Raw genomic sequence first — 115,343 nt, forward strand, 5'->3', positions numbered from 1 at the left:
ATTGTAGGGTTATCATATAGTCAGACACAATCGGGCGCTTATGCTTTAGTTTTAGGCGAGGTAAGCGGCCGACGACGGCTCCCTATCATTATCGGCAGTTTTGAAGCGCAGGCTATAGCTATCGAGATAGAGAAAATGACCCCAAGCCGCCCGCTTACGCATGATCTGTTTAAGAGCTTTGCTCAAGCATATCAGATCGAAGTGCAGGAGATCATCATTTATAACCTGGTCGACGGTATATTCTACTCCAAACTCATCTGCAATGATGGTAAACGTACTGTCGAGATCGATGCCCGCACATCTGACGCCATAGCGGTAGCTGTACGGTTTGATTGCCCTATTTTTACCTATGAGTTTATCCTATCCACCGCTGGTATCGTAATTGAAGGCAACGATTTTGTTTATCTCGAAAATATCAATGAAACCCAGGAAGAAAAATCCGTAGGTACAGCGGTAGGCAGCGGATTTGCATCATTAAGTATCGACGAGCTTAAAACCAAGCTACAGGAAGCGCTTGCGGAAGAATCATACGAAAAGGCTGCGAAAATCCGCGATGAATTAAACAAGCGTAAGGCATCTTAAGCATAAACACATAAATGCGATGTCAAAACTTATCTGGCAATCGTTTTGTTTTGAAAATCAATTATTAGACAAATGTAATTTTAGAAAAACCACGTTTTATAGTTTTTTGATTTACATTAATTTCACTACTTTCCGTTTTTTATTTAACACTGATTTTATTATTTAAACCAGGCACCGTATGAGTATTAAGTTTCGCTTAATAGTGATGAATTTTATGCAGTATTTTATATGGGGTTCATGGCTGCTTACTATCGGGGTATACTGGTTTCAAAACAAACACTGGTCTGGCGAACACTTCGGTGCCATTTTTTCAACCATGGGTATCTCGGCTATTTTTATGCCGGCCCTCACCGGTATTATTGCCGACCGCTTTGTAAATGCCGAAAAACTATACGGACTGATGCATATTTTAGGAGCCGTCACTTTATTCTGCCTCCCGCTTGTAAATAATCCATTCACTTTTTTCTGGGTAATGCTGCTTAATATGGTCTTTTATATGCCAACCTTATCATTATCCATAACTGTGGCTTTTTCAGCATTAAAAAACAGCGATACGGATATCGTAAAAGACTATCCCCCTATCCGTATCTGGGGTACCATCGGTTTTATTGCTGCACTTTGGACAGTGAGCCTCACCCATAACGAAGTCTCGGCCAATCAATTTTATATTGCTTCGGCCATGGCGCTTACCTTAGGTATATATTCATTTACGTTACCCAAGGCCCCTCCGCTTTTAGGCAAGGTTGCTAATAAATCGTTCGTGGAATCATTGGGTTTAAAAGCCTTCACTTTATTCAAAGTACCAAAGTTTACTATCTTTTTTGCTTTTTCCCTGCTATTAGGTGCGGCCTTACAGCTTACTAATGCCTACGGCGATACTTACATTCATGACTTTGCTGCCGTGCCGGCTTATAAAGACACCATCGCGGTAAAGTATCCGGCCATTATCATGTCGATCTCCCAGATCTCCGAAACATTGTTTATCCTGGCTATCCCATTCTTTCTGCGCAAATTCGGTATCAAGTATGTCATGTTATTCAGTATGCTGGCCTGGGTATTAAGATTTGGTCTTTTTGCCTTTGGTGATCCCGCCAATGGCTTATGGATGATCATCGGATCATGTATCGTTTACGGTATGGCCTTTGACTTCTTTAATATTTCAGGTTCCTTATTTGTCGAAACGCAGGCAGCTCCTGAAATACGAGCCAGCGCCCAGGGACTTTTTATGATGATGGTGAACGGTTTTGGCGCCTTTTTTGGGAGTATCGGAAGCGGATATATTATTGATAAATTTTTCACCCATGCCGATCATAGTAAAGATTGGCACGGCATCTGGCTCACCTTTGCTGCTTACGCCTTAGTTATAGCGGTTATCTTCCCATTCATATTCCGGTATAAACATAACGCGGCATTGAAACATGCCATTGCACACGCGTAAAACGATATTGTAATAAAACAGAAAAGCCGGCTTAAAACCGGCTTTTCTGTTTTATGCAAAGTACTATTTCTTCCCTATCGCGTATTGTATCCCGCCCAGCAAATGTTTCAGATATAAGGGATCAGCATATGATTCATCGGTATGCCCCAATTCGGTATAAAAGGCACGGCCACCATCAAAGCTGTGATACCAGGCCATGGGATGGTTGTCGCCATTTTCGCCGCCGGTATAGCTTTTCTCATCTATTTTGATCAGTACGTGCAGATCGTCAGCTATCCATTTATAGTTATACCATTCGTCCCAGCGTTTCCAGGTTTCGGGCAGATGTTTGGTCGCTATAAAACTACGGTCAACCACATTCAATGTAGCTTCCTGCTGTTTGGGATGACTTTTAAAATAAGCACCTACCAGTTTACCATACCAAGGCCAGTCGTATTCCGTATCCGTAGCCGCATGTACGCCTACAAAACCACCGCCTGCTTTAATATATTGCTCAAAGGCCGTTTGTTGGGTATCATCCAGCACATTCCCGGTAGTGCTTAAAAATATAACAGCGGCGTATTGCTTTAAATTAGCAGCGGTAAACTTTTTGGCATCAGTGGTACTGTCCACATCAAAATTATTCTCCTGCCCCAGTTTTATAATGGCGGGCACACCAACAGCTATCGAGTTATGATGAAAGCCCGCGGTTTTGCAGAAGATGAGCACTTTGGTTTTGGCCCAACCTTGTGCAAGCGCTGAGCCAATTAATAGGGCAATAATGATTAATTTTTTCATAGTTGATTATGTTTATATAGTAAATGTCATGCTGAACTTGTTTCAGCATCCCACAAACAAGTAGGATTTGCTCTGCTTATGGGATCCCGAAATAAATTCGGGATGACGAGTGGTGTTTGATTTGTTTTTATCCTTGTTCTTTGCTCCTTTTATCTATAAATTCTCCCTTAAATATTCCCCTTTTTCAGTTCGCCAACAGCAAAATCAGCTGCACGGGCTGTTAGCGCCATATAGGTTAATGATGGGTTTTGGCAGGCAGATGATGTCATAGCAGCACCGTCGGTACAGAACACATTTTTAGCATCCCAAACCTGGTTATGTGCATTTAAAACAGAGGTTTTAGGATCAAGCCCCATGCGGGCGGTACCCATTTCGTGGATCCCATCGCCTATGTTATGGCCCCTGTCATGCGTTTTTACATTTTTAACACCGGCGCTTTCCAGCATCTCTTTGGCTTCCTTTACAATGTCAACCCGCATTTTATGCTCGTTATCTCTTATAATGGCATCCATAGCTAAAATAGGCAGCCCCCATTTGTCCTTCCGGGTTTTATCCAGGGTGATCTTGTTATCATGATAAGGCAGTAATTCACCAAAACCACCAATGCCTATCTGCCAGTCTCCGGGTTCAGTTATTGCGTCTTTATATTTTGCGCCGATGTTTAGCTCCGCTATTTCCTGGCTCCAGCCCGAACGACTTGCTGCCCCCTGGTAGCCAAAGCCTCGTAGGTAGTCGCGCTTGTCTCCAAATAAATTGGCAAACCTTACCACGTAAATGCCATTGGCACGGCGACCGTAGTAATATTTATCTTCAAAACCTTCCACATGGCCAGATGCGCCCAGGTTATAATGATGATCCATAATATTATGCCCCAATTCGCCGCTGCTACTGCCCAGTCCATCGTGCCAAACATCTGTGGCCGAATTCATCAGTACCCAGGCACTGTTTAAAGCCGAGGCGTTCAGGAATACGATCTTGGCGTAATACTCATAGGTTTGGTTGGTTTCTGCATCAAGCACCTCAACACCGGTGGCCTTTTGGGTATCCTTATCGTACAATATTTTAGTTACTATGGAGTATGGTCTAACGGTTAAATTACCGGTGGCCAAAGCGGCAGGTAAGGTTGAGGATTGTGTACTAAAATATCCACCAAAAGGACATCCTTCCCAACAACGGTTCCGGAACTGACATTTGGTACGACCAGGTATAGCCGCTGTAAGATTAGCAACACGACCGATGATCATGTGCCTGTTACCATTATAATTCTTTTTAAGGCGAGCGGCTACGTCCTTTTCTACCCAGTTCATATCCATTGGCGGCAGATAATGTCCATCGGGTAATTGCTCCAAACCTTCTAATGAACCACTTATACCGGCAAATTTCTCTACATGATCATACCAGGGTGCCAGGTCTTTATAACGGATAGGCCAGTCAATTGCCCAGCCATCTTTGGCATTAGCTTCAAAATCATGATCACTCCAGCGGTAACTTTGCCTGCCCCATAAAATAGAGCGTCCTCCCAACTGGTATGACCGCCACCAGTTAAATGGTTTTACTTCAGTGTAAGGTGCATCCTGCTCATTGGCCCAATAATCCATGATGGGTTCATAAGCACCCCATCCGCGCGATATCACTGGTCTAACTTTACGTTGGGCCTGGGTGGGACTGCCACGATGTGGCATATCCCAGGGATCGTTGCTGGCGCTTTTATAATCCTTGATATGTTCAAAATTGCGACCGCGTTCCAGCATAATGGTTTTCAGGCCTTTTTCGGTTAATTCCTTAGCTGCCCAGCCGCCGCTTATACCCGAGCCAACAACTATAGCATCGTAGGTATGGTCGGCTTTAGCCTTGCCGCTTACATTGTTTAATGGCATGATTTCAGTAATATTAAAGGTTTGTTTTGCAATTGGATAAACAATAATATCAATTAAAATTTAACAAAGCAATGAAGTAGGCAATAAAAAACAATCGATTGTAATTATGTGGTTACAATGGCATTTAAATAAATGCTCAGCTATTATCATACAGATCACATATATTTTATATTCCGACGGGTTCAATCTATAAAACAGCGGCGGTTTTATTATTTTTACCATTCTTTACTCCCTGCCAATGCTTACTATAAGTGAACTATATATTTATCCCATCAAATCATTAGGAGGCATATCCTTATCTTCTGCCGAGGTTACCGATCGTGGTTTAAAATATGACAGGCGCTGGATGCTGGTTGATGAACAAAACCGTTTCCTTACCCAACGGGAATATCCGCAAATGGCTTTATTAAAGGTACAGGTTGAAAGTAATAATCTATTGGTTACTCATCATTTGAACGGATCGGTTGTAATACCATTTGAACAGTACGATCCGGGTAAGCAGGAAGTAGTTATCTGGGACGATACTTGTGCCGGTGTATTTGTTAACCGCGAACTCGATAATTGGTTTAGCGCGGCCCTTGGGATAAAATGCCGGTTGGTTCATATGCCCGATGAGACCCGCCGTGAGGTAGACCAGCGGTATGCCCGCGAAGGCATGATCACTTCTTTTGCTGACGCATACCCTTTTTTAATGATCGGTCAGGCTTCGCTTAATGACCTGAACAGCCGCCTCGCTGAACCTTTGCCGATGAACAGGTTCAGACCAAATATTGTTTTTACCGGTGGTGATGCTTTTGATGAGGACCTGATGAACCATATACAAATAGCCGGCATTGATTTCTATGGGGCAAAACTTTGCGCACGCTGCGTACTCACCACCATCGATCAGCAAACCGCGGTAAAAGCCAAAGAACCTTTAAAAACACTGGCCAAATACCGTTTGATGAACAATAAGATATTGTTTGGGCAAAATTTAGTTCATGAGGGTACAGGTATCATTACTGTTGGCGATACTTTAAACGTACTAAGTACCCATACCGAAGAGCGATTTATAGTACCTCAGAAATGAAAAGGCATATTGCACATATTGCTTTAATAGTGGCTGATTATGATGACGCCATCGCTTTTTATACCCAAAAGCTTGGTTTTATACTCATTGAAGATACTGTGTTAAGCGAAACTAAAAGATGGGTGCTAATAGCCCCCGCTAAAAATGCACAGTGTACTATTTTGCTGGCAAAGGCTGCCAATGATGAACAAAAGCAAGCCATTGGTAATCAATCTGGCAAACGGGTATTCCTATTTTTATATACTGACGATTTCTGGCGGGATCATGAGGCGATGATAGCCAAGGGAGTCAACTTTGTACGGCCCCCGGTTAAAGAAGAATATGGTACGGTTGCCGTTTTTGAGGATCTTTATGGTAATTTGTGGGATCTGATACAATCATCTGAACAAAAAACAACATGAAACCAACCATCACCATTGAATATTGCCCCAAATGTAATTGGATGATGCGCGCCGCTTATATGGCCCAGGAACTGCTCACTACTTTTACCGATGATGTTTATGGCGTAACCCTGTGCCCAAGCGAAACAAGCGGTAAGTACACTATTAGTGTTAATGACACAGTATTGTTCGACAGAAAAGATCAGGGGCGCTTCCCGGAGATCAAGGAATTAAAGCAACTGGTACGCGATAAAGTGAACCCGGATAAAAGTTTGGGGCACTCAGATAAAAGATAAATATGATAGTGTACTTGTATCCTATAGTATTACTCGATATTTTTATTTATAATTAACAAAATTGTTATTTACCTTTGTTAGTTTTATTTTAGAAAATGCTATCCAAAAAAACAAAATACGCAATTAAAGCATTGGTGATCCTGGGCAAGAACATGGATCAGCCGCCAATGCAAATTTCAAAGATCGCTGAGGCCGAACGTATCCCCAAGAAATTCCTGGAGCAAATACTGCTGGATCTGCGTAATGCCGGTTTCCTGTACAGTAAAAAAGGTGCAGGTGGCGGCTACAGCTTGAACCGCGACCCAAAAGATATCTACCTGGTGAGCATTATGCGTATCACCGATGGCCCTATTGCCATGGTACCCTGCGCCAGTCTTAACTTTTACCACAAATGCGACGAGTGTCACCAGGAAACTACCTGCGGCATCCGTGATGTGTTTGTTGACGTGCGCGATGCTACCTTAAAAATTCTGAGCGAGACCAGTATAGCCGATATCATCTCCCGCGAACAGACGCTTATCCATACTTAAAAAATCTCACCAAACTGTAAAAAGGTAACTTTTTTCAATTAAATTCTACCATTTCCCTATAGTATGTATATATTTGGGGAATGAATACCCTCAACAGGACTATTTACTACAAAAATCTGATGTGTTATTGCGTGAGAGACAATAAGGCCAGGCTATAATTTTTGTATTAACCATATACGCCTCTTTAGCCTAAGCCAAAGAGGCTTTTTTATAATTGATAAAACGATAAGATATGCAAAGCTTCAGAACGGAACTGGAGAACCCGATAGTTGAGAAAGATATTATTGATCTTGAAAAAAAGATCAGGGCTTTTCGTGAAGGCAAGATCCACGACGAAAAGTTCAGAAGCTTACGCCTGGCCCGTGGTATTTATGGCCAAAGGCAGCCGGGTGTTCAAATGGTGCGTATTAAACTACCGTTTGGTAAAGTTACTTTTAAACAATTGCTGCGTATTGCCGAAATATCTGACGAATACGGAAGCCGTAACCTGCACCTGACCACCCGTCAGGATATCCAGATCCATTATGTGAGCCTGGAACGTACGCCTGAGCTTTGGGCCAAGCTTGAACAGGATGATATTACCCTGCGCGAAGCCTGTGGCAATACCGTTAGAAACGTAACCGCTTCCCCTGCTTCGGGTATCGATCCGCAGGAGCCATTTGATGTTTCGCCGTATGCGCATGCTACATTTGAGTACTTCCTGCGTAACCCGGTATGTCAGGAAATGGGTCGTAAGTTCAAGATCTCTTTTTCATCGAGTGATGCTGATACTGCGTTTTCTTACATCCACGATATTGGCGTTATCCCGAAGCTGAAAAGCAACGGCGAGCGCGGCTTTAAGGTGCTTTTAGGCGGTGGCTTAGGCGCGCAACCCATATTGGCTAATATCGTAGAAGAGTTTTTACCTGAAGATCAACTGATCCCTTATATCGAGGCTGTTATCCGTGTGTTCGACCGTTATGGCGAACGCAATAACCGTAACAAGGCGCGTATGAAATACCTGATCCAGAAAATCGGATTGGAAGAAGTTTTACGCCTGGCAGAGATCGAAAGAACAGCCATCAAAGTAAAAAGCTATAAAATTGACCGTGATGCGGTTCCTCAACCGGCCCTTCCGGAAGAAACTGCTTTTGCCGAAGTAAGCATCAGCAATCCATTCCGGTATGAACAATGGTTGGCTACCAACGTATTTGAACAGAAGCAAAAAGGTTTTTATGGTGTATACATCAAAGTTCCCGTTGGTGATATCTCCTCAGATACCGCCCGCGAACTGGTGAAAGTTTTACAACCATTGGTTGCCGATGAGATCCGTGTTACACAGAACCAGGGCTTATTGTTGAAATTTGCCCGCAAAGAAGCATTACCTGCTTTATATGAAGGTTTGGCTAAATTGGAACTGGCCGCTCCGGGTTTTGATAGCGTGGCCGATGTTACCACCTGCCCTGGTACTGATACCTGTAACCTGGGTATCTCTAACAGCATGACCATGGCCCGCGTACTGGAAGACCTGATCTACAACGAATACGAAGATTTTATTTATAACCGCGATATCAAGATAAAAATAAGTGGTTGCATGAACTCCTGCGGTCAGCATGGGTTGGCGCATATTGGTTTTCATGGCAGCTCATTAAAGGCAGGTACCAAAGTATTGCCATCTGTACAGGTAATGCTGGGCGGTGGTACTGTTGGTGATGGCGTTGGCCGGGCTGCCGACAGGGTGATCAAGGTACCCTCAAAAAGGGCTACAGATGTTTTAAGAACCCTGCTTGATGATTATAAAACACTTTCGACAGAAGGTGAACTTTACAACGATTATTACGACAGACAAGGCAAAGACTATTTTTATCGCCTGCTAAAACCCCTTGCTGATTTGACCACCTTGACCGATGATGAGTTTGTTGACTGGGGACACCAGGAAACGTTTGTTACCGCTATTGGCGTTGGCGAATGCGCTGGTGTGATCATCGACCTGGTAGCTACCTTACTGTATGAGTCAGAAGAGAAACTGGGCTGGGCCAATCAATCGTTTCAGGCTGGTGCATGGTCTGATGCTATCTATCATTCCTATAATACATTGTTAAGCTCTGCAAAAGCATTATTGCTTGATAAAAGTGTGAACACCAGCACCCAGGCCGCGGTTATTCGCGAGTTTGATGCCAATTATGTAGAAAAAGGTGAATTTGATATAGAAGGCAGCTTTAACGACCTGGTTTTACAGATTAATCAGCATGAGCCTTCAGAAGAGTTTGCTACTGCTTACTTAGCTCAGGCCACTGCCTTTTTAGAAAAAAGTAAAGCAAAAAGAGAGGCTTTGGTACAATAATGAAAGTCGTTCAAATTATAGTAAACCATGACATTATTGCCCAAGGATAGCAGCATAGCTAAGGTTCAGAACCAGGATACCGGGGGCAATCAATTGTTTCCTGTATTTTTAAAGCTGAACGACTTGCATACCGTATTGGTAGGCGGAGGCAATGTGGGTTTGGAAAAACTAACCGCTATTTTAAACAATAGTCCACTGGCAAAAGTTACCGTAATATCCCGCGATTTTTTACCGGAGGTACACGAATTAGCTTCACAATATGAAGGTTTAACCGTTGTTCAAAAATCATTTGCTGACGAAGACCTGAATGATGCCGAAGTAGTGATCGCTGCCACTAACGACAGCGACCTGAACAAATATATCCGTCAGGCGGCCCATGATCGCAAACTGCTGATCAACGTGGCTGATAAACCCGAGCTTTGTGATTTTTACCTGGCATCCATTGTACAAAAAGGCGACCTGAAACTGGCGATATCCACCAACGGCAAGTCGCCAACCATAGCCAAACGCTTAAAGGAAGTGCTCAATGAAAGTATCCCCGACGAATTGGATACCACGCTGCAGCAAATGAGCGAACTCCGCAACACCCTCACCGGTGATTTTGCTGACAAGGTGAAAACCTTAAATAAAGTAACCTCGGTACTGGTAGAGCCTAAAATAACCGTTAATAAGAATTTTATCTGGCTGATATGGTCAACCATTATCATTTCCATAGCAGTTGTCATCTCTGCTTTATATTACCGGGAGCCACAGTTTAAGTTATTCGTAGAAGGTGTACCTCCGCAGTTCTATTACTTTTTAGGGGCAGGTTTCCTATTTGCCTTAATCGATGGGGCTATAGGCATGTCTTATGGTGTTACCTCTACTACGTTTTCATTGTCCATGGGTATCCCGCCGGCTTCGGCCAGTATGGGTGTCCACTTGTCAGAAATTATGAGTTGCGGTATTGCCGGCTGGATGCACTACCGCATGGGTAACATCAACTGGAAGCTATTTAAGCTCCTGGTGATACCCGGTATCATAGGTGCTGTTACAGGGGCTTATTTACTATCGTCATTAGAGCATTACAGCCAGTATACCAAGCCTGTAGTGTCTTTATATACATTGATACTTGGACTGGTGATCCTGTCAAAAGCATTCAATGTTAAGCGTAAAAAATCGGCCGATAAAGTAAAGCGTATTTCGCTGTTAGGCTTAGGTGGTGGTTTTATTGATGCGGTTGGCGGCGGCGGCTGGGGGTCTATCGTATTATCAACCTTGATAGCTGGCGGTCGTAGTCCGCGTTTTTCATTAGGTACTGTAAAATTATCCAGGTTCTTTGTAGCCATCATGGGCTCGTTAACCTTCATCAGCATGGTGAACAGCGATCATTGGCCAGCGGTAGCCGGTTTAATATTGGGCAGCGCACTGGCATCACCTATCGCCGCCCGCATCTCTAATAAAATATCAACAAAAACCATCATGGTTTCTGTGGGCATCATCGTGATACTGGTGAGTATCAAATCGATAGTTGCCTTTATTACAAAGGTTTTGTAACATGAGCAAAGTAGTTCAACATATTAAGGATATTACCGCGGGTTTGGCGCCTGCGGAAGCCCTGGCTAGGCTGGCAGAGCTGTTTCCAGGTGAAATTGTATTTTCCACCAGCTTTGGTTGGGAAGATCAGGCCATCAGCCACATGATATTTGCCAATAACTTGCCCATCAAAGTTTTTACTTTGGAGACTGGCCGCCTTTTCCGTGAAACTTACTCAGTATGGAGCAGTACTATGGACAGGTATAAACAACCTATCCACGCCTATTACCCCGATCGCGACCTGCTGGAAGAAATGGTGAACAAAAAAGGCCCTAACAGCTTTTATGAGTCGGTAGAGAACCGTAAGGAATGCTGCGGCATCCGTAAAATAGAACCATTGAAACGCGCGCTCAAAGGCAATAAACTTTGGATCACCGGTATCCGTGCCGATCAATCTGCCAATCGCCATGATATGGAAAACGTAGAATGGGACGAGCAAAACCTATTGGCCAAGTTCCACCCTATTTTTGACTGGACACTGGACGACGTAAAAGCCTACATCAAACAATACAACATCCCGTATAACTCCCTGCACGATAAAGGTTTCCCGAGCATTGGCTGCATGCCCTGCACACGTGCCGTTGCCGAAGGTGAAGATTTCCGCGCCGGTCGCTGGTGGTGGGAAGATCAATCCAAAAAAGAATGCGGATTGCATGAAGTAAAACAGCATTAATAAAAAAGCTAACCATTTCCGGTTAGCTTTTTTACTTAATGCTCCTCCCACGCGTCATTGCGAGGCACGAAGCAATCTCTACATAAGCAGAACAACGGATGCAAACCGACTCTGTATAGCATAGAGATTGCTTCGTTCCTCGCAATGACGTGATTTTCTTGTCATTTCGAACGAGGAACGAGGAGAAATATTCTTCGCCATGCAATTGAGCTTTGTAAGCAGCAGAAGATTTCTCACTATGGCTCGAAATGACAACAGGTGGGAATCTATACCCCACAAAAAAAGCGGATGAACATTGCTGCCCACCCGCCTTAAAAACTATATAAAACGTATTAAAAAATTGCTTATTTAGGTTGCTGACCGCTTAGCAAACCATCCAGGGTAACGGATACATAGTACAGGCCGCCAATGGTTGGGCCACCTGCATACTGGATGTAGCGTTTGTTAAAAATATCGGTCGCACCCAATTTAAAGGTAGCATAGTATACCGGTAGGCGGTAAGTAACCTGCGCATCGAAAGTACCGATAGCAGGCACAGTTCCGGTAACCAGCGGACTCTCCCACAGGAATGATTCCTGCCATTTGTAAACTACGTTGAAACCGAAGTTTTTAACCACCTCACGGTTACCGAATGATACGTTGCCCGACCATTCTGGTGTATTAAAGCCGGTTACAAAAATATCAGAGGCCGATTGGGCTTTCAGCTTGTTAAAGCTTACGTTACCCGATATAGTGTATCTTTTATAAAAGTTGTAAGTGATGCCTGCTGATGAGCCATAGTTGTTGTAGATGTTCTTGGCGTTGGTGTACACGCGGTATCTGCTCTGGCCCTGGCTGGCCGCATTGGTTGCAGTTGCGGTAGTTGGATCGCGGTTAATGTCCAGCATAGACAATACGGCTGCGTCTGTGCCCACTGTGGTTCCATTGGGTACAAACACCTGCACCTGACCCAAAAAGCCGTTATAGCGATTGGTATAGGCATCTATGTCGATAAATACTTTGTTATCCGCAACAATACCTTTGTAACCAACTTCGTACGACGTGATCTGCTCGGGACGGGCAGGTGGCAGATCGGCCACTTTCAACAGGTTCTTGTTGGCCAAAGCGTTGGCATCCGTGCTACCGCCCGGTGCCGCGTTTACAGCTGCATTAAAGTTCGTAACCGATGACTGGGTATAGCTGTTACCTAAGTAACCTAAACCATCATTAATAAAAGGTAAGCTGCCTACACGTTTCACACGACCATTGTTTACATAAGACAATGCCTCAAACAATGACGGGAAACGATAACCGTTCTGGAACGTGAACCTGAAGTTATGGTTCTCATTCACCGTATAAACCGCGGCTAAACGAGGGGTAAATTTCGGATCGAAATAAGGATTGTAATCCCAACGGATAGATCCGAATAATTTCAGCTTTTCGTCGAAAAAGGTTTTGGTTATCTGGGTAAAGGCGCCATATTTTTTGTAGATCACGTTTTTACCAAATGAACCATCGGCCAAAGGTGTGTTACGATCGGCAATAGAGCGACTAAAATCAACAAAGTTATTTCCATCAGGAATGATAGAATATACACGTACATCAGCGCCAACCAACAGGTCAACCACTTTTACATGGTTAGTGAGGTCCCATTGTGCCTCGGCATTATACATATGGCTTTTTTGTACCAATGCGGCACCACCTGTTGCAGGTGCATTCGGGATCAGGCTCGATTTGATATCCCAATTATTGATACCGATAATGGTTTTACGCAGATCATTAAAGGCTTGCGTGCCGGGCTCTACCCTGCCCTTATCGGCAGCAGCTCTTGCAAACTGCTCTGCAGCGGCCAGGTTAGCCGATGTTAAAGCACCGCCGGCGTATGATTTAAGGGCGTTTCCGTATAAAGTGGCCCATGCCGAGTTACTGGCGTGGTTCAGATCCAGGTTATCAGCCAGAGGTTTTACGTTGAATGAATTACCGGTATTCTCAATCGATTCATAAGCACGAACTAAGAATTCCTTGCCTTTTAACTCCACTTTATGGTTCTGTACGGTAGCGCCATCCAACGAGATCTTGTTACCGCGTTGAAAAACGCCATCCATACGACCATAGCGGTAAGTATATGACAATATAGTATTCGGTGTTATTTTGTAGGATAAAGTACCATCCAGTTTCAGGTTGGTTACATGCGGATCAACCAGGTCAACCTCATTATAACCGGTACGGGCCACGGTAAGGTTCGGACGGGCAACACCATTAACCGAGATGCCTTTTATTACTACAGTATTACTACCGGCAAGCGCGTCATCGCCATATTTGTTCCAGCCGTCATAAGCCGCGTTGCTGATGCCTGTCAGTTCGGGATAAGCCGGATTGGCTGTTTTCAGGTTGCCAGGGTTTTGATCTTTTTGGGTGTTTGACTGCCAGTCGATACCCTGCAAATAACTAAAGTTTACTTTGAAAGCGAATTTGTCGTTAAACGCTTTAGCATATCTGAAAGCATCTTCGGTCAATGAACTCGCGCCCAAAGCATCGTTACCTACGTGATTTAAAGCCTGGCGATGGTAGAAACTCAAGCCCTGATATTTGAATGGATCTTTAGTAAAGAGGTTGGATAAACCGTTGATAGCGTTAGTGCCATACAAAGCGGCAGCCGCACCAGGCGTGATCTCAATGCTGGCGATATCCAGCTCGGTTGGGCCAATAGCATTACCCAGCGGTACACCTAAAGTGGCCGATTGCATGTCAACCCCATCAACCAGTTGCATAAACCTGAAGTTATTCGGGCTGTTGAAACCACGGGTATTAGGCACTTTAAGGGTGATACTGGTGGTGGTCATCTGTACGCCTTTAACATTCTCCAGCGCGTCATAAAAACTGGGGCCAGGCGATTGTTTCAGCGCGTTGATACTCAGTTTCTCGATAGCAACCGGAGATCGCAACAGTTTCTCTTCCTTACGGGAAGCGGTAACCACTACCTCGTTGATCAGTAATGATTGCGAAGTAAGCTGAATGTTTAAAGCGCTGTTGGCGTTTTTAATATAAAACTCCTGTGGCTGAAAACCTACCGCAGTAAAGATCAGCGTATAAGGTAATTTAGCACTGGTGGTTAAGGAAAATTTACCGGTACTATCTGTAGCCGTTTTATTAGTAGTACCTTTTATGCTAACGGTGGTGCCCACTAAGGGCTGGCCATGCTCGTCGCCAACTTGTCCGCTTAAAATATAGGAACCGTTCAATTGTGCATAACTGATGGCCGGTGCAAGCAAAAGAAAAAGTACAATAAGTTTTAAAGAATTTGTAAAAATTTTCATGTAGTAAGGTTGGTGGTGGAATTTGAACTTGGGTTGATTAATGTTTTGATAGATGTAGGGGGCAAAAGCATCAACAACATGCAGCGGAGCACTGCATTTTTATTAGGGGCATTATAGTAATTTTATAATAATGATACATTGTCTATAGAATTAGTCGACAAAAATATAAAAAAAAAGTGTTTACCAAATTTTTTTTGATTTTAATTTTTTGGGCCGCTTTATCGGGTCTCCTGATTATTTATTTATTAATACTTTTTAAACCTTTTAAAACCCTTCAGAAATTTGTTAAAAAGTGTTAAAATGGCTTTAAAATTTAGTTAAAGCGCATCGCTAATGAGTGTTTTGCCGCTGTTTTTTGTTAAAAAGTGTTAAAATTTAGGGTTTAAAAAGTTTTCTTCCAACGGTTTGTTAAGTCATTCGATCAGCAACAGGGCTAATATCCCTCCTATCCTTTTGGCAATATTCATCTGGATACGTAGTGAATAAAAAAAGTATATAAATAATAATTTTAGTAAGTTTTTTTGATTAAAACAATTAAATTTAAATTAAAAAAGGTTACTTATTTAAATATTCATGCACAAAGCAATATCAATAACCTGATTATTGTCACTTTTTGAGTAAAGTGTACGTTTTTTGATTTATTTATGTCTATTTTAACTTAAAAATATACTTAAATCAATCAAAATTAACTATTTTTGGATCAAAATATCAACAGCAGGAAATGGCCTTCAACTATCAGCGCATCATTATCAAAATAGGCTCTAACGTTTTTACCCAGGAAAATGGTTTACCCAACCTGCAACGGATAGAACACCTGGTTGAGCAGATAGCGGCGATCAAAAAACAGGGCAAGGAAGTGATCCTGGTATCATCGGGGGCGGTAGCTTCCGGTCGTAGCCTCATTACCATTTCCGAAAAATACGATGCCATTGCAGCAAGGCAGTTATTGGCTTCTATAGGGCAGGTAAAGCTGATCAATACTTATTCCAGTCTTTTTGAGCGTTTTGATATCCTTTGCTCGCAGGTACTGGTCACCAAAGAAGATTTCAGAGACAGGATGCACTACCTGAACATGAAAAACTGCCTGGAACTGTTATTACAGCACCAGGTGATACCCGTTGTGAATGAAAATGACGTGGTATCAGTAACCGAGCTCATGTTTACGGACAATGACGAGCTTGCCGGCCTCATCGCTTCTATGCTGAATGCTGAGGCGCTTATCGTACTAACCAATGTTGATGGTATATATAATGGCAATCCAAGCGCACCGGGATCGGCTGTAATTGAAGAAGTTAATGGTTCTGTGGTTGATTTCGCCGAGTTTGTTACCTCGGGCCGGTCGCAATTTGGCCGTGGTGGCATGATCACTAAATCAACCATGTCGCAAAAAACTGCCCAATTAGGCATAGCCGTACATATAGCTAATGGGACACGGGAAAATATATTGACCGATGTGCTGGAAAACAAAGTGATACATACCCGTTTTATCCCTACTAAAAAAGCATCCGGCAAAAAGAAATGGATAGCCCATTCAGAAAAATCGGCTACTGGTGTTGTACAGGTTAATGAGGGCGCCAGGACTGCTTTAGTATCCAGTAAAGCTACCAGTTTATTGCCGGTAGGTATTGTTAAAGTAGTAAGCGACTTTAAAAAGGGCGATATTATAAAACTGATTGACGAAAAAAATAAACAAGTGGGCTTAGGTATAGCAGAATATGGGGCAGATAAAGCCAGGGAGCGTGTTGGACAGAAAAACCAAAAGCCACTGGTGCATTATGATTATCTTTATTTACAGGGTTAACAGCAATGGAATACGATAACTACTTTAAAAACGCGCTTATTGCCGGCAGAAAACCTACGCTTGCCCCTGCCCTCATCAACCAGGTATTGCAGGATGTAGCAGCCGAAGCCATTGCTCAAACCGCTTATCTGCTGGCCGAGAATCAGAAAGATCTTGACCGTATGGATAGCACCGACCCCAAATATGACAGGCTGAAACTTACCGCCGCCCGTATTGAAGCCATAGCTGGTGATATGGTGAATGTGGCCCTTTTAGATAGTCCGCTGGGTAAACAGCTTTCCAAAACCAATATGCCCAATGGCTTATCCATTACAAAGGTCAGAGTTCCCCTGGGGGTTGTAGGGGTTATTTATGAAGCCAGACCCAATGTTACGTTTGATGTATTTGCCCTTTGTTTTAAAACCGGCAATATCAGCATTTTAAAGGGTGGCAGCGATGCTGATTTCTCTAACCGGGCCATTATCTCGGTTATTCATAAAATATTGCGCAAACACCAGTTAGATACCGATATTGTGACTTTACTGCCTGCTGATCGTGAAGCCACCGCGGCCTTGTTAAATGCCGTTGGCTTTGTAGATGTGCTGATACCAAGAGGGAGCCAGTCGTTGATCAATTTTGTTAGGGACAACAGCAAAGTACCTGTAATTGAAACCGGGGCTGGTATTGTTCATACTTATTTTGATGAGTCGGGCGACCTGGAAAAAGGCGCGCAAATTATAGCTAATGCCAAAACACGCCGGGTAAGCGTATGTAACGCGCTCGATTGTTTAATTATCCACTCATCGCGCATTCCTGATCTGCCGAGGCTTACCCATATACTCAAGCAAAAACAGGTAGAGTTATTTGCAGATGAAACCGCTTATGTAGCGTTAAAGGGCAATTACCCCGACGATCTGCTGCATAAGGCAACACCAGAGCACTTCGGTACCGAATTTTTATCCATGAAAATGGCCATTAAAACGGTGGATGATTTTAAGCAGGCGCTTGAACATATTGCCGTGAATGGTTCAAAGCACAGTGAGGCCATTATTAGTGAAGATGCAGAACATATAGCTACATTTTTAAATGATGTAGATGCAGCCGCGGTTTATGCCAATGTTTCAACCGCATTTACCGATGGCGCCCAATTTGGTCTTGGTGCCGAAATAGGTATCAGCACACAAAAACTCCACGCCCGTGGCCCTATGGGGCTTGAAGAATTAACCAGTTATAAATGGTTGGTCAAAGGCGATGGTCAAACCCGCAATCCATAATTATAAACCTAAACCCTATACCTTGTTGCAAAAAAAAGGTGCTTGAAAAAGCACCTTAAATTTTTCCTCACTGTTCGGTCTGTGTAGTTATTTAATCAGGTAATTTGCTATGGCAACAAAACAAATAATCACTAAAATCACTCCTTGCAGTTTTTGCTCTAATGTTAACTGGCTTATCATTTTAAATTAATTAGGGTATAGCAAATTTAAAATGTAAACTCGATGTCACAAGAGCACTATGCACTTTTGCATTTTTTTTAACAAAAAACTTACATACTTTTTACAATGGTCAGCTGTACATTTATTCGTTAAAATAATCGCAAAAAAATGCTCGCCCTGTTATAATTTGTGTAGAGACTACACACCACTAAAGTGTTAAATTTTATGCTTTATGATTAATTAAAATGCGTTTTTTTAGATTGTTTTTCGAATTGTGCATTTTTTTGCTTTTAAAACTTATAGGAATATGTACAGTAAGTTATCAATCATTAAGCTGCAATATTCTGTGTATTACACCTGATCAATGCTATATATATAATGTATAAAAACTTTATATAATACACTTAATATATTGATTATCAATTTATATTAACTAATAATTAACCCAGATGTGTTTTTTAAATTTCTCCATTTTACCCTCGGCTGACCCAATAATGTACCAACATCAGGATCAAAAAGGTATCTTTGCAAAATTATGAGTAAGCATGGCAGGATCTTAGTGGCAATGAGTGGTGGGGTTGATAGTTCGGTAGCAGCAGTAATGTTGCATGAGCAGGGCTATGAAGTTATAGGGCTTACGATGAAAACCTGGGACTATGCCGCATCGGGAGGTAGTTCAAAAGAAACAGGTTGCTGCAGTCTGGATAGTATCAATGACGCCCGTGCTTTAGCGGTAGGTTATGGTTTCCCTCATTATATATTAGATATCAGGAGTGAGTTTGGTGATTTTGTGATCGATAATTTTGTTGATGAGTATCTGGCCGGCCGTACCCCTAACCCATGTGTGTTATGCAACACCCATATTAAATGGGATGCCCTTTTAAAACGTGCAGATAAACTCGATTGCGAATTTATTGCTACAGGACATTATGCCAATATTCGTTTACAGGATAATGGTCGTTATGTAATATCAAAAGGAAAAGACGAGAACAAAGATCAGTCGTATGTACTGTGGGGGGTATCTCAACAGAACCTTGCACGTACAAAATTCCCCTTAGGTAGTTTCTCTAAACCCGAAATCAGGCAAATGGCTATGGATATGGGTCAGATGGAACTTGCCGGTAAAAGCGAAAGCTATGAGATCTGTTTTGTTCCTGATAACGACTATAGAGCCTTTTTAAGGCACAAAGTTGAAGATCTGGATGACCGTATAGGTCCGGGTAACTTTACGCTTACCAACGGCACCGTAGTGGGCAAACACCAGGGATATCCATTTTATACCATAGGTCAGCGTAAGGGTTTAGGTATAGCATTGGGCCACCCTATGTTTGTTACAGCTATAGATCCGCAAACCAATACCGTTGTTTTAGGTACTGCAGATGAACTGGAACGCAAACAAGCCTGGGTTAAAAACCTTAACCTGGTTAAATATGCCAATATTAACGAGCCTTTAGAAGCTATTACTAAAATACGCTACAAAGATGCCGGTACACAAAGCAGCATTGTGCAAATGGGCGAACACATGAAAGTTGATTTCCATCATAATGTATCGGGCATTGCCCCAGGCCAGTCTGCTGTATTTTATGAAGGTAATGACCTTCTGGGTGGCGGTTTCCTGATGTAGGCATCCCCTACTGCGTGCTAAAGCCAGGCTGTTGGCCTGCAATTTTATTTATCAAAACGTCGTAAAACCCCGCTTTAATAATAATCCCGCATTCCAACTATTTACCTGTTTAGCCGTAAAAGCTTCCATGCTTTTCCGAAAACAAATTTGCGTTTCACTTTCTTTATGTTTTATTTGCAAAAAAATAACTGCTTAAATGGCCAAAAACCTACTCATAGTTGAATCTCCGGCGAAAGCCAAAACCATCGAAGGATATCTTGGGAAAGACTTTACGGTTAAATCAAGTTACGGCCATATCCGTGACCTGGTAAAATCTGAAGATGCGATTGACATAGCTAATAATTTCACCCAGAAATATGAAGTACCGGCCGATAAAAAGCAAGTTGTCAGTGAATTAAAGAAATTAGCTAAAGAAGCCGAAATGGTTTGGCTCGCATCGGACGAGGACCGCGAGGGAGAAGCCATATCCTGGCATTTATTTGAAACACTGGGTTTAAAAGATGCCACCACCAAGCGCATTGTTTTTCATGAAATAACCAAACCCGCCATTTTAAAGGCGATTGATACACCGCGTAAAATTGACTATAACCTGGTTAATGCCCAACAAGCCCGCCGTGTATTGGACAGATTAGTAGGTTTTGAGCTCTCTCCTGTTTTATGGAAAAAGGTAAAGCCATCTTTATCTGCCGGCCGCGTACAATCAGTAGCCGTAAGGCTCATCGTTGATCGTGAGCGGGAGATCAATAAGTTTAAATCAGAAGCTGCTTTTAAGATAGTAGCCATATTTGGCAAGGGTAAAGAAGCGTTCAAAGCGGAGCTTCCTGAGCGTTTTAGCCAACAGGAAGACGCAGAAAAGTTCCTAACCGATTGTATGGGTGCCGATTTCGATATCCGTTCATTGGAAACAAAACCGGCAAAACGTTCACCCGCGGCGCCGTTTACAACATCTACGCTACAACAGGAAGCCAGCAGGAAACTAGGTTACTCTGTGGCCCGTACTATGCAGGTTGCGCAGAAGCTATACGAATCGGGTAATATTACCTATATGCGTACCGACTCGGTTAACTTGTCAGAAACCGCTTTGAATGCCGCACAACAAGAGATCATATCAGCCTACGGCGAAAAATATCATCATCACCGTAAATACAAGACCAAAAATGCCAGCGCGCAGGAAGCGCATGAGGCAATAAGGCCAACTTATTTTAATAACCATACCATTGATGGCGATTCGTCAGAAAAACGTCTGTATGAGTTGATCTGGAAACGCGCTATCGCTTCACAGATGAGTGAAGCGCAGTTTGAAAAAACAACCGCCAAGATCAGCATCTCCAGCCGTAAAGAAGAACTGACAGCCAATGGTGAAGTAATGAAGTTTGACGGTTTCCTGAAAGTTTACCTGGAATCGGCCGATGATGATGAAGAAGATACACAACAGGATGGCGAAAATACTATGCTGCCTCCTTTAACTAAGGGTCAGCGCCTGGCTTTACAGGAAATGTCGGCAACCGAACGTTTCTCTCGTCCGCCTGCACGTTATACGGAGGCCAGTTTGGTTAAAAAACTGGAAGAGTTAGGCATCGGCCGTCCTTCAACCTACGCCCCTACCATTTCAACCATCCAAAACCGGGGTTATGTGGTGAAGGAAGAGCGTGAAGGAAAAATACGAAATTTCAGAGTATTGACCCTAAAAGCTGATGCTATTGTTAAGGAAAACAAAACCGAAAACACTGGCGCTGAACGGGGTAAACTATTCCCTACGGATATTGGCGCGGTAGTTAACGATTTCCTGGTACAGTATTTTAATGATATTGTTGATTTTAACTTTACCGCAAGCGTTGAAAAGCAATTTGACGAAATAGCACAAGGCTTAAAAGAATGGACAGCCATGCTCCATGATTTTTACAACCCTTTTCATAAAGAAGTTCAAAGCACCATTGAGACTGCCGATAAAGCCACCGGTGAACGCGAATTAGGCGTACATCCGGAAAATGGCAAAAAAATATCGGTACGTATTGGCCGTTATGGCCCATTTGTGCAGGTTGGTGACAGCGCTACGGAAGAAAACGAAGAAAAACCGCTTTACGCGAGTTTAAGAAATGGCCAGAGTATAGAAACTATCAGCATTGAAGAAGCTTTGGAGTTATTTAAATTACCCAAAGTTGTTGGTGAGTACGAAGGTAAAGTTATGAAGGTGGCTATTGGCCGTTTCGGACCTTATATCAGTCATAACAGCGCGTTTGTTTCCTTGCCTAAGGAAATTGATCCGCTGGATGTTACCGAAGAACAGGCGATCGAGCTGATCAATGCTAAACGTAAAAAAGATGCTGAAAAGCTGATCAAATCATTTGATGAAGATCCTGACGTTAAAGTGCTCAATGGTCGTTGGGGAGCTTATATTGAATTTGGTAAGCTAAATGTGAAGATCCCTAAGGATAAAGACCCGTTGACGCTTACTTATGAAGAATGCAAGGCCCTGGCTGACGCTATGCCAAAAGATGCTAAAAAAGGACGGTTTGGTAAAGCAGCCTCGGCAAAACCGGCGGCTAAAGCGCCGGCAAAGAAAAAAGCTGCGGTAAAAAAGAAATAATTTAGTGGTGCGTGGTAAGTTTTGAGTGAAATACGACCCAAAACTTATCATGCAAAACCCCGACTACTATGATAAAAGACCTTCCCGAAAATAACGTACAGGATATTGCAGTAGCAGTTGCATTGGAAAGTGAGAATATCGAAAGCAAAGTATGGTATGTATATCTCATCAACCTCAAGAATCAACCTATTGAAAATGTGTTGGTCACATCCAAAGGTTATGGTGAAAAAGACGGTGTACAGGTAAAAACATCAACTCTGCGCCATATGTTTCCGGAAGTACCCGGGCAGGCATTTAAGCTTATTGAACCTATTGATGAGCAAACATTCGGTCTTAATAACGAATATTGGCTCAGCTACTATATAGGCAAGAACATCTACGATAAAAAATTCATTTTTTTACCCGAAAGCATCGTTGAAATGAATTTTATCAAGCTTCCCGTTTTAAATAAACCCGGGGTTATGATATTATAATCCCCATAAAATAAGTTTTCCGTTTAATTATTTATTCTCATAAATTTTATAATTTACATGACCATAAATAAACCTATTCCATGGAGAACGGATATACCAGATTCCGCAGGCGTAAAAGCATCATTACTATAGGTGCATCACTTGCCCTCATCTTATTAGTTGTTTACATTATTGCCAACGGCCGTAAAAAAACGGCAGTCGACCCGGCATTTAGCAAGTATATTGAATCATATACCACCGGGGTCATCTCAAAAGAAAGTACTATCAGGATACGTCTCGCCGGTCAGGTACAGGTTACCCACCAGCAAAATGAACAGCTGAGCGATGATCTCTTCGACCTCTCCCCATCAGTAAAAGGTAAAGCTTATTGGGTGGATGCCCGGACTATTGAATTTAAACCAGCGGGAAAACTTGATCCCGAAAAAAACTATACGGTAGATTTTGAACTGGGTAAATTGATAGAGGTACCTCATAAGTTTGATCATTTTAAGTTCGGCTTCCAGGTAGTAAAGCCCGACTTTAACGTAAGCTTTAATGGCTTAACAACCGCCACAAATACATCTATTGATGAAATGAAGCTGGACGGCATTATCCAAACCGCCGATACAGAAGACCCAACCCTGGTTGAGAAGCTATTGACCGTTAATTATGACTTTCCTGTAAAAATAAGCTGGGAGCATAATACAGGTACCAAGGCACATCATTTTAAAATAACCGGCTTAAAGAGACAATCGAACAAAGTTACCCCGGTCACTATTAACTGGGATGGCAGCAGTCTGAATGTCGACAAAAAAGGCAACCAGCATTTTGATGTACCCGCTATAGGCGATTTTAGAGTACTGGATATACGGGCCGTGCAGGATAATGACCAATATGTATTGGTGCAATTTTCTGATAATATACTGGTTGGGCAGGAATTGAATGGCCTTATAAGCATCAATAACATTACCGACCCTGCTTATACCATTGACGGGAGCACGGTAAAATTATATTCTCCTGAGAATCTTGAGGGCAATTACAGTATTGTTGTAAATGAAGGCGTTGAAAACATATCGCACAAAAAAATCACCAAAACGTATACCGCCAGCGTGTTTTTTGAAAACCGGCTACCGGCTGTAACTATACCGGGCAAAGGCGTTATTCTCCCCGATTCCGGTAAATTGATGATGCCTTTTGAGGCGGTGAATTTGAATGCCGTTGATGTAAGCATCATTAAAATATATGAAAGTAATGTACCGCAGTATTTCCAGAGCAATGGTTTTGATGGCGCTCAGGAACTACGCCAGGTAGGTAAACCCGTGGTTCAAAAAACCATCAGGCTTGATAATGATAAAGGCCTGAACCTGAATAAAAAGAATCGGTTTATGCTGGATCTTGACCAGATGATCCGTACAGAACCGGGGGCTATCTACCGGGTGGTGATCGGTTTCAGGAAGGAATACTCCCTGTATAATTGCAGTATCGCCGGAGCAGGTACAAAAAGCAGCAATGGCGATGATGATGTATATAATGAAGGGGAATATTATAATGATAACAGTAAGGTAAATGACGAAGACGATGACTTTTGGTCACGTTATGATAATTTTTACCCTGACGGTTATAGCTGGCAGGACAGAAACAATGCCTGTACCCCATCCTACTTCACCAAAGAGCGTTGGGCTACACGCAATATCATAGCTTCAAATATTGGTCTTATTGCCAAACGGGGCACTAACAATAGCATGCTGGTAGCTGTAACCGATATTTTAAGCGCTCAGCCTATGAGTGGTGTGGATCTGGAACTATTGGATTACCAGAAGCAGGTGATCTACAAAACCACATCAGGCGGAGATGGTATCGTGAAGTTTGATCTTAAACGCAAACCTTATCTGCTGGTTGCTAAAAAAGGCGCTCAGCGTGGGTATCTGAAACTGGATGATGGCAGTTCCCTGCCCCTCACCCGCTTTAATGTAGGCGGCGAAGAAGTACAGAGCGGTCTTAAAGGCTTTATTTATGGTGACCGCGGCGTTTGGCGTCCGGGTGATTCCATTTACACATCCTTTATACTGGAGGATAAATTAAAAACATTGCCACCAGATCATCCGGTTCAGTTTGAGTTATATGATCCGAATGGTAAGTTATACCGGCGCATCAGCAAAACAACGGCTTTAGATGGCTTTTATAGCTTCCATACCGCTACAGAAACCTCATCGCCTACCGGTAACTGGACTGCTAAGGTAAAAGTTGGCGGGGCCTTGTTTGAAAAGAAGATCAAGGTAGAAACCATTATGCCTAACCGCATGAAACTTAGCCTTTCGTTTGGTGGCGCGGCCGAATTAACCAAGGGCAATAATGCCAATGGCAAACTGAGCGCGCAATGGTTATTTGGCGGGGCCGCGCAAAATCTAAAAGCTAAGGTCGACGCCTTTTTAACACCCCAAACCACAAGCTTCAAAAAATATGAGGATTATGTTTTTGACGACCCAACGCTGGCCTTCAATACACAAACCCAAACCGTATTTGATGGTAAGCTCAGTGCAGATGGTGTAGCGGATGTAGATGCCAACATCAATGTAGAAAAACAGGCCCCGGGACAGCTAAGGGCCAATTTCCTGGTTAAAGTATTTGAACCGGGTGGTAATTTCAGTATTCAACAAACTACGCTGCCTTATAACGTATATCCGGGCTATGTGGGCATTAAAACACCGCAAGGAAGCGAGCTTTCGGGCATGTTGGTTACGGATAAAGATCATCAGGTTGATATAGCCGATGTAGATGTGCATGGTAACGCGCTGACCGGTACCCGTACCGTGCAGCTGGAATTGTACAAAGTACAATGGCGCTGGTGGTGGGATCAAACCGGCAACGAAACAAGCAATTTTACGCAGGATAAATATAACAAGCTTATTAAAGCGGCCACAGTTCAGGTTACTAACGGGCACGGTAAATGGACATTACGTGTACCTAAAGCTGATTGGGGCCGTTACCTGATCAAGGTGAAAGACGAGCAAACCGGACACTCTACCGGGAAATTCATTTATGTAGATTGGCCAAACTGGTCGGAAAGGTTACAGCAAACCAACCCTACCGAAGCGGCGATGCTGTCATTCACTTCCGATAAAACCAGCTATAAAGTGGGTGAACAGGCAACATTAACCATACCGACTGCTGCTGATGGCCGCGCGCTGATCAGCTTTGAAAATGGTAGCAAAGTTTTAAGAACCACCTGGATAGATACCAGGAAAGGGCAAACCCAATACCGATTTACAGTTGATGAAACCATGGCACCTAACGTGTTTGTGAACGTTACCTTATTGCAAAGGCATTCGCAAACGGTTAACGATCTGCCCATCCGTATGTATGGAGCTATCCCCTTACAAGTAGATAATCCGGAAACCATCCTGAAACCGGTGATCAGTATGCCGGATAAGATTCGACCCGAAACACAATCGGCTATCACCGTATCCGAAGCATCGGGCAAGGAAATGACCTATACCATTGCCATTGTTGACGAAGGCTTGCTGGATATCACCAATTATAAAACACCAAACCCGCATGAGGCTTTTTACGCCAGAGAAGCATTGGGTGTAAAAACCTGGGATTTGTTTGATTATGTGATAGGCGCTTTTGGCGGTGGTTTGGAACGCATTTTAAGTATTGGAGGAGACGGTAACCTGGGCACTAACAAAAACGTGTCTGTAAACCGTTTTAAGCCTGTTGTTAAATTCCTTGGGCCGTTTCACCTTAACAAGGGCGAAAAGCAAACCACGCCCTTTAAACTGCCTCAATACGTAGGTTCTGTTAAGGCTATGGTAATTGCCGGGCACGATGGCAGCTATGGTTTTGCTGATAAAGCCGTCGCCGTTAAAAAGCCATTGATGATATTGGCTACGTTACCCCGTGTACTTGGCCCGACAGAAAAAGTACAATTGCCGGTTACCGTATTCGCTATGGAGCCTAATATTAAAACGGTTACTGTATCCGTACAATCAAACGCGTTCAGTAACCTGGCGGGTAATAATTCAAAAACCATAACCTTCGCTAAAACAGGCGATCAGCTGGTTACGTTTGATCTGGATGTTAAGGATTTTGTAGGTGTGGGCAACGTAAAGATCATAGCCAAAAGTGGTTCAGAAACTGCTGCTTATGATGTAGAGCTAAATGTACGCAATCCTAACCCACCAGTAACCCGTGTATTGGAAAAAGAGCTTAAACCGGGAGAGATCTGGAATACAGCATATCAGGCTGTAGGTATTAGCGGCACCAATAAAAATACGCTTGAAATTGCCTCTATACCTCCTTTGAACCTGAGTAAGCGATTGGATTACCTGATAGCCTATCCACATGGTTGTGTAGAGCAAACCACATCTTCGGCATTCCCGCAATTGTATCTGGGGCAACTGCTCGACCTTTCACCTATTCAGAGGGCTGAGGCAGAGCGAAATATTAAAGCAACCATCAATAGGCTCAATGGCTTCCAGGTACAGGGCGGTGGCTTGAGCTACTGGCCCGGTTATGGCGATGCGGATGAATGGGGAACCAATTATGCCGGACATTTTATGCTGGCAGCCCAGGCCAAAGGTTACAGCTTGCCTATTGGTTTTATTGAGCAATGGAAAAAATATCAAAAACAAAAAGCGCAAACATGGGCACCGGATCCGCATAAGTTTTATGGTGACGATCTGAACCAGGCCTATCGCCTGTATCTACTGGCTTTAGCCGGCGCACCAGAATTGGGAGCAATGAACCGACTTAAGGAGTTTAAATACTTAAGCATCGAAGCTAAATGGCGCTTGGCAGCTGCTTATAAACTTGCCGGGCAACCAGAGGCTGGCTTAAGAATGATAACCAACTTGCCAACTACCATAAAGCCATATTACACCATGTACGGCACTTATGGATCTGATCTGCGGGATGAAGCGATGATCCTCGAAACATTGACCCTGCTCGGGCAGCAGCAAAAAGCAGCCGGATTATTACGCACCGTAGCCGCAAGGTTATCACAGGACGACTGGTACAGTACCCAAACCACGGCTTACTCCCTTATTGCCATAGCGCAATATTGCGGACAAAACAAGGCCTCTGGTAAGCTTACCTTTAGCTATGATGGCGGTGTTTCAAAGGGAAATATCAATTCGGCCTCTTATATGTGGCAGGCGGGTTTGGCTGCAAACGGCGGGAAAGTGATGGTTAAGAACAACGGCACCAACAAACTATACATAAGACTGATACAAAAAGGTCAGCCATCATCCGGGCTTGATGTGAAAACCTTTATTGATCCGCAGGTGATGGAAATGAGGGTTGGTTATTTTACGATGGGCGGCAAACCCGTTGATCCAACAACATTAAAACAAGGTACCGATTTTGTTGCCCAGGTAAATATCAAAAATCCGGGCAGGCGTGGCAGATATGATAACCTGGCGCTAACACAGATATTCCCATCGGGCTGGGAAATACTGAACAGCCGGATGCTGAACAATGATGAGGTATTTAAATCGTCACCGTCCGACTACAGAGATGTACGGGACGACCGGGTGAACACTTATTTTAGTTTAGTTGAAGGTAAAGAGGTTACTTACTATGTGATGCTGAATGCCGCCTATGCTGGCCATTATTACTTACCGGCAGTGTATTGTGAGGCTATGTATAATAACTCCATCAACAGCCTGATTAAAGGACAATGGGTTGATGTGGTAAAGTAAGGAAGATCAATAATATCGAATGCTGAATAATGAATTTCCAACATCGAAATCATTATTCAACATTCGGTACCTGGGATTTAATGCATCGAATACATTGCTCCAGAGATGGTTAACACATTACAAGATAGTTAAATAGTTAAATAATTGATATTGAGGAATATGCATCAATGTTAACCTTAAAAAGTGTAAACCATGTAAACCCACTTTTTATAACAAAATGGCCCGCCTGTTTGGGGATTATGCTTAGTCCTTGAACAAAGGAAATTATATTGGACCTAAAGTATTTACACAAAAAAAGACCCGCTAAAATAGCGGGTCTTTTAATATAAGTGTCGTTTCCTTATAACGAGAATAACTTATAAGCCAACGCAAGGCTAAAAACATTTACACGCGTATGTGAATTTCCATCACCATAGGCAATCTTGTTTAAGCCGCCTTCATAACGTAAGTCAACAGAAAAACTGCTAATATCAACACCGGCACCTATCTGGAAGCCGTAGTTGGCACTTTTGTAATTTAAGTGAGTAGCTTCACCAGCAGATTCCGCAAAACTTTGATTTTTATCTACAGCAAACGAAAGTACAGGTCCTCCGTAAAAGCGACCGCCCAAACCAAATGCACCTATTTTACCACCTAATAACAGTGGTACATCAATACTGGTAAATTTAGCCTTGTTCTCTGGTTCATTAGGGGCATTTACATTAATATTTTTGCTGGTAAGATAAAGCTCGGGTTGGAAATTAAAACCTAAACCACCTACTCTGGCCCAAAAACCTGCCAGATAACCAGCACGGTTACTATTATTAAATACTCCGTTTGAAGGAAAAGAGGCATAGTTTAAACCACCTTTTACACCAAATGAAAAGTTGGGTATTATCTGGGCAGAAGCAATACCAATAGTGAATAAGCAAATGCTTAAAGTTAAAATAATTGTTTTTTTCATGTTTAGAGTTGTTTTTAAGGTGATTGATGTAAATACATTAAGACTGTTTTAAATTCTGACAGTTGTATAATTAGCAATATCCGGCTCATAATGTTTTATAATTTATACAAAACGTTATGAGCCGGATATCAGGATTTAAAATCTGGGAATAAAAGTATAAAATTTTTACAGAATCAAAGGAATTCTATTTTTACCAGGATAGCCGCCCCATATAGTAATCAAGCACTTTGTTATAAATATAGCAATCGTACCTGGCGTTAATGAGATTGATATTGGCCTTGTCAAAGTTATTTTTGGCTACTACAAAATCAACTGAAGTAAGTACCCCGGCATTGAAACGAATCTCGGCAGTTCTGAACGATTCTTTATATGCTTTAACCTGCTCCACCAATACATTATACCTGTTGTAAGCCAGGGTCATGTTCACATAAGCCTGTTCTACACTCTGGCGTAAAACATTCTTGGTATTTTCTTCTACATATTTTGATTCCTGATAATCAAGTTTAGCCAGCTTTACCTTATTATGATTTTGGAAATAATTTAAAATCGGCACTTTTAAACTAACCCCAAACTGCGTACTATAGTTGTTTTTAAACTGATCATAATAACCTATATTTTTGTAGGTATTATCATACTGGGTTGTATAAACGGTGCTCTTGCCTGTAGGCGTATTTACAAACTGCTTAGTCGGCACAATAGATGAATCGCTAACCGTTGAGTTTTGTGCAGCACTCGAATAATTTGTGGTTACTCCCCCAAATAAGGAGATACTGGGTGATAAAGCACCTTTAGCAACCTTTACACCTTTTTCGGCGCTTTGACGCCTTAGTTCAGCTGCTTTTATATAGGCCAATTGCTTTAATGCGGTATCAAATACCTGGTCGGCATTCTCTCCGGTTTGTTTAGCAACATCCTGTACACTTATAGGTTCCAGTTTAAGGTTTCTGTTGTAGGGAATATTCAGAATCTGCACCAGGCTTAATTTCGATGCTTCCAGGTTATTCTTGGTAGTAACCAAATTAAGCTCATTATCACCATATGTACCTTTTAAGTCATACAGATCAGAGGGCAGTTTATTAGCACCATCTTTTTCCAATATCTCCAGCCTTTCAACTTGCTTTTTGGATACATCAAGCTGATTATAAGCTTGAGCTAATAGTTCTGTATTATCTAAAACTAAAAGATAGGCGGTTATCACATTAATAGTTACCTGATCTTTTGCTTGTTGAAAATCCATCTTACCGGCCTGATAAGCCAATGATGTTTGTTTAATAGCGTTTAAGTTTTGCAGGCCGCTAAACAGGGTTAAATTGGCATTTAAGCTGTAGTTACCAGATGTATATGACTGCGTTACATAACTGTTTGTAAAAGGGTTAATACTACGTCCGCTGTTAAGGCTATGATCCACCTGCCCGTTTAATGATGGTAACAGGTTATCTTTAGCCTGCTTATAGTTCACCCCCAGGCGCTGCATATCCAGTTCACTTTTCCTAACATCAAGGTTGTTTTTTATAGCAATATCTATACACTGCCTTATGGTTGTTAAAGTATCTGTTTGTGCTTGCGTTTTGATGGCCGATAATACCATCAAACCAAAAAATATAAATTTAAAATATCGCATTACTATAATATGATCAGAGTTGTTTTGAAGATTCGATTTTACCATCTAAAAGATTAATGATACGCGAACCGTATTCGGCATTTTTTTCGGAGTGCGTTACCTGAATAATGGTAACCCCATCTTCTTTATTCAGCTTGCGGAACAGTTCCATGATCTCCTCCCCTTGTTTGGAGTTCAGGTTACCGGTAGGCTCATCGGCCAGCAATAATTTTGGTTTGGCTATCAATGCACGGGCTATTCCCACTAACTGTTGTTGTCCACCCGATAATTGCGCGGGGAAAAGGTCTTTTTTACCTACAATATTAAAACGGTCTAAAATATCAGCCACCATGGCTTTGCGCTCAGAACCTTTAAAATCCTGATAAATTAATGGTGTTTCGATATTCTCATAAACGGTTAGCTCGTCAATTAAATGGTATGCCTGAAACACAAAGCCAACATATTGCTTATATAATGCAGAGCGCTGTTTTTCTTTAAGCTGGTGTACTGCCTGACCGGCAAAGTAATGATACCCTTCGGATGGCTCATCAAGCATACCGATGATGTTAAGTAATGATGATTTACCCGAGCCAGAAGGCCCCATGATAGACACAAACTCGCCTTCATCAATTTCAAGGCTAAGATCATTAAGAACAAAATTTTTAAGTCCGCTTACCTGGTAATATTTCGAAATATGTTGGAGTGATAACATTTTAAATGATTGTTTTGGTTGGTACGTATAAGTTTTTGTTTAAAAATATCAATTCATTTGATTCAATCAAGTATCAATAATATACCAAACTTTTAACATATTAAAAATCAATACATTACAGCAATCAATCACATAGATACTGTTCGCTTATGTAACAGGGAGCGTACGGTTATGATACAATAGAAAAGCCGAAAGCTTAAGGCGGAAAGCTAAAAGCCTCCTTGCCTTAAGCTTTCGGCTTTACATTATTCGCTTCTTAAACTTTTAACTGGATTAGCTACCGCTGCCTTAATAGCCTGGAAACTTATTGTTAAAAGAGTGATCAGTACTGCGGCTATTGCCGAAACAAGAAAAACTCCGGGCCCAATACTTATGCGGTAGTCATATTTTTGCAACCAATTTTGTAAAAAATATAAAGCCAGTGGCGATGCAATTACACAGCTAATGATAACCAACAATACGAAATCTTTGGAGAGCAGGAACCACAATTGACTTACTGTAGCGCCTAAAACTTTGCGTACACCTATTTCCTTGGTACGCTGTTCTGCTATATAGGCAGCCAAGCCAAACAAGCCAAGGCATGATATGAAAATGGCCAAACCGGCAAATATGCCTGATAATTTCCCGACCAACATTTCCTGACTGAACTTGCGGTTATAGTCATCGTCAACAAATCGATAAGTGAAAGGGTATGCTGGGTTATATTTAGAGAATATTCGGCCAATCTTTTCAATTGCATCGTGAGGGTTTACATCTTTGGTCAAACGGTAAATTAAATTGGACGATGGATCACTGTGATAAACAAACATGGTTGGATCTGCTTTGGCAAATGGCGAGATCATCAATGCATCCTTTACAACTCCAATTATCCTTATCCTGCTACCGCTATGAGTAATAATTTGATTAATAGGATCTTTTAATCGCAAACGCTTGATTGCTGCCTCATTAAAGATCACATTTAAGGTATCAGATGCCACATAATTATAATCCCGGCCTGCTGACATGCGCATACCCAATGTTTTAAAATAGTCGGCAGTTATATCAATAACTCCCATTTCAACGGTTTCGCCTGCCTGTTTTCCTGGCCATTGATCAAGGTCGTTGTGCATCCCCACATCAGTAGCTGGGCTCGAAGCAGTGGCAATACTTTCAACCACCCCGGTTTGTAACAGATCGTTTTTAAGAGCAAGGTAGTTTTTACCTAAATCGTCATTGGAGTTGGTGGTTAACAAGTGGTTGATATTATAACCCGTTGGTCTGTTTTTGGCATATTGTATTTGCCTGTAAATAACTACCGTGCTTATAATAAGCGCAATAGAGCAGCTGAATTGCATCACCACTAATATCTTTCGGGATAATGAGGCTGAGCGCCCAACTTGTATAGTTCCCTTTAATACCTTAACCGGATTGAATGAGGATAAATAAAAGGCTGGCCTGCTGCCTGCAATAAGTGCCGTGAACAATACGCAAGCCATCATAACGAACCAAAACGTAATGCTACTAAATGGAATATAAATCACCGTACCGGTAAGCGCATTAAACGGCGCCAATGCTATTTGTACAAAAAGGATAGCACATAAAAAGGATATAAAAGTAGTTAATGCTGACTCCGTTAAGAATTGGAAAATGAGGTGTTTGCGCTGCGAACCTATTGCCTTACGAATACCTACCTCACGGGCTCGTTTTTCCGACCTGGCGGTGGTTAAATTGATAAAATTGACACACGCTATCAATAAAACCAGGATTCCGATAATGCTAAAAATGCGGATATACTCAATAAACCCACCACTGGCTATACCATTTTTATACGCGGAGTATAAGTGCCAGTCGGGCATAGGTTGCATGATAACATCAGAGTTTTTAGCATTGACATTATTCTCTCCTTTCTCTATGTTTTTAATTTTAGGAGCAACTTGCGTATATGCAATACCTGGTTTAAGTTTAACATAGATGGAAAATGCGTTGGCTCCAAAACTACCACGGGCGCCCTTTATCCACGGCTGAGTTTGCTCTGCAAAACTAAAAGGTATAATATACTTTATAAATTGCATTACCGAATTAGAAGGTACATCTTTTATAACCCCTGTTACTTTTAAATTATATGCATTATCAATTTTAACTACTCTATTGATCACTTTATCGGTGCCAAATAGAGCTATAGCAGTGGCTTGGGTGAGTACTATAGAATAAGGATCTTTTAAAGACTCGTTAGCACTACCATATAACATGGGGTATCGAAACATCTTCAAAAAGTCACTTCCCGATAGTATCCCATCCATATAGAACTTTTTATCACCAACCATTAAACCATGCGAGCTGCCACCGTCAGATTCAGCCACATATTCAATTTCCGGAATATTACTCCGGAGGGTATAAGCTAATTTGAGTGATGTTGTACTAAATGTAAGCGTTTCACCATTACTATTAAAGTTACGCCTAACCTGATATAATCTATCCGAATCAGGTAAAAATTTATCGTACGAGTACTCGTTCTTTACCCATAAGGCTATGAGTAATGCTACCGCCATCCCGGCAGCCAGCCCGAGTATATTTATAGTACTGTAAGCTTTATTGCCCACCAAGTTGCGCCAGGCTATTTTTAAATAGTTTTTGATCATATTTTTGAAAATTCGAAACCCTTCGTGCTAAATTATAAGAACCTTTTATTCTCTATTATTCACTCCGCAAACTCTTTACCGGGTTAGCAGTCGCCGCCATAACTGAGCGATAACCTACGGTGATAGAAGCAATAATGAATGTAGACAGAATAGATGCCAGGAAAATACCGGGGCCAATGGTTATACGATATTTAAAGTCCTGCAGGTAATTGTGCATGACCCACCAGGCCAGCGGTGCGGCAATTACAAAAGCTATAAGTAATAAGTAAGTAAACTCCTTGCCAAACAACCATAAAATATGTTGCGTATCTGCCCCTAATACTTTACGTACCCCTATTTCTTTGGTTTTTCGCACTGCCATAAACGATACCAGGCCATATAAACCCAAACAACCTATAAGGATAGCTATACCTGCAAATGCTTCAACTAATTTTAATTGTATATTATCCATTTCATAAAACTTTCCAACGCTATCGTCAAGAAACTGGTACGAATAAAGCTCTTCCGGAAAGGTTTCATTCCATATTTTTTCAAACGCGGCCAATGAGGTTTTGGCATTACGCATATTTATCTTGACAGCTAATGTAGAGTATGACCGGTAATCGGGCATGATACAAACAGCTGATATTTCGGTATGGAACGAGTAATTGTAAAAATCCTTTACTACACCTACAATAGGTGCTGTGGTTGATCTTCCATTCACGGACAGCATTTTACCGATCACATCCTGAGGTTTAAGGTTAAGCTTTTTTACAAAGGTTTCATTTACCAAAAACTCACGGGTAGTATCGGCAGGAAAAAAGTTTCGCCCCGCAACCAACTTTATCCCAAATGTCGAAAGAAAGTTTTCGTCTCCTGGTTTAGTGTTGATACCCCAATGTTCATCTTCGGCCCGGTTATTGAAGCGAACGTCTGTACTGTTATTGGATTGAGAAGCGGGAGGTCTGTAACAGTAAGATGATTTTTCAACACCCTGCACTTCATTAATACGGTTATGCAGCGTACTCAGTTTAACTTTATCATTTTGTGGTATGGGTAATAACACAACGGCATCTTTGTTAAAGCCCAGGTCGGCGGTTTGAGAATAATGTAATTGCGATACAATAATTATTGCTCCAATAATCAGCACTTGAGAAATGGAAAACTGGGTAACAACAAGTATACGGCGTAGTGAAAATCCGCCAACATGTTTTTGTGAAAGCTTGCTTTTAAGCGCCAATATAGGTTGAAAACGGGCTAGTACCAAGCCTGGATATGATCCGGATAAAAATACAACCAATATACTTATCAGTACAATAAACACTACAAGCTGAGAAAGCTCAAATGCCATTTGCGAGTGAAATAAATTATTGATCACAGGTAGAGCCATAAATGACAAGGCAATAGCCACAATAACAGCCACCAGAGTAATTAAAGCGGTTTCTGCTATAAACTGCCAAAATAATTGATGTGGCAGGCTACCTAAAACCTTTCGTACCCCTATCTCTTTGGCCCGGTTCAGTGCCTGGGCCGTAGCCAGGTTAACAAAGTTTACGCAAGCGGTAATGATCAGGAACAAGCCAATGAAGAATAAGGCCCATAGGTATTTTTTATCCGCATATCCATCAAGGTCAGAATTGAAGTGAATATCTGAAAGTGGTTGTAACTTAAACTTCCATACTTTCAAATCTCGGCCTGTATAGTGTTTTTTAACAATAAGTGCCATGGCTTCATTGGCACTGGCCAACGTGGTAGATGGTTTTAATAGCGTAAATACTTCGCTCCCACTAAAAACACCGCCCCAATTGTCTTCGCGCTCTTTATTAGTATATTCATTCATGTTACCATATGAAACATACACCTGTTGTTTACGATCGGTGTTAGCTGGCAGATCTTTTAACACGCCTGTAATAGTAAAATTCACTTTGTTATCCAGGCGGATGACTTTTCCTATCGGGTCAGCATCACCAAAATATTTTCGTGCAGTTTTTTCGGTTAATATAGCTTCGCCGGGCTTTACCAGTATCGTTTTTTTATCACCTTTTAATAGCGGAAAATTCAGGATATCAAAATACCCGACTTCAGTAAAAGCAACCCCATCCTCTTCATTAAACTTTTTAACCTGATTACCCTGGGTAATGGTGATCAGGTTATCGTGAAAGCTGATGACACGAGCCGTTTGTTCTGCCAGCGCAAAATCGTTGCGAAAGGTTTTTCCTAAAGGTTGAGGTACCCCCTGCGATCTGCCAACACTCTCGTCATGCCATTCTGTATATAGGCGGTAAACCCTATCCGGGTTTTTATGGAAATTATCAAAGCTGAGATGATACGTGATGAGTGTGAAGATCAAAATACCACAGGTAATCCCCAGGGCTAGTCCGACAACACTGATGAACGCGTACGCCTTATTACGTTTTAAATTACGCCAGGCTATTTTAATATAGTTTTTGATCATAATAGTTAAAATTCTAAACTCAAATTTTTAAATCGATATGTTTTTCACTCAATTATTCGCTACGCAAGCTTTTTACCGGATTAGTTAATGCTGCTTTTATGGCTTGAAAACTAATGGTTATTAATGTGATAGCAATGGCCGCGGTTGCCGACAATACGAATACCCCAGGACCTATAGTTATACGATAATCATACTTTTGCAGCCAATTTTGTAAAAAGTAAAATGCTACCGGTGATGCGATAATACAACTTATGCCTACCAATAAAATAAAGTCTTTTGACAGCAACAGCCACACCTGGGTCACAGATGCACCCAACACTTTGCGAATACCAATTTCCTTTGTTCGTTGTTCGGCAACGTAGGCGGCTAATCCAAACAAACCAAGGCATGATATTAAAATAGCCAAGCCTGCAAATATTCCGGACAGCTTACCTACCAGTATTTCCAGATTAAATTTATGATTGTATTCTTCATCAACAAACTGATATATATATGGGTAAGCCGGATTGTAAGAATCAAATATTTTAGTGAGCTTTTTGATTGCGTCCCGTGTATTCGCATTTGGCGCCAAACGGTACATAATGTTATTGGCTACATGGCCATGACTAAAAATAGCTGGTTGAACCGGTGTAAACGGCGATTCCATCAAGGCATCTTTTACCACACCAATAACACGTACCGGTACAGTGCTCCCATTCCAGGTTACTAACTGGTTTATGGGGTTTTTCAGGCCTATTCTTTTTACAGCGGCTTCATTAAGTATAACACTGGTAGAGTCAGCCGCCCAGCTGTGAGTAAAATCCCTGCCTTCTTTAAGGGTCATCCCCAGGGTTTTAAAATAATCATCAGATACAAAAACAGCCGCGATGTTCACTCCCTCATCGCTCGCGCTTTTACCCGGCCATTTATCAAGTGACATATGGCTGTATATATTGGTTACTGGACTCGAGGCTGCGGCAACGCTTTCAACATACCCGCTAGCCAGCAGATCGTTCTTTAAAGCATCATATTTCGTATTCAGATCACCGCTCATGTCAGTCATCATTAACCTGGCTGCATTGTAGCCTGTTGGCCTGTCCTTGGCATGTTGTATTTGCTGGTATACGATGATGGTGCTAATGATTAAAGCAATAGAACAACTAAACTGTGTTACAACCAATATTTTACGAGGTAAGGATGCCGATTTGCCCTCTTTGATAGCGCCTTTTAAAACTCTTACGGGGTTAAATGATGATAGATAAAATGCGGGTCTGCTTCCGGCCAGTAAACCCGTAAGCAATACATAAAATAACATGATACCCCAAAATATAGGATTGGCGTATGGTATACTGATAGCGCTATCAACGAGTGAATTAAAATATGGCAACGCAAGTTGTACAAACAGTATCGAAAATAAAAAGGCGATAAAAGTGATCATGACAGATTCGGCTAAAAATTGGATGATCAGATCGCGGCGCTGAGAGCCGATCGCTTTTCGTACCCCAACCTCTCTTGCTCTTCGTTCAGAACGGGCGGTTGAAAGGTTCATGAAATTGATACAGGCAATAAGCAACACCAGTATACCTATGATGCTGAACATCCGAACATAATCAATAAAACCACCAACGGCTTTGCCGTTCTTAAAATCAGAGTATAGATGCCAGTCTTTTAAAGGATGCAATATCACTTCTGGTTTTGCAGGCCTCATTTGCGGGCTATGCTCGTATACGAGGTTCTTGATTTTAGGTGCAATTTGTTCAATTGTTACGCCAGGTTCTAACTCCACAAAGGCATTGAATGAATTATTTGTCCATGTGGTACGGGCGGTACTCATCCAGCTTTCGGTTTTTTCCTTAAAACTAAAGGGAGTTAAGTAGCTGAACTGCTTGGTAGCGTTTTTAGGAATATCCTTTATTACACCTGTTACTTTTAGGTTCTGCTGATTATCAATCCGGATGAATTTATTTATAGGGTCGACATTACCAAATAAGGCTTTGGCGGTCGATTCGTTTAAAATAATGGAATAAGGATCGGTTAAAGCGTCTTTGGCATTACCTTTAACAAAAGGGTATTGAAATATCTTTAAGAAATCGGGGGCTGTGGCACCACCATTCAGGTAAAGTTTTTTGTCACCAACCAATAGCGAATGCCACTGCCATCCAACCCAATCTGTTTCGGCAGCATACTTTATTCCGGGTATATCTTTTCGCATGACATCAACCAGAGGAATGGCCATGGCAGTTTGCGTATGCTCACCATCGTGCTGCGTAGTGAAATTTAGCTCAACCTGATATAATTGCTTGTAATTGGGCAAAAACTTATCAAAAGAGTATTCATTAACTACCCACAATCCAATAATCAGGGCAACTGCCATACCGGCCGCTAATCCTAATATGTTAATGGCACTATAAACTTTATTGTTGACGATGTTACGCCATGCAATTTTCAAATAGTTCTTGATCATGATTTTTTTAAACTCTAAATACTAAATCGAACATTCGGAATCCGCTTATTCATTCCTCAAACTATTCACCGGATTTGACAAAGCAGCCTTAATAGCCTGGAAACTAACCGTTGCCAATGCTATCAACATAGCTAGTATGCCTGCAGCGGCAAACACCATCCAGTTCACCGTTATTCTATACTGGTAATTTTGTAGCCATTTAGATAAAGCCCACCAGGCTACCGGAAAAGCGATAAGACAAGAAATGCCTACCAGCTTTAAGAAATCCTTTGACAGCAAACCTGTTAAACCGGCAACAGAAGCTCCAAGCACCTTCCTTATACCGATTTCTTTGATCCTTCGTTCCGCTGTGTACGCTGCCAATCCAAACAAACCCAGGCAAGATATGAGGATAGCCAGCGATGCAAATACGCCTGCAAGCTTGCCTGTTAATGCTTCGGTTTTAAATAATTGATCAAAATCATCGTCCATAAATTTATACTCAAAAGGATAAGCTGGGTTATTAACCTTCATGACCGCTCCGATTTTCGCCAATGCTTCTGACAAACCTACATTAGTTTTAATGCGAATGCTTAATACATTGGTTCCGGCTATTTTGTTATATAGTACAAGCGGCGTACTCACAGCGTACATATCATTGTATAAAAAGTCCTTAACTATCCCGGCTATTTCATATTCCTTTTTGCCAACGTCTCTGAGAATCCCACCTACTCGGCCTTGTTTGCCCATTTGCTTTGCCAATGCCTCATTAATAATTACACTATTACTATCCAAAGATGAATTGGTATAAAAATCTCTGCCCGATACCAGTTTCATACCCATGGTTCGAACAAATTGCGGACTTACATCTTCAAATGATATCAATGGGTTTTGCGTAGGTGCCTTCCCATCCCACGAATAATTATCGGTATTTTTCCATACCTGTAACACTGGAAAATCACTTAACGAGGCATTCTCAACTACACCACTTTGTTTAAGTTGCTGATAAACACTTTCAAAATGATCAGTTAGTTTACCCTGTGTGGTCACATAAATCAGATTACTTTTATTGTAACCTAAGTCTCTGTTTTTTACGTGCTGTATTTGCTGGTAAATAATAATGGTACCGATAATGAGTATAATGGAAACAGAAAACTGTATGATCACCAGACTTTGTCTGATGAAACCGGCTCCGGCCGGTAATTTCATATTTTTCAGTACGGCAATAGGATTGAACGACGAAAGATAAAAAGCCGGATAACTACCCGCCAGCAGGCCTGTGACGAAGCCGATCAGCAATAAATAAATAAGATGAGCTGGTTCGAAAATATTAATAAACAGCTCTTTTTGAACCAGATTATTAAAGGAAGGCAATGCAATATATATAAGCCCAATAGCTATAAATACCGAGATAAAAGACATTACAATAGCTTCGCCGATGAACTGGGCTATCAACTTTCCTTTACCTGCTCCCATTACTTTACGTACACCTACCTCTTTTGCCCGTTTCTCTGACCGGGCGGTTGAAAGGTTCATAAAGTTAATGCAGGCTATAATTAAAACAATAAAACCGATGATAGAGAATAAACGGACATATTCAATACGTCCACCGTCCATTTTCCCGTTAGTAAAATTATTGTGCAGATTCCAGTCGTTCATTCCAAAAAGGAAACACTCCGTTTTTGTTCCACTATTTTTAGTGGTTAAATAATGTTGTAGCTTCTTGTTAACTCCTTTAACATCAGCCAATGGTGTTAGTTCGACATAAGTACGAGCCCAGTTTGCCCCCCACGCCTGCATCCATGGAAATTTATGGTCGATGTTGGCTATTGGGGCTAACCACTGAAACTGAAAAGTTGAATTTTTAGGCAGATCATTAAAAACGCCGGTTACGGTATACTCCTGCTCATTATTTATCTTCAATGTTTTGCCCACAGCATCGGCAGTACCAAAGAATTTTTTGGCCATTGTTTCATTAATAACAACCGAGTGCAATTCCTTAAATACATTGGAAATATCCCCGTTTACAAATGACAATTTCAACATGGAGAATATCTCAGGGTCTGCATAACTACCATCTTCGGTAATAGCTTTTTCACCCAATGAAAACAAAAGCTGGTCAGATCCGGCCGTCCGGGCAATAGCCTTTATTTCAGGAATTTCCATCTTCAGTGCTTTAGCCATTGGGCCGGGTGTTGCAATAAAAGTGGACATTTTACCATCATAAGTTTGGTTCTCATAAATGGTGTACAGGTTGTTTCGCTTTTCGAAATTATGGTTAAACGTTAACTCGTCCTGTACCCATAAAAATATGAGCGAAGCACAGGCTATCCCCGTAGCTAAACCTGCAATATTTAAAAAACTATAAGCCCGGTTTTTAAGCAGGCTACGCAGGGTGGTTTTAAAATAGTTACCTATCATTGCAATAGTTTTAAGTTTTATGATTATTCGTTTCTTAAACTTTTAACAGGATTTACCAGGGCGGCTTTTAACGCTTTGTACCCTACGGTGATCCAGGCAATCAAAACCGAAGATATCATAGCCAGTACAAACACCCAAACACTTAATGATATCCGGTAAGCGAAGTTTTGCAGCCAACCTGTCATCAGATACCAGGCGGTTGGCATAGCGATTACAAACGAAACAGCTATCAGCACCATAAATTCCTTAGAGAATAGATAAATGATGCTGCTTACCGATGCCCCTAACACCTTACGGATACCAACTTCTTTGGTACGCTGCACTGCCATAAATGATACCAGGCCATATAAACCCAGGCAGGATATAAAAATGGCTATACCGGCAAATACCTTGTAAACCAGGGCCATCTGATTTTCCTGCTGATAAAAATTGGCTATGTTTTGATCGAGAAAATATCCGTTATATGCATATTCAGGATAAGTTTTTTCCCACATTTTCTGGAGCTGCGTAACCGTTTTACTCAGATTTGCAGTTTTTATTTTAATAGCCACTTGTGATTCATAAGCGTTCTGAGCTGATATAACAATGGGCTTTACTGTTTCCCGAAGTGAATTGGTTTTAAAATCTTTAACTACACCGCTAATAGGTAAGGTAGGTCCTGTACCTAAACGGACAGTTTTACCTATAGCCTCCTGTGCATTTTGAATACCAAGTTTATGGATAAAGGTTTCGTTAACTACAACCTGCCGGGCGGTATCACTTACATCATATGCCTTGCCTGCTGTAAAACGCAATTCATAGGTTTTAAAATAGTCGGCATCACCAAATTTTAAAAAGGTGTTAAAGCCAGGGTCTTTAATGGAGTGATTAAAATAAAAATTCTGGCCAGAATTATTTTCTGAGGATGGCGCATCAGATGAAAAACTAACCGACTCTACCTGCGCATTTTGTAGTAACTGTTGCTTAAAGGAATCCATTTTACGCAGGCTCAGGCTATCTGTGTATCCAGGTATCACCAGTACCGCATTTTTATTAAAACCAAGATCGGCTTTGTTTACAAAATCCATTTGGCTTACGGCTACAATAGTACCAATAATGAGCAATTGCGATATGGCAAACTGAGCTACAACCAGAGCCCTCCGTAAAGGTATGCCCCCAATGGATGCAGCTGTGATCTTATTTTTCAAAGCCAATACCGGTTTAAAACCAGAAACGATCAAGGCCGGGTAGATACCTGATAGCAAGATCACAGAAAACATCACTACTACAGAAAATAATATATTATCAATGTTAAACAGCCCGATACTTTCCGGTACGCTGGCAATGTGTTTTAAATAAGGCATAGCTATTTTTGCTACAATGAGCGCTAATAAAACCGATCCAATAACAATTAAGGTGGTTTCACCGATGATTTGCATGATCAGTTGTTTCCTGGTGCTTCCTAATACTTTACGGATACCTACTTCTTTTGATCGGCCTACTGATTGTGCTGTTGATAGATTGATAAAGTTAATAGAAGCCATAATGATGATCAGCATGGCAATAAATGATAGCGTGCGCAAGGTGGCCTTGCTTATGATATGATCACCGAGCGTATTGCCAAAACGGGTATCAAAATGTAATGCTGACAATGGCTGAGCGAAAATAAGTTTGTGTTTGGTACCTTTTTCATAATGCTTCTTAGTGAAAGATATGAGCTGGTTATCTATGTTATTAAGGGAAGTGTTTGGAAATAACATGAACACCTGGTGACTACTACTGATAGCGCCCCAGTCATTTTCGTAGTAATATTCTTTGGGGTGTTGTTTCCAGGTAATATAAGATACCATTATTTTAAATGGGAAATCAGTATTCACTGGTGGCTCTTCAGTAATGCCTGCTACCTTAAGATTAATCAGGTTATCCATTTTCAGGGTTTTACCGATGACGTTAGTCCAGTTGCCAAAATATTTCACAGCAGTGCTTCTGCTGATAACTACCATATTGGGTTCGGCTAAAACAGAAGGAGTTCCTGCAAGCCATTTAAAACTAAAAATATCGAAAAACTGAGGCTCTATAAATACAACACCTATGTTTTCGGTAAACTTTTTATCGCCGGTGTTTTTACCCTCGCTTATATCCGGTACGGTAATCTGGCTACCATAACTGGAGTTTAATGCAGCTACCTTTGCCTGCGGAAAATCAACACGTAAAGCATCGGTAGCTGGGGCGGGCATTCCCGGAGTATATCTAAAACCATCATCGTGAATTTGTTTAATTACTATATGGTAAATGTTTTTAAAATTGGGCTGGCTGGTGTCAAAACTCATCTCATAGCGGATGATAACGAATATCAGCAAACATGCAGAAATTCCTAAAGTTAAACCGGCTATATTTATGGCAGAATACCCTTTATGACGAATTATATTTCTCCAGGCTATTTTAAAATAGTTTTTCAGCATTTTTCGTAGTTTAATCAGCATTAAAGATTAAAACATATACCAAAATATCAAATAGCTGTATATCAATAAATTATATAATTGTTTAAGAATAAAGTGTTCGTAAGTGTAACAACACATGTACGGTTATGATACAGTGAGTATGAGCGAATTAATTAGCTGCTGGGATTACTTTAGTAGGGACTTTACTTCTTTAGGATAACCGGTCAGGCATCAAAATAATACCCGGTAAATTAATATTACAAATTCAAAGGGCCTCATAGACTATTATAGTACTTTCTCTAAGACTAAATATTTACCCTTTGCGCCTACAGAAAAGAAACCTAACCTTTTACATAGGTTTAGTGCTTTTATATTGTCCCCTTTTACCTCAGTGCAACATTTCCTAAACCCCTTAAGGGTTAGGTCTTTCAAAGAAAACTCAACCAACCTTCTCCCATATCCCATTCTCCATACCGAAGGAGAAACGATGAGCATAGATATAAACCCAATCTTATTTACATGATCATTAGCATAATACGCTAAAAAGCCTTGTAGAACATCTTGCTCAACCACAATAATGATGCAGGCCTTTTCAATAAGTTTATTAAGATAAATGTTTAAGTCATCAAGTTCAAATACGCCGCTGCCATCATTGATTAATTGACTCATTAAATCAAGAATTTTTTGTTTCATAAGGATGTAGTTTATTCGCTGAAATTCAGTTGAATAATACAATCTATATGAATATTTCTTCAGAAACGAAAAGAAAGTAAACTATGTAAACTTAGTTTACAGTTGTTGTTTTAATTTTACATGATTTTCACACGTCACTCATCCCGTAAACTATTTATGGGATTTGCCATTGCCGCTTTTATTGATTGAAAACTTACTGTAATAAATGCTATAAATATGGTAAGTACGGCAGTAACCGCGAATACCCACCATTGTATGTCAATACGATAAGCAAAACTCTGCAGGTACTTGCTCATCATGAGCCAGGCTATAGGCGAGGCTATGATCACTGCAATAAACACCAATTTTAAAAAATCGAAAGAAAGTAAAGTTGTGATGTGTGCTACTGACGCACCAAGAACCTTACGGATACCGATTTCCTTAGTACGTTGCAAGGTTAAAAGAGAAATGAGCCCCAATAGCCCCAAGCAGCTTATAAAAATGGCGATGATCGCACTTGATTTGATCAGTTTATTGAGCAGATCTTCCTTTTTGTAAAAATCAGCTATCTGCTCATCCAGGAAATGATATTCAAAAACATGATCAGAATAAACTGCCTGCCACTCTTTTTTTATATGCGCTAATATTGCCGAAGGATCATTTGAACTGATTTTAACCCCTATGTTTTGGTAAGAATTTCTGAACGTAGTAATATATTCAGGTTCAACAGCTGTATACAAGGATCTGGAATTGAAATCCTTAACCACCCCTACTATGGTACCGGAGTTATCAGAAAGATCGCCGGCAGCAAGCTTATGCCCGATAACTTGCTGTGGATCTTTTATACCCAGTTTTTGAACAAGTTTTTCATTTACCAGGTATTCCTTAGCGGTATCCCCTTCGGCCAGGTTGCGTCCGGCAATTAATCGTAATCCAAATGTTTTTAAGTAGCCGGCGTCTCCCATAACTGTTCTGCCTACAAATTTTTCCCAGGGCCGACTATCATATCTTATACTACCGCCTTTATTAGCAGTTGATGCCGGTGCCTGATAACAAAATGCCACGTTAGTAATACCCGGGTAAGCTAACAACCGGTTACGCAAAAAATCGGTTTTACTTTTGGCATTATCGGGAACCGGTAACATGAGCACCGCGCTTTTGTTAAATCCAAGATCTGCGGTTTTCAGATATCTTACCTGCAAAGTGATCAGCATAGTACTAATGATAAGTACCTGTGCTATAACATTTTGCACCACGATCAAACTTTTACGTGCCAATCCGGCTGATTGACTATTTTGGCCAAGCTGATTTTTAAGGGCATTTACCGGTTTAAAACGGCTCAGTAACGTAGCCGGATAAAAGCCTGCTGCCGTAATAATAAATACCAATAAGCCAAACACAAAAAGTATCAGCTTAGGGTCGCTAATGAAATTAAGCGTTAAACTGGTTTGCAGCCAGTTATTAATTACGGGCAGTGTTAGCCATACCCACATTACAGACAATAAGGTCGCAAAGAAGGTAATACTGGCAGTTTCGGCCATAAACTGGAAAAATATGGCTGATGGAGTACTACCTAAAACTTTGCGTGTGCCTATTTCCTTTGCCCGTTTAAAACTTTGGGCGGTAGCCATATTTATAAAGTTAACACAGGCGATAAAGATCAACAACAAACCGATCAATCCAAGAGTAACTAATAATGATCGTTGGATAACTCCGCTGTAACGGCCATCAAAATGGACTTCGCTCAAGGGTTGTAATTTAAAATGGAAGGCATTGGCCCTGTCGCCCAGATCACTTACAGTCATTTTTCTGATCATAGTTTCCACACTTTGGGACGAAACATGATCAGGCAATAAGAAATATACAGCGGTAGTGGTATTAACCCATCCCCAATCGTTCTGCAATGGTTCTGCGACATCAGGGTAAATGTTTTTCAGGGTCGATAACGACAAAAACATATCAGCCTTAATATCGGTATTTGCCGGATGATCTTTTATGACACCGGTTACCTTAAAGTTATTTTTATTATCAATCCTGATAGTTTTCCCGATAACATCCTGACTGTTAAAATATTTTTGAGCCAGGGTATGGTTTAGTACAACAGAGTTGGGTTCATTGAGTGCGATGTTTTTATTACCCTGCTCCCATTCATAATCAAACAGATCAAAAAAATGATCATCTGTTATGGCAGTATTTTCATGCTCTGCAAATAATTTAGCATTAACATCCCCGGGTTGAGTAACAGAGATTGTTAAATCATGTATACGTAAAACCGCAGCGACTTCCTTAATTTGAGGGATGTTTGTTTTAGCCTTGAGCATAGCCAGGGGTGCCCCCTGTTCAAACAAAACACTACCATCGTCTAAATGAAGTTCTGTTACTACTTTATAAAGTTTTTTGGCATCGTGATGATAAGTATCAAAACTAAGATGGTACGTTATAAACTGAAGCAAAATAAGGCTGCAGCCAATTCCTAATGCCAGGCCGAAGATGTTGATCAGGGTATAAAATTTATGTTTCCGCAGACTACGCCAGGCAATTTTAAAGTAATTACGTATCATATCACATTGTTTATACGATGATAAATAAAATGCCTTAAATGAGTAGTTAAATAGTGTTAAAGTTTAAAACAATGCCACTCCGCAATTACTCAAACCATACTATTCGCTACGTAAACTTTTAACCGGGTTGGCAATAGCAGCCTTAACCGTTTGAAAGCTCAATGTGCACAAAGCTGCCAGCAACATTCCAGCACCACTCAAAACAAATATCCACCAGCTGATGGTTGTGCGGTCGGAAAAACTCTGTATCCATTTATGCATCGCGTACCAGGCCAGGGGCGTAACTAAAACAAAAGCCAGCACAATAAGCAACACCAACTCGGTTGACAATAAGGTAACTATTTGGGTAACAGATGCCCCCAGCACTTTCCTAACGCCTATTTCTTTGGTTCGCAGATTAGTTGTATACATAGCTAAACCCAGTAAACCCAGGCAGCTTATAAATACGGACAAGCCGGTAGCCCAGGTAAGCAATGTAGAAGTATGCTGCTCCGCATCATAGAATTTGGCAATATTTTCATCAAAAAAATGATATTCAAAATCATCTTCGGGATAAATTTCTTTCCATGCTGATTCCATTGCCGAAATGGCTTTTTTCCAATCGCTACCACCGGCGGATTGTGGTTTTAATGCTATATGAAATGTGCCGTTATTATTACGTTCTTTACTTGTTAAAATTGCCAGAGGCCTAATCGGCGAATGCAGGGATTCATGATAAAAATCTGCAACCACTCCAATTATTTCCATCCTGGTATCGCCATTGAAATTATTTATTAATTTACCTACAGCATCTTTAGGGTTTTTGAATCCAAATACCTTTGCACAGGTAGTGTTAATTAAAAATCCTTTTGTGCTATCACTCTGCTGTAAATTTCTACCGGCAAGCAATTTGATCTTATATACATCAATGTACTTTTCATCACCATATTTTTCTTCCAAATTTATTTTGATTTCCTTTTTTCCATCTTTATAGGTTGCCTCTGTTGAGTGACTTGAACTGGAAGATGGCGCATCCCTACCTACGGCTATCATCTCTATTTGAGGTATAGCTTTTAGTTTGTTCATAAATACCTGGTTACGACTGGCTGTACGATTTTTCCAGGGGGAGTTGATAACTATAATAGCATCCTTTTTAAAACCCAGATCCTTATGCAGCGCGTAATATATTTGCTTGCTGACCAATACTGTTGCCATTATAAAAAACTGGGCAATAACAAATTGTAAAACTGTTAATGATTTACGCAGCACCGCGTTACGTGTTTTATTGCTATTGGCGGCGGTTTGGTTTTTAAGCACCAATGCGGGTTTATATGACGATAATAAGACGGCCGGATAAAAGCCGGATAAAATGCTTACCACAATCGTCAATAGGCACAGAAAAACTATCAGATCAGGATGCCCCAAAATATCTACTTTAATACCCTGCGGAATAAAATCAGTAAACAATTTTAGTATAACAGGAGCCATAGCTACCGATACAATTACCGCAATTAAAGTTATCAAGAACGTCTCGCTCAGAAACTGAATAATGAGCTGCATACGACTACTACCCATTGTTTTGCGGATACCTATTTCTTTGGCCCTTTGGGTAGCCTGAGCGGTAGTTAAATTCACAAAGTTGATACAGCCTAATAATAATAGAAACAAAGCGATTATCAGCAAACCATACAAGGTTGTTTTATTGGCCGTACGGCTGGTACCTGTATCAAACGTTCCATAAGTTCCGTTAAAATGCAGATCATTTAATGGCTGCAACGTAAAATTCCTGGTATTACCCTTATCTGATGGTTTAGGTGGATTGTTTTTCTTTAACAGCTCATTTAACTGTTTCTCAATATGCGCAACAGTGGTATTGGGTGATAGCTTGATAAAAAGTTGAGAAGCCGATGTTGTACCACCCCATTGTGTCGGTCTTATTTCTTCCAGAAGTGCTTTATTTGAATTTATAGAAGCATAAGATATAAAATCATGAAAAGTAAAATCGTTATTACCTTTTAATGCCTCCACAATACCGCTAACAGTTGTGGTTAAAGTATCATAAGTAACCGTACGCCCCAGCATCTGGTTATAGGAAAGTGAGGGAAAGTATTTTTTAGCCTGATCTGTGGTCAATACAACCTGGTTAGGCGCATTTAATGCTGTTTTAGCAGAACCCGCTTTCCAATTGTAATTAAAAAGATCAAAATAATGACTATCAGCGATAATTACATTGTCCTGTATCTTGAATTTAACAGGAACGCCCGATTTTGAAGGAATGAGCACATTTGGCTGATCGAGCGTAAAAAACGGAACCGAAACAGCTACCCCACTTACGGATTTCATTGCCCCGGGCAAAGCTCCTGTAACTCCCCTGTTATTGGCCGCTTCACCAGAAAATGTGTAATTTGAAACTATTCGATATATCCTATCGCCATCTGTAAAGGATTGATTAAAAGTAAAATCAAAATGTACAATCAAGTAAATGACCAATGCAGAGCTTATACCAATGGATAAGCCGATGATGTTGATCATCGTAAACAATTTATGCTTACTAAAATTGCGCAAAGCAATCTTGAAATAATTTTTTATCATAATGGTATAACTCCTAATGCTAATTTTAAAACTTTAAATTGATATACTGATTTTACTTACAATTTACTACTATTCGCTGCGTAAACTTTTTACCGGGTTGGCCATTGCCGCTTTAATGGATTGAAAGCTAATGGTCACAAAAGCGATCACTACAGCAATAACACCTGCCATTAAAAACACCCACCATTGTATACTGATACGGAAGGCGAAATCGAGCAGCCATTTACTCATGGCATACCAGGCAATAGGCAAAGCGATCACCGAAGCAATGAGTACCAATTTTAAAAAGTCTTTGGATAATTCAGTTACAATCTGAGGGATACTTGCACCCAATACTTTGCGTACTCCTATCTCTTTAACTCGTTGGGTAATGGTAAAGGCTGATAAACCGAACAATCCCAAACAAGCTATAAATATAGCAATGAAAGAAAATATGGTGAACAAGCTACCCTGTTGTTGTTCGCTATTGTATAATTTTTGAAACCGTTCATCCAAAAACGTATACTCAAATGGGTTCTCGGGTTGTAGTTTCAACCAGGCTTCCTGAATAGTGTTGATGGAAGAATTGATATTATTACCAGTAATCTTAATCGATAATCTACCGTAATTATCATGAGCAGGCATGCGGAATAACAAAGGGATAATACTTTGATGCAGCGACTCAAAATGAAAATCATTCACCACACCGATCACCTTACCTCTTACTCCACCATACGCCAGATCTTTTCCTATGGCATTTTCCGGGGTTTTCCAACCCAATGCTTTTACGGAAGCCACATTGATCACATAATTATTGCTGTCGGTACCAAACTCTCGCGAAAAATTACGTCCGGCAGCTATTTTCATACCAAAGGTGGGTATAAAACCATAATCTGCATTTACATATTTAACATCCGCTTTAACAGGCTGCGATTTGGCTCCTTCAAAAACAGATATTCCCTGATCATCCAATAACCGGCCGGATGGGATCCGCGATGAGCGCCCTACCTCTTTAACACCAGCGTTTTTCATCACCTCGTTTTTAAAGGTCTCAAATTGACTGGTAGAAAATGGGTTACTCATGGTGATGATGTGTTCCTTATCAAAACCAAGCGATTTTTGCTGAATATAGCTTAACTGCTGAAATACGATAGTTGTTGCAACTATTAACACAATGGAAACAGAGAATTGTATCACCACTAAAACCTTACGGAATGATACACCACCTGAACTTACTTTTAAGATCCCCTTTAAAACCTTTACGGGTTTAAAGGATGACATGAATAATGCCGGATAAATTCCGCTGAGGATACCCACAAAAAATGGTAATATAAACAGGCATATTAATAGTTTAGGATCATACAAACTGGTAATGCTTAGTCCCAGATTCGATAAACCATTTATAAACGGTATCAGTAACCAGGTAAGTACTAATGCCAGGATCAGTGAAAATGAAGTGATCAATACCGATTCGCTTAAAAATTGGGTGATGATTTCTTTTCGTTGTGCACCTATCACTTTCCGGATACCAATTTCACGTGCCCTTAATGCCGACCTTGCCGTTGATAAATTCATGTAATTAATACAGGCTATCAGCAGAATAAACAAAGCAATGGCCGAAAATATGTAAACCCGTTTAATATCACCATTGGTCTCGATCTCTGCATCCAGGTGTGAATGCAGATGTATATCCAATAGCTTTTGAATATGTAATTTGCTGTTTTTTGACTCCTGGTAATTACCAGGCTGCCCAGGAAAATGAACGTATTTATCTAAAAAGGCCGGGAATAATGATTCCATACGCTCCACATTGTAATTTGGCGGCAAAAGCATATAGGTATAAAAATCATTATTACCCCAATTAGTGTGTAATTGTTTATCGCCATATAATGTACTATCCTTTAAAGTAATAAAAGATAAAAGCATTTCGGGATGCAAGTGTGAGTTAGCCGGAAACGGCTTATAAATGCCGGTAACTTTAAAATTAAATTGATTATCAAGCCTGATCTCCTTATTTATAGGATCTTCATTGCCAAAGTATTTACGGGCCATGTCTTCCGTCATCATTACCGTAAAAGGGTCAGAAAGGGCTGTCGCCGCATCACCTTTAATTGTTTTTACGGTAAATACATTGACAAAATTTTCATCAGCGAAATAGGAACCATTTTCATTAAGTAACTTATCCTTATAACGCATGCTTACGATACCATTTCCCCGTAGCTGAGTTACCTTTTTAATATCAGAAAATTCATTTTTCAACAACGGGCCAAATGGCGGTGCTATTGATCCGAGGATAAGCGTTTGCACGCCGTCTGCAGTATTAAAGCTCCTGGTTACCCGATAAACATTATCAGCGTTGGTGTTAAATTTATCGTAGCTCAATTCATTTATGATATATATCAGGATAAGCATACAGCACGTTAAGCCAATGGTTAAACCAAAAATATTGATGAACGAGATAAATTTATGTCTTGTGATATTGCGTATAGCGCTCCGTAAATAATTCTTTAACATGCCTGTAAATATTAAATTCTAAAACCTGATATCCCCATCCCAACTACTTCTGTTATTGAAGGTTAAAATACGTACCAATTATATAAAATATTAACAATCAGGTAATTATACGAAAATTAATATTTCAACTGTTCGCAGGCGTAACAGTTGGTGTCCGGTTATGATACAGTAAAAAACAAAGAAGCCTGTCAGATTAATTTCCGACAGGCTTTTTATATGATTAATAGTTAATTAGTTCACATTCAGATTAACCCGGCCGTTCCCTCTCACCTCAACCAACGAACCGCCGCCATTCAATTTGCCTTTTACTCTTTCTTTTTCTTTAGTCCCATTAAAATTTCCTGTAAAATTGGTTTCAACCTTTTCACCCCGGAGATCCAGATCAACGCCCTGTTTCGATGGCAGATCCAGGTCGATATGTCCGGAGCTTACATCTATCTTAACATACTTACCTACGCTGTTAAACTGCGCGTGAAAACTCCCAGAGCTGGTTGATGCATCAAGAGCGCATGATAATTGGGTCAAGTTAATACTACCGCCGCTTGTACTGGTTATCAGTTCACCATTAATGCTGTTGCCATGAATACTGCCACCGCTTGTAGTAGCATCGATGTTGCCTTGCAGCCCTTCCAGTTGTAATGAACCTCCGGATGTTTCCAACCTGATGTGTCCAATGCAATTAGCCGCGCTGATACTTCCGCCACTTGTCTGCAAATCAATATCCTGACCTGAATTACTAATGTGGATACTGCCACCTGATGTTCTGCCATGTATAGTACCGGTTAACCTGTCCATATGCAGGCTTCCTCCGCTGGTTTCAAAGGTTTGTTTACCGGTTAAATTATCCAAGCTAATACTGCCTCCGCTGGTATTCAGATCAGTAGTTACCTGTTTAGGCACAAAAACTCTGAATGATATGTTCAGGGAGTTATTCCAGTTAAAGAAACCTTTACTTTTGGCTTTTGCTATAGCTTGTACTTCGCCATTATTAACAGTTACCTCCAGTGTGTAATTCTCCAAACGCTTTTTTATTTCATCGTTCGAGATATCATTGTTACCATTATTACCGCTGATATAAACCTCAACCCGTGGCTCCCCGCCACCCGCACCGGTAACACCAATACTACCGCCTGATGTTTTGACCAAAACCGATCTGATAGCAGATCCTGTTAACGATTTGGTCATATAGGGGGCCTGCCCGTTACGCTGAGCAAAGGCTACAAGGCTTTGACCGGCGACAAATAACAACAGTAAATATTTTTTCATGATTTTTTGTTTAATTCAATCTATAAGACCCACTTCAATAGATCTTGGTTGCATTGTATTAAAAATATATCTGGATCCGACTGTAATACAATTCAAAATCTGTTTACCCCTATTCGCTTCTTAAACTTTTTACCGGGTTGGCCAAAGCAGCTTTTAAAGATTTAAAACTGATAGTGAACAGGGCGATCAAAAAGGTTAAAACCGCGGCTAAAACAAATATCCACCAGTGTAATGTAGTACGGTAAGCAAAATTTTGCAACCATTTATTCATACAGTAATACCCAATTGGCATGGCGATAACCGTAGCCAGCAAAACAGGTTTTAGCAGATCTTTTGATAACAGCAGCAAAATATTCTGCACGGATGAGCCAAGTACTTTGCGTACACCTATTTCCCTGGTGCGTTTGGCCGCAGTAAATGAAGCTAAACCAAATAAACCCAAACAGGCAATAAATATGGCCAGACCAGAAAATATGCTCAGCATAGTTTGCTGCCTGATATCATTTTTATAAGTGGTATTGAATTGCTGATCCAAGAAACTGTACTCAAAAGGATAAACCGGCGCTACTTTGGTATATATTTCTTTAATGTTAGCGAGTGCTGCCGGTATATTACCCGTCTTTAACTTGATCACCACCACCCTTCGATCATCGTTTGGCGCGATCACCAGGGCATCCATGTTTTCTTTAAGCGATAGAAAATTAAAATCTTCTACCACACCCACGATGGTACGTGGCTTATCATCGCGCCCGTTATTTTTTATCCATTTACCCAAAGCTTGCTGTGGTGTGTAACCCAATTCTTTGGCTGCTGTGCGGTTAATCAGCGCCGCGTTAGTGGTATCGGTAGCAAATTGTGCAGAAAAATCTCTTCCGGCTATGATTTTTAAGCCTAATGTTTTTACATATTCAAAATCAGCAAATTCAGTTCTTGATCTAAACACGTCATGCTGTCCTTCGGCCGTAAATGTATGGGTATCAAAAAAGCCTCCTGGTTGCCCCGACATGAGGGATACAGATGATACAACACCAGAATTTTGAAGCTCGTCTTTAAACTGGCGCCGGTGATCGTAAATATCATTGTTATCTATGCTTACAATTACGGTTTGTTCTTTATCATACCCCAGCGACTTACTTTTGATATAATGCATCTGGTTCATGATAACAATAGTACCGATGATCAGTAATACAGAGATACTGAACTGCAATACCACTAAGGATTGCCTGAACAAGGTACCGCCTTTGCCCAACCTTAATTTTCCTTTTAATGCCTGAATAGGCGAAAACGCGGAAAGGAAAAATGCAGGATAACTGCCGGCTAAAAAACCAACAACTAATATTACCCCCAGCAGGAAAAGATAAATAGGTAGTTGATTCCATGAAACAGATAGTTTGTAACCTAATAACTGGTTATACCATGGCATCAGCATGAGCAGTACACCAATGGAAATAGCACATGAAATTAACGCCAATAAAATTGATTCGCCAATAAATTGTATAATTAAATGGTTGCGTAAAGCACCCATTACTTTTCGCATACCAACTTCTTTTGACCGTTCAACCGCCCGTATGGTTGATAGGTTCATGAAATTAATACACGCAATGAGCATGATAAGTACGGCAATGGATATAAAAATGAAAACCACTGTTTTATTACCATGCTTCACATTATCAAATGATGAGGCATCTTCAAAATAAATACCTTTCAATGGAGTAAGTTTCAAGTCAAACTTAGCGCCAAAACGTTGCATATCCTTGCTCATGTACTTATCCATAAACTGGGTGAAACGGCTTTCGAGCGCGGTTTTTGTGCTGTGCTCGTTCATCAAAATGTAAACAAACAAGCCATTATTAATCCAGGTATTAAAGCCTGCATCTTTAGTATAATTAGTTATCGGAAAAACAATATCAAAATCAAGGTGTGAGTTTGAAGGCACATCTTTTGCAATACCGGTAACTTTTAGTTGCAGGTTTTTATCTACCTGAATCACCTTGCCCATAGCACTCTCCATGCTGCCAAAATATTTTTTGGCGGTTGTTTCGGTAAGTACTACACTATTAGGATTTATCAGCGCGGTAGCAGCATCACCCTTGATAAGTGGAAATGAGAATAGTTTAAAAAAACCTGGATCTGTAGCATATACTTTTTGTTCGTTAAATGCTTTTTCGCCGAATGAAACCAAGTTATTTTGTGGCCTTACACGTACAGCCATTTTGATATCCTGAGGATAATCATTGATCAAGGCCGGGGCATACGGTCCGGAAAGATAAGCGGTACGGGGTTTTGCCGGATCGAACCCACGCATCACCCTGTAAATATTTTTGCCCTGTTTATGAAAACTATCCACACTAAATTCATTGGTGATATACAGGAATATCATCAGGCAAACGGTAATGCCCATGGTTAGTCCCAAGATATGGATAAGCGAAAACGCTTTATTTTTATAAAGATTTCGCCAGGCTATTTTGATGTAGTTTTTTAACATGATATTTTAAATTATAAGGGCCAAATCCTAATTTTTTAAACACGAAATTGTTATTCCTAAACCCGCTACTCGCTTTTTAAGCTCTTCGCAGGGTTTGCAGTGGCCGCCTTTACAGATTGTGTACCTACTGTTATAAAAGCTATTAATATCGCAGCAGCACCAGCTATCGTGAAGATCCACCATTGTATATCAATACGGTAAGCAAAGCCTTGCAACCATTTGCTCATACCAAACCAGGCTAAAGGCGAGGCTATAAGTGTGGCTACCAGTACCAGTTTCATCAGATCTTTTGACAACAGGGCAACAATACTGGTTACACTGGCGCCCAAAACTTTTCTGATCCCTATTTCTTTTACCCGCTGTTCGGCTGTAAAAGTTACCAGGCCAAGTAAACCAAGACATGCGATAAATACAGTTAATGCAGTAAATATGAGGAGTATACTACCCTGCTTCTGTTCTGATTGATATTGTTTGGCAAAATTCTGATCCAGGAAACGGAATTCCGCTTTGTTCTCTATATCAAACCGGCTATATACTTTACTGATATAGTTAAGTGTGGCTGGTATATTATTTTTACTTACACGTACGTATAAATTATCTTGATCGTTGGCGTTAGCTGGCATTCGCAATACCATAGGATCTACTTTATGCTGTAACGAATAAGTATTAAAATCCTTTACTACACCTATTATTTTTTGTGTTATAACCCTTCCCTGAGGATCAACACCCGTGCGTACCATTCTGCCTACCGCATCTCTCCAGCCCAGCTCATTTATCAGTGTTTGGTTTACGATGATCGATTCCGTTTGATCAGTAGCCATTGTTGGCAAAAAATTGCGCCCCTTAGCTATCCTGATCTGCATGGTGGGTATAAAATCCTCATCAATGATCAATTCTTCCACAATCTTTGATTCCGGGTTTATCTTGCCATCAGGACCCAGGTTAAAATCGCCCGAACTTATATAATTATTGCCTATGGGATTACCAGCAATACCAACACTTTCAATGGCAGGATTTTGCAACAACTGACTTTTTATAGCCGCTATTTTTGTTCGTACTGATTTATCACTGATGTGGAAAGTAAGTACCTGAGCTTTATTAAAACCAAGGTCTTTATTCATCATATAACGTAATTGCTGATATATAATACACGATCCGGCTATCATTACAATGGTGGTTACAAACTGAAACACCACTAATGATTTTCTGAATATGATGGTGGATGCCAGGCTACCAGTCTGACCTTTCATAGCTAGAATAGTACGAAAACCAGAGAGCAGCAAAGCTGGATATAGTCCGTTTAATATCCCGGTAATTAATGAAAACAACAGGAATGCGACAGTTGTTTTGGCTAAACCAAATTGCAGCAGCACCAGGTTTTTACCTGATAACTGATTAAAATAAGGCAGTACAAACTGTATCAATACACCAGCTAAAAGAGTCGCGATCATGGTAAGCATTATTGATTCAGCAAAAAACATGATCATCAGTTGTTTTTTACTGGAACCAATCACTTTACGCACCCCTATTTCTTTAACCCTGACAGATGAGCGTGCCGTAGTTAAATTTACATAATTAATAACCGCTATGGCCAGTATCAATAAGGCTACCATGCCAAATACATACACATAAGTAATATTGCCATTAGCACCTAACTCATAATCTAAATTAGAGTGGAGATGGATAGAGGTGAGCGGCTGCAATTCTATCTGGTAATGCATGGGCCCCATATCGCCTAATAAATATTTTTTCAAAAACGCATCAGAGCCCGCTTCTATCTTCCTGAAATCATGATGATCTTTTAGCAGCAGGTAAGTGTATAAGTTTGAGTTACCCCATCTATCCGTATAATTTGCAGGGAAGGATCGCAGAGCGGTAAAAGTAAAGTGCGAGTTTGCAGGTACATCATTTATTACGCCGGTAATTGTAGTGGGATTATTTTCTATAAATATGACTTTATCCAGGGCGTTTGAGGCATCACCAAATAATTTTTCGGCTAAAGTTTTGGTTAATACTACCGACTGTGGTTTTGATAAAGCGGTATTAGGATCGCCATATAAAAAATGGTAGCTAAAAACATTAAATATGGCATTATCGGTAAAACACATGCCATTTTCGTTCATCTGTTTATTTGCATACGTTATTTTACCACCACCTTCTGCATCAATGCGAATAGCTTCTTCAACTTCAGGATAATCCTTTTTTAGTGTCGGTGCAAAAGGTGCCGAAGTTACCGCGGCATTCATTTTACCACCACCCCAGCTGCCATGCTGTACTACCCGAAATATCCTATCTGCTTTCTCATTGTAACGGTCATAACTCCATTCATCAGCAACATATAGGGTAATTAACCAAAAAGTAGCTACACCAATTGCCAGCCCGCAAACATTAATAAGCGAAAAAACTTTGTGCTTTATGAGGTTTCTCCAGGCAGTTTTAAAGTAGTTTCTGAGCATTGGATAAATGGTTTAGAATATAGCAGTAAAATGCATACCAGTTTATTAACTCACTAATAGGCAAATACTTATAAAAAAATAGCTTTAATCAAGCGTACGTAACTGTAACAACAGCTGTACGAATATGATACAGTTTTTTGAGCAATAAGAAAAACATTTTCAATGCACCTTCCCTACTCGTTCTTTAAACTTTTTATTGGGTTGGTAAGCGCAGCCTTTATAGATTGAAAACTAACTGTAGCTAAAGCAATGATCATGGTTAACAAACCTGCCGCTATAAATACCCAAACCTGAATATGGATACGGTACGTATAATTTTGCAACCAAACATGCATACCATACCAAGCTATTGGCGACGCTATCAAAAATGATATAAGCACCAGCATTAAAAAGTCTTTGGATAATAAAGTGGTCAGGTGGGAAACCGATGCCCCCAATACTTTGCGTACACTAATCTCTTTTTGACGATTTTGGGCCATATAAGCCGCTAAGCCAAATAAACCCAGGCATGATATAAATATGGTTAAGCCGGCAAACAAGCTTGCCAGTGTGCTGGTACGCCTTTCATCATTGAATTTCCGGGCGTATTCATCATCGGCAAAGTGATATTCAAAGGGATATTCCGAATTGTACTTTTTAAATACCCCTTCGGCCCGTTTCAGGTTCTCGGCGGTAGTATTAGTAGGGTTTAATTTATAATGTACTACGTTAAACCAGGATTTTGGGCCCTGTACAAGCATTGGTCGAACCGGCTCATAAGGTGATTCGATAATAAAATCCTTAATCACGCCTATAATATGCCAGGTATGGTTATCGCCAGTTTTTACGATCTGACCTATTGGATTTTTAAAGCCCATAACTTTGGCGGATGCTTCGTTCAGCAGCATAGCAGTTGAGTCGGTTGGATAAGTGGCAACATCGATATCCCGGCCGGCTACAACTTTCAATCCCATTGTTTTTACAAAATCCCCATCGGTATTGTAAACAATAAAATCAATTTTCTGACTTTGATCTTTCCCTTTCCAATCGAATCCCCAACTATCGCTCCACCGCTGGGTAATGGGCGAGCTGGTTTTGGTTACCGAAGTTGCTGCCCCGCTACTGATCAACTCGCTTCTGATCATTTTATAATTCTTCTCAATGCTGCCCATCATCATGGTATACACCAGGTTGTCTTTTTTGTAACCCAGCTCACGATCCTGCGCATACTGCATTTGGTTGCGGACAATAATGGTACAAATGATGAGTACAATGGCAAAAGTAAACTGTAGAACCACCAGTAACTTACGCGGAGTAACCAAAGCATTTGCCGCCTTGAACGTGCCCTTTAATACACTTACCGGCTTAAAGGATGATAAATAAAAAGCGGGATAACTGCCGGCTATAGAACCAGTTAACACTACAAACAACAGGAATACAAACCAAAACCCAACATCGCCAAACGGTATAAATAACTGCTTATCGGTTAATTGATTAAAGCCCGACAGACTAATTTGCACTATAATAAGCCCCACTACCCCGGCAATAAAAGCCAGCAATATGGATTCGCCGAGGAACTGACCTATAAGTGAGCCTTTTTGAGCGCCTACTACTTTGCGTATGCCTACCTCCCGGGCGCGGCGTTCACTACGTGCCGTACTCAGGTTCATGAAGTTGATACAGGCAATAAGCAAAATGAACATAGCAATTACCCCAAATAACTTTACTGTGTTGATACGGCCGCCCACTACTTTGCCGTTTTCAAACTCTGAGTATAGCCGCCATTTACTTGCGGGGTGCATAAATACATCATCGTCTTTTTGGTCGGAGTGTGATCTGGTTATATTTAACACCTGTTTATTTAAGGTTGTTTCAGAAACATTAGGTTTAGCCAGCACCCAGGTTTGTACAGAATTATTACCCCAGTTTTTCTCATCACCACCTTGTGTTTTTACAAAATAACTCCAGGGGATCAGGTATTCAAAATCGAACCGGGTATTGTTGGGCAATGCCTTTAATACCCCGGTAACAGTAAAATTGTCAACGCTATCAATCCGGACAACTTTGCCTATGGCATCATCGTTACCAAATAGTTTTTTGGAAAGCTTTTCGGTTATAACTATAGAATGAATGGTATTTAACGCCGTTTTAGCACTTCCTTTGATCAATGGAAAACTGAACATGGTCAGGAAACCCGGATCGGTAAAATAGCCGGGGATGTTCAAATGTTTGTCGGCGACAGTAAACAGAAAATTGGCCGATGTTGTACGTGCGGTTTCCTCTACGCCGGGATATTCTTGTTTTAAAGTTTGTCCCATTACGGTAGGCGTTGTTGACCAGCACCACAGTTTGCCATCAAAAACCGCCCGGTTATAAGCCAGGTACAGCCGCGATTTATTGGTATGGAACTGGTCGTAACTCACCTCGTTCTGGATCCAGAATAAAATAAGTGCGGCGCTCGCCATACCTATCGCCAAACCGGCAATGTTTATCAGCGAAAATGATTTGTGACGCAATAAATTCCGCCAGGCTATTTTTATAAAGTTTTTGATCATAATTGTTTTAAACTTAAATACTAATTAATCTTGTTATTCACTTCGCAAGCTTTTTACCGGATTTGCTATCGCGGCTTTAATAGCCTGGAAACTAACTGTCGCGAACGCGATGATAAGCGCAAGCACAGTGGCAATAACAAATACCCACCAACTGACACCAATGCGATAAGCAAAATCCTGTAGCCAAACATGCATGCACCACCAGGCTACCGGAAACGCAATAAATGATGATAGAAGCACAAGTTGTAAAAAATCTATTGATAACATATTTACGATACCAGATACTGAAGCACCTAATATTTTGCGGATCCCAATTTCCTGGGTACGCTGTAACGTACTGTATGATGCTAAGCCGAATAACCCCATACATGAAATACATATAGCCAACATAGCAAAATACAGAAAGAGATTACCGAAATTAACCTGCACTGCGTATTGTTTATTAAATGTATCATCAACAAACGCATAGTTAAAGGAGCGCTCAGGTACCAGTGTTTTCCATCTGTGTTGAATAGCAGCTATAGTTGCAGGAATATTGTTTGATTTAATTTTTAAAGTAAACGTGCTGGTGAGTCCCGGACTAATGCGCATGTTTAAAGGTTGTACAGATTCCTGTAACGATTGATAATGAAAATCTTTTACTACACCAATGATTTTACCTGTACGTTCGTCTTGCGAGAAATTCCGACCAATAGCTTCCGCAGGGCTGCGGTATCCAAGGATTTTAGCCGCTGTTTCATTAATTACTATAGACTGTGTGGCATCGGTACCAAACGCTTTTGAGAATATGCGCCCGGCAGCCAGCTTCATTTCAAATTGCGGAATGAAATCATAATCAACCTCGAACAAATTAATAACCATATGTTGCATAGCCCCTGCTTTATTCTCTATTTGGGAGTCACGGTTGCTATGACCATACCCAGGTATACCTCTGGATGCCGTGGCAGATTCCACATTAGGGATCTTTTTTAGTTCGCTCTTTATTAATTCCGAACGATTTTGCACTGCTGTATCCCGAGAAAAATCAATGGTAAGCATTTGATTTTTCTGAAAACCAAGTGGCTGGCTACGCATATAATTTAGCTGGTTATAAACTATTATGGTACCTATAATCAACACCATAGATATAGTAAACTGAGTAACTACTAAGCCCTTGCGTAATAAAATACCGCTGCTTGATTTGCTGAACTTCCCTTTTAAGGTAGTTATAGGTTTGAAACCAGAAAGCACTAATGCCGGATACAAACCCGCTATAACCCCAATACAACAGGATACTATAAAAAGTTGCAACAAATAACCATTTGAAAAAATACTAGTACTGATCTGTTTACCTGATAACTGATTAAAAAACGGCAATAATAAATAGCTGAATAAGACCGATAACAAAAAAGCGATCAAACATATAATAAACGACTCGCTTAAAAACTGGATGATCAATTGCTTCCTTGCTGCGCCAATTACTTTACGGATACCCACTTCTTTAGCTCTTTCTGTGGCTCTTGCAGTTGTTAAATTGATAAAGTTAATGCAGGCTATCAGCATGATAAATGCAGCGATAAGTGAAAATATTTTAACATTATGCAAATCGCCCGTTTCTGGCGCCCTCCTTTTTGCATCCATATAAACATCCTTTAAAGGCTGCATTGAAAAGTCATAACCGGCTCCCTCCTTTTTGTCAGACTGAGTATAGTGTCTGTTTGCAAAAGCGGGTAGCAAACCTTCTAATTGGTGATAATTGTACCCTTTGGGCAATACGATATAAGTAGAGCATCCCAGATCTGTCCAATTGTCCATACTTGGATACAGTACTTCGCGTGTTGCAAAGGAAATCGCCATATCAAATTGAAAATGTGAGTTTAAGGGTACATCTTTTATAACAGCGGTGACTAACGCAGGGACTTTACTATTAAGAAGTAATGATTTGCCGATGGGATTGATATCGCCAAAATACTTCCGAGCCATGGTTTGTGTTACTACTACTGTATACGGAGCTTTAAAACCATTTTTTACATCGCCTTTTACAACGGGCAAAGTAAAAACGGAAAACAAAGAAGGATCGGCATAGATCAGGTTATCTTCCTGAAATTTTGATTCTCTGTACTGCACCAAAAAATGTGCGCCAGAAATTCGCGTATTAGCTTTTACTTGCGGATAATCCTGTTGTAGTGCGGGGCCCATTTGAATAAATGAGCTCCCGGTATAAATTATGGAATTAGGATGTTTTATATCGGTTGAGACCCGATAGATCTGATCAGCTTTTTCATTAAAGCTATCATAACTCAGCTCGAACTTTACATTTATATAGATTAGGAAACAAGCTGTCAGACCCACTGCCAGGCCGATAATATTTATTATCGAAAACCCTTTATGTCTCCAAAGACTTCTAACCGCTATTTTGATGTAGTTTCTGAACATAGGTCTTAATTTAAGTCTATTATTCTACTCATTCTTTAAACTCTCAACCGGATTGGCAATTGCAGCCTTGATCGATTGAAAACTTATGGTGATAACAGCGATAAACAGAGCGGCCAAACCAGCCAGCACCAAAACCCACCACTGGATATTTATCCGGTAAGCAAAACCTTGTAACCATTTGTTCATCAGGTACCAGGCTATAGGCGAAGCTATTAAAAATGATACCAAAACTGGCCTTAAAAAATCTTTGGTTAATAACCTGGTAATTCCAGATACGCCTGCTCCAAGCACTTTGCGGATGCCGATCTCTTTTGTCCGTTGCTCTGCAATAAAGGCTGCTAATCCAAACAATCCAAGGCATGCTACCAATATCGCCAGCAATGAAAATACAGTTGCAGTTTGGGCCGTGTGCTGTTCAGAAGCGTATAAACTTTGAATATGGCTGTCCAGAAATTCGTAATCAAAGCTTGAGTTCGGCATATCAGTTTTAAAACTAACTTGTAACTGCTGCATAAAACGCGGCAGGTCTTTAGTATTATACCTGATAAGCAGAGTTGTTAACGATTCCGGGGCTTTATTCATTTCATAATATATATAGCCTCCTATCTCGGTCTTAAGCGATTTATAATTGAAATCCTTCACCACGCCGCTAACTATAGATTTGTCCAACATCTCCGTGCCGATCTGTTTTCCAACAGCGTCCTGAGGCGATTTGAAGCCAAGATATCTCATAACAGCCTCATTGATCAATACATAACAAGTGCTATCCCCCTCAGCCAGTTTTTGCGGGAGTGAATTGCCCGCAAGCAGTTTTAACTGCATGGTTTTCACAATCGAACCATCGGTATGGCAGGTTTTTACAGGCATACCCTCTTTGTCGGTGGCCAGTTTTCGAACACTTCTACCACTCTCTACATCACCAGGAATAGATTGCACTGCCGAAAAGCTTTCAACAGCAGCCATGGCTCGCAACCCATTCATGAATGCTGTCATCTGCTGTTTATTTTGCGCTGATTTTATATTAACCGCGACCACACCATTGGGATTATAACCAAGATCCCGGTTTCTGATATATCGGATCTGTTGAAGTATAACAATAACAGAGATGATGAGAATAATAGACGACGCGAACTGAAATATCACCAGAGCCCGACGGATGAGATCGGCAAAAGAGTGCTTTAATTTCAATTTATTCATTAACACCAACGGTGAAATGCGCGACATAGAAAATGCAGGATAACTGCCGGCAACCAATGTCACAAAAATCCAGGTTGAGAATAAACCCAGCAAAATCGGCGGCTCTAAAAATGCCGATGTACTCAACTCAATACCGGTAATATTTTGAAACATTGGTTTTACAGCGAAAGCAAACAAATAGCCTATAATAATAGCAATAAGTGAGAGCAAGGCAGTTTCAGTATAAAACAGCATCAACAAATTACTGTTATTGGCTCCTAAAACTTTATTAACGCCTATCCCCTTAGCGCGTTTTTGCGAGCGTGCAGTAGCCAGGTTCATGTAGTTGATACAAGCAATTATCAATACCAGCAGTGATAAAAACATCAACGCTTTTACCGTACTGATACTACCAATTCTGCCAGAGTAACCTTCACGTATATCAGCCGAATAAAGATGAATATCAGCCAGGGGCTGGAATATAAAATTGGTAAAATATTTATTATCCTTTGCTACATTCTTATCAATAAGTCCACTAGCAGATGCTTGTGCCTTCGCGACATCTACACCGGGCTGTAGCAGGCAATAGGTTTCGTAACTGGCGTTGCTCCAGTATACATTCTTCCCCATCCATGAATCCATAATATTATAGATCATATCACAGTCGATGGTACTGTTAACCGGTAAATCGGCGTAAACACCAGAAACATGCAGCGTATCGCGATTATTTACATAAATTATTTTTCCGAAAGCTGGCTCAGTTCCATATAACCTTTGTTTGGCCGATTGTGAAAGCACAATGGATTTTGGCTGGGAAAAAGCATTTTGTGCATTACCCTCAACAAACTTCATATCGAAAAGGTTAAAGACCGTCGAATCAGCCAGGTATAAGCCTTTTTCGGCAAAATTTTTATCTCCTGTTTTCAGTGATACCGACGCGCCAAAATCATGTTTGATAAGGCGGGTCATATTTTTAACCTGGGGAATACTTTGAACAATGGCCGGACCGACGGAATTAGGTATCTCTGCCCAAACTTTGTAGTTGTATTTGGCGGTCGTTTGCATATTCACCCGATAAATATTTTTAGAGTTTTTGTACATGCGATCAAAACTCAGTTCGGAGGAAATGCAAGCAAATAATGTAATACAAACGCACATACCTATTGCCAGCCCGACAATATTAAGTGAAGTGAAAAGTTTATTGGCAATAAGGTTTCGCCAGGCTATTTTTATAAAGTTTTTGATCATAATAATTGAAATTCTAATTTCTAAACTCTAAATCGCTTTCTGCTTTCAACTCCCTTACTCGTTCTTCAAACTCTCAACGGGATTAGCAATTGCAGCTTTGATCGATTGAAAACTTACCGTAACAACCGCTATAAACAGAGCCGCTATACCAGCCAGCACCAAAACCCACCACTGGATATTTATCCGGTAGGCAAAATCCTGTAGCCATTTATTCATCAGGTACCAGGCTATGGGCGAGGCAATCAAAATAGAAATGAATACCAGCTTAATAAAGTCTTTAGATAGCATGCCCGCAATAGCCGACACACTGGCACCCAATACCTTACGTATCCCTATCTCTTTGGTGCGTTGCTCGGCGGCGTAGGCAGCCAGACCAAATAAACCCAGGCAGGCAATGATAATGGCCAGCGAAGTAAATACAATAAATATCTGGCCTGTACGTCGTTCTGTGCCGTAAGAGGCATCAAACTCCTGATCCATAAACGAGTAATTGATCTGTACATTTGGTGATAATTCCTTCCACCTATCTTTTATTTGGGATAACAGGGCAGGCAGGTTTTTAGTATCAACCTTAATACTCAAAGCACCTGTATTTTCTGCCAGTGTCATCACCACCGGACCTATGCTTTCGCGCAGGGAATTAAAATTAAAGTCTTTTACAATCCCCACTACGTGGCATTTCTTTACATTATCCAGCGTATTTTTGCCTCCCTGGCTTTTATACAGGATTTTATTGACATCATTAAATCCCAGGAACTTAGCAGCCGACTCATTAAGTATAATGCCCGCGGAATCTGTAGGCATATCTTTGGAGAAGCTGCGCCCTGCCACTATCTTCATGTCAAGTGTTTTTACATAATCCTCATCAATTTCCCAGCTTTGCGGGAACAGGGATTTTTTTTGATCGAGGGTGGCGTCTTTATAGTAGATCGCCGTGCTTTTCCAGTTGGAAGTAGGCAGAAAACCCGTCATGGTGGCACTGATAACACCCGGAATTTCTTTAACTTCTTGCTTAAATATTTTAGCCTGTTTGTTAAGCTCAAAAACGTTTTGAATAATAAGTACCTGGTTACGGTTATAACCTAAATTTTTTGTCTGGATATAATTTAACTGGTTATATATCACCAGTGTACCAATGATCAGGAAAATAGATATGGAGAATTGAAAAACTACAAGGAAACTCCTGAGCCTGCTACCTTTAAACCCAGCGGCTAATTTGCCTTTTAAAACATCAACCGGTTGAAAAGCCGACAGGTAAAAAGCCGGATATGAACCCGCTATTGCCCCAACAAATAAGGATATGAATAATAATGCGGGAACTATCCATACCAACGACTCGCGGTTAATGACCAGTTCTTTACCGGATAGCTGGTTGAACAACGGTAATAAAAACAAAGCTACTATAAATGCCAGTAAGGTAGCTACAAACGTAACCAATACAGATTCAGTTAAGAATTGAGCGATCAGTTGCTTACGGTCGGAGCCTAAAACCTTACGTACCCCAACCTCACGGGCCCTGTTTGACGAGCGCGCTGTGGAAAGGTTCATGAAGTTTACACAGGCTATTAAAAGAATAAAAATGGCTATTGCCGAAAATATGTAAATATACTGCGTAGTGCCATTGGGGCCTAACTCACCGCTCAGGCTCGATTTTAAATGGATATCTGTTAGCGGAATGAGGTTCATCCTGAAGAAGCTGCCGCTTTTTTCAAAAGCATCAATGCTCATGTTTAGTTGTGCCTGCATTTGCGCACCGCTGAATTTCTTTAACAGTTCCGGAAAGCTGGCTTCCAGTTTTTTGGCGTCAGAGGGGGCTTTTAATAAAACATAGGTATTATAATCACTCCTTAACCATTCATTGGAACGGCTATCAGGCCAGGTAGGCATCGACAGGAAGAAATCAAAATTGAAATGTGATTGTTTAGGCACATCACGAATAACACCGGTTATTTTAAATGGCGTATTATCATTTAACACCAGTGTTTTACCAACAACATTAATGCTGTTGAAATATTTTTTGGCTGTAGTTTCGGTAATTACAACACTATTAGGTTCTGCAAGGGCCGATGCCGGGCTCCCGTTGATCATCGGTAAGGTAAAAACATCAAACAATGAAGGATCGGCATAAACCAGCCGGTTCTCCAGTATATTGGAATTGCCTTTTTTAACATGCCAGCTGCCGGCATTCTTTAAGCGGACAGCATTTTCAACGTAAGGATAATCTGCTTTTAAGGTTTTAGCCAACGGTGGCATACATACCGCATACTGTACGCTGTTATCGCCCAGTTTAAGGTCTTCATTAATCCGGTATATCCTATTGGCCTTGGTATTATATCTGTCGTAGCTTAATTCATCAATTACATACAGCACGATGAGCAGGCAGGTTGCCAGCCCTAAAGCCAGGCCCAGGATATTGATGGTGGTAAACCCTTTGTTTTTTTGAAGACCGCGGAAAGCTGTTTTTATATAATTCTTGATCATTTACGTAAGCGTTAAATATTAACTATTATAAAACACCATTTCCCCTTCTTTAAAACCGGCTGTTTATCCCACGTTTCTTTAAATTTAAAGGATATTGAACTATACCGCTGGCGGTAAGTAAAAAACTCAAGCTACCCCCTCCTAATCAGGAGAGGATAGCGAGGCACTTACTAACTTATATAAACTATTTTCTTTTTGGGAGATGTTTTGGTTTAAACCATGATATTCTCCATTACGCTCTGGCCATCCAACAAGCGGATGATACGGTGACTATAACGGGCATCATGCTCAGAGTGCGTAACCATAATAATGGTGGTTCCTTGTTCGTTCAGGTCGGTTAGCAGTTCCATAACATCATTACCGTTGCTGCTGTCCAGGTTACCGGTGGGCTCATCCGCCAGTATCAGTTTGGGTTTGTTAACTACCGCGCGGGCAATGGCCACACGCTGTTGCTGACCACCTGATAACTGTTGCGGGTAGTGGTTGCGGCGGTGCATGATCTGCATTTTATCCAATACCTCTTCTACCCTTTTTACCCTTTCGGCCGATGCTACACCGGTGTATATCAAAGGCAGTTCAACGTTTTCAAATACGGTAAGCTCATCGATCAGGTTAAAGCTCTGGAATACGAAGCCGATGTTATGCTTGCGCAGATCGGCACGTTTACGCTCGGTAAAATGGGCTACCTCAATATCGTTAAAAACATAGCTGCCTGCATCCGGATCATCCAGCATCCCCAGTATGTTAAGCAATGTTGATTTGCCACAACCAGAGGGGCCCATGATGGCCACAAATTCGCCGGTAGCAATTTCAATCGATAGCTTATTTAAAGCTATGGTCTCTACCTCTTCGGTACGGTAGAATTTTTCGAGATTAGTAATTTTTATCATTTGTGCCTCCTGGATCATCCCCGCCATGTGGCGGGTAGAATATTTTTTATGTTTCGTTAAGTTTATTTTTTTATATATGATGTTTTATAGCTGCTTTTCGTTGCAGTTTTGTCAATTTATTTTTTCAGTACCAGCTCCTGTATGTCGCCATAAGTTTCATAGCTTGAGGTAATTACCTTATCGCCTGGGTTTAGGCCGGTTACAACAAAGTAATCCGGGCTTGTCAGGCCAACTTGTATATCAACTTTATAAGCACGCTTACCATCTTCGCTTACTTTAAATATCCAGTTACCACCGGTTTGCTGGTAAAAACCGCCCTTAGGGAGTAATACGGCTATTCTCTCTTCACTCAATGCCAATCTTACCTGTAAGGTTTGCCCTTTCCGAATACCTTTTGGCACCTCACCAACAAACTGCATATCAACCTGGAACCTTCCGGCAGTTATCGTAGTAAAAACCTTTTTGATCACCAGATTATAAGTTTTATCAGCAAACTGAAAATCGCCTTTTAAACCGGTATATACACGTGAAAGATAATGTTCGTCAATATCAACCCTTGCCTTAAATCCCGACTGAACATCTATCTGTCCGAGGTGCTCACCTTGTTTCTTATTTTGTCCAACTTCTGCATCCATTGAGGTTAGCTGGCCATCAACAGGCGCTCTCAAAACCAAACTGGCCACTTTTTTACGCATCAGCTCCAATGTTGTTTTCATGTGCGCATATTGTTCCTGTGATTGCGAAGCCTGTTGCTTAACCAGTGCCGTATCCTGTACTAATATTTGTCTGGCTAATTTATAACGGTTAACCTGATAGTCGTACATATTTTTATCAGATTGATATTGTTGTAAACCAATGGCTTTTTGATCATAAAGATGCTTGTCGAGTTTATAAACCCTTTCGGCTTCTTTATAAGCGTTCTCTACATCGGCCATGGTATTTAATTTGGTGATGGTATTTTGCTGCGCGTTGTTATGCGATATCTGCATTTGGGTTTGCTCGGCATATACAGCAGTTTCCTGGTTGGCCAGGCTCAACTCCAGATCGGTATTGGACAGTTTTAAAATCGGATCGCCTTTTTTCAGGTTGGCGCCATCCTCAACAAATTTCTCTTCAACAACACCGCCCTCGGTAGCATCAAGATAAATAGTGGTCAGTGGCATTACCACACCATTAACCGGGATAAACTCCTGGAACGGGCCTTTGGTGATAGTGCTGATGGTTATGCGTTCGGTATCAACATCCAGTTTACTTTTACCCGATGTAAAATAAATACTGCCGCCAACTAATAAAATAATGCCTGTTATGCCCGCAATTGTTAGTATCCGTTTATTGTTCCAGGTCTTTTTTTCAATTTTTCTGTCCACTGTAGTTTATTATATTTTGATAAGTCATAACAAAAAGATATGCCACAAATTAAATTACTGTATTTCAACACATTAAACTACAAATAAGCAATTAAAGCGTACGCTTCTGTTACAGCAAGTGTCCGGTTATGATACAGTGATACAATTTTGCGGTATCCCTTCATTATTGATTTACAGTTTAATACTTGTATTATTATAACTGGTATGAAATTTAAGCATTCAATTACTAATTTGCACAAAGTTTCTATGGTTCATAGATCATAGTTGATGGTTCATAGCAACAAAATGCTATTTGGCTTCACCCAACCTCGCTTTTGGGTGGGATTTAGGCGGGGCTAAATATTTATAAAGACATTAATTATAAACTATCAACTACCAATTACTAACTATGATCCATGAACTATCAACTATGAACTATATAAAAATATGATATTAAAAAAAGCTACTATTTTAATTGTTGATGATGACCCGGATGTGCTGACCGCCGTTAAGCTTTTACTGAAAACAGAAGCCCAGGAAGTGATCACCGAGAAAAACCCGGAGAATTTGAATTGGTTGTTGCAGCGCAACGAGGTTGACCTGGTTTTGCTGGATATGAATTTTAATAGCGCTATTAATACTGGCAACGAGGGTTTATACTGGTTGCGTAAGGTTAAGGACTGGAAACCTAACGTATGCGTGATCATGATAACCGCTTATGGCGATATTGATCTGGCGGTACGTTCCTTAAAAGAAGGTGCTAATGACTTTATTGTAAAGCCATGGCATAACGAAAAACTGATAGCCACTATAAAAGAGCTGTTAGATAAAAAGGAAGGCGTAAAAACTACCAAAACCGCGGTGAAAAGCACGGCGGGTGACACTTCTATCCTGGGCGAATCGGAAGTGATGCAGGATATTTTTTACAAGGTAAATAAAATTGCCCCTACCGATGCTAATATCCTGCTCCTGGGCGAAAACGGCACAGGCAAGGATCTGATGGCCAAAGCTATACATGAACGTTCACTACGTGCAGATAAGCCATTTATTAAAGTGGATGTAGGCGCCCTTACCGATACTTTATTTGAGAGTGAGCTTTTTGGTCACAAAAAAGGCGCTTTTACCGATGCCCGCGAAGATCGTACCGGCAGGTTTGAAGACGCGCAGGGCGGTACCCTGTTCCTGGATGAAATTGGTAATATTACCCTGCAGCAACAGGCCAAATTATTAACCATACTGCAAAACCGGCAGGTAACCCGTTTGGGTACCAACAAAGCCGTTGATATCGATATCAGGTTGATTTGCGCTACCAACGTGCCTATGCATGAACTAGCCAATGAGAACCGCTTCCGTAAGGATTTAATATACCGGATCAATACCGTTGAGATCAATATGCCTCCTTTGCGCCGCCGCAATGAAGATATTTCCATACTGGCCAGGCACTTTGCCAAGTTGTATGCCAGCAAGTACCTTAAACCTTCGATGGATTTTGATGCCGCGGCTTTACAAAAATTAAAATCATACAATTACCCCGGCAACGTGCGCGAATTGCAGTATACGATTGAAAGAGCGGTGATTATGGCCGATGAAAACATACTGCGCCCGGATGACCTGATATTTTCGATCCTGGAAACAGCGCCCGAAACCATTGCCGATGATGATAACATCCAATTAAGCACTTTGGAAAAGAATGCTATACTAAGGGTTATTGAAAAACATAATGGTAATATAACACGGGCTGCTAAAGAATTGGGATTAACCCGCACAGCCCTATACCGCAGACTAAGCAAATATGATATTTAACCGATATGAATGGCGGCTCTTGCTGCGCGTGTTCCTGATGTTTCTGGCCTTGATTGCCGCCTCATTTGTTATTGTTAGCGGCAAACCACTGTACCTGGTTATTTTTATCCCGCTCATCGTGTACGCGGTTATTGAGATGATCCGCTTTCAGAAAAAAGCACAGGACGAGGTAAACCAGTTTGTGGAGTCGATACATTACCGCGATTTTTCGAGGCATTTTGATGTTCGCCGTGCACCTAATGAGCTAAAGCCATTACGTAAAGGTTTTAATGATATCAATACCACCTTTAAGCTCATCAGCCGTGAGCGCGAAACGCAGTACCATTACCTGCAAAAAATATTGGAACTGGTAGATACCGGCATCCTGTCGTTCGAGGAAGAAACCGGTAACATCAGCTGGATCAACGAGGCCTTTAAAAACCTCATCGGTATACCTTATCTCAAAACCGTTCATTCGCTCGAAAAACGCGACCCGGCCCTGTACCATGAATTAACCATCGTAAAACCCGGCGATAGTAAGATCATCACCATTACCCGCAACCAGCAATTGGTAAAAATGCTCATCACGGCCAGCGTTATGCGCAGCGATGATATCTTGTACAAACTGATAGCTTTCCAGAACGTAAGTGAAGCCCTGGATGAAACCGAATCGAAGGCATGGTCGAAATTACTCAACGTAATGACCCATGAGATCATGAACTCGGTGGCGCCTATATCATCATTAGCGGATACGTTGAAGAACCGGCTTCAAAGTCCCGAAATAACCGGTGCCATTCAAAGCAGCGAACTGGAAGACCTGGAACTGGGTATCGATACCATCAAAAGGCGTAGCGAAGGTTTACTCAAATTTACCGAAAGCTACCGTAGCCTCAACAAGATCACCAAGCTCGATCTGAACAAGATCCTGGTGCGCGACCTGTTTGAAAACCTGGCCAGCCTGATGCGGCCCACACTCGAGAAAAAGAACATCGAACTGGAAATTATCCTGCGTGACCCTACCCTGGCCATACAGGCCGATATTAACCTGATAGAGCAAGTGATGATTAACCTGCTGGTGAATGCCATAGAGGCCGTAAAAGACCGCGATGAACCGCGCCTGATACTATCAGGAGAATTACAGAATAACAGTAAAACCCTTGTAAAGGTGACCGATAATGGTTTAGGCATGCCACCCGAACTGCTTGATAAGATCTTTATCCCCTTCTTCAGTACCCGTAAAACCGGTAGCGGTATAGGGCTCAGCCTATGCAAGCAGATCATGCTGCTGCATAAAGGCAACATACAGGTTCAATCAACCGAGGGCAAGGGATCCTCGTTTATTTTGCAGTTTATACCGTAGAGCCCCCTAAAGAGGGAATTAAAACTTACTGGTTTTTAAATTTTAAATAAAAAGCGGTGTCATTTCGAACGATAGAGAGAAATGACATTTTTTTTAATGGATGAGTATGACACATAAAGTAATTCTAACAAATCAGGGAAAGAGAAGTCTCCTCGCCATTCCCGGCAGTCTGCGCTCCGGTTCATCTAACCACCATATCCTGAAATACCTGGCTACCCAGGCTCCTGCCGATATTAATTATACTATATACAACGAACTGGCCCTGATACCGCCTTTTGATCCTGGTTTAGATAACGATAACCCACCGGACGTTGTGGCGCGTTTACGCGGGCTTTTAGCCAATGCCGATGGCCTGATTATTTGCACGCCGGAATATGCCTTTGGCGTGCCCGGGCAGCTTAAAAACATGCTCGATTGGCTGGTATCGAGCAGTTCATTGGTCGAAAAGCCGGTGGCGCTCATTACAGCCTCCTTAGGTGGCGAACATGCCCATGCCTCGCTCCTGCTTACGCTGGGTGCGTTAAATAGTCGGGTTATTGATGGCGCTACACTGCTTATTCCCTTCATCCGCTCCAAAATAAACGCGGAAGGCACTATCACTCACCAGGATACCGAAGAAAACTTAAAAATATTGCTGCATAATTTTTTACCTTTAGTGACAGATTCACCTCAATAAATTTACCATGAAAAAGATCATTTTATTAATGTTTGTGATGGCGATTGGCCTTAGCAGTCGAGCGCAGACCACTAACCCATCGGCCGATGAGGTATTGAAACAGGCTTATACGCAGGCTGCCAAAGAACATAAAAAGGTAATGCTGATATTTCATGCTTCGTGGTGTGGCTGGTGCAAAAAAATGGAAGCTTCGTTGAACGATCCATCCTGTAAACAAATGATCGATAACAACTATGTGATAGCCACATTGGACGTGCTGGAGCAGCCTGCCAAAAAGAACCTGGAAAACCCGGGATCAACAGAAGCCCTGGCAAAATTTCATGGCGAAAAATCAGGACTGCCCTTTTGGTTGATCCTGGATGAAAAAGGAAAGATCTTAGGCGACAGCCAGGTAAGACCAAAAGGCGCTTCGTTGGATACCTATGGCGATAATGTAGGTTGCCCGGCCAGCGAAAGCGAAGTGGCCTATTTTGTTCAGCTGCTAAAATCAACCTCGAAACTAAGCGATGATGATCTGGTCGTTATTGGCAAACGTTTCGCGCTCAACCAACCCGCCCCGGCAGCAAAACCAGCAGGTACAAATTAAGCGAATAGCAGATACCTTAACCAGCATTTGATGATGCCCCGGAATTTTCGTATCTTTATATCAATAGCAGCCCGGCTCTCTTTTACACAGAGAGCCGGGCTGTTTAGTTAAGGATTAAATAGAACAAAAACAGACCATTTTGTATATAGAAATCTGATTATCAAATATTTAATACTTTTTAAAGTAAAAAAACGTGTTAAAATTTGTTAAAAAGTGTTAAAATCGATGGTTTTGACTCAATTTTGAGGCCTTTTTGAATGAAAAACGACCAGTTTTGGCCAAAAAAGTGTTAAAATTTAAGCTTTAAAAAGCCTCTTATCCAAAGTTTTAACATCTGCCCGGCAGCTGACCTCAAAAAATCTTTACTGCCAATTTGACAACATCACACCCTTTGGAACAGGCATTGATGGCTACAGATCGAAAATCATATTAAATCAATCATATAAAAATATTATGCAAGAAAAAGGCAGTATTTCGATTCACACCGAGAACATTTTTCCGATCATTAAAAAATTCCTGTACTCTGATAATGAGATATTTCTGCGCGAGTTGGTATCAAACGCCGTAGATGCTACCCAAAAGATCAAACGCCTGGCCTCCCTCGGTCAATACAACGGTGAATTGGGCGATCTGCGTGTTGAAGTAGCTTTTGATGCCGACAAAAAGACCATCACCATATCTGATAACGGTCTGGGTATGACCGCTGAAGAGATCAAAAAATACATTAACCAGATCGCGTTTTCGGGCGCTACTGAGTTTATGGAGAAATTCAAAGAAGCTAAAGACGCTAATGAGATCATCGGTCGTTTTGGTTTAGGTTTCTATTCGGCTTTCATGGTAGCTGATAAGGTTGAAATTCAGACACTTTCATACCAGGACGGCGCCGAACCTGCTTACTGGGTTTGCGATGGCAGTACCGAGTTTGAAATTGGCGAAGGCGTACTGGAAGAACGCGGTACCGAAATCACCCTGTTTATCAACAGCGAATCGGAAGAGTTTTTGAATGAGCACAAGCTTCAGGAGATACTGGACAAATACTGTAAATTTTTACCTGTACCTATTAAATTTGGTACTAAAACTGACAGTGAAGAAGATGGTGTAGATGAAGAAGGCAAACCAAAATACATTGATGTTCAACACGATAACATCATCAACGATACCAACCCTATCTGGACAAAAGCGCCATCAGAATTAAAAGATGAGGATTATCTTAACTTTTACAAAACGCTTTATCCTTTCAGCGAAGACCCCCTATTCTGGATCCATCTGAATGTAGATTATCCTTTCAATCTGACCGGTGTATTATACTTCCCTAAGCTGAAAAATGATTTTGAGGTACAAAAAAACAAGATCAAACTATTCAGTCGCCAGGTATTTATCACCGACGAGGTAAAAGACATTGTACCGGAGTTCCTGATGTTGTTACATGGTGTTATTGACTCACCAGATATCCCGCTTAACGTATCCCGCAGCTTTTTACAAGCCGATAGCAACGTTAAAAAGATCAACAGCTACATTACCAAAAAAGTAGCTGATAAATTGTCAGAGCTATTTAAAAGCGACCGTAAAGCCTACGAAGAAAAATGGACAGATATAGGTTTGTTCGTAAAATACGGTATGGTAAGCGAAGACAAGTTTTATGACAAGGCCAAAGACTTTGTTTTGGTGACCAATACCAAGAACGAGAACTTCACCCTGCCCGAATATAAAGACAAAGTAGAAGCCATACAAACCGATAAGGATGGTCAGCTGGTTTATATTTACACCAATGATCCGGCAAAACAGGATGCCTTTATCCAGTCGGCTGGTAAAAAAGGTTACGATGTACTGGTGATGAACTCTCCTATTGACAATCACTTCATCAGTCAGCTAGAGCAGAAACTGGAAAAAACATCGTTGAAACGTGTTGACGCTGATGTTGCCGATAAGCTGATCAAAAAAGATGATGCTCCGGAAACCATTTTGACCGAAGAGCAGTCAACCAAAGTGAAAGACATCTTTAACAAAGCTATTAACAAGCCGGCATACAACGTTCAAATAGAGAGCCTTAACCCGGATGAGCTACCTGTAACCGTTACTATGGACGAATTTATGCGCCGTATGAAAGATATGGCAGCTATGGGCGGCGGTATGAGTTTTTATGGCAATATGCCCAATAATTACAAGGTAATTGTGAATGGAAACCACAAGCTGATCAACCGTATATTACAGGAAGAAAATGAAAACACCCAGGCTCAATTATCAAAACAGGCATTTGATTTGGCCCTGCTTTCTCAAGGTTTATTGACAGGTGCCGAGCTTACAGAGTTCGTTAACCGTAGCGTTAATTTGATATAACTACCTGTATTTCAATAATTTGAAATAAAAAGCTATTATATTAAAACTAAGCCACTCGTATAAAACGGGTGGCTTTTTATTTTTATTATTTTAGATTTGTTGTAAACAGTTATAAATCAGACTATAAAACACGCTTAAAATGTCAAAATTTAATCCTCAATTTGATGAGTATATCGAAAAATCTGCAGATTTCGCAAAGCCGATCATGGAATATTTACGACAAATAATTCATGAAACATGCCCGGAAGTTGAAGAAATCATTAAATGGGGCAATCCGCATTTTGATTATAAAAGTGATATGATGTGTATCCTTGCGGGCTATAAAAACCATTGCTCATTTAGCCTTTACAAAGCGGAACTAATGAGTGATACAAAGATAATAGAGAGTGTAAAGGCAGGACAAAAGATGGGATATATGGACAAACTAAAATCGTTATCAGACCTGCCGGCGAAGGAAACATTGGTAGCTTATATCAAAGAAGCTATGGTTTTAAATGAAAATGGAGTAAAAAAAGCGAAGTCTGTATCTGAAAAACCAAAAGTAATTGAAGTGCCAGACTATTTTAGCGAAGCCCTGACAGCTAATCCAGTAGTAAAGGAAATTTTTGAAAGTAAATCCGCCTCTTTTCGTAAAGACTATTTAATTTGGATAACCGATGCAAAAACAGAAGCCACAAGGCAAAAAAGGATCGAACAATCTATGGAATGGATAGCTCAAGGAAAAGGCAGATTTTGGCAATACGAGAAATAAGCTAATTTGGCAAAAACTAAGTAAACTTATTCAATTTGTACCAGATCATCCGCAAAAACGGGTGATTTTGTTGTTTAAATAATGCTTAACTTTAATAGTAATTAAACCTCAGTATCACTTTATCGTCTAACCAACAAATACTTAATTATGAAATTGTTAAAGAATATATCAGTATTGCTTTTGTTGGCTTTTATCAGCATTAACATAGTTAATGCTCAAAGTACCAGCAAAGATAAAAAGGCTGCCCGCGCCCTGGCTATAAAAAATATGGTCGAGGCCCAAAACTATGTATTTAAAGCCAATTATGCTCTGCCTATGAGAGGTTCAAGCCGGTCGTTAACTTCGGATTATGATCTGACTGTATCCAAGGATACCGTTGCCGCGTTTTTACCCTATTTTGGCAGGGCCTATACCGCTCCTTACAATCCTACAGAGGGTGGTATTAAATTTACCAATACCCACTTTACTTATACTTCAAAAGCGGGTAAAAAGGGTGGCTGGAGTATTATTATAAAACCAACCGGCAAGGACAAAAACATCAGCGATTGGCGCGACGTGCAAACCTTAAGACTTGACATTTCTGCAGATGGTTATGCTTCACTTCAGGTAACCAGCAGTAACCGCGATCCGATCTCTTTTAACGGCACTATTGAAAAGCGGGGAAAATAAGCTTTTCCCGTCTCCTCAGGGTCTCCTGAAAGGGACCCTGAGCTGATATAAGGGTACTACTGCTCGATGAGCATAACCGTCCGAAGCCGGAGACATTCAGACAGCGCATAAAACTTTCGCTCAATTCTACAGGCAGCAGGTTAATGACATTGAATACTTTGCTCTAAGATGGTTAACACATTACATGATGTATAAATATTTAACTACTTGATTTTAAGTAGTATAAATAAATACTAACCATAAATTATGTAAACCATGTAAACCCACTTTTTAGTCTCCTCTTGGCTTTCTCAGCTTTCCAGCAATCCCGCATTGTCTTTAAGCATTACGCCAGACGATTTTCGCTTAAAAGCCTCACTGATGAGGTAGAATATTTTTTTTGCCGCTTTGGTATACGATAAACCACCAGGTCTGATATTGGATACGCAATTACGGGCTTCGTCTGTAAGGCCTGGTTTCGGGCCATAGGTAAGATAAACACCCAGGCTATCTGCCGAACTTAGTCCTGGCCGTTCGCCGATAAGTACCAAGGATAGCTTTGCGTTTAATCCGTGGCCAATGTCATCACCAATAGCCACACGTCCCTGTTCAACCAGGCTTATGGGTGCCAGCTTAAAACCGGCTGCTGTTAGTTGCGGGATGAGCGCCTGTAGTAATCCCAGGGAGTTTTTATTAACGGCAGTTGCCGACAAACCGTCGGCTATAATAATGGCAACATCTGTTTGGTTATGGTATTCCTCAAGCAACGCAATGGATCCTTCATTTAACCTGCGACCCATATCTGGTCTTTGCAGATATTGTTCACGGTAACCTACCCTGCTTTGTAGCTGTAAAACAGGCAAACTGAATAATTTAATTAAATCTGTTAAATTATTGATATCCAATTCAGAATATACCGCATCACGAGCGTGGGCATGAGCCAGTTTAAACTCCAGTACCTGTTTTAAGGGTATGCTGGTACCCACCCGCCCAATGGCTATCCGGGCCGGGGTAAACTCCTGTAGCGCCTTTAACGGCTGTATCTCCTGGGGGATATTCCTTTTCATGTTATTTGATCATGGCATCCAATAAACCGTGTGATTGGTTTACTGGTAACATATTTCCATTACCATCAACTATTCCCTGCTTGATGAGCCATTTATCAAACTCAGGAGCGGGCTTTAAGCCAAGTACTTTGCGTAAGTACAAAGCATCATGGAACGAGGTTGACTGGTAATTCAGCATAATATCATCGGCTCCGGGGATACCCATCACAAAATTACAGCCAGCCACCCCCAACAAAGTGAGCAAATTGTCCATATCGTCCTGATCAGCCTCGGTATGATTGGTATAGCAAACATCCACTCCCATAGGTAAACCAAGCAGCTTTCCACAGAAATGATCTTCCAAAGCGGCCCGGATAATTTGTTTGCCATCATATAAATATTCAGGTCCGATAAAACCAACTACGGTATTGACCAGCAATGGTTTAAACTTCCGGGCAACCGCATACGCCCGCACCTCACAGGTTTGCTGATCTACACCAAAATTGGCATTGGCCGATAGCGCGCTGCCCTGTCCAGTTTCAAAATACATCACATTATCGCCTATGGTTCCGCGATTTAAGGATAAGGTGGCTAAATAGGCCTCCTCAATTAAACTCAGGTTGACCCCAAAACTGGTATTGGCCTGCTCCGTTCCTGCTATGGATTGAAAACAGAGATCAACAGGGGCGCCTTGATTAATCAATTGCAAGGTGGTAGTAATATGGCTCAGTACACAGGTTTGAGTTGGTATATCAAACTGGTAACGAATGTTATCCATCAGGTGGAGCAGGTTATTTACCGCTGTAGGGCTATCCGTAGCTGGATTAATACCAATACAGGCATCTCCGCTGCAATTCAATAAGCCATCAATAATACTGGCCGCCACTCCTTTTGGATCATCAGTTGGATGATTAGGTTGCAATCGGGTACTGAAATGCCCTTTTAAACCGATAGTATTCCGAAAACGGGTGATCACCTCACATTTTTTTCCTACAGCTATCAGATTCTGGTTACCCATTAATTTGGATACCGCGGCCGCCATTTCAGGCGTAATGCCAGCGGCTATACTGGTTAAAGTTACAGAATCTGTTTCATCACTCAGCAGCCAGTCGCGCAACTCACCAACGGTTAAATGGCTTATCAAGCTAAAACCCGTAATGTCATGGCTATCAATGATCAACCGGGTTATTTCATCCTGCTCGTAAGGTATCACCACCTCGTTCAGGAAAGTTTTTAATGGTACATCAGCCAGAGTTATCTGGGCTGCCACGCGTTCTTCATAACTTTCAGCAACTACACCGGCAAGCTCATCGCCAGATCGGTACGGCGAAGCCTTGCCCAGCAAAGTTTTCAGATCAGAAAACTTATAAACCTTATTGCGTATGGTGTGCTTGTAGGACATTTATTTTCTTAATTATCATTAGGTCATTGTTTCACCAGCTAATTTGATGACTGAATGGCCAAATGCCTTAATGATTAAATTCCGGAGCCGTCATCATTTCGTCGGTCAACGCTATTTTATGCTTTCCCATTAATACAAAAATCGCGATCACCACAGCTAAACCTGCAAAAAATATACCGCTCACCTCCAAATTAAACCAGATGATAGCGAACAGGCATACCGTTGATATGATAAGGGCCGTGGCCGGGAACACTGGGTAAAAGGGCGAAGCAAATGGTCTTTCCAAGCGCGGTTCTTTTTTGCGGAGGATAAACAGGCTCAGCATGCTCATCAAATACATCACAATGGCCCCAAGTACCGATAGTACGATGATCTGTGCTGTAGTGCCACTATAAATAGCTATAAAGCTCACCACCCCGCCGGCAATAAGCGCCCAGTGCGGCGTTTTAAACCTGTGATTGATACCTGCCAATCCACGTGGCAAGTAGCCACTGCGTGCCATAGCAAATACCTGCCTGGACGAAGCCAATATAGTCCCATGCAAGGAAGCAATGAGCCCAAACAGGCCAATACTGGCGAATATTTTAGTAAGACCGCTTGCTTTGCCTAAAACAATTCCTATAGCTTCTGGTAGCGGATAATCCAGGTTGCTCAATTTGCGCCAATCGGTTATGCCACCAGTTAATATCATGACTCCCAGGGCCAATGCGACTAATGTAGCCAATGCTGATATATACCCTCTCGGGATGTTCTTTTTAGGTTCTTTAACCTCTTCGGCAACCATGGCCACACCCTCGATAGCCAGGTAAAACCAAACCGCGAATGGCAATGCCGCGAATACTCCGGCCCAACCAAAAGGCATCGGGTTACTCAGGTAATTATCCATTTTAAAATGGGGAGATACAATACCCATGTACAGCAATAGTTCGGCTACGGCCAGTATAGTAATAAATACCGAAAATGTGGCAGATTCCTTTACACCCGATATATTCAGTACGATGAAGGCCACGTTGAATACCATGGCTGATTGCATAATGGGGATAGCCGGGTATAAAAAATGCAGGTAGCTCCCCAACGAAATAGCTATTGCCGGTGATGCCAGTAAAAAATCGATCAGTGTAGCGTAACCGGCTACAAGACCTCCGATAGGCCCCATGGCACGGTAGGCATAAGCAAACGCGCCACCTGCATGCGGAATAGAGGTGGTAAGCTCCGTATAGCTAAAAATGAAGGTGATATACATTACGGTAACCACCAAAGTAGCTATCAAAAAACCAATGGTTCCGGATACCGCCCAACCCAGGTTCCAGCCAAAATATTCGCCGGATATAACCAGCCCCACAGCTATTGCCCACAGGTGAACAGGTTTTAATACTCGCTTTAACTGTTCTGCCGGGGGTGCTGCCATATTAGTTTGTTTTAATGCGGCTTTAAGATACTTAAAGCCGCTGTTAAATCAAAATGATGACATGTTATGGAATTGTTAACACCCCACCCAACCCTCCCCAAAGGGGAGGACTGACCTTCCTTCGAACACCTTTCCCAAGATACTTTTAAAGTCCTCCCCTTTGGGGAGGGTTGGGTGGGGTTACACCTTCAGCGTATTTTTCAAATACCCAATACTACTGGTTATGCTAGCCAGTGGATCTTTAGGCATGTCGTGTTCTACAAAGAAATGTTTCATTCCGGCGGATGATGCTGCGGCAAAAATGGGTTTAAAATCAATAGTGCCGCTGCCTACAGGCAATATAGTTTCACGCTTGGCATCCAGATCCTTAACGTGCCATAGCGGAAAACGGCCCGGATGTTGCTTAAACATTTCAACCGGATTTTTGCCGCCTTTTATAGCCCAGGCCAGGTCGAGTTCCATTTTTACGTTTTGGGCGTCGGTTTCGCTAAGTAACAGATCGTAGGGAACTTTGCCCTCAACCGGATGAAATTCCATATCATGGTTATGATACGCAAATTGTATCCCTACTTTTTTAGCGGCCTCCCCCGTTTTATTCAGAACTTCTATAGTTGATTTGATTTCCTCCAGTGTACCTGTAGGCGAATTGGCGCAAACAAGGTATTTGATCCCTCCTTCGGCAGCATCGTCAACTAATTGCTGCATATCATCGCGCAGGTTTTTCATGGGTGGTATCACCATAGGCTTACCATCGGCTCCTACGGGCATTTTTGCTCCCGGAGGCATTTTGAACGGCGCTCCAAGCACATGATGTGATGTCCAGGCCATGCCCATGTCATTCACCATAGCTTTGAACTCTTTTGGGCTCATACCATAGTAACCGCCTTTTTTGCTAAAGGCCGATTCCAGCTCCTTATAGCCCAAACCGGCTATTTTGGTTAGGGTTCCTTTTACATCTTCGTCAATAACTCCAAAAAATGTAAATAACTGTAAACCAACTGGGTGTCCGCCTTTTACATTATTGAACAACGTACCCGCTTTGCCGGATAGTGCCATGGTGCCAAGAGCCAGTGCCCCAGCGCTTTGGATAAACTTTCGCCTGTTGTAATTCATGCTGATAATTTTTAGTTTTTAATAAGTGGTACAGTAAAACTAAATAAATTTTATATCGAATTAAACTTTATTGTGTCTTTTTAACACAATAATTATTGACGATAATTTTTTTATCAGATATTTCAAATTGATTGTGGCAAAAAATGGGGCTATTTTTGATCCGTTAGCCCGGTCAAAAAACTTCTTAAACCTTAAATTTTAACAAATTTCTGCTCAAAAACGGGGTAAAAACGCTTGAAAATCACTTCAAAAACCCTCATTTTAACACTTTTTAACAAATTTTAACACGATTTTGATGAGTTTTGAAAGCTTTAAAAAGTATTAATTACCTGATTAACAAATAACTATATAAAAAACGGTCGTTTTTTGGCCTTGTTTTTCCCTTAACTAAACAGCCCGGTTCCTTTATAAAAAGAGAACCGGGCTGCTATTTATATAAATATACGAAAAATCCGCGGGATTACCGATACCAGCGTGCCCCTAAGTTTAAATATACAGGCAATTAGCGATCAGTCCTGTCCAGCCGGTTTGGTGGGATGCTCCTGCGCCCCGGCCATTGTCGCCATCAAAATATTCGTAAAAGAGAATGTAGTCTTTAAAGTTCGGATCGGTTTGCATTTTGTGATACTGGCCGAATACCGGGCGATTACCGTTCTCATCGCGTAAAAACAGTTTGGATACCCGACGATAAAGCTCATTGGCAACCTCTTTCAGGTTCACATAATTACCAGATCCTGTTGGGCACTCCACTTTAAAATCGTCGCCATAATACTCGTAAAAACGGTGCAGACTATCAATGATCAGGTAGTTGATCGGTATCCAGATGGGGCCACGCCAATTGCTGTTGCCGCCAAATAAACCACTGTCGCTTTCGGCAGGTGTATAGCCTATACCAAAATCGACACCATTTACGGCCACATGAAATGGTTTATCCAGGTGATATTTGGAAAGTGAGCGGATACCGAAATCGCTCAGGAATTCTTTTTCATCCAGCATGTATTTCAATATGGATTTCATCCTGAAGCCACGCAGCAAACTGATGAGGTGTTTACCATTGGCACTTTTCTCGTTCCAGCGCGAAACCAGCGAGGCCAGGTCGGGTCGATTCTCGGCAAACCATTTCATCCGGTCGCGAAATATAGGGCTGTCGGTAATATCGCTCTCGTTCAATACCTCGGTAGCAAACAGTGGGATAAGCCCTACTATACTACGTACCTTCATTTTGATGGAGCCGTCATCGGGAAAGCTGATCTGATCGTAAAAAAAGCCGTCCTCTTCATCCCAAAGCCCTTCATTGTTTTCGCCCAGGTTTGACATCGCCCCTACAATGTAGATAAAGTGCTCAAAAAACTTCGAGGCGATATCGGCATAAGCATTATCTCCCGCGGCAAGCTCAGTAGCTATACGCAACAAGTTAAGCGAGTACATCGCCATCCAGCTGGTACCATCGGCCTGTTCCAGGTGCTGGCCACTCGGTAGGTGCATGTTTCGGTCAAAAACACCAATATTATCCAAACCCAGGAAACCACCTTCAAATACATTATTGCCAGAAGCATCCTTACGATTTACCCACCATGTAAAATTGAGCATCAGCTTATGAAATATCCGCTCCAGGAAATAGGTATCTCCCTTGCCATTGTTGGCTTCTTTATCGGTTTTATAAATGCTCCAGGCTACCATAGCGTGCACCGGTGGATTACCATCGCCAAAATCCCACTCATAGGCCGGTAGCTGCCCGTTGGGGTGCATATACCAGTCGCGGGTAAGCAATATCAATTGATTTTTGGCAAATGCCATATCAATGCGAGCCAGCGCCAGGCAATGGAAAGCCAGATCCCAGGCGGCAAACCAGGGATATTCCCATTTATCGGGCATGGAGATCACATCGCGGGTATTCAGGTGCATCCATTTGCTGTTACGGGCATCTTTCCGCTGCGGGGGCGGTGCAGGTTGTGCCGGATCGCCCCGAAGCCAATGCCGTATATCGCAATAGTAAAATTGCTTGTTCCACATCATCCCGGCAAAAGCCTGGCGTTGTATCAGGCTGCGATCAATATCCTGCTTGTTGCTGTATATATCCTTATAAAACTGATCGGCCTCGGTAATGCGGGTTGTAAATATGTTGTCAAAATCTTCAAAACTGTAATTGGCATCGGGCGACAGGCGCAACCGTATCGTAACGCTTTGTTTGGCTGCCACCGTAATATCATAGTTAACAGCTGCCTTGGTACCCGTATTGCGGGGATTGACGGTATCAGCACCGTGTACAATATGGTCATTAATACCGTCTTTATGATATTTGATGCCGTTATCGTAATTATAAAGCCGGTTGGAATTGGTTTCGTTATCGCAAAACAGCAAGGCATTCGCGCCTTTGGTATGCAGCCAAAGTTGATCAAGGTCTTTATGCGATACTTCTATCCTGCCCTCTCCATTGGCTGTTAAATAAGGTTTATAATCATTATAACCCCAGCTCCAGGTATTGCGGAACCATAAGGTGGGCATTACATTTAACGCTGCATCTTCATTTCCACGGTTGTGGATGGTTATTTTAATCAGGATATCATCCTGCGCACTTTTGGCATATTCTGTAAATACATCAAAATAAGCGTCGTTGTCAAAGATCCCGGTATCTATCAATTCAAATTCAGGATCTTTACGGGTACGGCGTTTGTTTTCGGCCACCAGCCATTCGTATGGAAAAGTTTGCTGTGGGTATTTGTACAGCGCTTTCATGTACGAGTGTGTGGGGGTGCTATCCAGGTAATAATAGATCTCTTTTACATCTTCACCGTGGTTACCTTCGGGATTACTGAGGCCAAAGTAACGCTCCTTGATGATCGGGTCTTTTTTGTTCCACAAGGCTATGGCAAAGCAAAGGTTCTGTTGCCTGTCGCAAATGCCGGCTATGCCCTCTTCGCCCCAGCGATAAGTTTTGCTGCGGGCCATATCATGCGTGATATAATTCCAGGCGTCGCCATTGGCGCTATAATCTTCACGAACGGTACCCCATTGACGATCACTTACATAGGGGCCCCATTTTTTCCAGCTGGTATCTTTTAACCTTGATTGTTCTGCATTCATGATAGAAACTCCTCACCTGATAATGCTTTTTTGAAGCAAGTGTTTGCAAAGTAGGCTTATTTAAGGAAAGTTAATATAATTGAATGGTTTGTTTTACATGGGGATGAAGAAGCCCCCTCTAATATGATATGTCATTGCGAGCGAAGCGCGGCAATCTCCTCGCGTTTGTACCGAATATACTAACGAGGAGATTGCTTCGTCGTTCCTCCTCGCAATGACATATTCTTTATTTTTATCTATCCCCAGGCGTTCCTTAAAAACCGGAGCCAGTTGCCGTGCATCATGTTATCAATATCCTGATCGGTATAACCGCGTTTTTTGAGCAGGGCGGGTACTTTTTGCAGATCGGCGATGGTTTCCAGGTCGTACGGGCATTGCTCGCGACCGAAGGCGCCGTCTAGGTCAGATCCCATACCGATGTGCAGCGCGTTGCCTGCTATCTGACAGATATGATCGATATGATCAACCATTACTTCCAGGTTACAGTTCATGCCTTTTGGGGTTGATTCGCCCCTCACCCAGTTAGGTACCATCATCCAGGCATCCAACGCTGCGCCTATCACCGCACCGCGATCTATCAACGCTTTGATCATCTCATCGCTATACTGGCGGTTATGGTTCACCAGCGCACGGCAATTATTATGACTGGCCCAAACATGACCGTTAAAATGATCAAGAGCTTCCCAAAAACTATCATCGCACAAATGGGTAGCATCCAGGATGATGTTAAGGCGTTCCATTTCTTTCAGCAATTCGTGCCCTTTTGGCCCCATATAACCCGTAGCATCGGTGCCTTGCGCGTAACGCCCCGGCCCGTAATGCGCGGGTCCTACGGCACGCAGGCCATAATTATAGGCGCGTTCCAGGTATTGCACGGTAACGATAGAATCAGCACCTTCCAGACTTAAAATATAACCGATGGGTTTATTTTCTGTCGATTGCCCGTCGCTCCAAAGTTGCAGGTGTTTCTCCAGCGATGGCAGGTCATTTACCTGCACCATTTCGCCGGCATCTTCCATAGCTTTGTACCAGGCTACCTGTCCCTGAGTTTGCGCCCAGGCCTGCTCTGGTGAATGCCAGCCCGGTAAAGGATTATCCGGCGCTACATAACGGCCTATTTGTGTGCCCACCACCAGGCCGATGTTGCCTTTGCGTAGTTCGGGTAAAGTAACTACCGCTTTGGCACGGTCGGGTTTATCGGTGAGGCCTTCTTCGCGTTGATTAACTTCGGATAGCGGACGGGTAAGGTCGCGGTTCCATTCCAGCGCGTTCATGCTCAGGTCAAGATGGGCGTCGATTATAAACATATCAGATCGTTATTTTTCTGTCGCGAGCGGCGTTGAGCCACTCGCCATTAAGTACTTTATTTTCAACAGTATAAGCACGCTCATATAAAGCTACGGTTGGGCATATATGATGCGGTATACCGTACAATACATCGCCTATCTTGTAAGCATGACCTTCGCCAGCTTCTACCACCAAATGCTCTTCGCTCTGCCCAACAGGTACCAGTTCGGGAGCATTTAAAAAATAGATGCGTTTGCTCAGTTCATTCTCTGCCGATACGGATTTATGCCCAACATCCAGACAGAGCTTAGTAGCGCCGGGCAGGGATATTACTCTCGATATTACCAGCGCAGCGGGTAAAAAACTTTGTTCGGTCATACTCAGTTGATAGCCTTTATCCCAGTAAACAAAAGTGCCGGGGCTGCATTCCACGGCTTCTCTTTTAGCATGAATGGGAAATGTTGGCGATCCGCCTGCTATGATGATTGGCGCAGGATAATCGCGTTTTTTGATATCCTGCTGTAGTTTTAAAACCGGCTCAAAACTGGTATTGCAGCGTTCGGTACGGGTGGTCAGATCGATATCATGGATATGGCCGTCATAAGCATGTAGGCCTACAGGGTTCAATCCCGGTAATACGGCGCAATCCATATATAGCTGCAGGGCCTCAAAGCCGGCTTTTATACCCGTACGGTTCATCCCTACATTCATATCGAGGTAAACATCAACCTTCAGTTTGTATTTTTCAGCAACCTCAGATATTTCATTCGCGGCCGCGGTATTATCAACCAGGCAGGAGAATTTAGTGCCCGGATACGCGTGTATGAGTTTAATAAAGCGGTAAAGCTTTGGGCCCACCGGCTGATAGGCCAGCAACACATCGGGTGCTTTGCTTATGGCCAGGAGTTCGGCTTCGGCAATGGTAGCGCACTTGAATTTTCGGATACCAGCTTCCAACAACAAGCCGGTAACTTCTTTATTCTTGTACGTTTTTACATGCGGGCGCAAACGGGCCACATCATCAATCATGGTTTTAAGCAGCTCGATGTTGGCCTTTACCCTATCCGGATAAACCACCAGAGCGGGGGTATCCAGCTTTTCTATATCATCAATTGTGTACCAGTTCATGTTGAGTTTTGAGTGATGAGTTTTGAGTATTTTGTCTGAACCTTGATTCTTAGGATTTAGTGATGAGCAGGATGCCATGCGACTGATCACACCAAGCAAAACTCATCACTCAAAACTCCTAAAACTATTCAGCTAATTCAAACAGGGCCTCAATTTCAACCGGAATATTATCGGGTAAAGAGCCCATACCTACGGCGCTGCGTACACCGATACCATTTTCTTCGCCCCATACTTTGGCAAAAAGTTCACTGGCGCCGTTAATGATAAACGGGTGTTTCTCAAAATCAGGGGTACAATTTACCATACCCAACACTTTGATCACTCTTTTTACCTTATCAAGGCTGCCAATGTTGGCTTTAATGGTGGCCAGCATGGCTAAACCAACCTGGCGGGCTGCCAGTTTACCGTCTTCCTGTGAAATGGTATCACCGATACGCCCAATGATCAGCGTGCCGTCGTCCTGCACTGTGCCGTGGCCCGAGAGGTAAAGATATTTGCCATCAACTAAACATGGTTTATAAACGCCAAGCGGCTTTGGTGCGGGCGGCAGGTTTAAACCCAGCGCCGCGAAGTTTTCTTCGGGAGTGTTCATACCGGTAAAATTATAAAGTTTAGGCAATAATTAGCAACAAAAAAGCCGGGGATCTCACTCCCGGCTTCGAATTAATCAACTATAGGATATTCTATTTAAATTTAAAGGTAACGCCAACGTTTATGGCATAATCGGCAAAAGCGGCATCGCCCTGGGTATATACACCAGTTAGCTGTGTGCTGATCTTATCAGGTACGCTTTGTGTACGGTCGCGTTTGAGGGCTACCGGAACAAAGGCATATATGGAAAGCGCTTTGAGGCGATAAGTAACTCCCGGCTCGGCCGAAATGATATAACCAGGCCTTCTGAAGCCATTGCTACCGCCAACCAGGTCTTTTACTGGTAAACATTCGTAACGCACACCCGCCGAAAAGTCGAACTTACCAACGCCATAGCTGGCACCTCCCCTGACCATGACCTGATCTGGCACGCTCATCACATCGCTGCCATTTGCCACTGCTTTTGAGCTTGGTGTACTGCCACGAGCTGATGATGTCCCGTTTTGCTCACGCGGACTGATGAGGTAATAAAAACCACCATACAAACCAAACTGATGGGTGAAATTATAATAAGCGTTGATCTCTGTAGTGATGCCAGTTCCGCCATCACCCAATTGTATCGATTGATCAACAGGGCCTAGCGTACGGGCGTCATTAGCAGCGGTGTGGTAAAAATAATCCTGGTAATTGTAGTTACCGGTAGGTAGTTTAAGACCTAAACCTACCTGGATATTGCCTTTACGGGCCTTGGCAGGATTAAGCAGCCAGGCATAAGCTGTTAAGCGGATATCGCCCAAACCAAATGAATGGGTGCTCAGGCGCTCTTTGCCGCCATGCTCGTATAAAGACGACCGGCTGTTATCCAATATAGGTACATCAACCGCGAACGACCAGCGATTGTTAAAAATGCGGGTAAGCGTAAGATCCTGGGTATAGGAATGGTTTATTACATTGGTACCCTGGGCAATACGTTGTTTTTGCTCCTGTGTACCTACAAAGTGCTTGTATGAACGAAAGTAACGATTATTACTATTTAGCAACCAGCTGCCGCTGGTGTTGGAGCTGTCGGGATGTTCATCCATGGTACATAAACCACCGGTACTGCGAATGGCTACGCATCCCTGCGCGTTTGCCTGGGTATTAGTGAATAAGATGTAAAAAGCAATAGCAAAAAGTATTCGTAAAGTTAGTTTCATGTGTGTTTGGTTAATATAATAGGGTTATGGTAATCTGTTTAATAAAGCCAGGTTTCTCAGGCCTGGCTTTCACCTGCTCTCATACAGGATTTTTTATTAATCAACTAAATCTCAAATCTTTGGTGTTTTTCCAGGGGAACACGATAAACCCCGACGGCGCTTTCTTAACCGCGAACCATAAAGCCAGCAGCACGCCATAGCTGCCGCCACGTTCTATCCATTCAAACATTTCGTAATGCGGATAAAACAGTTCGCTTGTTATTTTCCAGATAATAAATACGAGCAATAAATTTTTAAAGGGACGGATCAATATGGAAGCAGCCGCTAAGATTTCAAAAATGCCAACTACCAGTGCGGTTCTAGCCGGATCATGAAAACCCAGTGATTGATACTGTTTCAGCAGTCCGTTTTTTTGTAGGATATTAAGCCAGCCGTGACCCAATAACAGTAAAAATGCTATTACTCTTAAGCTGCTTATCACCATTTTTAATACAGACGGCTCAATTACTACCTCGTCATTCATACGGGCGAACCATTGCTTCAGCGGTATTTTAATACCACCCTGTATCATCAACAGTACCAGCGGGGCGCCAAAATTACCTGCACGTTCAATAAACTCAGCAAAAGGTTCACCGGATAATGGGCGGAATGACGCGGTAATAATGCCCCATATCACCAGCCAGCCAGCAACGGCGCGTGTAGGGTAAACCAATATGGATATGCCCATCAAAATATCGATAGAACCCACAACCGGCATCAGGCGGTAGGCGTCATCATGCCCAATACCCATTACCGCGAAGTAGTTACACCAAATTTGTTTGGTGATGATGCCAAATGCTCCATGCCCAATAAAACACATGGCACAGGCCAGCCGTAACGTGAAATAAATTTTTTGATCGATAGTTAAACGTAACATTCTTTCTTATTTTGTTTTGGATCAAAGAACAAAGATTTTTGGATGAAAGACATAGTCTCAAAATCCTTGCTCCTTGTTCCAAAAATCTTTACTCTATTTATCTGCTCCGTCTGCTTTGCCTCTTTGTACAGCGTACTGGCCAACTTTGGCGCCTGTTTGCAAACCAACCTCGCAATCGCTGCGGTAATGTATGGCACCATATAAACGCGACATGGCAGCGTCATGCGCCAGATCGGTAAACTTGGTACCTCTGTCAGGTAGTAAATAGGTCAAAACTGCTGCTGCAGCGGCGCTAAAATTAGAGTGACCGGAAGTATATGCCGGGAAATTTGGCACCCCTGTCAACGTTTTAATATTAGGATTAGCTTGCGACGGGCGCTGGTTAAAATAAAAATATTTGGTATCCCAGCACACAATGGCGGCATCCATTTCGGCCATATTCAGCAGGGCAAAATTGCGTGCCCAGCGAATTTCACTGTATTTTTGCTTTACAAATTCATCGGCAGCAATGGCATTCCAGTGCCCTGTAGGGGTATACGTACCAACTCCATCAGCCCAGAAAGCAACCTGTTCTTCATGAGCACGTGAGTGATCATTACTAAAAGATAACACCTCTTCGGTTTCCTTTTTAAATTCTGGCGAATTGGTTAAATAAGGTGGCGCTGGTCTTATAGCAACCACAGTAAGCGTATCAAACAAAAACGGTAACACCTTTGAAAATAGGGGCAACATCGGGGGCCTTTTTGGCGTTTCCAAACTAACCCAGAATTGTTCGCCTTTAGCAGTGGCAGCGGTTTCAAAACCTTTCCAGATAGCCGGAGTACCAATAGCTTTACCGGCACGGTCATTACGAGCACGATTAGCAAATATAGCGGCAACTTGTTTGCCTAACGCCTCGCCAGCATTAAGTTCGCCGCGGGTGTTTGCACCGGCCATGATTCGGTACAGCTTTTCTTCGTCGGCCTTTTGCTGTATGTAGGCAATTTCCGTAGGGAATAACAATTTCATGATCTCAACAGTGGTGCCAGCCACAACAGCATCCTCGCTCGGGTACGATGGCAGATCGGAAGTTGGTACCAGTGGTGTAATCCCGGCATCATTTTTATATGGAGCAGTGCGCTTGTACAAATTTTTAAAATGCCAGGCCGCGATCAATGCATCATACTGGCTCGCGCTAACATAAGCGTAAGCCCTTGCTGCATACGGTGGGTTTGAAAACGGAAATTCCGGATAATTGAAAGGATTGGCTGAGTTTGGCGCAGGATATGTACCATCCGGGTTCTGATAAGGGGGCACATTGTGCTTGGCTACCAGATCACGTAATATCTCGTTCCATCTCAAAACCGAACCTGCACTCCAGTATTTTATGCTTGCTTTCTGATCATCAGTCAAGCTGCGCTGAAGCGCTTTGATCTCATTGATATCCGCAACGTAAGCCGGTGAGGTTACAGCGTCCGGAGCGGCTACGCTCAGCACGCTGAAATCAGTTACCAGTACTGGTTTCCAGGTATCTGCGTTCAGGTCGATATTGGCAGGTGCCAGTGCGGGGTACAAGGAAGTACGATCATTAATGTCCTTTTTACATGAGCTTAAAAAAGCTGTACCTAAAAATAGGATTGGGACTATATAGCGTAATGTTTTTTTCATCTTGATCATTATTAAGTATTAACCTGCTTATTTCTGTTTTTTAGTGCTAAAAACGTAATAAACACCACCGTAAAATGTCCGGGTTTGCCCCACATTACGGCCACTTAAAACATAATTACCACCGGCGGTAAACTCCAGTCCGCTGATGGATTGAAGGCTGTATTTTAATATTACCCCGGCCAGTGTCGAGTTCATTTTATTGCTGGGGAATGGCATATCGTTTTTACGGATATCAAACCCGCCAATGGTAGTTACTTTTGTTAATACAGCTTCGGCATTAAACTTTAAGCTTCTGTAACCCGTGCTCACCAAAAAGTTGGTCATATTGGGCATTTCTACCTCATTGGTATAATGCAATTCTGTAGTGTAATAAGAATTTCTGTCGATAGTAATATTGCTCCGGCGGATATACTGACCGGCACCAGCAACAAAGAACCTGCCTGTCTGGTAGTTTAACAAGGCTCGTAAAGCCACATTTTTACTGTGAAGCCCGATTGATAAGGGTAAATAGTCCGCTTCGTAATTGCTTAACGGTATTGATCCGGATAAAATGGCATGTAAGCTAAACAAGCCTTTGCCAATTTCTTCTTTTACAGCCATCCATTTGATAGATGCTGTAAGGTCCTGAAAATTGTGTTCGCCCCTTAATGTACCTGCTGTAGCGTTGGTGGTTACATAGGGTACCATGAATAATAAGTTAATACGGTTTGATAAACCATAGTTTCCGCCAAGGCTGTATACGCTGGAACTTACTGTACCCAGGTTAAGATTGTCGCGTTTAAAGGTACCTTCCCAGTAATGATCCCAGCTGCTGTGGGTATACATACCAGCGGCGCAAAAATAATTCTTGGGGATCATCAATGCGTCGGCATCTGTTTGCGCTCTGGCAAATGGCGATAAAATAAGGCAGAAGGCTATAACTAAAAAGCATCTGCAGAAAAGTTTTGATAAATTTTCTATCATATATAATTTAATTAGGGTGAGGCTAATAAATCTGTAACCGGGTTATAACCTGGTTAACAAATATTGATAAGCGGTTTTTACAACCAATCAGCAATACAAAAGACAATCAATCCATAAATTGTGCTTACAAATAACTCATGTATATTCTAAATACTACCCAAACAGTTGTTTTAGGCGCTAAATCAAATACACTTGCAGCTTTAAACAAAGCGTGCAAAGTCATTCTACATCATCATTTAGGGTTTATGATCAGGAAGTAAAATTTGGGGGCTTGCCCGGAGATTCAATGAAGGGTGAACTCAAATGGTATGATATAGGGTTCATTGCGGTTTTAAGCGTAGTTGAAAACGTTAAAAACCGGTAATGCATCATTTGACAACTATATTCGTTACTAAAACTTACTTTTTTAACGGGAGCTTCGTGCCCTTTCTTGCTCAGAGGTACATCGCAAAATTCTTTTGCGATGATTAAATTAGCGGATACCAGGCGGGTTTTTACACTATTTGCGATGCAAATGAACGACATGGTGTCGCGGGTTACCTTGTATCTTAAATAATTATAGTAAACTCCTTTTAGTTGTAGCTGGCCATGGTCAACCACATAATCATTCCAATCATGAATGCCCGGTAAATGAACTGGGAGCTTTATTTCGACAAGTTTGGTGGCATCTACCTTATTTTCGTAGATCTGCTTAACTATCTGAACTTCTGAGCGGTGAATTAAATACTTAAATACCAAATTATATCCGCCCAAATTGAACAGATGCACATTCAGTAAGAGTATGGCAATAAACTTTTTCACCAAAAGAGACAATTAATAGGATATAATCAATTGTAAATATATTGATACGATCGATAAAAACAAATAAATAATCAATAATTCATTAAGCAGTAGTGTATTGCTCACACAATAAATATCTTTACCATAATATAGTTATCAGGTATCATTATGGATATTTTAAAACAACCCTGGCCCTGGTATGTAGCCGGCCCTTTGATCGGGCTTGTGGTTCCCGCTCTTTTATTAGCAGGCAATAAAGCATTTGGTATATCATCATCGTTGAGGCATATCTGCGCGGCTTGTTTGCCGGCAAATATTTCTTTTTTTAAGTACGATTGGAAAAAGGAAAGCTGGAACCTGTTTTTTGTTGCCGGTATTGTGCTGGGTGGTTTTATAGCCACACAATATTTTTCGGGCAATCACCCGGTTCAGATCAACCCGCAAACCGCTACCCTGCTCAAACAACAGGGCATTACAGATTTTAGTGGCCTGCTGCCACATGATGTATTTAGCTTTAGTCAGTTATTAACTTTAAGAGGATTCATTTTCATAATTATCGGAGGTTTTATGGTGGGCTTTGGTACCCGGTATGCAGGTGGTTGTACATCAGGGCATGCTATCATGGGCATATCAACTTTACAATGGCCATCTGTAGTAGCTACCTGCTGCTTCATGGCAGGTGGTTTTGCCATGACCTGGTTTATTTTACCCTATCTTATCAGCTTATAAATGATGCGTAACATTAAATATCTCATCATCGGAATGCTTTTTGGCATTGTACTGGTTAAATCAGAAGTGGTGTCCTGGTTCAGGATACAGGAAATGTTCCGGTTACAATCGTTCCATATGTATGGCATCATTGGCAGCGCTATTGTAGTTGGCCTTATCTCTGTTTTGCTCATCAGGCATTTCCAGGCAAAAACCATATCTGGAGAAGTGATCGTTATCCCGGTTAAGAAATTCCATTGGGGCAATGTTTATGGCGGGTTGATATTTGGCTTGGGCTGGGCCATAACCGGTGCATGCCCGGGCCCACTGTTCGCCCAGATCGGCAGCGGTTTCGCGGTAATTATAGTTACCTTACTCAGCGCTATAGCAGGTACCTGGGTTTATGGACTGCTACGGGACAAACTTCCTCATTGATTTATTGTTGAGCAGATATGGCAGAGAAGAAAAAATTAACCCTTGGTAATGTGATCTATCTGCTATCGGCGGCCATTATCATTATTATGTTGGTTAACCCAACAGCCAAAAGTTTATTAATAAGAGGTTTGATAAGTATTGGCTTTTTTAAACCCGAGATCCCTGTTCAGGTGTCCAAAAAGGCTTTGGCCGATCCGTTTAACATTGCTTTCAGAGATAGCAGTGGAAGAATTTTAAATACCAGTGATTTAAGGGGTAAAGTGATTTTTGTAAACTTTTGGGCTACCTGGTGCCCACCCTGTATCGCGGAAATGCCTAATCTTAACGATTTTTATAAGCAGTATAAAAATTATCCCAATGCGGTTTTCATACTGGTTGATGTTGACAACAACTACATAAAAGCCAATGCCTTTATGAAAAAACATCAGTATACTTTGCCTGTTTATACATTAGCCAGCAATGTACCGGAAAACATTATGGACGGAACCATCCCTACTACACTGGTATTTAACAAAAAAGGTGAACTGGTATTTAAACACACCAATGCCGCCAATTACAACAGCGCCGGATTTGCAGATTATTTCACTAAGCTAACTAAGCAATAATTAACCGGGCCTATTAATTGTCATGTATACACAAAACAAAATCAAGCATTCTAACATAATTTTATTAAATTAATTGTTGTTATTTTAACACTTATTATTATTTTTTCTTTTCTTTACAATTCCAATATCAAAACCTAATTCAATGAAAAAGAAAACACTTACCCATTTATTTACCTGGTTACTATGTCTTGGTTCAGCTACTGCTTTTAGCCAAACCGGAACCATTACAATTAGTAATGATTCAAAAAACACCATTGATAAAAACATTTACGGACAATTTGCAGAGCACCTTGGTCACGGAATATATGGTGGTTTTTGGGTAGATAAAAGCCTACCGGTAAAAAAACAGAATCGCATCAGGCTTGATGTAGTTGAAGCTTTGAAAAAAATAAAGATCCCAAACCTGCGCTGGCCCGGTGGTTGCTTTGCCGACGAATATCACTGGCGCGATGGTATAGGTCCAGCAGCACAACGCCCGCGTATGGTGAATACCAACTGGGGGGGCACAACCGAGGATAACAGCTTTGGCACGCATGAATTTCTGGAACTTTGCAGTTTATTGAAATGTGAACCTTATGTAGCTGGCAATGTGGGCAGCGGCACGGTTGAAGAAATGTCAAAGTGGGTAGAGTACCTAAACTCCAACAGTACCAGTACGGTAGTACAGGAAAGAGCAAAAAATGGTCATCCCGAACCGTATAAAGTTACATTTTGGGGTGTTGGAAACGAGAGCTGGGGCTGCGGCGGAAATATGACGCCCGAGTTTTACGTAGATCAGTATAAGCGTTATGCTTCCTTTGCCAAAGATTATCCTGGTGCGGGGCTTAAAAAAATAGCCAGCGGTCCTAATGCCGATGATTATAACTGGACAGAAGTCTGTATGAAAAACATACCACAGCACATGATGTACGGGCTATCACTTCATTATTATACTATACCAACAGGCAATTGGGGTAAAAAAGGCTCTGCAACTTCATTTAGCGAAAGCGAGTATTTCAACACAATGGTAAACTGCCTGAAAATGGAAGAGCTGGTAACCAAACACTCGGCTATTATGGATAAATATGATCCTGGAAAAAAAGTGGCTTTAATAGTTGATGAATGGGGTGTTTGGACAGATGCTGAACCTGGTACCAATCCAGGCTTTTTATATCAGCAAAACAGTTTGCGTGACGCGCTAATAGCTGGTACTACCCTAAACATTTTTAATAACCACAGCGACCGTGTTAAAATGGCCGCGCTGGCGCAAACCATTAACGTTTTACAATCGCTTATTTTAACCGACAAAGAAAAAATAGTGCTTACCCCTACCTATCATGTGTTTGATATGTATAAAGTTCATCAGGATGCCAAATATCTGCCAATAAAGTTAGATGTACCCGATTATGAGGTTGATGGTAAAAAGATAGCGGCTGTAAATGCATCTGCATCACAGGATGCTGCGGGTAAGGTGCATATTTCACTGGTTAATCTGGATATTCATCATCCTATAACCATTACAACTGGCCTAAAGGATATCAAATGGTCGGCAGTAAGTGGTCAGATACTCACTTCGGCCAATGTAACCAATATTAACACCTTTGCCGATCCGAACAAAATACATCTGAGTAATTTTACAGGTGCCAAAAAAGATGGTGACAAACTGGTGGTTACGTTACCTGCCAAATCAATAGTGACTTTGGAATTGAATTAAGCATATTTTAAAATCTCGAATCCACGCGTCATTGCGAGGCACGAAGCAATCTCTACATAGGCAGGTCAACCTTAACAATTGCTCTGTAAAGTTTAGAGATTGCTTCGTGCCTCGCAATGACGCGTTTTGGACGTAAGAGCCCTTAAAACGACTTCACCTTAATCCCCCAAATATCACTCAATGCTTTTTTAGCGGCATGATAACCACACATACCATGAACCCCGCCCCCGGGAGGTGTAGAGGATGAACAAATGTAAAGCCCCTTAGCCGATGTTTTATAAGGCGACCAACGCAATGCCGGTCTTGTAAACAATTGCCCTATATCAATAACCCCACCATTGATGTCGCCACCTATATAATTAGGGTTATATTGTTCCATCTGGGTGGTATTGAAAGTATGTTTGGCTAGTATCGTATCCCTAAAACCCGGCGCAAAGCGTTCCACCTGCTGTTCAATAATGGTGGTCATGTCTTTTTCCGAGCCGTTAGGCACATGACAATAAGCCCAGGCCGTGTGCTTGCCTTCCGGCGCACGTGATCTGTCAAATTGACTTTGCTGTGCCAGCAACACAAATGGTTTTTCGGGATGTTCACCTTTCCAGATTCGTTGCTCCCCAATAGCTATTTCTTCAAATGTATTACCTATATGCACCGTGCCTGCCTGTTTAACCTGTTCTGCTTTAAAGGGGATCGGCGCATCCAGAGCCCAGTCTATTTTAAATACGCCCATCCCGTAGCGATAACGCTCCAATTGCCATTTATACAGGGATGAAAATCGGTGCCCAGCTATCTTTAAAAGCTGTTTAGGCGTAATGTCAAACAGCAAAGCATGGGCAGATGGAAGTTGATCTAACGATTCAATATAACGGTCGGTTTCTATTGTCCCCCCTATCGAAATAAAATAGGAAGCCAAGGCATTAGCTATTTGTTTTGATCCCCCCTTGGGTACCGGCCAGCCTTTTAAATGCCCCTGCGCCATTAGCACCAACCCAATGGCGGAAGTAGCTAAATTACTTAAAGGTTGTATGGAGTGCGCAGCCATGCCGGCAAATAAGCCCTTTGCGGCCTGTGTTTTAAAGCGTTTCTCTAAAAAGGTTGCAGCTGTTAAACCATCGAAGCCGAACTGGGCCATGGCCAAAGGGTGTTTGGGAAAATGCAGCGGACCTAAAGCATCCGGCGCGATGAGTGGCCAGTTTTTTACTACAGGTTTGATGAGTTTGAGATAAGTCTGTTCATCGTCCCCTAATAAGCTTGCCGTTTGCTCGATTGATTTGGTCAAAATAGCAGCCGTGCCATCATCAAACGGATGCGCGGCCGCTACTTCGGGATAAATATATTCAAGCCCGTGCTGTTCCAGCGGTAATGTTTCAAAATATGGGGAAGCTGCGGCCATCGGATGGATGGCCGAGCATATATCATGCAGATAACCGGGTAAAGTAAATTCTGCTGAACGAAGGCCTCCTCCTACCTCCTTTTTACCTTCAAGCAATAATACCGACAAGCCGTTTTGTTGTAATAATATAGCAGCTGCCAAACCATTGGGCCCTGAACCAACAATTACGGCGTCATAGTCGCGTTTTTCAAGCTTCATGTATACGGTAGATGTTTAAAAACATACTAAGGTATTTAAATAAACAGTTCGATACCCTAATGATTTTAAAAACCCGGTCGTACTTGGTGATCAATTTAAAACCTCGCCGGCATGGGTAGCTTCCGGTACCTCGATCAATTTGCCAGAACGTACATCATAAATGTAACCATATATAGGTATGTTCCCTGCCACCAGCGGATGCTGCCTGATGCGTTGAACATCTTCGATAACACTTGCTTCCAGGTTTTTAAAAGTCAGGAAAGCGATATGCCGTGCTTCGGTTGATCCGCCGCTTTCTTCGGTATTACGCCAGCCGTGTTCATCAACGGTAGCGGTTTTCAGGCTCTTGGCCAGCAGATCGCGGATAATATCATCAGTAAATAAAGCCATCCCGCAATCGGTATGATGAATTACGAACCATTCTTTAGTACCTAACAATTTATGCGATATCACCAGCGAACGGATGGCATCGTCGCTGGCACGGCCACCCGCATTGCGGATCACGTGCGCGTCACCTTCGGCCAAACCTGCATATTGGGCCGGATCAAGCCGGGCATCCATACAGGTTAAAATGGCAAATTGACGAGCCGGTGGTATGGTTAATTCTCCTTTGTTGCCAAAGTGCTTTACATATTCCTGATTGGCCGAAAGCACCTGTTGGTGAACTTTCGACCTGATTTTTTGCAATGGATCAATTACGTTTGACATGGTATCTTTTTTTAAGATGATGATCAGGCAGATTTTCTGCTGTGGTTGATCAATGCTGATTCATAGACCGAAGCAATAATATCATCGGCAGAAAATGTACCCAGGAAGTCGAAATCGATATGACTATAAATAACTTGTTTTGAAGGGTCAACAATATAAGTAGCCAAGAGCGGAGCATTTACATCAATACCCGAAAACCTGTTCCAAACCGGATCTTCATCAGAAAACACTCTGAACGCCTGCGCCAGTTCTTTTTCCTCATCATAGTAAAAATTAAGGGTAAAACTATGCTCCCAGGCTTTCTTTTCCAGCTCTTCGGTACGTTCATCACTGATGATCAACAGGTTTCCGCCGCTGGCTTTTATTTCATTGTGAATATTGTTGAGTTGTTTGAGCAATGTAAAACCATGATCGCGCCAATGATGCGAATAAAAAGCGATCACCAGCGGCTTATTCAAAAGATGTCTTAATGAAACAGGGCCATGCACTTCGGCTCCGTTAAAAAACTGTTGCCAGCGACTGTAAGTACTATAGAATTTAAGATCTGGCACATAGTTGCCGGCCTTAACAGGCTTTAATGGCTGGTATGGCTTAAACGGAAGATCGGCATCAGCAACGATTTCTGACAGATCAAAAAATGGATATTTGTTATTATTATTTGTAGTTAACATTTTTAATAGAATGAAGATTAAACGAATTGTAATTGATTGTTGGGATGATAGCTCAGGGTCAACAACTGCACAATCCGTAAACTACAGGGTAGTCAGCTAATAGCCTGGCGACTGTGGGCTTGTTTAATTGATTTACCAGATAAGCGTTCATAAAATATATGTTAAATAATGAGATCAGTAAAATATGAGAATAGATGGGATCGACAGAAGGCTTTGGATTCAACAACAGCAACACATGGCCCTTTTCATATCATCACGATATAAAAAGAAAGGTGTATTTAAGGTTACTTTACTGCCCGACATGATTTTGAATGTTTTGAAGTTCAAATATACTATAATGTCTATCTATTTAGTATATATTTTATAAATTATTTTTTTATTTTTTGTTTTCTATCTTTCAGACAAAAAATTAACTATGCTAGACAGGCGGATAAAACACTATACTTTGCTGATAATCATTGGTATTTCTATCTTGTTTAGCTGCAGTCAAAATCCAAAACACCGGGTATCCAAAGCCGATTCTATAAAAAAGAAGATCGTAAAAGAATGGAATAAAACCATCCCCGGCAGCTTCAGCGATCAAACAAAGGCCGTTTTCGACAGCTCACAAATAAATATTTTCCTTAAAAAGTATCCCGCCTTTGATCCATATGCTAAGGATATTAACTTGTTTTATAGTAAGCGTAAATTTGCTTATGCCTGGTACGCAAATGGCACATTAATAGAACAATCTGGTAACCTCGTAGATAGATTAAACAATTTACAAAACGAGGGCATTTATAGAGCTATCCCCTACCCAAAATCCTTAGATTCACTGGTGTTTGACGCGCATCCAAAAGCAACTACCGCAAAAGTTAAAACTAATATTACTACTGAGTTGATGCTTACCGCTCAGTATTTTGTTTTTTCAAAACTGGCTTTTCAGGGCATGAGCGACTCGGTTACCCGTGCGGTAAACTGGTATCTACCGCGTAAAAAGGTGTCATATAATGATTATCTGGATAGTTTATTGAAAAAGCCGGGTAAGTCAGGTGGCGTTTTATCTGAACCCGTTTATCGTCAGTATGATCTGTTAAAAAGCTTCCTGGCCAAATACCATCATTTAGATACGATAGATAAATGGCAGCCTATACTTCCCGGTAAGAAACTAAAACCTGGTGATTCCTCAACAGTAATCTCTTTGATCAAAAAACGACTTTACAAATTGGAAGATTTTAAAGGCGATACCTTAAGTAATATTTATGATGACGAACTGAAAGATGCTTTTAAGCAATTTCAGCTGAGACACGGCCTTACTGCGGATGGCATTGCTGGCGCAGGTACAATAGCGGAGTTAAATATCCCGTTAAAAACCCGGATGAGGCAGATCATGGTTAATATGGAACGCTGCAGATGGCTCCCAGTAAGCCTAAATACTGATTACCTGGCCGTGAATATACCGGAGTTTAAACTCCATGTTTATCATGCAGATAGCCTGTTATGGAGCTGCAATGTAGTTGTAGGGCAAAAAGTTCACCAAACGGTAATATTTTATGGCGAGATGCAGTATATAGTTTTTAGCCCATATTGGAACTTGCCCGAAAGCATCATCCGTAATGAGGTATTACCCGAGATAAGAAAGAACCCCAACTATGTGAACGAACATAATATGATCATTACCGGAAAAGAAAATGGTTTACCTGTTATCAAACAAAAACCAGGTCCTGCGAATTCCCTGGGATTGGTTAAATTCCTGTTTCCGAACAGTTATAGTATTTATTTACATGATACACCTTCCAAATCATTATTTGGCGAATCATCAAGAGCATTCAGTCATGGATGTATCCGCGTTGGCGAACCTGCTAAGCTTGCTTCTTTTCTATTAAAATACGATACTACCTGGACTGCCAACCGGATCAGCAAGGCTATGCACCTGGGTAAGGAGCAGCAAATAACCCTTAAACATAAAACACCTGTTTTTATAGCCTACTTTACTGCTTTTACCGATCGTAACAACAAACTCAATTTCCGTAAGGATATATATAACCGGGACGAGCAACTGGCATCAATGATTATATCAGGAAAAGGCAGTTATTAAAAAAATAACGACCGATTGCATATAAGGCCGTACTTTCTTTTTATTTGTCATTTTGACAATAAAATTTGCCATTATATCTTTTTGAGGTTTATAATACTGGTAAATTAAAAAAACAAAATATTTTTCGTGGGTTTGTAGGCAATAGTTAAAATTTAATTGTCCCCTCTTTAAATCACTTCATGCGCCTGGCACAGTTCCGGAGCGATTAAGTGTGAATTTAACACCAACATTGATTATTAAAACCCGGAAAAAATTAGGCCTATGTAAAAAACGCTTACTAACCCTACCCAAAGCACAATTACCCGGCGGGAAATTGCTGCTCTACAGAATGATTTTTGAATGTTTATAAATGCATGTGCAATCGACGGCGCTTGCTATTAACTCCCTTTAAATTCAGTAAAATATGAAATTTTTAAAACACCCAATGGGTGTACATAGGCCATGGATATCCAAATCTTTGCCCTTATGTAAATTAGCCCTTGCAGGTATAGTTCTCATAAATACGCAAACAGTGGCCCATGCCAGCCCTAAGTTAACCAACAACTTAAAATTTAATATCAATACCAACATTGCCAAAATAAGCGGTAAAGTAGTTGATGAAAAAGGCGAGCCACTTGTAGGTGTAAGTATCAGGGTAAAAGGTACTACAACAGGTACTCAAACAGATGTTAATGGTAACTTTACTTTGGATGCCGATAGTAAAACTGTTTTGATTGTAAGCTATATTGGATTTTCAACACAAGAGATTACTGTTGGGACAAGGACTTCATTAACTATAAGCATGAAAAGCAACGCCACTCTTAACGAGGTGGTAGTTACGGCACTTGGTATTAAAAAGGAATCAAAAAAACTTGGATATTCTGTTTCAACAGTTAACGGTAATGCTTTAGATAAAGCCAAGGAATCAAATGTTGCCTTATCATTAGAAGGACGAGTTGCCGGTTTAAGTATTAGTGGAGCTTCAGGTGGTGCAGGTTCATCAGCGCGTATATTATTACGTGGTGTAACCAGTACAAGTACTACCCAAGGGCCATTATTTGTAATCAATGGTGTACCGATGGATAATACCCAGAGAGGCCAATCAGGTGAATGGGGTGGCGCGGATTATGGTGACGGTATTTCCAATATCAATCCGGATGATATCGAATCTATGACCGTGCTAAAAGGCCAGTCAGCATCTGCCCTCTATGGCACCCGTGCTACCGGTGGTGTTATTTTGATCACCACTAAATCGGGCAAAAAGAACTCGGGCTTTGGTGTTGAATATAATACCAACTATCAAATGGATAAGGTTTATGATAATACCGATTTCCAAAAAGTATACGGACAAGGGGAAAACGGTTTAAAACCAGCCACTGTAGCCGGTGCTTTAAGTTCGGGCAACTTGGCATGGGGCGCAAAATTGGACGGCTCATCTGTAATTCAGTTTGATGGTCAGCAACATCCTTATTCTGCAACCACCGATGACTATACTAAATTTTACAAAACCGGTCATACATTTACCAATACAGTAGCCTTAACAGGTGGTGGCGAAAGCGGAGCTTTCCGTTTATCGTTATCTGACATGAATAACCACGCGATTACTCCTAATAGTGGTTTAAATAGAAAAACCTTTAACTTTAATGGTTCACAAACAGTAATCAAAAACCTGGATATTAACGTTATAGCAAACTATATCATTGATAACGAAAAAAACCGTTCGGGCTTAAGTGATGGACCTGGCAATCCAAATAACGTTCAGTTTTTGGCGCCAAACGAAGCGCAAAGTATTTTGGCTCCAGGTTATGATGGAACCGGCCATGAAACTTCATTCACCAATGATATTTATGTAACTAACCCCTATTTTGCAGCTTATAAATTTATCAACAATACCCACAGGGAGCGTCTAATATCATCATTGTCTGCTAAATACAGCTTTACTCCCTGGGCTTATTTCCAGGCCCGCGTAGGTTATGATAACATTCATGACTCACGTGTGAATATCGAACCAACAGGAACTGCTTATGTGAGTGGCAATGGTAACATGAATACCAGAACATCCCAGATTACGGAGTTTAATGCTGACGTATTAGCAGGAGCTAAACATGATTTGATCAAGGATTTCTTAAATCTTGATTTATCGGTTGGTGCTAACATTCGTAAAAACACACTGTCAGGTACCTTTATCAATGGTAGCAATTTTATTATTCCCTACTTCTATGATCTGTCAAACTTCCCGAGCAGAACAAGTGGCAATATAACCAGAGGTCCGGGTAATGATCTTCCAGGTGATCAAAAAACAAATTCGGCATACTATACCGCTGATTTTTCGATCAAAGAATTCCTGGTATTAAGCACCACTGGTCGTTATGACTCTTACAGCAGTATAGACCCAAGTTTGAGCAAGGGCATTTTTACACCTTCAGTTTCTGCCAGCTTTATTTTCTCTGATCTTACCCACATTAACGGGCTTGATTTCGGAAAACTTCGTTTATCATACGCTAAAACAAGTAACGGCGCAACGCCTTATGGTAACAGGGTATACTATAGTATAGCTAATACTATCAATGGTGTAAATGCAGCTACTTTTAGCTCAACTTTACCAAACCTATTCTTAAAACCATATACATTAGAAGAATATGAAGTTGGTACAGAATTAAAATTCCTGAACGATCGTCTTGGTCTGGATGTATCTTATTTCTCCAGAAAAACTAAAAATGAAATTATTTCAGCGACACTTGATAATTCAGCAGGCTATACCTCCTATTATGTTCCGACAGGAAGTATACAAAACAGGGGTTTAGAAGTTGAAATACATGGAACGCCATTCAAAACCAGCACTTTTTCATGGACGCCATCTTTTAACTTTACTTACATTAAGAACAAAACCATATCTACAGATGCTACGGGTGGCAACATTGGTTTAGGTACTTACCGCCCGTTAAACGCAACTACAGCGTTTGTAGTAGGCATGTCAGGTCCACAGATCATGGCGAATGATTACAAACGCGATGCGAAAGGTAATATCATATTTGATGCTACCGGTAATGCAGAAACAACTGGTCGTATCCCTGTTGGTAGTGTAACTCCTAAGTTTTATGGTGGTTTAAACAACGATTTTAACTATAAGAACTTCAACCTGGGCTTCCTGATCGATTATCGTTATGGTAATAAGATCTTATCAGCAACCAGCTATTATAGTATCTTCCGCGGTTTAAATAAAATGACCTTACCAGGTCGTGAAGGTGGTGTTGTTGGAGTTGGTGTAACCGAAGCAGGCACTCCTAATACAGTAAGCGTACCCGCAGAAACTTACTACCAGAATTTAGCTAAAAATGTATCAGCATTAAACGCATTGGATGGTAGCTTTATTAAGCTTCGCCAGGTTACCCTTGGATACACGATCCCTAAGAATATACTGGGTACTACTCCATTCAATTCTATAACTGTATCGTTGGTAGCCAGAAACTTATGGACTATTATGAAACGGTCAGATAATATAGATCCAGAATCTAACTTCGCTCCGGGCATCAATTATGCAGGGATTGAAGGTACCAGCGTACCTGCGGTTAGGACTTATGGGTTTAATGTAAACTTTAAACTTAAAAAATAAACTGATGAAAAGACGATTTATATATAGTTGCCTGGTTATAGGAGCCACTCTTATTACAGGTTGTACTAAAAACTTTGAAAAAATAAATACGGATCCTACTAAAGTTGGTTCGGATCTTATCGTTCCCGATTTTTTAATGGCACAGGCGCAAATCTCATTTTCAAATCTTGGTTATGGTCAGTTACTGTATCAAAGTATGTGGAGTCAGGCTTTAGCGTCTACCTATGATTATTATGGTAACGGTGATAAATATATTTACCGCGGAAGTTTTGATAGCTATAAAGCCAATTTATGGAATAACGGTTACAATGCATCAACATTGATTGATGAGATGAAAAACCTTATAAAAGGCAAAGCAGCATACAACAACTTGGACAACTGTGGTACCATTATGCGCATGATGATATTGGAGCGTATAACCGATACTCATGGCGATATCCCCTTCTCGCAAGAAGGCCAGGCAAAATCGGGTGTGTTCACGCCTGTTTTTGACACACAGCAAAGTATTTATACTTCTATCCTTGATCAGCTGGATAAAGCCACCGCAGCGCTTGATGCATCAAAAGCAGGCCCTACCAGCGATTTGTTTTATGCAGGCAACGTAGCGCAGTGGAAAAAGTTAGGCTTTTCATTAATGTTAAGAGCCGCTATGCGTTTAACCAAAGTTGATGCCGCTACAGCACAGAAGTACGCCGAAAAAGCTTATGCAGGTGGTACTATGGCTAGCATTGCTGATAATGCTAAGGTAAAAGCCGATTATACCAATGGAAATGGAAACGCTGATGCGGGCTCATTACTTGTAACAGACGACTTTAGAGAAGTACGTTGGGGTAAAACACTGATTGACTATATGAAAGCCAACAGTGACCCACGCATTAGCGCAGTAGCTGAGATATCTGCTGGTACTGGAAAAAAAGCCAATGAAAATGAAGTTGCTGGTATTTCAACCACTAATCTACAAATTGGTATGCCAAATGGTTATGATCTGGGCGGCGGTACAACTGATATTTCCAAAGCGCCAGGTTACCCAGGCACGAGTCCTGCCGATCCAGCGGTAGACAAAGACTCGCCTGCTCCTGTGGGTAAATACTCTCGTCCGAAATTTGCTGTATATGATGATCGTAACCGCTACAATTATCTGCTAACCTATGGCGAAACCGAGCTTTTATTAGCCGAAGCGTCTACAAGGGGTTGGAATACAGGTGTTGCAGCTACTCATTTTGCAAACGCATTGAATGCAGATATGTTAACGTTGGGCCAATTTGGTACAACTTCTGTTAGTGCAACGGATATAGCTACTTATGTTGGGGCACATCCGCTGAACCCAGCAACCGCTCTACAGCAGATCAATATGGAATATTATGTAGAAACAGCTACTGTATTTAACTTTATTGAAACATGGTGCAACTGGAGAAGGTCTGGTTACCCAGCTTTAACCGCAGTTACCTATCCAAATCAGTTTGCTACAAGCATACCAAGAAGGGTACCTTATCCGGTTACTTTACCATCAACCAACGGTGCCAACTATACCGCTGCTGTTGGTAGATTGACCGGTGGTGATACTTTTACCGCAAAGGTTTACTGGGATAAATAATACCTCTATATCGTAATTAAAAAACAAGGCTATGGGTTCATAGCCTTGTTTTTTAATTTTTACACAAAAAAGGGGTATTGATATTGGCTGCAATTGTATATCAAATGCTTATTTTTATAATGACCGTACACCAATAAAATCCGCTCATTAATGTATTGTTCCTTCCCTTTTACTTTCCTCTTGAATAGGCTGTTGTATAAGCCATGGGGTATTATACTCCTTTTGTGTTATAGCCCCACTGAACTTAAAGCTCAGCAGCCACTTTTTAAACTATTACCTCCTGAGCAAACCAACATCACGTTTAGAAATAACCTGGTTGAGGACGAGCACCTGAATGTTTTATCCTACGAGTATCTATATAATGGCGGCGGAGTAGCGGTAGGTGATATTAATAATGATGGGTTAGAGGATCTCTTTTTCACCAGCAATCTTGGCCCCAATAAGCTTTACCTAAACCTTGGCAATTTAAAATTTAAAGATATTACCAAAGAAGCAGGTGCGGGAATGGCCGGGCGTACAGGTGATTGGAAAACTGGCGTTACCATGGCCGATGTAAATGGTGATGGTCTGCTGGATATTTATGTATGCTACTCAGGTCTCGGCGATAACAGTAAACGCCGCAACCAATTATTTATCAATAAGGGTAATAATAAGTTTGTTGAACAAGCTAAAGAATATGATCTGGACGATCCCGGTTATAGTACTCAGGCTGTGTTTTTTGATTATAACAATGATGGTAAGCTGGATATGTTTCTGCTTAATCACAATGTAAAAAAAATAAGCAATCTGGAGTTTGCCCAGAACAAAAAGGAAACCGATGAATTGGCGAGCAATAAGCTTTTTGAAAACCAGGGAGGACATTTCGTAGATGTTTCAAAAAAAGCGGGTATCATACAAAACCCACTCACTTTTGGCTTGGGGGTAGCTATTGCTGATATCAATAAAGATGGCTTTCAGGATATTTACGTAACCAATGATTATAACGAGCCCGATTATATGTACATCAATAACAGGGACGGAACTTTTACCGATAAAAGCAAGCAAAGTTTAAGGCACTTATCTCAGTTCTCAATGGGTGTGGATATTGCCGATATGAACAATGATGGTCTTCCTGACATCATGACCCTGGATATGTTGCCCCCGGATAATCGCAGGCAAAAGCTTTTACAGCTTCAGGAAAACTATGAATCGTTTGAGTTGATGCTACAACAGGATCTGTATAAGCAATACATGCGTAATATGTTGCAGCTCAACAATGGCGATGGCACTTTTAGTGAGATTGGCCAGTTGGCAGGCATTTCCAATACCGATTGGAGCTGGTGCCCCCTCATGGCCGACTTTGACAACGATGGCTATAAAGATATTTTTATCTCTAACGGTTATTTCAGGGATTATACCAATAAAGATTTTTTACGGTACTGGGGTGATTATAAGCTTAAAAAAGCTATGGATCGTGAGCCTTACCTATTAATGGACCTTGTGAAAGCCATGCCATCTACTACTCTATCAAACTATATTTTCCAAAACAACCACGATCTTACTTTTACTGAAAAGAAACAGGATTGGGGTATCAATAAACCAGGCATTTCAAGTGGAGCAGTTTATGCCGATCTGGATAATGACGGCGACCTCGACCTTATTACTAACAATATCAACAGCGAAGCTTCCATCTATCAAAACATGACTATGGAAATTTCTAAAAAGAATTATGTGGCCGTTAACTTAAAACAAAGCGGCCCTAATGTAAATGCCATAGGAGCCAAAGTTTACGTTTACAATGATAAACAAACCCAATACCAGGAAGTTAATCCAAACAGGGGTTACCTATCATGCGTATCAACCGTTTTAAATTTTGGCCTGGGCGATCAAAATAAAGTTGATTCCATCCGAATAATATGGCCCGATCAAACCACGCAATTATTAACCTACATAAAGGCTGATCAACGTTTAAATATTGTTTATAAAACGGGCTTAGCCAATTACAAACCAGCAATTAAAAGCAATAAAACGCTGTTAAGTCTCACCAAGCCAATTATTGATTATAAACATACCGAAACTACCATAAACGACTTTAAACGTCAGCTGCTCATGCTTTTTATGAGCTCTAAAACAGGTCCGGTTATCGCTAAGGGCGATGTAAATAAAGATGGGCTTGAAGATCTGTTTGTCGGTGGTGATCAAAATACACCGGGCAAAATATATATCCAAAAACCTGGTGGTACATTTACAGCTAATGAGGTATCAGATCTGAATCATGAAAACACTTCAGCAGCTGTATTTTTTGATGCTAATGGCGATGGTTTTCCAGATCTGTATGTGGCAAAAGGTGGCTATTCGTTATTAGAACCCAACACACCCGACTTGCAGGATAAACTATATTTTAATGACCGCAAAGGCAATTTCACTTTGTCAACCACTTCCCTGCCCCAGCTTAATGCCGATAGTAAATCATGCATCCGCCCTTGTGATTATAATAACGATGGCAAGATCGACCTTTTTGTGGGTGCTAATATTATCCCGGGCCAGTACCCGGTAACTCCTAAAAGCTACCTCTTAACCAATGCTGGTGACGGACGCTTTACCATCACGGATGTCCCGTTTGCTGCTTGTGGCATGGTAAAAGATGCTCAATGGGTCGATTTAAACGGTGATGGCCGTAAAGACCTGATCATTTGTGGTGAGTTTATGCCTATCATGGTTTACACCAATACACCAAACGGTTTTGTGGATGAAACTACCAAATACTTCGATCATCAGGAAAATGGCTTTTGGAATACTTTGACCGTTACCGATATAGATGGTGATGGCAAACCAGATATTATAGCGGGAAACCTGGGCACCAATACACAAATACATGCCACAACTACCGAACCTGCCGAAATGTATTATGCCGATTTTGATGGTAACGGTTCTATTGATCCTTTCTTTAACTTTTATATTCAGGGAGTAAGTTATCCATTTGTAAGTCGCGATGAATTAAATGAGCAAATATACCCTATGCGTAAAAAATTCAACTCATACAAAGCTTACTGTGATGCCACGATGAAGGATGTTTTTAGCCTGGATGATCTGGCTAAAGCTACTAAACTCACTGCCAATGAGGTACAAACCAGCTGTTTTTTGAATAGGAATGGCAAATTCGTTAAAGTACCACTCCCGATGGAGGCGCAATTTTCTATGGTAACTCAAATAATCACTGCCGACTTTAATCACGATGGTAAAATCGATCTCCTATTGTTAGGCAATCATTCTGATAACCGCTTAAAACTGGGGAGTTTTGATGCCAGTTATGGCTACCTTTTAACCGGCGACGGCAAAGGGAGTTTCCAATATCAAACACAACTATCGTCAGGGTTATCGGTTACCGGGGACGTAAAATCAGCGGTAGAAACAAAAATAAATGACTCAAAATACATCTTGATAGGTGTATCTGGTCAACCATTACAATTTTATAAAGAAAACTAATGATCAAGAGTATATCCCATTTTTTACTGGTACTGTGCTGTTCAACTTTATCGTATGCACAAAAGAATAAAAAATCTTTGCCTGATTATTTACAACTGGATAATACCATCAAGGCCATATCGGCAGTAATGATACATGATGTAGTGAACCCACCCGCAGCCGCCCGTTATTATAATTACGTAATGCTGGGTGCTTATAATCTTACAGCTTTAAATAACAAAGAGATCATCCCGCTTACTGATTTTGTAAAAACCTATAAGGATGATAATCAGCTCAGCGTTGAAAAAGGCAAATACAATTACCAGATAGCAGCCATATACTGCATGCTCGAAACCGGTAAACAAATGCTCCCCTCGGGTTTTATGCTTCAGGATAATGAAGATAAATACATTAAACTGTTAAAAGACAATAAAATAGATGATGATATCATCAAACAATCCATCGTGGCAGCTACAGAGATGACCGCCAAGGTGATCAAATACTCTAAAGGTGATAATTATAATAAATTAAGTGGCAGGCTGAGGTACACCCCTATCAAAGGCGGCAAAAACTGGTACCCTACTCCACCAACTTATATGGAAGCCGTAGAGCCCAACTGGAAAACCATCAGGCCCATGCTTATCGACTCATCTAACGAGTTTGTACCGGTAAGGCCTACACCTTTCAGTACAGACAGTACGGGCGAATTTTATAAGCAGGCTTATGATGTTTACAAAGTTTCCAAAAATCCCCCGTTGGAGCAGGTCGCTATTGCTAATTTCTGGGATTGTAATCCTTTTGCCGTAACCACTTCTGGCCATATGATGATCGGGTTTAAGAAGATCAGTCCGGGGGGGCACTGGATGAACATCGCTGGTATTGTAACAAAAAAAGCGGGATTAAGCTTTGATCGTTCAGTAACTGTACTTACGCTTGAGGCGGTGACCCTCATGGATGCCTTTATTAGCTGCTGGGACGAGAAATACCGCAGCAATGGGATCAGACCAGAAACTTATATCAACAAGTATATCGACATCACCTGGACACCCTATTTGCAAACCCCACCTTTCCCCGAATACCCAAGTGGTCACGCGGTACTTTCCAACGCATCGGCAGGAATTTTAACTTATCTGTTAGGTGATAAATTTGCTTATACAGATGATTCTGAAGTCCCCTATGGTGTTGGCCCGCGCAGCTTTAAATCTTTCTATGAAGCCGCCGAAGAAGCCTCAATATCCCGGTTTTATGGGGGCATTCATTTTAAGGATGCTATAGTTTTTGGTAACAAACAAGGCCGGCTGGTTGCAGCCAAGGTTATTGAGAAAATAAAAGCTGCAAAAATTACCCGGCAAAATTAATTCATATGAATATAAGAGCGTTTATTTTAACCGGACTTTTTGTTTTAACTGCTCTTATTTGCCTCAATTCCTTTACTACTAAAAGAGATCTGCCACGTAATGATGATGGCAAAATGCTTTTTGAGAGATATTGTACCAACTGCCATATGGCTCCCGATCCGGCCAGTTTAACTAAGGAGATTTGGCAAAACCACGTACTGCCTATTATGGCCAGCCGCATGGGGATTATCTATCCAAACTATGACCCATTAAGAGGATTAAGTGATGAGGAACGGGAAATTGTAAAAAAGAACCATATCATTCCCGATGAACCTATTTTAACTAATGAGGAATTTAGTAAAATTATAAACTACATACTCATTAATGCCCCTGATAGTATATCACTGGATGAAAAAAGGCTAACACGAAACAGTCCGTTAAAGCAATTTGAACGTCAGGATATTCAAATATCAGAAAAGACACCCTCAATGATCACGGGATTGGAATACAACACATCAACCAATACCTTATGGATAAGCGATTTTTATCAAAAGGTATATAACTGGCAATATGGTAAGGGCGTGACCCGAGTTATCAACAGCAATAGTCCGGTAGTTGATTTTAACTTTTATAAAGGCGATACCTATTTTACAGAGATAGGCAAATTATACCCTACGGAGCTCAGCACAGGATCATATTCACAATTGAAGGATAGTATAAGCTCAACCATAATTACTGCCCTACATCGACCGGTTCATACCGAAATAGAAGATCTGGATAATGATGGGGTGCCTGAAATAGTAGTTTGTAATTTCGGCAATAAAGTCGGTTCACTTTCACTATTCAAAAAAGACAGATCAGGAAAATATGCGGAAGATGTATTAATGCCCTTGGCTGGTGCCATTAAATGCTACATCAAGGACATGGATGGTGATGGCAAAAAGGATATTGTAGTCCTATTTTCGCAGGGGGATGAAAGTGTATGGATCTTTTATCAAAAAGATAAATTGAAATTTAAGGCCAAGCGGGTTTTGCGTTTCCCACCTAACTATGGCACAACCGATATGGTTTTGGTTGATTATAATCACGATGGCCTTATTGATATTGTAACTGTTCATGGCGACAACGCTGATTACTCCAATATTCTGAAAGCCTATCACGGTATTCGCATCAATATCAATCAAGGAAACAGCGTATTTCAGGAGAAATTCTTTTACCCGATTTATGGTGTTACCAAAGTACTGGCCGAAGATTTTGACAAAGATGGTGATATTGATTTTGCCGCCACAGCATTCTTTCCAGAGTTTGGAAAACTGGTTGACGAATCATTTGTGTACCTGGAGAATACAGATCCGAATAAGTTCACCTTTAAATCATACACGCAAAAGAGCGAAGTACCTATTAAAACCTTAACGCTTGAAGCCGCGGATGTTGATGGCGATGGTGATCTGGATATCATCACTGGTAACTTTGCCCAAAGCCCCGGTCCTGCCCCTGCAGATCTTGATCAGAAATGGAAAGCCACAAAGTATGGATTGAGTATATTTTTCAACCAATTTTATCAGGCTAAAAAGTAATGTACCAATACCTGAAATAAAAAAATATGTCATTGCGAGCGACAGCGTGGCA

The 115,343-nt window shown here is 41.4% G+C and carries 72 protein-coding genes (1 of these 72 cut by a window edge); 32 read left to right on the forward strand and 40 right to left on the reverse strand.

Going from position 1 to position 115,343, the window contains the following annotated elements; all coding sequences use genetic code 11:
* Positions 1-582: the 3' portion of a bifunctional nuclease family protein gene (locus AC57BQ_RS08350; protein ID WP_496405831.1), read on the forward strand. It extends 21 nt beyond the left edge of the window; the window shows 582 of its 603 coding nt (coding positions 22-603); its start codon lies off the left edge, out of view; the stop codon is at positions 580-582.
* A 178-nt stretch (positions 583-760) separates the two neighbouring features.
* Positions 761-2,020, forward strand: a complete 1,260-nt coding sequence (locus AC57BQ_RS08355) for a nucleoside permease (RefSeq protein WP_496405832.1) — start codon at positions 761-763, stop codon at positions 2,018-2,020.
* Between the two features lie 63 nt (positions 2,021-2,083).
* Here AC57BQ_RS08355 and AC57BQ_RS08360 read toward each other — a convergent pair whose 3' ends face one another.
* On the reverse strand, positions 2,084-2,797 hold the full coding sequence (locus AC57BQ_RS08360) for a ThuA domain-containing protein (RefSeq protein WP_496405833.1): 714 nt from the start codon (positions 2,795-2,797) through the stop codon (positions 2,084-2,086).
* Between the two features lie 167 nt (positions 2,798-2,964).
* Positions 2,965-4,674 (reverse strand): GMC oxidoreductase, encoded by a 1,710-nt coding sequence (locus tag AC57BQ_RS08365; protein ID WP_496405834.1) that lies wholly within the window; start codon positions 4,672-4,674, stop codon positions 2,965-2,967.
* A gap of 238 nt (positions 4,675-4,912) precedes the next feature.
* On the opposite strand from AC57BQ_RS08365, the gene AC57BQ_RS08370 reads away from it, so the two are divergent.
* From AC57BQ_RS08370 to AC57BQ_RS08400, 7 genes are all read left to right on the forward strand, one after another.
* Complete coding sequence (locus AC57BQ_RS08370; protein WP_496405835.1) at positions 4,913-5,743, forward strand: MOSC domain-containing protein; 831 nt, start codon at positions 4,913-4,915, stop codon at positions 5,741-5,743.
* Positions 5,740-6,144, forward strand: coding sequence for a VOC family protein (locus AC57BQ_RS08375; RefSeq protein WP_496405836.1), 405 nt, complete (start codon positions 5,740-5,742; stop codon positions 6,142-6,144). Before AC57BQ_RS08370 ends, AC57BQ_RS08375 begins: the two co-directional genes overlap by 4 nt.
* Positions 6,141-6,419: an Rdx family protein gene (locus tag AC57BQ_RS08380; RefSeq protein ID WP_496405837.1), complete on the forward strand. Its 279-nt coding sequence runs from the start codon at positions 6,141-6,143 to the stop codon at positions 6,417-6,419. Before AC57BQ_RS08375 ends, AC57BQ_RS08380 begins: the two co-directional genes overlap by 4 nt.
* A gap of 95 nt (positions 6,420-6,514) precedes the next feature.
* Positions 6,515-6,949: an RrF2 family transcriptional regulator gene (locus AC57BQ_RS08385; RefSeq protein ID WP_090467769.1), complete on the forward strand. Its 435-nt coding sequence runs from the start codon at positions 6,515-6,517 to the stop codon at positions 6,947-6,949.
* A gap of 232 nt (positions 6,950-7,181) precedes the next feature.
* On the forward strand, positions 7,182-9,272 hold the full coding sequence (locus tag AC57BQ_RS08390; protein ID WP_496405838.1) for a ferredoxin-like domain-containing protein: 2,091 nt from the start codon (positions 7,182-7,184) through the stop codon (positions 9,270-9,272).
* 27 nt (positions 9,273-9,299) lie between these two features.
* Entirely contained in the window at positions 9,300-10,808 is a 1,509-nt protein-coding gene (locus AC57BQ_RS08395) for a TSUP family transporter (RefSeq protein ID WP_496405839.1), read from the forward strand.
* 1 nt (position 10,809) lies between these two features.
* The gene (locus tag AC57BQ_RS08400) at positions 10,810-11,520 is read left to right on the forward strand and encodes a phosphoadenylyl-sulfate reductase (RefSeq protein ID WP_496405840.1); all 711 of its coding nucleotides are present in this window, start codon (positions 10,810-10,812) and stop codon (positions 11,518-11,520) included.
* 344 nt (positions 11,521-11,864) lie between these two features.
* Here the strand turns inward: AC57BQ_RS08400 and AC57BQ_RS08405 are convergent, their stop codons facing one another.
* Complete coding sequence (locus AC57BQ_RS08405; protein WP_496405841.1) at positions 11,865-14,816, reverse strand: TonB-dependent receptor; 2,952 nt, start codon at positions 14,814-14,816, stop codon at positions 11,865-11,867.
* A gap of 721 nt (positions 14,817-15,537) precedes the next feature.
* On the opposite strand from AC57BQ_RS08405, the gene proB reads away from it, so the two are divergent.
* From proB to AC57BQ_RS08435, 6 genes are all read left to right on the forward strand, one after another.
* Positions 15,538-16,617 carry a glutamate 5-kinase gene (gene proB, locus AC57BQ_RS08410; RefSeq protein ID WP_090467781.1) on the forward strand — a complete coding sequence of 360 codons (1,080 nt, stop codon included), beginning with the start codon at positions 15,538-15,540 and terminating at the stop codon, positions 16,615-16,617.
* A gap of 5 nt (positions 16,618-16,622) precedes the next feature.
* A complete protein-coding gene (locus AC57BQ_RS08415; protein WP_496405842.1) occupies positions 16,623-17,870 on the forward strand; it encodes a glutamate-5-semialdehyde dehydrogenase in 1,248 nt (415 codons plus the stop codon).
* Positions 17,871-18,564: 694 nt separating this feature from the next.
* Positions 18,565-19,653, forward strand: coding sequence for a tRNA 2-thiouridine(34) synthase MnmA (gene mnmA / locus AC57BQ_RS08420; RefSeq protein WP_496405843.1), 1,089 nt, complete (start codon positions 18,565-18,567; stop codon positions 19,651-19,653).
* A 196-nt stretch (positions 19,654-19,849) separates the two neighbouring features.
* A complete protein-coding gene (gene topA / locus AC57BQ_RS08425; protein WP_496405844.1) occupies positions 19,850-22,240 on the forward strand; it encodes a type I DNA topoisomerase in 2,391 nt (796 codons plus the stop codon).
* Between the two features lie 68 nt (positions 22,241-22,308).
* The gene (locus tag AC57BQ_RS08430; protein ID WP_496405845.1) at positions 22,309-22,713 is read left to right on the forward strand and encodes a hypothetical protein; all 405 of its coding nucleotides are present in this window, start codon (positions 22,309-22,311) and stop codon (positions 22,711-22,713) included.
* Between the two features lie 80 nt (positions 22,714-22,793).
* Complete coding sequence (locus AC57BQ_RS08435; RefSeq protein ID WP_496405846.1) at positions 22,794-28,394, forward strand: alpha-2-macroglobulin family protein; 5,601 nt, start codon at positions 22,794-22,796, stop codon at positions 28,392-28,394.
* A gap of 340 nt (positions 28,395-28,734) precedes the next feature.
* Here AC57BQ_RS08435 and AC57BQ_RS08440 read toward each other — a convergent pair whose 3' ends face one another.
* From AC57BQ_RS08440 to AC57BQ_RS08540, 21 genes are all read right to left on the reverse strand, one after another.
* The gene (locus AC57BQ_RS08440; protein ID WP_496405847.1) at positions 28,735-29,337 is read right to left on the reverse strand and encodes a porin family protein; all 603 of its coding nucleotides are present in this window, start codon (positions 29,335-29,337) and stop codon (positions 28,735-28,737) included.
* Between the two features lie 190 nt (positions 29,338-29,527).
* Positions 29,528-30,958: a TolC family protein gene (locus tag AC57BQ_RS08445; protein ID WP_496405848.1), complete on the reverse strand. Its 1,431-nt coding sequence runs from the start codon at positions 30,956-30,958 to the stop codon at positions 29,528-29,530.
* A 13-nt stretch (positions 30,959-30,971) separates the two neighbouring features.
* Positions 30,972-31,649, reverse strand: a complete 678-nt coding sequence (locus AC57BQ_RS08450; protein ID WP_090467809.1) for an ABC transporter ATP-binding protein — start codon at positions 31,647-31,649, stop codon at positions 30,972-30,974.
* 245 nt (positions 31,650-31,894) lie between these two features.
* Positions 31,895-34,267 carry an ABC transporter permease gene (locus tag AC57BQ_RS08455; RefSeq protein WP_496405849.1) on the reverse strand — a complete coding sequence of 791 codons (2,373 nt, stop codon included), beginning with the start codon at positions 34,265-34,267 and terminating at the stop codon, positions 31,895-31,897.
* A gap of 55 nt (positions 34,268-34,322) precedes the next feature.
* On the reverse strand, positions 34,323-36,701 hold the full coding sequence (locus AC57BQ_RS08460; RefSeq protein WP_496405850.1) for an ABC transporter permease: 2,379 nt from the start codon (positions 36,699-36,701) through the stop codon (positions 34,323-34,325).
* Positions 36,702-36,753: 52 nt separating this feature from the next.
* Positions 36,754-39,144: an ABC transporter permease gene (locus AC57BQ_RS08465; RefSeq protein WP_496405851.1), complete on the reverse strand. Its 2,391-nt coding sequence runs from the start codon at positions 39,142-39,144 to the stop codon at positions 36,754-36,756.
* A gap of 45 nt (positions 39,145-39,189) precedes the next feature.
* Positions 39,190-41,544 (reverse strand): ABC transporter permease, encoded by a 2,355-nt coding sequence (locus AC57BQ_RS08470; protein WP_496405852.1) that lies wholly within the window; start codon positions 41,542-41,544, stop codon positions 39,190-39,192.
* 23 nt (positions 41,545-41,567) lie between these two features.
* Complete coding sequence (locus AC57BQ_RS08475) at positions 41,568-43,985, reverse strand: ABC transporter permease (RefSeq protein ID WP_496405853.1); 2,418 nt, start codon at positions 43,983-43,985, stop codon at positions 41,568-41,570.
* Positions 43,986-44,249: 264 nt separating this feature from the next.
* Positions 44,250-44,657 (reverse strand): GNAT family N-acetyltransferase, encoded by a 408-nt coding sequence (locus AC57BQ_RS08480; protein ID WP_496405854.1) that lies wholly within the window; start codon positions 44,655-44,657, stop codon positions 44,250-44,252.
* A 134-nt stretch (positions 44,658-44,791) separates the two neighbouring features.
* Entirely contained in the window at positions 44,792-47,197 is a 2,406-nt protein-coding gene (locus AC57BQ_RS08485) for an ABC transporter permease (protein ID WP_496405855.1), read from the reverse strand.
* A gap of 99 nt (positions 47,198-47,296) precedes the next feature.
* Positions 47,297-49,708 carry an ABC transporter permease gene (locus AC57BQ_RS08490; protein WP_496405856.1) on the reverse strand — a complete coding sequence of 804 codons (2,412 nt, stop codon included), beginning with the start codon at positions 49,706-49,708 and terminating at the stop codon, positions 47,297-47,299.
* A gap of 129 nt (positions 49,709-49,837) precedes the next feature.
* Complete coding sequence (locus tag AC57BQ_RS08495; protein WP_496405857.1) at positions 49,838-52,261, reverse strand: ABC transporter permease; 2,424 nt, start codon at positions 52,259-52,261, stop codon at positions 49,838-49,840.
* A 231-nt stretch (positions 52,262-52,492) separates the two neighbouring features.
* Positions 52,493-53,527 carry a DUF4097 family beta strand repeat-containing protein gene (locus tag AC57BQ_RS08500; RefSeq protein ID WP_496405858.1) on the reverse strand — a complete coding sequence of 345 codons (1,035 nt, stop codon included), beginning with the start codon at positions 53,525-53,527 and terminating at the stop codon, positions 52,493-52,495.
* Between the two features lie 109 nt (positions 53,528-53,636).
* Positions 53,637-56,012, reverse strand: coding sequence for an ABC transporter permease (locus AC57BQ_RS08505; protein ID WP_496405859.1), 2,376 nt, complete (start codon positions 56,010-56,012; stop codon positions 53,637-53,639).
* A 65-nt stretch (positions 56,013-56,077) separates the two neighbouring features.
* Entirely contained in the window at positions 56,078-58,468 is a 2,391-nt protein-coding gene (locus tag AC57BQ_RS08510; protein ID WP_496405860.1) for an ABC transporter permease, read from the reverse strand.
* Between the two features lie 173 nt (positions 58,469-58,641).
* Positions 58,642-61,002: an ABC transporter permease gene (locus AC57BQ_RS08515; protein WP_496405861.1), complete on the reverse strand. Its 2,361-nt coding sequence runs from the start codon at positions 61,000-61,002 to the stop codon at positions 58,642-58,644.
* A gap of 33 nt (positions 61,003-61,035) precedes the next feature.
* Positions 61,036-63,417 (reverse strand): ABC transporter permease, encoded by a 2,382-nt coding sequence (locus AC57BQ_RS08520; protein ID WP_496405862.1) that lies wholly within the window; start codon positions 63,415-63,417, stop codon positions 61,036-61,038.
* Positions 63,418-63,441: 24 nt separating this feature from the next.
* The gene (locus AC57BQ_RS08525; protein WP_496405863.1) at positions 63,442-65,841 is read right to left on the reverse strand and encodes an ABC transporter permease; all 2,400 of its coding nucleotides are present in this window, start codon (positions 65,839-65,841) and stop codon (positions 63,442-63,444) included.
* A gap of 54 nt (positions 65,842-65,895) precedes the next feature.
* Positions 65,896-68,322 (reverse strand): ABC transporter permease, encoded by a 2,427-nt coding sequence (locus AC57BQ_RS08530; protein WP_496405864.1) that lies wholly within the window; start codon positions 68,320-68,322, stop codon positions 65,896-65,898.
* 212 nt (positions 68,323-68,534) lie between these two features.
* Positions 68,535-69,212, reverse strand: a complete 678-nt coding sequence (locus tag AC57BQ_RS08535; RefSeq protein WP_076373372.1) for an ABC transporter ATP-binding protein — start codon at positions 69,210-69,212, stop codon at positions 68,535-68,537.
* Positions 69,213-69,328: 116 nt separating this feature from the next.
* Entirely contained in the window at positions 69,329-70,579 is a 1,251-nt protein-coding gene (locus AC57BQ_RS08540; protein WP_496405865.1) for an efflux RND transporter periplasmic adaptor subunit, read from the reverse strand.
* Positions 70,580-71,005: 426 nt separating this feature from the next.
* Between AC57BQ_RS08540 and AC57BQ_RS08545 the strand changes: the two genes are divergently transcribed.
* The 7 genes from AC57BQ_RS08545 to AC57BQ_RS08575 all read left to right on the forward strand — a co-directional run bounded on the left by AC57BQ_RS08545 (position 71,006) and on the right by AC57BQ_RS08575 (position 78,719).
* Complete coding sequence (locus tag AC57BQ_RS08545) at positions 71,006-72,361, forward strand: sigma-54-dependent transcriptional regulator (protein ID WP_496405866.1); 1,356 nt, start codon at positions 71,006-71,008, stop codon at positions 72,359-72,361.
* Positions 72,351-73,700 (forward strand): sensor histidine kinase, encoded by a 1,350-nt coding sequence (locus AC57BQ_RS08550; protein WP_496405867.1) that lies wholly within the window; start codon positions 72,351-72,353, stop codon positions 73,698-73,700. The genes AC57BQ_RS08545 and AC57BQ_RS08550 overlap by 11 nt, the downstream gene beginning before the upstream one ends.
* A gap of 106 nt (positions 73,701-73,806) precedes the next feature.
* Positions 73,807-74,376, forward strand: a complete 570-nt coding sequence (locus tag AC57BQ_RS08555; RefSeq protein ID WP_496405868.1) for an NADPH-dependent FMN reductase — start codon at positions 73,807-73,809, stop codon at positions 74,374-74,376.
* A 7-nt stretch (positions 74,377-74,383) separates the two neighbouring features.
* Positions 74,384-74,962: a thioredoxin family protein gene (locus tag AC57BQ_RS08560; RefSeq protein WP_496405869.1), complete on the forward strand. Its 579-nt coding sequence runs from the start codon at positions 74,384-74,386 to the stop codon at positions 74,960-74,962.
* Positions 74,963-75,415: 453 nt separating this feature from the next.
* Entirely contained in the window at positions 75,416-77,299 is a 1,884-nt protein-coding gene (gene htpG, locus AC57BQ_RS08565) for a molecular chaperone HtpG (protein ID WP_496405870.1), read from the forward strand.
* 139 nt (positions 77,300-77,438) lie between these two features.
* Positions 77,439-78,050, forward strand: coding sequence for a YdeI/OmpD-associated family protein (locus AC57BQ_RS08570; protein WP_496405871.1), 612 nt, complete (start codon positions 77,439-77,441; stop codon positions 78,048-78,050).
* Positions 78,051-78,197: 147 nt separating this feature from the next.
* Positions 78,198-78,719, forward strand: coding sequence for a DUF4251 domain-containing protein (locus AC57BQ_RS08575; protein ID WP_496405872.1), 522 nt, complete (start codon positions 78,198-78,200; stop codon positions 78,717-78,719).
* Between the two features lie 290 nt (positions 78,720-79,009).
* On the opposite strand, the gene eutC is transcribed toward AC57BQ_RS08575, so the two are convergent.
* The 13 genes from eutC to AC57BQ_RS08640 form a co-directional block, all read right to left on the reverse strand.
* Positions 79,010-79,765 (reverse strand): ethanolamine ammonia-lyase subunit EutC, encoded by a 756-nt coding sequence (gene eutC, locus AC57BQ_RS08580; RefSeq protein ID WP_496405873.1) that lies wholly within the window; start codon positions 79,763-79,765, stop codon positions 79,010-79,012.
* Between the two features lies 1 nt (position 79,766).
* On the reverse strand, positions 79,767-81,146 hold the full coding sequence (locus tag AC57BQ_RS08585) for an ethanolamine ammonia-lyase subunit EutB (protein WP_496405874.1): 1,380 nt from the start codon (positions 81,144-81,146) through the stop codon (positions 79,767-79,769).
* Positions 81,147-81,213: 67 nt separating this feature from the next.
* Entirely contained in the window at positions 81,214-82,554 is a 1,341-nt protein-coding gene (eat, locus tag AC57BQ_RS08590; protein ID WP_496405875.1) for an ethanolamine permease, read from the reverse strand.
* Between the two features lie 180 nt (positions 82,555-82,734).
* Positions 82,735-83,667 (reverse strand): sugar phosphate isomerase/epimerase family protein, encoded by a 933-nt coding sequence (locus AC57BQ_RS08595; protein ID WP_496405876.1) that lies wholly within the window; start codon positions 83,665-83,667, stop codon positions 82,735-82,737.
* A 486-nt stretch (positions 83,668-84,153) separates the two neighbouring features.
* Positions 84,154-86,751 (reverse strand): MGH1-like glycoside hydrolase domain-containing protein, encoded by a 2,598-nt coding sequence (locus AC57BQ_RS08600; protein ID WP_496405877.1) that lies wholly within the window; start codon positions 86,749-86,751, stop codon positions 84,154-84,156.
* Between the two features lie 236 nt (positions 86,752-86,987).
* A complete protein-coding gene (locus tag AC57BQ_RS08605; protein ID WP_496405878.1) occupies positions 86,988-88,058 on the reverse strand; it encodes a dipeptidase in 1,071 nt (356 codons plus the stop codon).
* Between the two features lies 1 nt (position 88,059).
* Entirely contained in the window at positions 88,060-89,166 is a 1,107-nt protein-coding gene (locus tag AC57BQ_RS08610; RefSeq protein ID WP_496405879.1) for a D-TA family PLP-dependent enzyme, read from the reverse strand.
* Positions 89,167-89,290: 124 nt separating this feature from the next.
* Entirely contained in the window at positions 89,291-89,758 is a 468-nt protein-coding gene (locus tag AC57BQ_RS08615) for a RidA family protein (protein ID WP_496405880.1), read from the reverse strand.
* A gap of 91 nt (positions 89,759-89,849) precedes the next feature.
* A complete protein-coding gene (locus tag AC57BQ_RS08620; protein ID WP_496405881.1) occupies positions 89,850-90,953 on the reverse strand; it encodes a hypothetical protein in 1,104 nt (367 codons plus the stop codon).
* Positions 90,954-91,053: 100 nt separating this feature from the next.
* Positions 91,054-91,869 carry a hypothetical protein gene (locus AC57BQ_RS08625; protein ID WP_496405882.1) on the reverse strand — a complete coding sequence of 272 codons (816 nt, stop codon included), beginning with the start codon at positions 91,867-91,869 and terminating at the stop codon, positions 91,054-91,056.
* Between the two features lie 93 nt (positions 91,870-91,962).
* Complete coding sequence (locus AC57BQ_RS08630; RefSeq protein WP_496405883.1) at positions 91,963-93,516, reverse strand: vanadium-dependent haloperoxidase; 1,554 nt, start codon at positions 93,514-93,516, stop codon at positions 91,963-91,965.
* Positions 93,517-93,543: 27 nt separating this feature from the next.
* The gene (locus AC57BQ_RS08635; protein WP_496405884.1) at positions 93,544-94,479 is read right to left on the reverse strand and encodes a hypothetical protein; all 936 of its coding nucleotides are present in this window, start codon (positions 94,477-94,479) and stop codon (positions 93,544-93,546) included.
* Between the two features lie 249 nt (positions 94,480-94,728).
* Positions 94,729-95,280: a hypothetical protein gene (locus AC57BQ_RS08640; RefSeq protein ID WP_496405885.1), complete on the reverse strand. Its 552-nt coding sequence runs from the start codon at positions 95,278-95,280 to the stop codon at positions 94,729-94,731.
* Between the two features lie 147 nt (positions 95,281-95,427).
* On the opposite strand from AC57BQ_RS08640, the gene AC57BQ_RS08645 reads away from it, so the two are divergent.
* The 4 genes from AC57BQ_RS08645 (at position 95,428) to AC57BQ_RS08660 (ending at position 98,700) form a co-directional block, all read left to right on the forward strand.
* Positions 95,428-95,988, forward strand: coding sequence for a YeeE/YedE family protein (locus tag AC57BQ_RS08645; RefSeq protein WP_496405886.1), 561 nt, complete (start codon positions 95,428-95,430; stop codon positions 95,986-95,988).
* Positions 95,989-96,402: a DUF6691 family protein gene (locus AC57BQ_RS08650; RefSeq protein ID WP_496405887.1), complete on the forward strand. Its 414-nt coding sequence runs from the start codon at positions 95,989-95,991 to the stop codon at positions 96,400-96,402. It begins immediately after the preceding gene.
* A 17-nt stretch (positions 96,403-96,419) separates the two neighbouring features.
* Positions 96,420-97,007, forward strand: a complete 588-nt coding sequence (locus tag AC57BQ_RS08655) for a TlpA family protein disulfide reductase (protein ID WP_496405888.1) — start codon at positions 96,420-96,422, stop codon at positions 97,005-97,007.
* Positions 97,008-97,149: 142 nt separating this feature from the next.
* The gene (locus tag AC57BQ_RS08660) at positions 97,150-98,700 is read left to right on the forward strand and encodes an alpha-N-arabinofuranosidase (RefSeq protein ID WP_496405889.1); all 1,551 of its coding nucleotides are present in this window, start codon (positions 97,150-97,152) and stop codon (positions 98,698-98,700) included.
* A gap of 142 nt (positions 98,701-98,842) precedes the next feature.
* Here the strand turns inward: AC57BQ_RS08660 and AC57BQ_RS08665 are convergent, their stop codons facing one another.
* The 3 genes from AC57BQ_RS08665 to AC57BQ_RS08675 form a co-directional block, all read right to left on the reverse strand.
* Positions 98,843-100,291 (reverse strand): phytoene desaturase family protein, encoded by a 1,449-nt coding sequence (locus tag AC57BQ_RS08665; RefSeq protein WP_496405890.1) that lies wholly within the window; start codon positions 100,289-100,291, stop codon positions 98,843-98,845.
* Positions 100,292-100,381: 90 nt separating this feature from the next.
* On the reverse strand, positions 100,382-100,999 hold the full coding sequence (locus tag AC57BQ_RS08670) for a beta-class carbonic anhydrase (RefSeq protein WP_496405891.1): 618 nt from the start codon (positions 100,997-100,999) through the stop codon (positions 100,382-100,384).
* A gap of 23 nt (positions 101,000-101,022) precedes the next feature.
* On the reverse strand, positions 101,023-101,670 hold the full coding sequence (locus tag AC57BQ_RS08675; protein WP_496405892.1) for a redoxin domain-containing protein: 648 nt from the start codon (positions 101,668-101,670) through the stop codon (positions 101,023-101,025).
* Positions 101,671-102,115: 445 nt separating this feature from the next.
* On the opposite strand from AC57BQ_RS08675, the gene AC57BQ_RS08680 reads away from it, so the two are divergent.
* From AC57BQ_RS08680 to AC57BQ_RS08705, 6 genes are all read left to right on the forward strand, one after another.
* Positions 102,116-103,747 carry a L,D-transpeptidase family protein gene (locus tag AC57BQ_RS08680; RefSeq protein ID WP_496405893.1) on the forward strand — a complete coding sequence of 544 codons (1,632 nt, stop codon included), beginning with the start codon at positions 102,116-102,118 and terminating at the stop codon, positions 103,745-103,747.
* 403 nt (positions 103,748-104,150) lie between these two features.
* Positions 104,151-107,339: a SusC/RagA family TonB-linked outer membrane protein gene (locus AC57BQ_RS08685; protein ID WP_496405894.1), complete on the forward strand. Its 3,189-nt coding sequence runs from the start codon at positions 104,151-104,153 to the stop codon at positions 107,337-107,339.
* A 4-nt stretch (positions 107,340-107,343) separates the two neighbouring features.
* Positions 107,344-108,933, forward strand: coding sequence for a SusD/RagB family nutrient-binding outer membrane lipoprotein (locus AC57BQ_RS08690; RefSeq protein ID WP_496405895.1), 1,590 nt, complete (start codon positions 107,344-107,346; stop codon positions 108,931-108,933).
* A 180-nt stretch (positions 108,934-109,113) separates the two neighbouring features.
* Positions 109,114-112,398, forward strand: coding sequence for a VCBS repeat-containing protein (locus tag AC57BQ_RS08695; RefSeq protein WP_496405896.1), 3,285 nt, complete (start codon positions 109,114-109,116; stop codon positions 112,396-112,398).
* Positions 112,398-113,735 carry a vanadium-dependent haloperoxidase gene (locus AC57BQ_RS08700; RefSeq protein ID WP_496405897.1) on the forward strand — a complete coding sequence of 446 codons (1,338 nt, stop codon included), beginning with the start codon at positions 112,398-112,400 and terminating at the stop codon, positions 113,733-113,735. Before AC57BQ_RS08695 ends, AC57BQ_RS08700 begins: the two co-directional genes overlap by 1 nt.
* A 5-nt stretch (positions 113,736-113,740) precedes the next feature.
* Positions 113,741-115,291 (forward strand): FG-GAP repeat domain-containing protein, encoded by a 1,551-nt coding sequence (locus AC57BQ_RS08705; RefSeq protein WP_496405898.1) that lies wholly within the window; start codon positions 113,741-113,743, stop codon positions 115,289-115,291.
* Positions 115,292-115,343: the final 52 nt, after the last annotated feature.

It is taken from the genome of Mucilaginibacter sp. BGA-UO-ETr-C110, from assembly GCF_059567985.1.

Bases quoted from the DNA above. Each gene is read 5' to 3' on its own strand.
- AC57BQ_RS08355 (WP_496405832.1), top strand. From the start codon at position 761: ATGAGTATTAAGTTTCGCTTAATAGTGATGAATTTTATGCAGTATTTT.
- AC57BQ_RS08360 (WP_496405833.1), bottom strand. From the start codon at position 2,797: ATGAAAAAATTAATCATTATTGCCCTATTAATTGGCTCAGCGCTTGCA.
- AC57BQ_RS08365 (WP_496405834.1), bottom strand. From the start codon at position 4,674: ATGCCATTAAACAATGTAAGCGGCAAGGCTAAAGCCGACCATACCTAC.
- AC57BQ_RS08370 (WP_496405835.1), top strand. From the start codon at position 4,913: ATGCTTACTATAAGTGAACTATATATTTATCCCATCAAATCATTAGGA.
- AC57BQ_RS08375 (WP_496405836.1), top strand. From the start codon at position 5,740: ATGAAAAGGCATATTGCACATATTGCTTTAATAGTGGCTGATTATGAT.
- AC57BQ_RS08380 (WP_496405837.1), top strand. From the start codon at position 6,141: ATGAAACCAACCATCACCATTGAATATTGCCCCAAATGTAATTGGATG.
- AC57BQ_RS08385 (WP_090467769.1), top strand. From the start codon at position 6,515: ATGCTATCCAAAAAAACAAAATACGCAATTAAAGCATTGGTGATCCTG.
- AC57BQ_RS08390 (WP_496405838.1), top strand. From the start codon at position 7,182: ATGCAAAGCTTCAGAACGGAACTGGAGAACCCGATAGTTGAGAAAGAT.
- AC57BQ_RS08395 (WP_496405839.1), top strand. From the start codon at position 9,300: ATGACATTATTGCCCAAGGATAGCAGCATAGCTAAGGTTCAGAACCAG.
- AC57BQ_RS08400 (WP_496405840.1), top strand. From the start codon at position 10,810: ATGAGCAAAGTAGTTCAACATATTAAGGATATTACCGCGGGTTTGGCG.
- AC57BQ_RS08405 (WP_496405841.1), bottom strand. From the start codon at position 14,816: ATGAAAATTTTTACAAATTCTTTAAAACTTATTGTACTTTTTCTTTTG.
- proB (WP_090467781.1), top strand. From the start codon at position 15,538: ATGGCCTTCAACTATCAGCGCATCATTATCAAAATAGGCTCTAACGTT.
- AC57BQ_RS08415 (WP_496405842.1), top strand. From the start codon at position 16,623: ATGGAATACGATAACTACTTTAAAAACGCGCTTATTGCCGGCAGAAAA.
- mnmA (WP_496405843.1), top strand. From the start codon at position 18,565: ATGAGTAAGCATGGCAGGATCTTAGTGGCAATGAGTGGTGGGGTTGAT.
- topA (WP_496405844.1), top strand. From the start codon at position 19,850: ATGGCCAAAAACCTACTCATAGTTGAATCTCCGGCGAAAGCCAAAACC.
- AC57BQ_RS08430 (WP_496405845.1), top strand. From the start codon at position 22,309: ATGATAAAAGACCTTCCCGAAAATAACGTACAGGATATTGCAGTAGCA.
- AC57BQ_RS08435 (WP_496405846.1), top strand. From the start codon at position 22,794: ATGGAGAACGGATATACCAGATTCCGCAGGCGTAAAAGCATCATTACT.
- AC57BQ_RS08440 (WP_496405847.1), bottom strand. From the start codon at position 29,337: ATGAAAAAAACAATTATTTTAACTTTAAGCATTTGCTTATTCACTATT.
- AC57BQ_RS08445 (WP_496405848.1), bottom strand. From the start codon at position 30,958: ATGCGATATTTTAAATTTATATTTTTTGGTTTGATGGTATTATCGGCC.
- AC57BQ_RS08450 (WP_090467809.1), bottom strand. From the start codon at position 31,649: ATGTTATCACTCCAACATATTTCGAAATATTACCAGGTAAGCGGACTT.
- AC57BQ_RS08455 (WP_496405849.1), bottom strand. From the start codon at position 34,267: ATGATCAAAAACTATTTAAAAATAGCCTGGCGCAACTTGGTGGGCAAT.
- AC57BQ_RS08460 (WP_496405850.1), bottom strand. From the start codon at position 36,701: ATGATCAAAAACTATATTAAAATAGCCTGGCGTAATTTAAAACGTAAT.
- AC57BQ_RS08465 (WP_496405851.1), bottom strand. From the start codon at position 39,144: ATGATCAAGAACTATTTGAAAATTGCATGGCGTAACATCGTCAACAAT.
- AC57BQ_RS08470 (WP_496405852.1), bottom strand. From the start codon at position 41,544: ATGATAGGTAACTATTTTAAAACCACCCTGCGTAGCCTGCTTAAAAAC.
- AC57BQ_RS08475 (WP_496405853.1), bottom strand. From the start codon at position 43,985: ATGCTGAAAAACTATTTTAAAATAGCCTGGAGAAATATAATTCGTCAT.
- AC57BQ_RS08480 (WP_496405854.1), bottom strand. From the start codon at position 44,657: ATGAAACAAAAAATTCTTGATTTAATGAGTCAATTAATCAATGATGGC.
- AC57BQ_RS08485 (WP_496405855.1), bottom strand. From the start codon at position 47,197: ATGATACGTAATTACTTTAAAATTGCCTGGCGTAGTCTGCGGAAACAT.
- AC57BQ_RS08490 (WP_496405856.1), bottom strand. From the start codon at position 49,708: ATGATCAACATCATCGGCTTATCCATTGGTATAAGCTCTGCATTGGTC.
- AC57BQ_RS08495 (WP_496405857.1), bottom strand. From the start codon at position 52,261: ATGTTAAAGAATTATTTACGGAGCGCTATACGCAATATCACAAGACAT.
- AC57BQ_RS08500 (WP_496405858.1), bottom strand. From the start codon at position 53,527: ATGAAAAAATATTTACTGTTGTTATTTGTCGCCGGTCAAAGCCTTGTA.
- AC57BQ_RS08505 (WP_496405859.1), bottom strand. From the start codon at position 56,012: ATGTTAAAAAACTACATCAAAATAGCCTGGCGAAATCTTTATAAAAAT.
- AC57BQ_RS08510 (WP_496405860.1), bottom strand. From the start codon at position 58,468: ATGCTCAGAAACTACTTTAAAACTGCCTGGAGAAACCTCATAAAGCAC.
- AC57BQ_RS08515 (WP_496405861.1), bottom strand. From the start codon at position 61,002: ATGATCAAAAACTTTATAAAAATAGCCTGGCGGAATTTATTGCGTCAC.
- AC57BQ_RS08520 (WP_496405862.1), bottom strand. From the start codon at position 63,417: ATGTTCAGAAACTACATCAAAATAGCGGTTAGAAGTCTTTGGAGACAT.
- AC57BQ_RS08525 (WP_496405863.1), bottom strand. From the start codon at position 65,841: ATGATCAAAAACTTTATAAAAATAGCCTGGCGAAACCTTATTGCCAAT.
- AC57BQ_RS08530 (WP_496405864.1), bottom strand. From the start codon at position 68,322: ATGATCAAGAATTATATAAAAACAGCTTTCCGCGGTCTTCAAAAAAAC.
- AC57BQ_RS08535 (WP_076373372.1), bottom strand. From the start codon at position 69,212: ATGATAAAAATTACTAATCTCGAAAAATTCTACCGTACCGAAGAGGTA.
- AC57BQ_RS08545 (WP_496405866.1), top strand. From the start codon at position 71,006: ATGATATTAAAAAAAGCTACTATTTTAATTGTTGATGATGACCCGGAT.
- AC57BQ_RS08550 (WP_496405867.1), top strand. From the start codon at position 72,351: ATGATATTTAACCGATATGAATGGCGGCTCTTGCTGCGCGTGTTCCTG.
- AC57BQ_RS08555 (WP_496405868.1), top strand. From the start codon at position 73,807: ATGACACATAAAGTAATTCTAACAAATCAGGGAAAGAGAAGTCTCCTC.
- AC57BQ_RS08560 (WP_496405869.1), top strand. From the start codon at position 74,384: ATGAAAAAGATCATTTTATTAATGTTTGTGATGGCGATTGGCCTTAGC.
- htpG (WP_496405870.1), top strand. From the start codon at position 75,416: ATGCAAGAAAAAGGCAGTATTTCGATTCACACCGAGAACATTTTTCCG.
- AC57BQ_RS08570 (WP_496405871.1), top strand. From the start codon at position 77,439: ATGTCAAAATTTAATCCTCAATTTGATGAGTATATCGAAAAATCTGCA.
- AC57BQ_RS08575 (WP_496405872.1), top strand. From the start codon at position 78,198: ATGAAATTGTTAAAGAATATATCAGTATTGCTTTTGTTGGCTTTTATC.
- eutC (WP_496405873.1), bottom strand. From the start codon at position 79,765: ATGAAAAGGAATATCCCCCAGGAGATACAGCCGTTAAAGGCGCTACAG.
- AC57BQ_RS08585 (WP_496405874.1), bottom strand. From the start codon at position 81,146: ATGTCCTACAAGCACACCATACGCAATAAGGTTTATAAGTTTTCTGAT.
- eat (WP_496405875.1), bottom strand. From the start codon at position 82,554: ATGGCAGCACCCCCGGCAGAACAGTTAAAGCGAGTATTAAAACCTGTT.
- AC57BQ_RS08595 (WP_496405876.1), bottom strand. From the start codon at position 83,667: ATGAATTACAACAGGCGAAAGTTTATCCAAAGCGCTGGGGCACTGGCT.
- AC57BQ_RS08600 (WP_496405877.1), bottom strand. From the start codon at position 86,751: ATGAATGCAGAACAATCAAGGTTAAAAGATACCAGCTGGAAAAAATGG.
- AC57BQ_RS08605 (WP_496405878.1), bottom strand. From the start codon at position 88,058: ATGTTTATAATCGACGCCCATCTTGACCTGAGCATGAACGCGCTGGAA.
- AC57BQ_RS08610 (WP_496405879.1), bottom strand. From the start codon at position 89,166: ATGAACTGGTACACAATTGATGATATAGAAAAGCTGGATACCCCCGCT.
- AC57BQ_RS08615 (WP_496405880.1), bottom strand. From the start codon at position 89,758: ATGAACACTCCCGAAGAAAACTTCGCGGCGCTGGGTTTAAACCTGCCG.
- AC57BQ_RS08620 (WP_496405881.1), bottom strand. From the start codon at position 90,953: ATGAAACTAACTTTACGAATACTTTTTGCTATTGCTTTTTACATCTTA.
- AC57BQ_RS08625 (WP_496405882.1), bottom strand. From the start codon at position 91,869: ATGTTACGTTTAACTATCGATCAAAAAATTTATTTCACGTTACGGCTG.
- AC57BQ_RS08630 (WP_496405883.1), bottom strand. From the start codon at position 93,516: ATGAAAAAAACATTACGCTATATAGTCCCAATCCTATTTTTAGGTACA.
- AC57BQ_RS08635 (WP_496405884.1), bottom strand. From the start codon at position 94,479: ATGATAGAAAATTTATCAAAACTTTTCTGCAGATGCTTTTTAGTTATA.
- AC57BQ_RS08645 (WP_496405886.1), top strand. From the start codon at position 95,428: ATGGATATTTTAAAACAACCCTGGCCCTGGTATGTAGCCGGCCCTTTG.
- AC57BQ_RS08650 (WP_496405887.1), top strand. From the start codon at position 95,989: ATGATGCGTAACATTAAATATCTCATCATCGGAATGCTTTTTGGCATT.
- AC57BQ_RS08655 (WP_496405888.1), top strand. From the start codon at position 96,420: ATGGCAGAGAAGAAAAAATTAACCCTTGGTAATGTGATCTATCTGCTA.
- AC57BQ_RS08660 (WP_496405889.1), top strand. From the start codon at position 97,150: ATGAAAAAGAAAACACTTACCCATTTATTTACCTGGTTACTATGTCTT.
- AC57BQ_RS08665 (WP_496405890.1), bottom strand. From the start codon at position 100,291: ATGAAGCTTGAAAAACGCGACTATGACGCCGTAATTGTTGGTTCAGGG.
- AC57BQ_RS08670 (WP_496405891.1), bottom strand. From the start codon at position 100,999: ATGTCAAACGTAATTGATCCATTGCAAAAAATCAGGTCGAAAGTTCAC.
- AC57BQ_RS08675 (WP_496405892.1), bottom strand. From the start codon at position 101,670: ATGTTAACTACAAATAATAATAACAAATATCCATTTTTTGATCTGTCA.
- AC57BQ_RS08685 (WP_496405894.1), top strand. From the start codon at position 104,151: ATGAAATTTTTAAAACACCCAATGGGTGTACATAGGCCATGGATATCC.
- AC57BQ_RS08690 (WP_496405895.1), top strand. From the start codon at position 107,344: ATGAAAAGACGATTTATATATAGTTGCCTGGTTATAGGAGCCACTCTT.
- AC57BQ_RS08700 (WP_496405897.1), top strand. From the start codon at position 112,398: ATGATCAAGAGTATATCCCATTTTTTACTGGTACTGTGCTGTTCAACT.
- AC57BQ_RS08705 (WP_496405898.1), top strand. From the start codon at position 113,741: ATGAATATAAGAGCGTTTATTTTAACCGGACTTTTTGTTTTAACTGCT.